General features: G+C 71.9%; 88 protein-coding genes and 1 pseudogene (1 of these 89 running past the window's edge). 23 read left to right on the forward strand and 66 right to left on the reverse strand.

All coding sequences use genetic code 11. From position 1 onward, the window contains the following. Positions 1 to 348: 348 nt before the first annotated feature. Positions 349 to 1,200 (reverse strand): amidohydrolase family protein, encoded by an 852-nt coding sequence (locus BCD49_RS30075; protein ID WP_051467344.1) that lies wholly within the window; start codon positions 1,198 to 1,200, stop codon positions 349 to 351. A 269-nt stretch (positions 1,201 to 1,469) separates the two neighbouring features. Here BCD49_RS30075 and BCD49_RS30080 point away from each other — a divergent pair, with 269 nt between their 5' ends. After that, entirely contained in the window at positions 1,470 to 2,660 is a 1,191-nt protein-coding gene (locus BCD49_RS30080; protein ID WP_007508029.1) for an amidohydrolase family protein, read from the forward strand. A gap of 106 nt (positions 2,661 to 2,766) precedes the next feature. Here the strand turns inward: BCD49_RS30080 and BCD49_RS30085 are convergent, their stop codons facing one another. After that, positions 2,767 to 3,978 carry an ABC transporter substrate-binding protein gene (locus BCD49_RS30085; RefSeq protein ID WP_007508030.1) on the reverse strand — a complete coding sequence of 404 codons (1,212 nt, stop codon included), beginning with the start codon at positions 3,976 to 3,978 and terminating at the stop codon, positions 2,767 to 2,769. A gap of 215 nt (positions 3,979 to 4,193) precedes the next feature. Here BCD49_RS30085 and BCD49_RS30090 point away from each other — a divergent pair, with 215 nt between their 5' ends. Then, positions 4,194 to 5,045 (forward strand): SMP-30/gluconolactonase/LRE family protein, encoded by an 852-nt coding sequence (locus BCD49_RS30090; protein WP_007508032.1) that lies wholly within the window; start codon positions 4,194 to 4,196, stop codon positions 5,043 to 5,045. A 60-nt stretch (positions 5,046 to 5,105) separates the two neighbouring features. On the opposite strand, the gene BCD49_RS30095 is transcribed toward BCD49_RS30090, so the two are convergent. After that, complete coding sequence (locus BCD49_RS30095) at positions 5,106 to 6,800, reverse strand: glycoside hydrolase family 2 protein (RefSeq protein ID WP_083401779.1); 1,695 nt, start codon at positions 6,798 to 6,800, stop codon at positions 5,106 to 5,108. Between the two features lie 345 nt (positions 6,801 to 7,145). Between BCD49_RS30095 and BCD49_RS30100 the strand changes: the two genes are divergently transcribed. The 3 genes from BCD49_RS30100 to BCD49_RS30110 all read left to right on the forward strand — a co-directional run bounded on the left by BCD49_RS30100 (position 7,146) and on the right by BCD49_RS30110 (position 9,903). After that, positions 7,146 to 7,769: a DJ-1/PfpI family protein gene (locus tag BCD49_RS30100; RefSeq protein ID WP_007508036.1), complete on the forward strand. Its 624-nt coding sequence runs from the start codon at positions 7,146 to 7,148 to the stop codon at positions 7,767 to 7,769. 154 nt (positions 7,770 to 7,923) lie between these two features. Then, positions 7,924 to 9,225 carry a mechanosensitive ion channel domain-containing protein gene (locus tag BCD49_RS30105; protein WP_035925459.1) on the forward strand — a complete coding sequence of 434 codons (1,302 nt, stop codon included), beginning with the start codon at positions 7,924 to 7,926 and terminating at the stop codon, positions 9,223 to 9,225. Positions 9,226 to 9,237: 12 nt separating this feature from the next. Beyond that, positions 9,238 to 9,903 (forward strand): LuxR C-terminal-related transcriptional regulator, encoded by a 666-nt coding sequence (locus BCD49_RS30110; protein WP_007515755.1) that lies wholly within the window; start codon positions 9,238 to 9,240, stop codon positions 9,901 to 9,903. A 45-nt stretch (positions 9,904 to 9,948) separates the two neighbouring features. Here BCD49_RS30110 and BCD49_RS30115 read toward each other — a convergent pair whose 3' ends face one another. The 12 genes from BCD49_RS30115 to BCD49_RS30170 form a co-directional block, all read right to left on the reverse strand. Then, entirely contained in the window at positions 9,949 to 10,929 is a 981-nt protein-coding gene (locus BCD49_RS30115) for an isopenicillin N synthase family dioxygenase (RefSeq protein WP_007515756.1), read from the reverse strand. 41 nt (positions 10,930 to 10,970) lie between these two features. Next, a complete protein-coding gene (locus BCD49_RS30120; protein WP_007515757.1) occupies positions 10,971 to 11,744 on the reverse strand; it encodes an SDR family NAD(P)-dependent oxidoreductase in 774 nt (257 codons plus the stop codon). A 106-nt stretch (positions 11,745 to 11,850) separates the two neighbouring features. Continuing rightward, on the reverse strand, positions 11,851 to 12,321 hold the full coding sequence (locus tag BCD49_RS43760; RefSeq protein ID WP_027141138.1) for a hypothetical protein: 471 nt from the start codon (positions 12,319 to 12,321) through the stop codon (positions 11,851 to 11,853). Between the two features lie 43 nt (positions 12,322 to 12,364). Further along, positions 12,365 to 12,970: a helix-turn-helix domain-containing protein gene (locus BCD49_RS30130; protein WP_007515759.1), complete on the reverse strand. Its 606-nt coding sequence runs from the start codon at positions 12,968 to 12,970 to the stop codon at positions 12,365 to 12,367. Between the two features lie 35 nt (positions 12,971 to 13,005). Next, entirely contained in the window at positions 13,006 to 14,661 is a 1,656-nt protein-coding gene (locus tag BCD49_RS30135) for an ABC transporter permease (protein ID WP_071042170.1), read from the reverse strand. Beyond that, positions 14,658 to 15,335 carry a hypothetical protein gene (locus BCD49_RS30140; protein WP_007515762.1) on the reverse strand — a complete coding sequence of 226 codons (678 nt, stop codon included), beginning with the start codon at positions 15,333 to 15,335 and terminating at the stop codon, positions 14,658 to 14,660. The genes BCD49_RS30135 and BCD49_RS30140 overlap by 4 nt, the downstream gene beginning before the upstream one ends. Before the next feature lie 2 nt (positions 15,336 to 15,337). After that, positions 15,338 to 16,372 carry an ABC transporter substrate-binding protein gene (locus tag BCD49_RS30145; protein ID WP_007515763.1) on the reverse strand — a complete coding sequence of 345 codons (1,035 nt, stop codon included), beginning with the start codon at positions 16,370 to 16,372 and terminating at the stop codon, positions 15,338 to 15,340. Positions 16,373 to 16,670: 298 nt separating this feature from the next. Next, positions 16,671 to 17,546, reverse strand: a complete 876-nt coding sequence (locus BCD49_RS30150; RefSeq protein WP_007515764.1) for an NAD-dependent epimerase/dehydratase family protein — start codon at positions 17,544 to 17,546, stop codon at positions 16,671 to 16,673. Continuing rightward, the gene (locus tag BCD49_RS30155) at positions 17,543 to 18,724 is read right to left on the reverse strand and encodes a mandelate racemase/muconate lactonizing enzyme family protein (RefSeq protein ID WP_071042171.1); all 1,182 of its coding nucleotides are present in this window, start codon (positions 18,722 to 18,724) and stop codon (positions 17,543 to 17,545) included. The genes BCD49_RS30150 and BCD49_RS30155 overlap by 4 nt, the downstream gene beginning before the upstream one ends. A gap of 305 nt (positions 18,725 to 19,029) precedes the next feature. Next, on the reverse strand, positions 19,030 to 20,379 hold the full coding sequence (locus tag BCD49_RS30160; protein ID WP_007515766.1) for a PP2C family protein-serine/threonine phosphatase: 1,350 nt from the start codon (positions 20,377 to 20,379) through the stop codon (positions 19,030 to 19,032). A gap of 151 nt (positions 20,380 to 20,530) precedes the next feature. Continuing rightward, a complete protein-coding gene (locus BCD49_RS30165) occupies positions 20,531 to 22,519 on the reverse strand; it encodes a flavin-containing monooxygenase (RefSeq protein ID WP_007515767.1) in 1,989 nt (662 codons plus the stop codon). Between the two features lie 81 nt (positions 22,520 to 22,600). Next, complete coding sequence (locus BCD49_RS30170) at positions 22,601 to 23,443, reverse strand: SDR family NAD(P)-dependent oxidoreductase (RefSeq protein WP_071042172.1); 843 nt, start codon at positions 23,441 to 23,443, stop codon at positions 22,601 to 22,603. A gap of 251 nt (positions 23,444 to 23,694) precedes the next feature. Between BCD49_RS30170 and BCD49_RS30175 the strand changes: the two genes are divergently transcribed. Beyond that, positions 23,695 to 24,102, forward strand: coding sequence for an SHOCT domain-containing protein (locus BCD49_RS30175; RefSeq protein WP_007515769.1), 408 nt, complete (start codon positions 23,695 to 23,697; stop codon positions 24,100 to 24,102). 1,520 nt (positions 24,103 to 25,622) lie between these two features. Here the strand turns inward: BCD49_RS30175 and BCD49_RS30180 are convergent. After that, entirely contained in the window at positions 25,623 to 26,132 is a 510-nt protein-coding gene (locus BCD49_RS30180) for a GNAT family N-acetyltransferase (protein ID WP_007515770.1), read from the reverse strand. A 696-nt stretch (positions 26,133 to 26,828) separates the two neighbouring features. Between BCD49_RS30180 and BCD49_RS44370 the strand changes: the two genes are divergently transcribed. Then, entirely contained in the window at positions 26,829 to 27,797 is a 969-nt protein-coding gene (locus tag BCD49_RS44370) for a hypothetical protein (RefSeq protein ID WP_198939472.1), read from the forward strand. 137 nt (positions 27,798 to 27,934) lie between these two features. On the opposite strand, the gene BCD49_RS30190 is transcribed toward BCD49_RS44370, so the two are convergent. Continuing rightward, positions 27,935 to 28,696, reverse strand: coding sequence for a DeoR/GlpR family DNA-binding transcription regulator (locus BCD49_RS30190; protein ID WP_007515772.1), 762 nt, complete (start codon positions 28,694 to 28,696; stop codon positions 27,935 to 27,937). Positions 28,697 to 28,903: 207 nt separating this feature from the next. On the opposite strand from BCD49_RS30190, the pseudogene BCD49_RS45355 reads away from it, so the two are divergent. Then, positions 28,904 to 30,013 (forward strand): annotated as a pseudogene (locus BCD49_RS45355) (MFS transporter); the annotation flags it as partial. 48 nt (positions 30,014 to 30,061) lie between these two features. Here the strand turns inward: BCD49_RS45355 and BCD49_RS45360 are convergent. After that, the gene (locus tag BCD49_RS45360) at positions 30,062 to 31,015 is read right to left on the reverse strand and encodes an EAL domain-containing protein (protein WP_335341725.1); all 954 of its coding nucleotides are present in this window, start codon (positions 31,013 to 31,015) and stop codon (positions 30,062 to 30,064) included. 429 nt (positions 31,016 to 31,444) lie between these two features. Between BCD49_RS45360 and mdlC the strand changes: the two genes are divergently transcribed. Together mdlC and BCD49_RS30210 are read left to right on the forward strand one after the other, a co-directional pair. Next, complete coding sequence (gene mdlC, locus BCD49_RS30205) at positions 31,445 to 33,055, forward strand: benzoylformate decarboxylase (protein ID WP_071042175.1); 1,611 nt, start codon at positions 31,445 to 31,447, stop codon at positions 33,053 to 33,055. A 238-nt stretch (positions 33,056 to 33,293) separates the two neighbouring features. Further along, entirely contained in the window at positions 33,294 to 34,064 is a 771-nt protein-coding gene (locus BCD49_RS30210) for a hypothetical protein (protein WP_007515778.1), read from the forward strand. Between the two features lie 25 nt (positions 34,065 to 34,089). Here the strand turns inward: BCD49_RS30210 and BCD49_RS30215 are convergent, their stop codons facing one another. Further along, positions 34,090 to 35,001 carry a DUF1353 domain-containing protein gene (locus BCD49_RS30215; RefSeq protein WP_007515779.1) on the reverse strand — a complete coding sequence of 304 codons (912 nt, stop codon included), beginning with the start codon at positions 34,999 to 35,001 and terminating at the stop codon, positions 34,090 to 34,092. Between the two features lie 178 nt (positions 35,002 to 35,179). Between BCD49_RS30215 and BCD49_RS30220 the strand changes: the two genes are divergently transcribed. Continuing rightward, positions 35,180 to 36,751 (forward strand): class I adenylate-forming enzyme family protein, encoded by a 1,572-nt coding sequence (locus tag BCD49_RS30220; RefSeq protein WP_007515780.1) that lies wholly within the window; start codon positions 35,180 to 35,182, stop codon positions 36,749 to 36,751. Between the two features lie 75 nt (positions 36,752 to 36,826). On the opposite strand, the gene BCD49_RS30225 is transcribed toward BCD49_RS30220, so the two are convergent. Then, on the reverse strand, positions 36,827 to 38,803 hold the full coding sequence (locus BCD49_RS30225) for a pyruvate kinase (RefSeq protein ID WP_007515781.1): 1,977 nt from the start codon (positions 38,801 to 38,803) through the stop codon (positions 36,827 to 36,829). Between the two features lie 332 nt (positions 38,804 to 39,135). Beyond that, on the reverse strand, positions 39,136 to 40,485 hold the full coding sequence (locus BCD49_RS30230; RefSeq protein WP_007515782.1) for an acetyl-CoA hydrolase/transferase family protein: 1,350 nt from the start codon (positions 40,483 to 40,485) through the stop codon (positions 39,136 to 39,138). A gap of 220 nt (positions 40,486 to 40,705) precedes the next feature. Between BCD49_RS30230 and BCD49_RS30235 the strand changes: the two genes are divergently transcribed. After that, positions 40,706 to 41,500 (forward strand): SDR family NAD(P)-dependent oxidoreductase, encoded by a 795-nt coding sequence (locus tag BCD49_RS30235; protein WP_071042176.1) that lies wholly within the window; start codon positions 40,706 to 40,708, stop codon positions 41,498 to 41,500. Then, positions 41,497 to 42,567, forward strand: coding sequence for an ergosterol biosynthesis protein (locus BCD49_RS30240; RefSeq protein WP_007515784.1), 1,071 nt, complete (start codon positions 41,497 to 41,499; stop codon positions 42,565 to 42,567). The genes BCD49_RS30235 and BCD49_RS30240 overlap by 4 nt, the downstream gene beginning before the upstream one ends. A gap of 64 nt (positions 42,568 to 42,631) precedes the next feature. Here BCD49_RS30240 and BCD49_RS43765 read toward each other — a convergent pair whose 3' ends face one another. Together BCD49_RS43765 and BCD49_RS30245 are read right to left on the reverse strand one after the other, a co-directional pair. Next, the gene (locus tag BCD49_RS43765) at positions 42,632 to 42,796 is read right to left on the reverse strand and encodes a hypothetical protein (RefSeq protein ID WP_158072975.1); all 165 of its coding nucleotides are present in this window, start codon (positions 42,794 to 42,796) and stop codon (positions 42,632 to 42,634) included. Between the two features lie 162 nt (positions 42,797 to 42,958). Continuing rightward, a complete protein-coding gene (locus BCD49_RS30245) occupies positions 42,959 to 45,748 on the reverse strand; it encodes a helix-turn-helix transcriptional regulator (protein WP_071042177.1) in 2,790 nt (929 codons plus the stop codon). A 385-nt stretch (positions 45,749 to 46,133) separates the two neighbouring features. Between BCD49_RS30245 and BCD49_RS30250 the strand changes: the two genes are divergently transcribed. Then, positions 46,134 to 48,185, forward strand: a complete 2,052-nt coding sequence (locus BCD49_RS30250; protein WP_007515787.1) for a protein kinase domain-containing protein — start codon at positions 46,134 to 46,136, stop codon at positions 48,183 to 48,185. 52 nt (positions 48,186 to 48,237) lie between these two features. Here BCD49_RS30250 and BCD49_RS44375 read toward each other — a convergent pair whose 3' ends face one another. The 3 genes from BCD49_RS44375 to BCD49_RS30265 all read right to left on the reverse strand — a co-directional run bounded on the left by BCD49_RS44375 (position 48,238) and on the right by BCD49_RS30265 (position 52,221). Next, positions 48,238 to 49,902, reverse strand: a complete 1,665-nt coding sequence (locus BCD49_RS44375) for a fibronectin type III domain-containing protein (RefSeq protein WP_027141134.1) — start codon at positions 49,900 to 49,902, stop codon at positions 48,238 to 48,240. Further along, the gene (locus BCD49_RS45365) at positions 49,826 to 50,596 is read right to left on the reverse strand and encodes a serine/threonine-protein kinase (protein ID WP_007515790.1); all 771 of its coding nucleotides are present in this window, start codon (positions 50,594 to 50,596) and stop codon (positions 49,826 to 49,828) included. The genes BCD49_RS44375 and BCD49_RS45365 overlap by 77 nt, the downstream gene beginning before the upstream one ends. Positions 50,597 to 50,904: 308 nt before the next feature. Continuing rightward, entirely contained in the window at positions 50,905 to 52,221 is a 1,317-nt protein-coding gene (locus BCD49_RS30265; RefSeq protein ID WP_007515791.1) for a fibronectin type III domain-containing protein, read from the reverse strand. Positions 52,222 to 52,743: 522 nt separating this feature from the next. On the opposite strand from BCD49_RS30265, the gene purL reads away from it, so the two are divergent. Beyond that, positions 52,744 to 56,679 (forward strand): phosphoribosylformylglycinamidine synthase, encoded by a 3,936-nt coding sequence (gene purL / locus BCD49_RS30270; protein WP_071042178.1) that lies wholly within the window; start codon positions 52,744 to 52,746, stop codon positions 56,677 to 56,679. Here purL and BCD49_RS30275 read toward each other — a convergent pair. The 3 genes from BCD49_RS30275 to gshB are packed head-to-tail and all read right to left on the reverse strand — an operon-like array spanning position 56,586 to position 59,295. Next, positions 56,586 to 57,914: an MFS transporter gene (locus tag BCD49_RS30275; RefSeq protein WP_106410315.1), complete on the reverse strand. Its 1,329-nt coding sequence runs from the start codon at positions 57,912 to 57,914 to the stop codon at positions 56,586 to 56,588. The two genes, purL and BCD49_RS30275, sit on opposite strands and share 94 nt — an antisense overlap. 17 nt (positions 57,915 to 57,931) lie before the next feature. Beyond that, positions 57,932 to 58,327 carry an MAPEG family protein gene (locus BCD49_RS30280; protein WP_007515794.1) on the reverse strand — a complete coding sequence of 132 codons (396 nt, stop codon included), beginning with the start codon at positions 58,325 to 58,327 and terminating at the stop codon, positions 57,932 to 57,934. Next, on the reverse strand, positions 58,324 to 59,295 hold the full coding sequence (gene gshB / locus BCD49_RS30285) for a glutathione synthase (RefSeq protein WP_071042179.1): 972 nt from the start codon (positions 59,293 to 59,295) through the stop codon (positions 58,324 to 58,326). The genes BCD49_RS30280 and gshB overlap by 4 nt, the downstream gene beginning before the upstream one ends. 402 nt (positions 59,296 to 59,697) lie before the next feature. Between gshB and BCD49_RS30290 the strand changes: the two genes are divergently transcribed. Continuing rightward, complete coding sequence (locus BCD49_RS30290) at positions 59,698 to 60,201, forward strand: VOC family protein (protein ID WP_007515796.1); 504 nt, start codon at positions 59,698 to 59,700, stop codon at positions 60,199 to 60,201. Between the two features lie 60 nt (positions 60,202 to 60,261). On the opposite strand, the gene BCD49_RS30295 is transcribed toward BCD49_RS30290, so the two are convergent. Then, positions 60,262 to 63,117, reverse strand: coding sequence for an ATP-binding protein (locus tag BCD49_RS30295; protein WP_071042180.1), 2,856 nt, complete (start codon positions 63,115 to 63,117; stop codon positions 60,262 to 60,264). Positions 63,118 to 63,359: 242 nt separating this feature from the next. Between BCD49_RS30295 and BCD49_RS30300 the strand changes: the two genes are divergently transcribed. Beyond that, positions 63,360 to 64,499: a hypothetical protein gene (locus BCD49_RS30300; RefSeq protein ID WP_007515798.1), complete on the forward strand. Its 1,140-nt coding sequence runs from the start codon at positions 63,360 to 63,362 to the stop codon at positions 64,497 to 64,499. A 46-nt stretch (positions 64,500 to 64,545) separates the two neighbouring features. Here BCD49_RS30300 and BCD49_RS30305 read toward each other — a convergent pair whose 3' ends face one another. The 7 genes from BCD49_RS30305 to BCD49_RS30335 form a co-directional block, all read right to left on the reverse strand. Beyond that, a complete protein-coding gene (locus BCD49_RS30305; RefSeq protein WP_007515799.1) occupies positions 64,546 to 66,618 on the reverse strand; it encodes a SpoIIE family protein phosphatase in 2,073 nt (690 codons plus the stop codon). A gap of 164 nt (positions 66,619 to 66,782) precedes the next feature. Further along, complete coding sequence (locus BCD49_RS30310; protein WP_007515800.1) at positions 66,783 to 68,375, reverse strand: GntT/GntP/DsdX family permease; 1,593 nt, start codon at positions 68,373 to 68,375, stop codon at positions 66,783 to 66,785. Next, positions 68,372 to 68,977: a gluconokinase gene (locus tag BCD49_RS30315; RefSeq protein ID WP_007515801.1), complete on the reverse strand. Its 606-nt coding sequence runs from the start codon at positions 68,975 to 68,977 to the stop codon at positions 68,372 to 68,374. The genes BCD49_RS30310 and BCD49_RS30315 overlap by 4 nt, the downstream gene beginning before the upstream one ends. Positions 68,978 to 69,754: 777 nt before the next feature. Further along, entirely contained in the window at positions 69,755 to 70,117 is a 363-nt protein-coding gene (locus tag BCD49_RS30320; RefSeq protein ID WP_027141132.1) for a hypothetical protein, read from the reverse strand. A 170-nt stretch (positions 70,118 to 70,287) separates the two neighbouring features. Continuing rightward, complete coding sequence (locus BCD49_RS30325; RefSeq protein WP_007515803.1) at positions 70,288 to 73,266, reverse strand: ATP-binding cassette domain-containing protein; 2,979 nt, start codon at positions 73,264 to 73,266, stop codon at positions 70,288 to 70,290. A 253-nt stretch (positions 73,267 to 73,519) separates the two neighbouring features. Continuing rightward, positions 73,520 to 74,383, reverse strand: coding sequence for an enoyl-CoA hydratase/isomerase family protein (locus tag BCD49_RS30330; protein WP_007515804.1), 864 nt, complete (start codon positions 74,381 to 74,383; stop codon positions 73,520 to 73,522). A gap of 316 nt (positions 74,384 to 74,699) precedes the next feature. Next, the gene (locus BCD49_RS30335; RefSeq protein WP_051466432.1) at positions 74,700 to 76,073 is read right to left on the reverse strand and encodes an ATP-binding protein; all 1,374 of its coding nucleotides are present in this window, start codon (positions 76,071 to 76,073) and stop codon (positions 74,700 to 74,702) included. Positions 76,074 to 76,857: 784 nt separating this feature from the next. On the opposite strand from BCD49_RS30335, the gene BCD49_RS30345 reads away from it, so the two are divergent. Beyond that, a complete protein-coding gene (locus BCD49_RS30345; protein WP_007508525.1) occupies positions 76,858 to 77,652 on the forward strand; it encodes a hypothetical protein in 795 nt (264 codons plus the stop codon). Positions 77,653 to 77,726: 74 nt separating this feature from the next. Here the strand turns inward: BCD49_RS30345 and BCD49_RS30350 are convergent, their stop codons facing one another. The 16 genes from BCD49_RS30350 to BCD49_RS30425 all read right to left on the reverse strand — a co-directional run bounded on the left by BCD49_RS30350 (position 77,727) and on the right by BCD49_RS30425 (position 96,277). Further along, entirely contained in the window at positions 77,727 to 78,362 is a 636-nt protein-coding gene (locus BCD49_RS30350) for a M50 family metallopeptidase (RefSeq protein ID WP_071042184.1), read from the reverse strand. Positions 78,363 to 78,582: 220 nt separating this feature from the next. Then, positions 78,583 to 79,062, reverse strand: coding sequence for a GNAT family N-acetyltransferase (locus BCD49_RS30355; protein WP_007508520.1), 480 nt, complete (start codon positions 79,060 to 79,062; stop codon positions 78,583 to 78,585). Between the two features lie 49 nt (positions 79,063 to 79,111). Further along, positions 79,112 to 82,027, reverse strand: coding sequence for an FHA domain-containing protein (locus tag BCD49_RS30360; RefSeq protein ID WP_071042193.1), 2,916 nt, complete (start codon positions 82,025 to 82,027; stop codon positions 79,112 to 79,114). 142 nt (positions 82,028 to 82,169) lie between these two features. Continuing rightward, complete coding sequence (locus tag BCD49_RS30365; RefSeq protein ID WP_007508516.1) at positions 82,170 to 83,294, reverse strand: NDMA-dependent alcohol dehydrogenase; 1,125 nt, start codon at positions 83,292 to 83,294, stop codon at positions 82,170 to 82,172. Between the two features lie 73 nt (positions 83,295 to 83,367). After that, the gene (locus BCD49_RS30370) at positions 83,368 to 84,492 is read right to left on the reverse strand and encodes an ABC transporter substrate-binding protein (protein WP_007508514.1); all 1,125 of its coding nucleotides are present in this window, start codon (positions 84,490 to 84,492) and stop codon (positions 83,368 to 83,370) included. 2 nt (positions 84,493 to 84,494) lie between these two features. Next, entirely contained in the window at positions 84,495 to 85,586 is a 1,092-nt protein-coding gene (locus BCD49_RS30375) for a phosphotransferase family protein (RefSeq protein ID WP_035930444.1), read from the reverse strand. Positions 85,587 to 85,630: 44 nt separating this feature from the next. Continuing rightward, positions 85,631 to 86,587 (reverse strand): LLM class flavin-dependent oxidoreductase, encoded by a 957-nt coding sequence (locus BCD49_RS30380; RefSeq protein ID WP_241832426.1) that lies wholly within the window; start codon positions 86,585 to 86,587, stop codon positions 85,631 to 85,633. 239 nt (positions 86,588 to 86,826) lie between these two features. Further along, positions 86,827 to 88,197, reverse strand: coding sequence for an ABC transporter substrate-binding protein (locus tag BCD49_RS30385; RefSeq protein WP_071042185.1), 1,371 nt, complete (start codon positions 88,195 to 88,197; stop codon positions 86,827 to 86,829). 202 nt (positions 88,198 to 88,399) lie between these two features. Beyond that, positions 88,400 to 89,614: a CaiB/BaiF CoA transferase family protein gene (locus BCD49_RS30390; RefSeq protein ID WP_007508507.1), complete on the reverse strand. Its 1,215-nt coding sequence runs from the start codon at positions 89,612 to 89,614 to the stop codon at positions 88,400 to 88,402. Between the two features lie 117 nt (positions 89,615 to 89,731). Then, complete coding sequence (locus BCD49_RS30395) at positions 89,732 to 90,886, reverse strand: amidohydrolase family protein (RefSeq protein WP_007508506.1); 1,155 nt, start codon at positions 90,884 to 90,886, stop codon at positions 89,732 to 89,734. Between the two features lie 106 nt (positions 90,887 to 90,992). Next, on the reverse strand, positions 90,993 to 92,153 hold the full coding sequence (locus tag BCD49_RS30400) for a thiolase family protein (protein WP_007508504.1): 1,161 nt from the start codon (positions 92,151 to 92,153) through the stop codon (positions 90,993 to 90,995). Then, complete coding sequence (locus BCD49_RS45370; protein ID WP_241832427.1) at positions 92,140 to 92,748, reverse strand: Zn-ribbon domain-containing OB-fold protein; 609 nt, start codon at positions 92,746 to 92,748, stop codon at positions 92,140 to 92,142. The genes BCD49_RS30400 and BCD49_RS45370 overlap by 14 nt, the downstream gene beginning before the upstream one ends. Beyond that, a complete protein-coding gene (locus BCD49_RS30410) occupies positions 92,745 to 94,001 on the reverse strand; it encodes a cytochrome P450 (RefSeq protein ID WP_007508501.1) in 1,257 nt (418 codons plus the stop codon). The genes BCD49_RS45370 and BCD49_RS30410 overlap by 4 nt, the downstream gene beginning before the upstream one ends. 38 nt (positions 94,002 to 94,039) lie before the next feature. Continuing rightward, entirely contained in the window at positions 94,040 to 94,531 is a 492-nt protein-coding gene (locus BCD49_RS30415) for a nitroreductase family deazaflavin-dependent oxidoreductase (RefSeq protein WP_007508498.1), read from the reverse strand. Then, positions 94,528 to 94,800: a ferredoxin gene (locus BCD49_RS30420; protein ID WP_232794218.1), complete on the reverse strand. Its 273-nt coding sequence runs from the start codon at positions 94,798 to 94,800 to the stop codon at positions 94,528 to 94,530. The genes BCD49_RS30415 and BCD49_RS30420 overlap by 4 nt, the downstream gene beginning before the upstream one ends. Next, complete coding sequence (locus tag BCD49_RS30425) at positions 94,790 to 96,277, reverse strand: aldehyde dehydrogenase family protein (RefSeq protein ID WP_007508494.1); 1,488 nt, start codon at positions 96,275 to 96,277, stop codon at positions 94,790 to 94,792. Before BCD49_RS30425 ends, BCD49_RS30420 begins: the two co-directional genes overlap by 11 nt. A 254-nt stretch (positions 96,278 to 96,531) precedes the next feature. On the opposite strand from BCD49_RS30425, the gene BCD49_RS30430 reads away from it, so the two are divergent. Beyond that, positions 96,532 to 97,230 carry a TetR/AcrR family transcriptional regulator gene (locus tag BCD49_RS30430; RefSeq protein ID WP_007508492.1) on the forward strand — a complete coding sequence of 233 codons (699 nt, stop codon included), beginning with the start codon at positions 96,532 to 96,534 and terminating at the stop codon, positions 97,228 to 97,230. A 323-nt stretch (positions 97,231 to 97,553) separates the two neighbouring features. Here the strand turns inward: BCD49_RS30430 and BCD49_RS30435 are convergent, their stop codons facing one another. Then, positions 97,554 to 98,309, reverse strand: coding sequence for an SDR family NAD(P)-dependent oxidoreductase (locus BCD49_RS30435; protein ID WP_442960534.1), 756 nt, complete (start codon positions 98,307 to 98,309; stop codon positions 97,554 to 97,556). 290 nt (positions 98,310 to 98,599) lie between these two features. On the opposite strand from BCD49_RS30435, the gene BCD49_RS30440 reads away from it, so the two are divergent. From BCD49_RS30440 to BCD49_RS30450, 3 genes are read left to right on the forward strand one after another with little or no spacing between them, the layout of a single operon-like run. Beyond that, the gene (locus tag BCD49_RS30440) at positions 98,600 to 100,102 is read left to right on the forward strand and encodes an acyl-CoA carboxylase subunit beta (RefSeq protein WP_035930437.1); all 1,503 of its coding nucleotides are present in this window, start codon (positions 98,600 to 98,602) and stop codon (positions 100,100 to 100,102) included. Then, on the forward strand, positions 100,099 to 101,169 hold the full coding sequence (locus BCD49_RS30445) for an LLM class F420-dependent oxidoreductase (RefSeq protein ID WP_007508487.1): 1,071 nt from the start codon (positions 100,099 to 100,101) through the stop codon (positions 101,167 to 101,169). The genes BCD49_RS30440 and BCD49_RS30445 overlap by 4 nt, the downstream gene beginning before the upstream one ends. Beyond that, positions 101,166 to 102,068, forward strand: coding sequence for an enoyl-CoA hydratase-related protein (locus tag BCD49_RS30450; protein WP_007508485.1), 903 nt, complete (start codon positions 101,166 to 101,168; stop codon positions 102,066 to 102,068). Before BCD49_RS30445 ends, BCD49_RS30450 begins: the two co-directional genes overlap by 4 nt. 77 nt (positions 102,069 to 102,145) lie before the next feature. Here the strand turns inward: BCD49_RS30450 and BCD49_RS30455 are convergent, their stop codons facing one another. From BCD49_RS30455 to BCD49_RS30475, 5 genes are all read right to left on the reverse strand, one after another. Further along, complete coding sequence (locus tag BCD49_RS30455) at positions 102,146 to 103,081, reverse strand: arabinose dehydrogenase (protein ID WP_007508483.1); 936 nt, start codon at positions 103,079 to 103,081, stop codon at positions 102,146 to 102,148. Between the two features lie 47 nt (positions 103,082 to 103,128). Next, the gene (locus tag BCD49_RS30460) at positions 103,129 to 104,433 is read right to left on the reverse strand and encodes an amidohydrolase family protein (RefSeq protein WP_007508481.1); all 1,305 of its coding nucleotides are present in this window, start codon (positions 104,431 to 104,433) and stop codon (positions 103,129 to 103,131) included. 72 nt (positions 104,434 to 104,505) lie between these two features. Further along, complete coding sequence (locus BCD49_RS30465; RefSeq protein ID WP_071042187.1) at positions 104,506 to 104,859, reverse strand: hypothetical protein; 354 nt, start codon at positions 104,857 to 104,859, stop codon at positions 104,506 to 104,508. A gap of 103 nt (positions 104,860 to 104,962) precedes the next feature. Next, positions 104,963 to 105,724, reverse strand: coding sequence for an SDR family oxidoreductase (locus BCD49_RS30470; protein WP_007508476.1), 762 nt, complete (start codon positions 105,722 to 105,724; stop codon positions 104,963 to 104,965). Next, positions 105,709 to 106,992 carry a cytochrome P450 gene (locus tag BCD49_RS30475; RefSeq protein WP_007508474.1) on the reverse strand — a complete coding sequence of 428 codons (1,284 nt, stop codon included), beginning with the start codon at positions 106,990 to 106,992 and terminating at the stop codon, positions 105,709 to 105,711. Before BCD49_RS30475 ends, BCD49_RS30470 begins: the two co-directional genes overlap by 16 nt. A gap of 904 nt (positions 106,993 to 107,896) precedes the next feature. Between BCD49_RS30475 and BCD49_RS30485 the strand changes: the two genes are divergently transcribed. After that, positions 107,897 to 108,418 carry a MarR family winged helix-turn-helix transcriptional regulator gene (locus BCD49_RS30485; RefSeq protein WP_007508472.1) on the forward strand — a complete coding sequence of 174 codons (522 nt, stop codon included), beginning with the start codon at positions 107,897 to 107,899 and terminating at the stop codon, positions 108,416 to 108,418. Between the two features lie 74 nt (positions 108,419 to 108,492). Here the strand turns inward: BCD49_RS30485 and BCD49_RS30490 are convergent, their stop codons facing one another. The 7 genes from BCD49_RS30490 to BCD49_RS30520 all read right to left on the reverse strand — a co-directional run. Beyond that, positions 108,493 to 109,266, reverse strand: a complete 774-nt coding sequence (locus BCD49_RS30490; protein WP_071042189.1) for an SDR family NAD(P)-dependent oxidoreductase — start codon at positions 109,264 to 109,266, stop codon at positions 108,493 to 108,495. An 8-nt stretch (positions 109,267 to 109,274) separates the two neighbouring features. Continuing rightward, positions 109,275 to 110,072: an SDR family NAD(P)-dependent oxidoreductase gene (locus BCD49_RS30495; protein WP_007508468.1), complete on the reverse strand. Its 798-nt coding sequence runs from the start codon at positions 110,070 to 110,072 to the stop codon at positions 109,275 to 109,277. 87 nt (positions 110,073 to 110,159) lie between these two features. Next, positions 110,160 to 110,720, reverse strand: coding sequence for a nuclear transport factor 2 family protein (locus BCD49_RS30500; RefSeq protein ID WP_007508466.1), 561 nt, complete (start codon positions 110,718 to 110,720; stop codon positions 110,160 to 110,162). Between the two features lie 5 nt (positions 110,721 to 110,725). After that, complete coding sequence (locus BCD49_RS30505) at positions 110,726 to 111,655, reverse strand: TIGR03619 family F420-dependent LLM class oxidoreductase (RefSeq protein WP_007508464.1); 930 nt, start codon at positions 111,653 to 111,655, stop codon at positions 110,726 to 110,728. Positions 111,656 to 111,827: 172 nt separating this feature from the next. Then, the gene (locus tag BCD49_RS30510) at positions 111,828 to 112,196 is read right to left on the reverse strand and encodes a hypothetical protein (protein WP_007508462.1); all 369 of its coding nucleotides are present in this window, start codon (positions 112,194 to 112,196) and stop codon (positions 111,828 to 111,830) included. A gap of 317 nt (positions 112,197 to 112,513) precedes the next feature. Next, a complete protein-coding gene (locus BCD49_RS30515) occupies positions 112,514 to 113,779 on the reverse strand; it encodes an ABC transporter substrate-binding protein (protein WP_007508460.1) in 1,266 nt (421 codons plus the stop codon). A 65-nt stretch (positions 113,780 to 113,844) separates the two neighbouring features. Then, positions 113,845 to 115,343 carry the 3' portion of an ATP-binding cassette domain-containing protein gene (locus BCD49_RS30520; RefSeq protein ID WP_007508458.1) on the reverse strand. It continues 373 nt past the right edge of the window, so the window shows 1,499 of its 1,872 coding nt (coding positions 374–1,872); the start codon falls outside the window, past its right edge; it ends in the stop codon at positions 113,845 to 113,847.

Here is a 115,343-nt window from a genome sequence, read left to right on the forward strand (position 1 = left end):
CCCTGCCAGCCGCGGCTGGCGTTGGGAATGGAGGCCATTTGCTCGACGGGTCTGGTCCCTTCAGACACTGCAGTCCTCTCCGACGACATGAACCGTGGCACCCCTGATTTCGGCTACCTGTCGTTCGGGGACAGGATCGTGCGCGCGGCAATGATGTTTGCCCTTGATGGGCCGCCGTTCCGACCGGTGCCACAGTCGTTCGGGAGCCCGGCTCGCGGTGGTGATCAGTCGCTGCTGGGGGAAATCGAGCCTAGCAGCGTCGACCCGACCTCACCGCCGATCGTGACCAGCCGGGCCACCCGGTGCTACGACCTCCGAGGCGCCTCGCGGCGCGGCTCCCTCCTCTCCTCACCGCTCCTGCCCGGTGGTCAGACCGAGGACGCGGGCGGCGTTGTGGCGCAGGAATTTGGGCCAGACGTCGTCCTTGAAGCCGACGTGGGGCAGCTCGGCCATGATGCGGTCGAGGGTGAGGCCCATCGGGAAGTAGCCGCCGTAGAGGATCTTGTCGGCGCCGCGGGTGTTGGCGTAGTCGATGATGTTCGCCGGGTAGTAGCGCGGGGCGAACGCACTCGTGGAGTAGTACAGGTTCGGCCATTTGAGCATGAGCTTCACGGCGAGATCGGTCCACGGCTCGGCGCCGTGGCGCATCACGAAGACGAGGTCGGGGAAGTCGTACATGACCTGGTCGATGAGCTCGACGCGCTGCGCCATGGACGGCACGCGGGGCCCGGCGATGCCGACGGTGACGAAGATGGGGATGCCGAGCTCGACGCACTTGGCGTAGATCGGGTACATCTGGGGCGCGTCGATGGGGACCTGGGGCTGGCCGCCGTGCGGGAAGACGGCCGCCGCCCGGACGCCCCATGTCTCGTGCGCGCGGACGAGCTCGCGGATGCCGGCCATCCCCTTGTTCGGGTCGCAGGTCCACGATCCGGTGAAGCGGCCGGGATGGTCGGTCAGCGCCCGGCCGGCGACCTGTTCGTTCGCGCTCACGCTTACCAGCGCGATCTCGATGCCGTGCCGGTCCATCTCACCGAGCACGAGGTCGACCGGGTCGACGTCGTCGGGGACGTGGCTGGCGGGGATGTCGTGGAACATGTACTGCGCCGGCATCGCGAACTCCTCGCGTGACTGCCGGTCGCGCAGCACCGCGCGGATCTGCTGGTAGAGCGCGGCGGGATCCTGCGGGAACCCGACCATCGTGTCGATCACCGCGACGTCGAACGGCCGGGGCCGCGCGGCGGACGGGTCCGACGGGAGGGTTGGGGCCACCTCGGCACCTTTCGTGACAGCTGCTGTCGGGACGGGCGCGGCCAGGACGGCCGCCCTGGGCCGGGAGCCGGCGCCGGCCGGACGTCGCCGCGCCTGGGAGCGCCCGGCGGCCGTCGCCGGTGGACGGCTACGACCATAGCCATGATCATCAGTAATGTCGACATCGATATTGACAAATCGACCAACGGGGCGGTCTCATGGCAGGCGTGGGACAGGACGCGTGGATCTTCGACTTCGACAGTCACTACTACGAGGCGCGGGATGCGTTCACCCGGCACCAGGACCGCTCGCTGGGCAGTCGTGGGGTGCGGTGGGCGGAGATCGACGGGCGTACCCGGCTGATCGTCGGGGGCAGGGTCAACAACTACATCGCGAATCCCACGTTCGATCCGGTGGCCCGGCCTGGGGCGCTGTACTCGTGGTACCGCGGGAACCCCGAGCGTAAGAGCATTCGGGAGGCGTTCGGGGCGCTGGAGCCGATCCGGGCGGAGTACCGGGACCGGGACGCCCGGGTCCGGGCCCTGGACAGGCAGCGCGTCACGGGCAGCCTGCTGTTCCCGACGCTCGGGGTCGGCCTGGAGGAGGCCCTCAAGGACGACCCGGACGCGGCGGCGAAGGTCTTTCACGGTTTCAACCGGTGGCTGGCGGAGGACTGGGGCTTCCGGTATCAGGACCGGCTGTACGCGGTTCCGTACGTGCCGTTGCTGGATCCGGTGGGCGCTGTGACGGAGCTGCGCGCGGTGCTGGACGCCGGGGCGGTGGCGGTGAACGTCCGCAACGCGCCGGTGCCGGTGCCGGGTGGTTTCCGGTCGCCGTTCGACCCGGTGTACGACGGGTTCTGGGGGCTCGCCGCGGAGGCGGGTGTGGTGGTCGCGACCCATGCCGGTGTCGACGGCTACGACGCGCTGGTGCAGATGTGGGAGCCGGGCCGGGAGGAGCAGTCGGTCCTGCGCTCGCCGCTGCGCGGGGTGCTGACGAAGGGCCGCGCGGTCGGCGACTTCTACGGCGCCGCGCTCTGCCATCTGATCTTCGAGCGTTTCCCCGGGCTGCGGATGGCGAGTGTCGAGAACGGGGCGAGCTGGATCCCGGACCTGTTGCACCGGCTCGACGACGTGGCCGGCCGCAATCCCGGCTACTTCAAGGAGCATCCCCGCGACGTGTTCGGGGAGCACGTCTGGGTCACCCCGTTCTGGGAGGACCAGGTCGACGCCCTGCTCGCCGACGTGCGGGTCGACCGGCTGCTGCTCGGTTCCGACTGGCCGCACGCGGAGGGCGTCGCCGAGCCCGTCGACTTCGTCACCGAGTCGCTCTCCAGCCTGCCCGCAGGCGACGTCCGGAAGATCTCCCACGACAACGCGCTGGAGGTCCTGGCCCTCTCGGCGGCCTGACCACGTTGTCTGATTGGCGTTGCCTGGCCGCCTGGCCGCCTGGCCGCGGGAAACCGGCCGCGGGTTGTCGCCCCCCGCGGCCGGTTCGCCTCGCGGCTGCCGGTTGCTACTGGTCGAGCCGGTGACCGCACCAGCGGTCGCGGCCCGTGGGGTCGCGGACGATGTCGTAGCCGGTGCCGGCGGGATTGACGCGCATGAAGGTGTAGCAGGTGGCGAGCTGGCCCCAGTCCTTGGTCATGTCGACGGGGCCGGGCAGCAGGCCGCCGGCGTCGTAGGTGCTGGCGCGCAGGGTGTCGATGAACTGGGCGCGGGTCGGGCAGGGGCCGGCCTTGTCCAGGCCGTAGAGGAACAGGTCGGTGAGGATGTAGGTGACGAGAGCGAGCTCCTGGTCGGGCGGCTGGAGCTCGGGGGCGTAGCTGCTCACCGCCTTCAGATAGTTCTGGTGGGCTGGTCCGCCGATCTCGAAGGGGATGTAGTTGACGGCGGCGGTCAGTCCGCTGAGCGTCTGGCCGTATGTCTTGAGCAGCGACTTGTCGTAGCCGCTGGGCGCGAGCACGACCTTCATCGGCGCGCCCGCCTCCTGGAGGCCGCGGACGACCTCGGCCAGGTCGGTGCCGGCGAAGGCCGCGGTCACGACGTCGGCGCCGGCCTGCTTCAGCTGCTGGCCGAGCTGGACCGGGTTGGTGCCGTCCGGGCTGTAGACGAACCGGCCGGGCACGGTCGGGATCCCGGCCGCGGCCAGGCTGGCGCCGATCTTCGCCCCGATGTCGTTGCCGGACGGGGTGAGGTCGTTCTGGATGATGGCGGCCCTGGTGCCGCCCTGGGCCTTCGCGAAGTCGCCGAAGGTCGAGACCGGCGGGCCGTCGCTGTACAGGTACGCGTAGGCGAACATGTTCCGGTAGGCGTGGTCCGCCCAGAAGGCCTCGGCCGGAATGCCCGTGACCGGGACGCCGTGCTCACGCAGGTAGCCGGCACCCTGGGCGGCGGCGATGGACGCCTCGACGAGCCCGAAGACCTTCTGGTCCTCGACCAGGCCGCGGACGACCGCGAGGTTCTGGTCGGGCGCGCTGGCGTCGTCGCGCCAGGTGTAGGCCAGCTTGCGGCCGTGGATCCCGCCGGCCGCGTTCGCCTCCTCGAGCCGCGCGACGAACCCGCCCCTGGCGGCGGTCAGCGAGGTCGAGCCCGCGCCGCTGCCGGGATAGACGAAGCCCAGCTGGATCTGGTCGTCGCTGAATCCGGGTGTGGTGCAGCCGGTGGCCGGGCCGGGGCCGCTACCCGCGTCGGCCCCGCCGGAGGCGGTGCAGCCCGCGGCCAGCACCGCGACCAGGGCGGTGATTAGCGCCGTCGGCCTCGACCCGCCACTTCGAGGCCCGAGCCGAACAAGGCGCGCGGAAAACCGAGTTCTGTGCACTGACAAGCCAGCTCCCTACCCTGCTGTCGACATTGACGTCGACCTCGATGTCCGCGAACCTTAGCGAGCTGGTGGTGGCATGGTTACGACGGGGTGGGCTACAGGAGATACGGGAGGCGACCATGACAGTGCTCGAGACCGATGCCCGGCCGGCCTTGCTCGCCGACGGGTTCGTGTTCACCGAAGGCCCCCGCTGGCATGACGGCAGGCTCTGGTTCTCCGACATGCACGGCGAGGCGGTCTACACGTCGACGCTGGCCGGCGAGGTAATCCCCGTGCTCCGTACACCGGGAAGGAAACCGTCGGGCCTTGGTTTCCTCCCGGACGGCTCGGCGCTGGTCGTGTCCATGGCCGAGCGGGAGCTGCTCCGGCTCGCCTCGGACGGGTCGTTTTCCGTGCACGCCCGGCTCGGCGATCTCGTCGACGACGAGCTGAACGACCTGGTCGTCGCCGCCGACGGCACGGCCTTCGTCGGCACCTACTCGCTCGAACCGGACACCGGCGCCCTGCTGCGGGTCACGCCCGACGGCCAGGTCTCGGTCGCCGCGGCGAGGATGAGCTTCCCCAACGGCACGGTGATCTCGCCCGACGGCCGGACCCTGACGGTCGCCGAGTCCAAGCGACGTCAGCTCACGGCGTTCGACCTCGACGCCGGCATGAACCTGAGTGGGCGCCGCGTCGTCGCCACCACGCCCGACGCCGCCCCCGACGGGATCGCCCTGGACGCGCTGGGCGGTATCTGGGCCGGGTTCCCCCTCGCGCACGAGTTCCGCCGGATACTGCCCGGAGGTGAGATCACGGACCGTATCCACCTCGGGGAGCGGATGGCGATCGCGTGCACACTGGGCGGTCCGGACCGCCGCACGCTGTTCCTCCTCTCGGCCCGCGACTGGAACTCCGCGGCTCTCGGCGGCGCCAGGACGTCCGTCATCGAGACGGTGCGGGTCCGCGTTCCGGGTGACGGCCTGCCCTGAGCGCGGCCGGTCTCGCGGCAGCACTCGGGCGCAAGGAACGGCTGACCCAGGCCCGCGGGATCACCCCGCGTCGCTCCCGGTGGCGGGGGAGATGGCGCGGGTGGTGTCGTACAACCGCTGGTGGGCGGCGCGGACCCGGTCGGGATCGACCTTGAGGACGGCGCGGTCGTAGGTCAGCAGGCCGTTGTACTCGCCCTCGACGTCCGTCGCCTGCGTGTAGATCGCGATGCTGAGGCCCTGGTCCCGGACGAGGGCGCACAGCTCGTCGACCATTCCCAGGTAACGGTCGGTCAGCCGGTMGCGCGAGGCGGCCCATTCGTAGCTGAACCCGTCGGCCGCGTGCCAGGTGTGACCGGTCACCGCCAGGCCGATGCCGCCGAACTCGCCGAGCGCGCGGCAGCGACCGGCCGAGGCCGCGACGGCGGCCGGGCCGGGGTAGGCGTGCAGGTCGGCGACGTCGCCGGCTCCCGCGTCGACCCAGTGGTTTCCCGGGTCCGCGCTGCCGCTGTTCTCACTGATCAGGCGGGTCGCGTCGAGGTCCCGAACCGTCTGGGCGATGCGCTGGACGTCGTACTGCCCCCAGCCCTCGTTGAACGGCACCCACCCGATGACGGACGGGAAGCCACGGCACTGCTCGACGAGTGCCCGCAGCTCGGCCTCGAACTGCCCACGGGCGGCCTCGTCCGGCTCCCGGTCGTGCGGCATGGACGGCATGTCCTGCCAGACGAGCATGCCGAGCCGATCCGCCCAGTGGTACCAGCGCGCTGGTTCGACCTTCGCGTGCTTGCGGATGCAGGTGAAGCCGAGCTCCTTCGCCACCTCGATGTCGCGCCGCAGGGCGTCGTCCGTCGGCGCGGTGTACACCCCGTCCGGCCAGTAGCCCTGGTCCAGCGGCCCGAAATGGAGGACGAACCGGCCGTTGAGCAGCGGCCGGGGCTCGCCGGACACCTCCGTCACCTCGATCGACCGCATCCCGACGTAGCTGTCCACCCTGTCGGGCCCCGGGGACCGGTCGTCGGCAAGCGTCACGGTCACCCCGTAGAGAAAGGGGTCCTCGGGCGACCAGGCCCGGACGTCCGGGATCGCCACCGTGAACGGCCGGCCGCTGACCCCCGTCCCGGCGGCCACCGTCGCGGCTTCGGCCGCCAGCCCGGCGCGCACCTCCACCCGGACGGGCACCGCGACGTCCGGGGCTGCGACGTCGGGGGCTGCGACGTCGGGGGCCGAGCTTCGGGCCTGGTCCGGGCCCATGTCCGGCGCCGGCCGTGGGTCGGCATCGACCGCGTTCACGACGACGTGAACGGCGCCCGCGGCCAGATCCGGGGTGAGCGTGAGCCGGGAGACGTAGCGGGGCGGCGTCCGGTCTAGCCAGACCGTCTGCCAGATTCCCGAGACCGAGGTGTAGAAGATCCCGCCAGGGTGCCGGCGCTGCTTGCCCAGCGGTTGCCCGCCCCGATCAGTCGGGTCGAGGACGTGGACGAGCACCTCTTCCTCGCGCCCGGTCAGGTGGGGCGTGATGTCGAAGCTGAAAGCGTCGTAGCCGCCCCGGTGCGCGCCCACCGCGACGCCGTTGACCCACACCCGGCATTCCCAGTCGACGGCGCCGAAGTTGAGGTGAACCCGGTCGGCCGCCCAGTCGGGCGGCACCTGGAAGGTGCGGCGGTACCACATCCGCTCGTGGGGCTCCCCGATGCCGGACAGCGCGGACTCGACCGGGAACGGGACCAGGATGCGGCGAGGCAGCCGCCGGCCCACGGGTGGTTCGCCGTGACCGCCGCGACCATCGAGGTCAGCGAGGTCATCGAGATCGCCGAGGCCCGCTGGGCCTGCCGGCCCTCGTTCCCCCCGGAACTCCCAGTGGCCGTTCAGCGATAGCCAGGACGACCGCGCGAGCTGCGGGCGCGGGTACTCCGGCAGCGGACTGCTCGTGGTGGCCGCGCGCGACCAGGCGGTCCTCAGCCTTCTTCCGAGCACCCTCCGAATGCTAGAAGATTTCGCCCGCTCGCCCGGCGTCTATGGACAGAGCGAAAAGGGGCACGACCCGAGCTGGTGGGCCCGGTACGGTCCGGGTATCGGGGCCGGCTGCAGGGGAGGCAGAAGATGGTCGTGCGGGTCGCCGTCCTGACGTTCGACGGGTTCAACGAGCTGGACAGCTTCGTCGCCGCCGCGATCATCAACCGATGCCGTCCGGACGGGCTCACGGCGTACATCACCACCCCGACGCCGGTCGTCACCTCGATGAACGGCGTCGAGGTGACCGGCCAGCGCCCGCTCGACTTCGCCGCGGAGGCCGACGTGGTGCTGGTCGGAAGCGGAATCAGGACGCGGGACGTGATCCAGGACGACCACCTGCTCGGATCGTTCTCGCTGGACGCGACCCGGCAGCTGATCGGTTCGCAGTGCTCCGGTGCCCTGGTTCTGGCCCGGCTGGGCCTCCTGGCGTCGATTCCGACGTGCACGGACGTCACCAGCCGCCCGTGGGTGGAGGCGTGCGGCGTCCAGGTGGTGGACGCGCCGTTCCGCGCGGTCGGGAACATCGCCACGGCGGGCGGCTGTCTCGCGTCGCAGTACCTCGCCGCCTGGGTGATCAGCAGAACGCTCGGTGAGGCGGCCGCCCGCGCCGCGATCGACTACGTGGCCCCGGCGGGGGAGAAGCGGGAAACCGTCGACCGGGTCTTCTCCGTCCTGCGCGCGGGCGACAAGGAACCCGCGGCTCGACCGTGAGCCAAGGCTGCTATCGCTACCGCTACCGCGGTGGCGGCTGTGGCGGCCATCACGTGTTGATCCGGAGCAAACCGGGGCAGAGCCGAGGGAGTCGTTCAAAGCGGCAGGCCACGCCATGCCGTGCCGGCGGAAACCAACCTCGGGAGCCGTGCCCGTGAGCAGTCCCTCCGCGATGTCCCTGCCCGCCCTCGACTCGACGCCCGCGGTGCTCGTCATCCTCGCCGTGGCCGGCACCGCAGGCTTCCTGCTGGCGTTCGTCCTCGACTGGCTCGTCCGGCGCGCCGGACGGCACTACGAGATCGCCGCGGACATGTCCCGGCGCGGCCGGCGGCCCCTGCGGATCACCGCGGTCCTGCTCGGCCTGCTCGTCGCGGCGAACGCGGCGCCGCGCGAGGACTGGACCCTGGCGCTCATCCGGATCCTCGGGCTCGCGCTCATCGGGGGGTTCGCCTGGCTGACCACGGTCGCCGCGTTCGTGCTCGAGGATCTCGCGCTCGCCCGCTACCGGACCGACGTCGCCGACAACCGGCACGCCCGCCGGGTCCGCACCCAGGTCACGCTGGTGCGCAGGATCACCACCGCCGTCATCACGGTCATCGCGGTCGCGGCGATGCTGATGACCTTCCCGAGCGTCCGGGTCGCCGGCGCGAGCATCTTCGCGTCCGCCGGCGTCGTCGGCATCGTCGCGGGCCTGGCCGCGCAGACCTCGCTGGCCAACATGTTCGCCGGCCTGCAACTGGCGTTCACCGACGCGATCCGGGTCGACGACGTCGTCGTCGTCGAGGACGAGTGGGGACGCATCGAGGAGATCACCCTCACCTACGTCGTCGTGCACATCTGGGACGACCGTCGGATGATCCTGCCGTCGACCTACTTCACGACGACACCGTTCCAGAACTGGACGAGGCGGGAGTCCGCCGTCCTCGGCGCCGTCGAGCTCGACCTCGACTGGAGCGTGCCCACGGAGGACCTGCGCGCGCAGCTGCACGAGGTCCTGGCTGGTACGGAGCTGTGGGACGGCCGGGTCGCCGTCCTGCAGGTGACCGACGCGGTCGCCGGATACGTGCGGGTCCGCGTCCTGGTCAGCGGGAAGGACGGGCCGACGGTCTTCGACCTGCGCTGCCTGGTGCGCGAGGCGATGGTGCGGTGGCTGCGCGAGAACAGCCCGGCGTCGCTGCCGCGGACCCGGATCGAGCCGCCCTACCCGGACCTCGTCAAGAGCCCGGGACGGCCGGGCTCACCCGCCGCCACCGGGACGGCKAACGGGCATCGGACCGGCGAGCGCGTGGCCGTCGGCGTGGCCGCGGGCCGCGGGCCGGACGGCGAGCGCGGCGCCGCGACGGGGCCGCCCCGCGCGGGCGCGCCCGACGGCGGCGACGCGCGGCTGTTCGGCGGCAACCTGGAGGCGGAACGGCGGTCTCGGACCTTTAGCGAGACCGCCGAGACGGATCCGTGATACGTCCTACAGGTGACGGGCGGAGCATCCAGACCGATCACCGTCGCGTTGGTCGACGACTATGACGTGGTGCTGGCCGGCGTAGCCCGCATCCTGGCGCCCTATCTGGATCGCGTCCTCGTCGTCGAGATCGACACGAACCGCCCGGTCGCCCAGGACGTCGACATCGTGCTGTACGACTCCTTCGCCCAGCCGGAGGCCGGCGGCGAGGAGATCGCGGACATCCTCGCGAACCGGCACACGGGCCGGCTCGTCATCTACACCTGGAACTTCCACACGAGCCTGGTCGAGGGTGCCCTCGCCCGGGGCGCGAGTGGCTACCTGTCGAAGACGCTCACCGGCCGCGAGCTCGTCTCCGCGCTCGAGGCCGTGCACGCGGGCGACATCGTCGTGAGCCCGTCGCCGCGCTCCCGCGCCACCACCGGCCAGGACTGGCCGGGCCGGAACGAGGGCCTCACCGAACGGGAGGCTGAGGTCCTCGCACTGATCACCCAGGGGCGCAACAACCTCGAGGTCGCGAAGATCACCTGCCTGAGCCCGAACACGGTGAAGTCCTACATCCGCGCGCTCTACCGCAAGATCGGTGTGGCCAGCCGCTCCCAGGCCGTGCTGTGGGGCGTCAACCACGGATTCGCCCCGGACCACCACCGCATCCAGTCCTGGCGTGCCATCCCCTGAGCCCGCGAGGCGTGCCGGAACGGCGGCCCGCGAGGCGCGCCGGGCTCAGGCGTTCGCGGGCTCGGCGTAGGTGTTGGTCAGGACGTACTTCTCCATGAACTGGCGCTGCCAGTCGTAGGCGGTGACCGGCTCGAACCGGGGGCCGTCCGCGCCGACCATCGTCGGCACCGGGGCGACGACCGTGTCGACACTCGGCAGGAAGAACATGGCGATCGACTGCCGCTGGTTGGCCGGGGTCGGGCCGGCGACGACGCGGTGGACGGTGGCCGGGTAGCGCCCGTTGGTCCACCGGCTGAGCAGGTGGCCGATGTTGATGACGAAGGCGTCCTCGCGCAGCGGCACGGTGATCCATCCGCCGTCGAGGCCGCGGATCTGCAGGCCCTCGTAGTCGCCCCGCTGGTGCAGCACCGTCAGCCCGCCGGAGTCGGCGTGCGGTGTGAGCAGGACGTCCTCGTGGTCGGCGCGGGTGGGCTGGGGCGGGTAGAGGTTGGCGGAGAACAGCGTGACGTCCTTGGCGAACGGCGCGGCGAAATGGTCCGCGGGCAGGTCCAGGGCCTGGGCGAACAGCGACATGAGGGTACGCGCCAGTTCGCGGGTGGCCTCGGCGTACCGCCGCCAGGTGGCCCGGAAGCCGGGCATCGCCTCGGGCCAGACGTTGGGCACGAAGTAGTCGGGGTGCCCGCCGACGGCGCCGTCGGCCTCGGCGGCGGCCAGGTCGTCGTAGGTGATGAACTGCAGCGCCCGGTTGAGGACGCGGCCCTGGCCGTCGATCTCCTCGAAGAGGCCGCGCTGGCTGGCCCGCGGCCGGACCAGGGCGCGCCGCTCGTCGTCCGGCAGCGCCGCGATCTGGTCCATCGTGGCGTACGCGGCCTCGACGAGGGCAGCCGGGACGCCGTGCCCGACGACCTGCAGGAAGCCGACCTCGGCGAGGGCCCGGCGCAGCTCGGCCACGACCGGGGCCGTGTCGGCGCCGGCGAGCACCTGGCCCAGGTCGATCACGGGGATCTGGATCTGGATCTGGTTCATGTTTACTGCCTTTCGGGTGTCGGCCGGCGGCGCCACCGGCGTCAGGCCGCGCCGCCGTTCGGGGTGATCGTCTCAGCGGTGACGTGGTCGGCGTCCGGGGACAGCAGGTAGGCGACGGTGGCGGCGACGTCCTCGTCCCGGGGCAGGCCGAGCAGGAAGATGCCGGCGAGCGTCTCGCGGGTGGCGTCGTCGGCCGGTCCGCCGTTCATGTCGGTGAAGTGGATCCCCGGGGCGACGAGGTTCACCGTCATGCGCGGGGCGAGCTCCGCCGCGAGCGCCTGGGTGAAGCCGACCAGCCCGGCCTTCGCGGTGACGTAGTGCACGGCGCCGATCTTGGCGCGGCCGGTGGCGGTGACGATCCCGCTGCCGATGTTGACGACCTTGGCGGCGATCCGCCGGCCGGGCAGTGGCGCCAGCGTCGACGTGCCGGCGCGCAGGCACTCGCGGGTGACGAGGAACGCCGAGCGCAGGTGAGAGGTCATCATCTCGTCCCAGCTGGCGACGTCCATCTCCTCGACCGAGGAGCGGCTCATGATCCCGGAGTTGTTGACCAGCAGCCGGACCGGGCCCGCCTCGGCGACGATCCGCGCGACCATGTCCCGCACGGCCTCCTCGTCGGTCGTGTCGGCGCCGATCGCCAGGGCGCTGCCGCCGGCGGCGCGGATCCCGGCGGCCACCTCGTCCGCGAGGTCCTGGCGGGCGCGGTAGTTCACGACGACGGTCGCCCCGTCGGCGGCGAGCCGGCGGGCGATCGTGGCGCCAAGCCCCCGGCTGGAACCGGTGACCAGGGCGACGTGGCCGGAGAGGACAGGCACAGCAGGCTCCTCAGCGATCTGGGGACCGGTACCGGTACCGGGCTCGGCCCCGGCCCGGGGCCAGAGGGCGCGTGAGCGGAGATCATTTCGCGAGTCCTCTGGCCCGCTAGGCGAGTGCGGCGCGCACGGCGGCGGGCCGCGCCAGCCCGTAGTGGCCGCGCAGCGTCGTGGCGGTGTACTCGGTGCGGAAGATGCCGCGTCGCTGCAGCTCGGGCACGACCAGCTCGACGAAGTCGGCGAGGCTCTCGGGCAGCAGCAGCGGCATGAGGTTGAACCCGTCGGCGCCACCGCTCTCGAACCAGGCCTGCATCTCGTCGGCGATGTCGCCCGGGGTGCCGACGACGAGATGGTGGCCGCGGGAGGCGGCGAAGCGGGCGGCGAGCTGGCGGATGGTCAGGTCCTCGCGGCGGGCCATCGTGACGATCATGTCGAACCGGCTCTGCCCGCCCTCGGTGCCTGCGCCGACGTCCGGCAGCGGGCCGTCGACCGGGTGGCCGGTCAGGTCGAAGTCGAGCAGGACCGACAGCTGCCCGATGCCCTGCAGGAACGCGTTGAGGTGCATCATCCGGCCGGTCACCGCGCCCGACCCGGGAGCGGGCAACCGGAGGCCGGGGAACGTGTCAGGCGTGCGGGTTGTGGCCGGCCTGCACCACCAGTGCCCGGGCGGTGCGGCCAGCGCAGGCGCGCCAGCGGTGCCTTACCCCGCCGGAGAAGTAGAGGACGTCGCCGACGCCGAGCAGGTGCGTGCCCTCCGCGTCGAGGTCCACCTCGAGCTGGCCCGAGAGGAGGTAGATCATCTCGGCGGTCTCGTGCTCGAAGTACTCCTCGTAGCGGCCGGAGGTGACCGTGAACTCCACCGGGTACATTCCGCGGGTCCCCGACACCAGTGGCCGGGTGACCCCCAGGGCGTGCCGATGGACCTGCCCCTCCCCGCTGCGGCGCAGCGACACCCGTGGCGCCGTCGAGTCCTCCCCGGCGGCGGCGAGYAGGCCGGGCGCGGTGCTGCCGAGCGCCCGGGCGATCCGGTGCAGCGACTCCATGCTCGCCCTGGTCAGCCCGCGCTCGAGCTGGCTGAGGAACGGGTTCGACAGCTTGGAGAGGTCGGCGAGCTGGACCAGGGTGAGCCCCTGCTCGCGCCGCAGCTTCCGGATCACCGCCCCCAGCCGGATGCCGATGTCTCCGAAGGCATCCGCGGGGCCCGGCTGGACGGACTGGGGCTTCTGCACGGCGACTCACGTTATCTCCCGCGGGTACCCGGCGCTCATGCCCTGGCACCGCCCGTGGCGCCCACCAACGTGCCCGGGACCGCGGCACGCGCCGGCTCGGACGCGGCGGTCGCGGCGGGCTGGCCGTTGAAGCGGAGCATCACCGCCTTCTCCAGCAGCCCGATGCCGATGTAGAGGACGGCGGACAGGCAGGTCACGACCACGACCTCCGACCACAGCGTCAGGTAGTCGGACTGGACGAGCGCCTGCACCRTGCCGTAGCCGAGGCCCTGGCCGGTGGCGAGCCATTCGGCGAGCAGCGCGCCGGTGATGGCGAGTGGGGCCGCGGTGCGCAGCGAGACGAACAACGCCGGCAGCGCGGTCGGCGCCTGCACCTTGCGCAGGGTCTGCCAGCGGGACGCCCCGAGGGCGCGCATCATGGCGGTCGCGTCCCGGGAGGAGGTGGCCAGCGCGTCGCCGACGTTGACCAGCGTCGGGAAGAAGGTGACGGTCCCGGCGATCACCGTGACGCCCAGCAGCCCGCGGCCGAAGATGAGGACGATGACCGGCGTCATCGCGACCAGCGGGATGGAGCGCATCGCCAGGGCGACGCCGATCAGTGACCGTTCGACGACCGGCCAGAGGTAGAAGGCGACGGCGACGACGACCGCCACCCCAGCGCCGCCCGCCAGGCCGATGAGCGCGTCCTTGGCCGTGGTCCCGGCCTGGCCGAGGATGTCGCCGATCGGCGCGTCCTTGCCGGTGAGGTACTCCCAGACCTGCGGCGGGGTCTTGCCGATGAACGACGAGACGCCGAAGGCGACGAGGAACAGYCACCAGATCGCCAGCACCGCGACGAACGAGGCGACGGTGGTGCCCACCGAGCCCACCGCCCGGGCGGCCAGGCCGCGGTGGCGCCCGGAGGTGGAGGCGGTGGAGGCCTGCACGTCGCGCACGTTCAGCTCGCCCGCCCAGGGCAGCAGCCGGCGGCCGGCGAACCCGATCAGCCAGTAGAGGACGCCGGCGACGACGGTGGCGGTGACGGCGGTCGCCCAGGTCCGCTCCACGTTGAAGCCCTGCTGAGAGTTGATCATCAGGACGCCGAGGCCGTCGTCGGCACCGATGTACTCGCCGATGATCGCGCCGAGCAGCGCCGCCGGGGCGGCGATCTGCAGGCCGAGGAACAGGCTCGGCAGGCCGGCGCGCAGCCGGACCTTGCGCAGGGTGGCGACCCGGCCGCCGCCGGAGGCGGAGACGACCGCGAGCCAGGTCCTGTCGACGCCGCGCAGGCCGGTGGCGAGGTTGATCAGGGTGGTGAAGAAGACCGCCATGCCGGCGAGCACGATCCGGGACGTGCCCGACGAGAACACGATCGCGAACACCGGGCCGATCGCCACGATCGGCAGGCAGTAGGACACCACGCCGATCTGCAGCAGAACCCGTTCGACGGGGGGAACGACCAGGGCCAGCATGGCGGCGGCGACGGCGAGCAGGTTGCCCCACAGCCAGCCCTGGGCGGCCGCGCCCAGCGTCGCCCTGGCCGAGTTCGCGTAGAGGCTCAGCCCGTCGGAGCCGAACTGCCGGGCGACCTGCCACGGTCCCGGCAGGCCACTGTCGCGTCCGACCAGCACGCTGCCGAGGAGCTGCCAGACGGCCAGCACGACGACCGTGCCGGCCAGGCCACTGGCCGTCCGCCCCCATCGCCGGGTCACCGCTCGCTCATCTCCGTGAGGACGTCGTCGGTCGACAGGTCCGCGGGCGGAGCCTGCGGCTTTGTCTCGGTCGCCGGCGCGGCGGCCGGCTCGTCGGGTTCCGCGGGCGCGCCCATCGCCTCGCGGACGTACTGGCTCCACGGGGATCCGGCCGGGTCGAGCTGGTTCTCGAGCCGGTAGCCGCCGGCCGCCCACCAGAACCGCTGGTCGCGGCCCATCCGCACGCCGCGGCGGGTGTGGTGGTCGACGTGCATGTCCTTGACCTCGACCCGCCGCTCGCCGCGCTCGGTGACGGTCTTCGCCCAGAAGGCCAGCTCCATGGTGGTGCGGTCCTTCTTCGCGGCGGCCAGCAGGCGGACGGCGTGGACGGAGTACATGAACCGCTCGATGTCGACGGTCTGCCGGATCCGCTGGTCGTTCATCGCGGCCAGCAGCATCGGCGCCTCGGGCAGGCCCATGCCGACGTCCTCGACGGCGATGATCTCGAGCCGCCGCCACAGCAGCTCCTCGGTCTGCGGACCGGTCTCGAACAGCTCCCAGGCGGCGAGCACCGCCTCCTCGACCAGGCCGCGGCGGATCGACTTCTGCAGGACGGACCGGATCTCGTCGACGCGGAAGCCGTTCACCGTGACCGCGCGGCTCCAGATGTCCTCGTGCTGGTCCGGGCTGGGCATGGTCAGCTCACCGTCGCCTTGCCGCCGTAGACCTCTTCGAGGACGGAGGTGTCGAACAGGTCCGGCTTCGCGGTGATGCCCGCTGCGGCCAGCGACGTGATGGTGCCCGCGATCAGCTCCTCGCTCATGGTGCTCAGGCCGTGCGCCTTGGTGTCGTCGGTAACCATGATCGCGTTGGTGGACGCGGCGCACTCCTTCTGCTCCGCGAGCTCCAGGCCGTTGCCCTTGCCGTAGGTGTTCACGGTCAGGTCGGCGACGAGCTGCGGGTCGGCGACGGCGTCCTGCCAGCCCTTGAGGTCGGCCTTTAGGAAGCGCACGATCTGGTCGCGCTTGGTCTTGTCGGTCAGCGAGTCGGCGCGGGCCGTGTAGGTCGCGGTCATCACCTCGTAGCCGAAGTCGGCCAGCAGCATGACGACCGGCTCGGTGCCCTGCTCCTTCATCCGGATCACGTCGTCGTTGACGTAGGCCCAGAAGCCGTCGACATCGCCGGAGACCACCGGGGTGATGTCGAACTGGACGGGGACCTTGGTGAGCGTCGACGCGTCGACTCCCGCCAGCTTGAGGAACGCGGCCCAGGCGACCTCGTTGGAGGCCTGGATGCCGATCTTCTTGCCGGCCAGGTCCGCGGGTGTACGGATCGGCTTCTCCGGCCGGGACATGATGCAGAACGGGCTCTTCTGGTAGTTCGCCCCGATGATCTTCAGGTCGGCGCCCTTGGCGACGGCGTTGGCGGTGAAGTCGGGCGAGCTCTGTCCGAGGAGCGCCTTGCCGGACTGGATGATCGGGTCGACGGCGGTGTTCGGGCCGCCCGCGAGCAGGTCGACCGCCAGGTTCTGCGCCTTGAAGTAGCCCTTGCTGTCCGCGATGTACTCGCCGCCGAACTGGAAGTTCTTGATCCAGCTGAACTGGTAGCTGATCTTCGTGAGACCGCTCGAGGTGGTCGACGACGAGTCGTCGCCGCAGGCGGCCAGCAGTGGCCCGACGGCGGCGACACCGGCGGCGCCGAGCCCGGCGCGAAGGAACGAACGGCGGTCCATGATGGCTTGCTCCCTGGAGGTCGAGGAGGAGGCCGGCCGGCCTCGTTCTTCGTGCCACGTTCTTCGTGCCACGAAATTCTTCGTGACATGAAGATTCCAGGACCTGGTTGMGCCGCGATTTCTCGACAGTTGCACCCCCGTACCGACCGCGACCGTGTCCGAGCACACATCGACCGTCGGTAAAGGCCCAGGTCGGGACGGTCGCGGTGCTTCGGACGGCCCGGACGGCCCGGTGCTCGGAGGGTCGCGGCGTTCTGGACGGCCTCGGCGCTCAGCCGGGGCGCGGCACCCGCCAGGGTCAGCGGGCCTGCCCCTGCGCGTCCAGGTGGTCCCGCCAGGAGCGGCGCGGGTCCCAGTCGAACAGCTCCCGTGCCCGGGCGATCGAGTAGCCGGACGCGTCCGGCCGCTCCAGCTCGCGGACCTGGACCGTCGGGTAGTGCCGCGCGACCGCCGCCCGCAGGTCCCGGCCGCCGATGTTGTCCGGCTGGGCGGCCAGTACCACCCGGTGGCCGGCCGAGTCCGCCTCGGCGGCGAGCACGACCAGCTCCGCCAGGTCGTCGAGATCGACGTAGGACCAGAACACCGGGCTCGGCAGGTCCGGGTCCCGCACGAACGGGCCGAGGTTGCGCTCGTAGTTGCCCGCCGACTGCACCCACGCCGGCCGGATCGACACCGCCGTCACCGCGGACCGCGCGACGAGCGCGTCGCACAGCTGCTCGGCGAAGTACTTGGCCTGCGCGTAGGGGTCGAGCGGCAGGTTCGGGTGCTCCTCGTCGATGGGGCAGTAGTCCGGGATCCGTGGCACCGGCGCGAAGGTGAACCCGGGGACGCTGTCGCTGGAGATGTTCACCAGCCGGGCCGCGCCGCCGTGGGCGCACGCCTCGACCATGTGGAAGGCGGACGTGACGTTGTTCGCGAACACCGTGTGCGCCGGGTTCTGGCGCGGCTCGGGGATGGCCGCCGCGTGCACCACCACGTCGAAGCCGCGCACCACGGCGAACGCGTCGCCCGCGTCGGTCAGGTCGGCCTGGATGTAGGGGAGCTCGCCGGGCAGGGCGCTGTCGTAGACGGGCGCGCCGCGGTCGGTGCCGACGACGTCGTGGCCGGCGGCGACCAGGGCCGCCGCTGACGCGCCGCCGACCTTGCCCCGCACACCGGTGACGAGGACCCTCACGCGGCACCCCCGGACAGTCCCAGGGGCGAAGGCCGCCGGGCGTGCGAAGATAGATCATTTTCGCGCGCCCTTTGGCCCCCGACCAGCGAGGCCAGCGCCAGGTCGACGTCGTAGCGGATGCCGAGGCCAGGGCGGTCGGGGATCGCGACCTGCCCATCGACGATCAGGTCCAGGCCCGCCTCGAAGTCCGGCGAGAACGCGGCGAGCACGGGCGCCAGGTGGAACGGGAACTCGAGGATGTCCGCGGTCGGCGCCGCCCCTGCCAGCTGCAGGCAGGCGGCGAAGCCGATCGGGCCGTTGTGGTAATGCAACGCCACCCGTGCGCCGTAGTGCGGCCCCACCCGCGCGATCCGGTAGGCGTCCGCGAACCCGCAGATCGCCGGGTCGGGCTGGATCACCGATGCCTCGCCGGAGGTCAGCACGTCTAGGGCGTCGTCCAGGCTGTACAGGTGCTCGCCGTAGGCGATCGGCACCGGCGACCGGCGGGCCACCCGCTGGATCGCGCCGTGGCGGCGCTGCGGCAGCGGCTCCTCGAGCCAGCGCACCCCGACCGCGGCGAGCGCGTCCGCGACGTAGGCCGACGTCGGGCCGTCCAGCCAGCCACTCGTGTCCACGAGCAGCTCATAGTCGTCGCCGAGCCGGTCACGCAGCTGCGCCATGACGGCCACCGCCCGGCGCGGGTCCGGCCCGATGCGCATCTTCACCGAGCGCACGCCGCGCTCGACCAGCGGCGCGAGCCGCTCCAGGTGGTAGTCGACGTCGTGCGCGTCGAGGAACGGGCTGCTGCCCGCGTAGACCGGGATCCGGTCGCGCACCMGGCCGAACATGGCGGACAGCGACCGGCCGGTCCGCTGCCCGACGAGATCCCACAGCGCCATCTCCACCGCGCTGCGCGCCTGCGCCGCCGACCACGTCTCGCCCAGCTCGCGGCGCACCCCGGTGCGCAGCCCGTCGATCAGCGCGTCGATTCCGTCGACCTCCCGGCCGAGCAGGCGCGGCGCGAACGCGTCCTCGACGACGGCGGCCAGCACCCGCGGGTACGAGACGCCGAAGCAGTCACAGGCCTCCCCGTAGCCCACCAGCCCCTCGTCGGTCTCGACCCGGACCACGAAGAAGCTCATCTGGGTGAGCGCCGCGGGGTAGGTGAGCGGCAGCGGGACGATACGGGTGATCTTCACAGGCGTGGGTCTCTTCCATGCTCAGGTCCAGGTCGGCGCCGGCAGGCCACCGGCGCGGGGCCGGCGTGTCACTGGCGCGGGGCCGGCGTGCCACCGGCGCGGGACGAGGCCGCGCGGCGGCCGGCCGCGCCCGTGCGCGGGACTCCCCATCCGCAAGCTTCCAGCCGGCCGTGTCCTCGCTGTTTCCGCGTCGTTGCGGCCGCGCGCCCCGCCCCGGCCCGGCGCAGGTCACAGCCCCGCTGGTCCACGATCGGTCAGCGGGGAGGCACCCGGCGGCGCGGCGCCCTCGCCGCGCGGGCACGAGCTCAGGAGCCGGAGCCGCGGATGGCGAGCAGGCAGAGGTCGTCCTCGCGGGTCGCGGGGCCGGCGACGTCGGCGAGCAGCAGGTCGCAGAGCGCGTCCAGGCCGAGGGTGTGGGCGTTGCCCGGAGTGTCGGCCTTTTCGGGGGTGCCGGCGTTTTCGGGGGTGCCGGCGTTCAGCCCCTGCGCCGCGGTCGCGGCGAGGGTCGCCAGCCGGTCGGTCAGGGAGGTGCCCCGGCGCTCCACCAGCCCGTCGCTGTAGAGCAGCAGGTCGCTCGCGGGTGGCAGGGTCATGGTCCCCTGGCCGTAGTCGTAGCCAGGCTCGACGCCGAGCATGGGGCCGTGCACGTCGTCGAGGAAGGTGGCGTCGGTGCTCGTGAGCAGCAGCGGCGGCGGATGGCCGGCGCACGACCAGGTGAGCCGGCCGGTGTCCGGCTCGACCGTCGCGACGATCGCGGTGGCGAGGGTGTCGTCCTGCCCGGCGAGCAGGTGGGCGGACAGCCGGGTGGTGATGGCGGCCGGGACGCGCCCCTCGATCGCGTACGCGTGAGCGGCGTGCCGCAGCTCGGCCATGGCCGAGACGGCGGGCAGCCCGTGGCCGCCGACGTCGCCGACCACCAGGGTGACGGAGCCGTCCGGGCGGACGGCCGCGTCGTACCAGTCGCCGCCGACCTCCACGTCGCGGCCGGCCGGCAGATACCGGGCGACGAGCTCCATGCCGGGCAGCTCGGGCAGCGTCCGCGGGAGGATCGCGCGTTGCAGCGTCTCCACGACCGATCGCTGCCGTTCGTGCAGCCTGGCCCGTTCGATCGCCTGGGCGTAGACGCCGGCGAGCGTGCGCAGGTACGCGCGTTCCTCCTCGTCGAAGGACCGCGGCCCGGACCAGGCGAGGGACAGGACCCCGATGATGCGGCCGGACACGGTGAGCGGCAGCGTCGCCGACGCGTCGATGCCGATCGCGGTGAAGACGGCGCGGCGGTCCGGATAGTCGTTGAGGTAGCCCACCCGCGTCGGGTCGAAGCGCGGCTGCCCGCTGCGCACGACCTCACCGGTGGCGGCCGGGCCGGGGTTGCGGGGGCGTACCCAGATGTCGGTGAACTCCGGCGTGGTCAGCGTGGGCCAGGCCAGGACCCGGCAGGGGGAGTCGTCCTCGCCGAACAGGACGAAGCCGGCGAAGGTCACGGCGGCGTCCGCGGCGGCGGTCCGGAAGGCCACATCGGCCACGTCGTCGACGGTCAGGACCGTGCCCAGGGCGCTGGTGGTCGCCAGCAGGCGGCGCGACCGCACCAGCGCCTGCGACAGCGACGAGATCAGCCCGTCGGCGGTGGGTGGCCTGGCTCGCCTCAGGTTCCCCATGAGCCGCCCTCCTCGGCACGAGGTCGGCACGGTCGCGGACAACGAACCGCCCGGGAGGTGCCGGACAAGGCTCATCGTAACAGCATGTTACTTGTTGTCGCTCACTGTCGATCGTGACGGGCTCGTCCGGCCTCCCTCGCCGTGGTGGTGATCACCTCACGATCAGATCGTCGTAGTTCGGCCTGCGCAGGCGGTGCCACATCTCGTTGCCGGGGAACGGGCAGTTCGTGACCGAGCGGCCGTGGTCGTTGCGGTAGTAGCTGTTCGCGCGCGGGTCCTTGTAGATCTTGAACCTCTCGCGCTCGTCGAGCTGGTCGTTGTACCGCCAGTACGCCTCCTCGGTCACCTCGACGGTGCGCTTACCGGTGAGGAGGAGCTCCTTGAGGCAGTCGAGCAGGAGCCGGGTCGCCATCTCCTGGTGGTTCACGACGCCCAGGCCGCCGTACGGGTTCATGTTCGGCCCGTAGATGAGGAAGAGGTTCGGGAATCCCGGCAGCATCGTGCCGAGGTAGGCCCGCGGGCCGTCCTTCGACCACAGGTCGTGCACCGACTGCCCGGCGCGGCCGAGAACCTCCATGGGCCACAGGCATTCGTTCGCCCGGAACCCGGTCGCGTAGACGATGACGTCGACCTCGTGGTCGGCACCGTCGACGGTCCTGATGCCGGTCGGCGTGATGCGCTCGATGCCCTCGGTGACGAGGGTGACGTCGTCACGCATGATCGCGTCATACATGTTGTAGCTGTTGTCGACCTGCACCGGCCGCGCCGAGAATGGCGGGTGCGGCGGGATCATCTTCTCGACCAGGTCGGGCCGGCTCGCCAGCTTGTTCCTGATGAAGGCGACGCGCTCGTCGCGGATCTGCTTGTTGACCGCGCTGCGGGCGAACGGGTCCTCGAACTCGGGGTCGATCTCGCGCAGCGGCCCCGACAGGTACGGGCCGAGCAGCCAGTTGGTCCGAAACCGCATGAAGTGCGCGTGGTACGGAAGGTTCCGGTCCAGCCAGTGCACCTGCTCGGGGAACGGCGACAGGTATCCGTCGTGACCGAACAGCCACTGCGGCGTGCGCTGGAAGACCGTCACGTGGCCGGCGAGCTTCGCCAGCTCGGGCACCAGTTGCACCCCTGAGCAGCCGGTGCCGATCACGGCGACGCGCCTGCCGCTCACGTCGAGACCGCCGGGCCACCGCGCGGTGTGGAACGACGGGCCCGCGAACTCGTCCATGCCCGTGATCCGCGGCAGGCTCGGGCGCGAGAGCAGCCCGACGGCGCTGATGACCGCGTTGGCCCGCAGCACCTGCCGGCCCTGCGGTCCCTTCGCCTCGACCTCCCAGGTCGCCGTGTCCTCGTGCCAGGTCACCGTCGTGACCTCGGTGTCGAACTGGATGTGCTCGCGCACGCCGAACCGGTCGGCGAACCAGTCGAAGTAGCGCTGGTTCTCGGCCTGCGAGCACCACGGCGACGGGGTGTCGAACTCGACGCCGAGGATGTGCGTGTACGCCCGGCTCGGCGAGTCGACCCGCGCGCCGGGGTAGCGGTTCTCGAACCAGGTCCCGCCGACGCCGGAGTTCTTCTCCAGCACCGTGAAGCTGATCCCGGCGTGCAGGAGCTGGGCCGCCGCGTTCAGGCCGCCCATGCCGCTGCCGATGACGATGACGGAGAACTCCTCGAGCACGTCCGGCGCCGGCGGCTCCTCCCAGTTGAGCCCGCGAGCCCACGGGTCGAGCGAAAGCTCCTCGACCCAGAGCTCCACGTCCTCCTCGGGGAGCGCCTCCACGCCACCGGCGAGCGCCAGGCTGTGCGGCAGCCGCTCGAGCGGGCCGGGGCCGATCGGTCCGGCGCCGGAGTCGCGGTGGGCCTTGAGGAAGGTGGCGGCCCGCGCGCGCAGCAGCGCGATGTCGGCCGGGTCCGTCAGACCGAAGGAGAGATTCCCGCCGACGTAGCCCGGCACCGCTTCGATCTTCGTGGCGGCGACGCTCTCGTCCCCGGTCAGCTGGTAAAGCAGACCCCGAAGCGCCATCGGGTCCGCGTAGTTCACCGCGTCGTCGATCTGCTCGTCGGTGGCTTCGACCAACTCGGGACGGTCGGATAACTCGGGACGGTCGGATAACTCGGGACGGCTGGACCCCTGCTCCGCGACCATGTTCCGCACCTTCGCTCTCGCCTGACGAATGTTGGCTGGCCCGTTGGCTGGTCGAGAAATCGTCAGCCGGTCGAGAAACCGTCAGCTGGCCGGCGGCGGTTCCGCCTGCATATGGCCGGCCATCATCAGCGGTGTCACGGCCATCACCCCGCCGTCCACCGGCAGGACCACGCCGGTGATCCACCGGGCCTCGTCGCTGGCCAGGAACGTGGCCGCCCACCCGACGTCCCAGCCGTCGCCGTTCGTGCCCAGCAGGTTCGAAGCGGCGGCCAGCCGTTGCCGGTACTCGGTCTGCGGGGTGACCCCGTTGACGGAGTACAGCAGCGGGGTCGTGATGTGGCCGGGGGCCAGGGCGTTGACCCGGATCCCCTGCCGGCCGTGCGAGTACGCCATGTCGACGGTCAGCGCGTTCACGCCGCCTTTGGCCGCCGCGTACCCGGCGTAGTTCCCGCCGCGGGAGCCCGTGATCGACCCGATGTTGACGATCGCCCCGGCGCCCTTCGCCGCCATGACGGGCACCGCGCTCTTGCTGGCGAGGAACATCGTCTTCAGGCTGAGGCCGAGTATCCGGTCCCAGTCGGCCTCGCTGGTGTCGACGACGTTTCCCGCGATGGCGACCCCGATGTTGTTGATCAGGATGTCCACCGTGCCGAAGGCGTCGAGCGCGGCACCGACCATGGCGTCGCAGTCGGCGGCCCTCGTCATGTCGCCGGCGAAGACGGCGGCGGTGYCGCCCTCGTTTTCGATGATCTCCCGGGTCTCCTGCGCGCGCTCTCCCCTGATGTCGGCGAGCAGCACCCGGGCGCCCTCGCGCGCCAGCACGATCGCGCAGGCCCGGCCGGTGGCCATCCCGGGCCCGGGTGTCGAACCGGCCCCGGTCACGATCGCGACCTTGCCCTCGACCCGCCCTCGACGCTGCGCCATCACACTCCCTGAACCCTCGCTGACCGGGGAGAACGGTAGCCGACGCCGCCGCGGCAGACAAGTGAGCATTCACTACCCTAGATCCTCGGGCGGCTGTCGATGCCTCCCGCCGATCGGCCGCGGCCCAGCAGGCAATAGGGCATGGCCGGTTCTCTCACCCATGGAGGGTTGGTCCTCGCCGCCCATCGCGTCGACCGGCCCGCTTCGGGTAGGAGCTCGGGATCCTGACCCGAGAGGCGGGAGAGGGGCAAATGGCTAGCAACTACATTGCTTACGACTATCCGGTGCTCGGCGCATTCTGGACCCTGCTCTTGATCTTCGTCTGGGTCGCGTGGCTGGTGCTCGTCTGTCGTGTTTTCATCGACATATTCCGCGACAAGGAGGCGAGTGGGTGGGCCAAGGCGGGCTGGCTTGCGCTCGTGCTCGTCCTCCCGTTCATTGGCGTCCTGGCCTATCTGATCGTGAAGGGCCAGGACATGACCAAGCGCGAGGTAAGGAGCGCGCGGGACCAGCAGCAGCTGCTCAATGCCTATATCCGCGATGTGGCTGCCAGCCCGAGCAAGGGTGTGGACGACCTCACCAGGCTCGCCGAGCTCAGGGCGAACGGCACCATCTCCGAAGACGAGTTCCGGCGGGCCAAGGACAGGATCCTCAGCTGAAGCGGAAACCGCCGGCGGCTTACCGGAGTCCCTCGCCGGAGTCCGGAGATCTTCCACCCGGACAAGAGCGGGCGACCGTCTTCGCGCCGACTGCCGACGCCGGCAATGACGGCGGCGCCGGAATCGGTTGAGCCTGAAACCATGGGCGCGGGCTCAGGCCGGGGACGAGCCGTCGGCTCCTCCCCGGCCCGGGCGGACGCCCATCTACGACGTGTCGCTGTCGGGGACCGCGACGACGTCCAGTGGGAAGTGGCCGCGGCGAAACGGCGGACCACATAGCGCATGCCGGCCCAGTTCACAGGCCGGCTGGCCTCTGAACCACCCCCGCGCCCGCCAGACCGTGATGGGTGTGCTTGATCGCCAGATCTGTATGGCAATCCGAACCAACGAGGGCTCGCGGTTCGGATTCGGCTACAGATCTGGCGATCTTCAGGGGTGGCGGGGTGGGCGGACTACGCCCGACGCGGCAGCGGCGGCGCTGGGGGTTGCACCGGCAGCGTGCCCAACGGATCACCGAGCCTGCGTGCCAGACCTGTCACCGTCCACGGCTCGACCGCCAGCCGGAGAGCCCGCCGCGCCTCGCCGCCCCCGGGCCTCGCTGCGCGGGACCAACTCCCTCACCTGTTTCCTCCCTCGCCGGCCCTGACCGCAACCGCGATGTTCACCACGGTGGACCTACCCCGGTCGGCGCGTCGCGTCGCGTCGCGGCGCGGCGGTCGCTGATCGCCGTTCCTGCCCTCCGATGGCTGTATGCGGGCCCGGATCACGGCCACCGGAGGGCACAAACAGTGATCAAGTCTCTGTCGACGGCGGCTTGATCACAAGATCCGCACAGATCCGTCCGTCGCCACAGCGAAACGACGAACCGCAAACCAGTCGGCGATGTGGATCTCGCCGGCGCCGGGCCACCTAGCGACCGCACGGACGCCAGGCAGGCAGCGACACCCCGCGACGCCGATCCCAACCCGCCCCGGCGCTGTTTCCCAGCCTCATCCCACCCCCGCCTTCGAAGATCGCCAGATGTGTATCCGGATCCGAACTCCGGGCCGTGGCCAGTTCGGATCCGGATACAGAACTGGCGATCAAAGTCGTCGAGCGCGGAGGTCTGGCTGGTTGGCAGGGTGCGGAGCCCAGCGGTCGGCGCCCCGTGGACGTCGCCATCTGGAGACCGGCGGTGTTCGATGTGGCGGAGCGCTGTCATCTGCCATCGGTCATCGACCGYAGCGAAACGGCGAAGCGCATGGCGCATGGCGGTGCGGGTCACACCGGCGCGCGTTGAGTTCCGGCCAACGGTCTGGCCGGTGTCGCGCCTCGTCTGCCGCACGGCCCACCCGGAGGATCAGCAGGTGCGCGACTGGTTGACGGCCAAGCCAGGCCACGAGATGCCAAGCCAGGCCACGAGATAGATCGCTGTTTCGGCTCGCGGCGGTGTGATCAGGCTCTGATTGCGACCCCCTGATAGACGCCATCGGCGATCGCCCTCGCGGCGGCGCTGAGATCTTCGCGTTCCGCGGCGCGCGTCAATGCGGGCGGTCGAGGGTGTACCAGGCCTCGTCGGCCCAGTGGTCGCGATGCCAGTACGTCGCACATGACGTGCGTTCGTGATGCCAGTTGGCGCGCAGCAGGAGACGGATGACCGCCTCGTTGCGCGGATCCACGTTGGCGCGCAGGCGCCGCAGGCCGAGGTCGGTGAAGGCGTGCTCGGTGAGCCGCGCGAGCGCCTCGGTGGCGTAGCCCCTGCCCTGGACTGCTGTCGCCAGGGAGATGCCCAGCTCCGCCTCGTCGCCGTCCAGGCGCAGAGCGATCCCGCCGACGAGGCCGCTCGGGTCGCAGATGCCCTGGTTGACCCAGCCTCCACTGTCTGGCCCGCCGTCCGCGCTCAGCAGGGTGGCGAAATGTTCGCTGGTGTAGGGCAACGGCCACCCCTGATAGCGCGCCACGTCGGGATCGTTCCGGTAGGCGAGCACCGCGGCCAGATCACCAGACTCGACAGGCCTCAACACGAGACGCGCGGTCCGCAGCACGGTCATGACGCGATTCTTCCCGCGCTCGTGACCGCGGCGGGCGACAGGGCGCGCAGCAGCCAGCCCGATGATCGGCCGCCAGAGCCCCGCTGACAGTCGCCCGCACCCGGGCAGCCCACCTGCGCCTCAGCCGACTGCCCAGTCGTCGACGACATCTGACGCCGCGGACCAGCGCCTCCGGCCATATCGGCACCATCGCCCGGCGAGCGTGAGGACTATTTCGTCGTGCATGCCCCGCAGCGGAATGGCGAAGTGCAGAGCGAATAGTGACCTTGGTCATGCGCATCCGGCTGCTGGAGCGCGTTCGCTGAGGCGGTCGGCGCTCACTGGACGACGGCGGCACCAACGCTACTGCCTCATGAGCCGTGAACATCGGTGCGAGCCGCTCACCATCGCGGCGGTTCTCGGAGGTCGACACCGCCGAGCAGAGTTCGCACATCGATGTCGCCCATGGCGGCGCTCCCTTCGCTCCATAATTGCCCGATGGTTCGTCTGCTCAGTGGGTGGACCGGCCCAAGCATCCAAAGACTTCGGTCTCTGTGGCCGCCCGACCGCAGCCTGCCGACGGCGCTGCCTCCGACGATCGGCCTCATCGGCATCATGATCACGGGCCTGATGACGATGGGCGATCCGGGAGGCGGGGGGCCGGCGGCATCCGGGCACGCGTCAGTCAGCCTCCACCTCGACTCACGTGGCGGCGCCGTGCTCGAGGTCTGGCTCGACGACGAGGCCGACTGGCGCCAGACCAGGACGGTCGCCCAGTCGGTTGCCCGGCTGATCCTGACCGAACCGCGAGAGACGCTCCCCAGAGTCGTCGATCCCGATGGCGGCCCGCTGCTCCGAAACGGCGGGTGGTGGGCCGCCGAAACACGACTGGATGACGTCTACCCGCTGACGCCGGAACCGGCCTTCGCCTTCGATCCCACGAAGGTGGTGACAGGCCTGCACGGGCTCGGCTACCACTGGGTGGACCTGGAGATCTCCAGCCCCTGGCCGGCGACGGCGCGGTGGTCACGGCAGCCGGACGACGACGGGGACCACTTCGTCCCCGCCCCCACCTGGTCGTGGTCGGACGTCACAGCCGTCGGCCCGATCCCCACCGGACAGCTCACGATGCATCCAGACAACGCGGCCACCGGCGACCACGCCTCCGCCACCTACCGGGACCCCTCGGTCGGCTCGCCGCCACCGCCGTGGCTCGCGCCGGGAGCGGCGAGCACCGCACTGGTACTCACGGTGCTTGGCGCGGCGTTCTGGCGCCGCCAACCGGTCGTGCCCCTGGTAGCGATCGTGGTCGCGTACATCGGCCTGCTGATCGCCTACTTCACCTACCCACTGCCGTCGGACCGCGCCGACCTCTCGGGACCGCACGCCGAAACCCTGCGGGAGTGGGTCGCGGCGACGCCGGGCCTGGGCGTGACCGCCCTGATCCTGGACCTGCTGATCTTCATACTGCTGGTCGCGGCCTCGGCGAATCGTGGCTACCACCCCGTCCGACGGCCTGTGTTCCAACCACCGCCGCGCTGGCCGCGGCCACCAGACGGCTGGATTCCCTATCCAGGCTGGCGCCCCGATCCCTCCTGGCCGAAGGCGCCCTTCGGCTGGCAGTTCTGGCGCMCCCGCGGACAGCCCCCCGACCCGCCGCGGTCGCCATCAGGCCACGTCCCCTGAGGTGGTCGACGGACGATCGTCCCCTTGGATCTCTTGGGCGTTCGGTGTTCCGGTCACGCGGTGGAGACTTCCGGAACATTGTCCTCGGCCACGGTTCGCAGTAGCCGGGTCCGTGCTGGTTCCGTGGTTCCGGCTGGTCAGGGAATGGTGGTGACCTCGACGCCGGCGGCCAGGAGCTCTCGGACGGGGGCGGCGGTCCTGGGGGCGTCGGTGATCAGCAGGCTGATCTGGTCCGGTGGGCAGACGCGGCCGAAGGTGACGTGACCGAGCTTGTCCGCGGTGGCGACGAGGATCGTGCGCCGGGCGGCGCGGACGGCGGCCCGCTTCACCTGGACGTCGTCGAGGTCGTGGGCGGTGGCGCCGGTGGTGGCGTCGACCCCGCAGCAGGACAGGATGAACGTGTCGTAGCGCAGTTCCTCGAACGTGCGCACGGCCAGCTCGCCGTGGAAGGACAGCTCGCCCCTGCGGACCTGGCCGCCGGGCATGAGCAGCTGGATGCCGTCCTGCGCGGCGAGGCGCCCGGCGGCGTGCAGCGAGAGCGGCGTGACGGTCAGCTGGCGGCCGGCCATGGCCGCGGCGACGGCGACGGCGGTCGTCCCGGTGTCCAGCGCTACCGTCTCGCCATCCCTGAGCAGCTCCACGACGGCCGCGCCGAGCCTGGCCTTGGTCTCGGTGTCCGCGAGGGCGCGCACGGCGTAGGGCGGTTCGACTCCGCTGAGCGGCGCGCTGACCGCGCCGCCGTGCACCCGGCGCAGCGCGCCCTGGGATTCCAGCTGCTCCAGGTCGCGCCGCACGGTCATCTCGGATGCCCCGGTGACCTTGGCCAGCTCGGCGACCGAGGCGCGGTTGCGCTCGCCCAGCACCGTCAGGACCAGCCGGTGCCGCTCGGCAGCGTTCACGGGTCGATTCTGCCCGGACAGGGCTGGCTCCGGGTGGCTCGTGGGGCCCGCCGGGCCCAACCATGGTCGATCATGTCTTCTTGGTGAGCGATCCGTTGACATATAAACATTCTAAATGTTCGTATGGTCACTATGCCCGTGCGATCTCGCCTGTCGACGTCCGGTCCGGTCAGCGCCGTGGCCGTGGTCGCCTCCTGCGTCGGCTTCATGGTGATCGGGGCGCTCCAGGCCCTGTACGGCCCCGCGATCCCCGAGATCCGTGCGAAGTACGGCGTGGCGCCGGGCGCGGCCGGTCTCGGCCTGTCTGCCCACTTCGTCGGTGCTCTGGTCGGCGTCCTGCTGTTCTTCCGCCTACGGGGTCGGATCGGCAACCGGGGTCTGCTTGGCCTCTCCTACAGCCTCATGGCCGCCGGGTCGCTGGCATTCGCCGCCGCGCCGACCTGGCCGATCGCGCTGGCGGCCGCGACCGTCATCGGTCTCGGCTTCGGTGGGATCGACTACGGGCTCAACCAGCTGTTCGCTACCGGCTTCGGACGACGAAGCCCGGCGATGCTCAACCTGCTCAACGCCCATTTCGGCATTGGCGCCATCGCGGGACCGGCGCTGGTCGCCTGGCTCGGTGCCCGGCACTATCCGTGGCTCTTCGCCGCCCTGGCTGTGCTCAGCCTGTTCCTCCTGCCCAGCCTGGGTGGTGTGCGATCCCGCGACCGTGCCGCGCCCACCGCCGCGCCCATCGGCACGCCCGGATCCACCGCGCCCGGATCCGTCGCGTCCGGATCCGTCGCGTCCGCACCCGCCGCCGTGCCGGCCAGGCTGGTGCCCGTCGTCGCCGCGTTCGTCGTCATCTACGTGCTGCATGTGGCGATCGAGACGGGAGTGGGCGGCTGGGAACCCACTCAGCTGCAGGCGGTCGGCTATGGTGCCTCCGCCGCCGCGCTGGCCACCTCGGCGTACTGGTTCGCGATGACCGTGGGCCGTTTCCTGGCCATACCCCTCAGCCTGCGATTCCCGGCGCCCCTGCTCGTGACCGCGAGCTGCCTTGGCATGGCGGCCTGCCTGGTCGCGGCGCCCGTACCCGCGCTCGCTCCTTACGCGTATGTGGGAGTCGGCCTCTTCATCGCACCGATCTTCCCCACCGCCCTGCCCTGGCTCACCCGGGCGGCCCCGACCGTCGCCTCGGCGAGCGCCTTTGTCATCGCCGCCTCCATGATCGGCGGCGTGGCGTTTCCCCCGCTACTCGGCGCGATGATCGACAAGGCCGGCGTCCGGCTCGTACCCGTGCTGCTTCTCGGGTTCGCGCTGGTCTGCGGCGCGCTGAGCGTCTGGCTACGCCGCGCCACCGCGACCCCGACCGCCGGGAGGCGTTCACGGCAGGGCCGGCGCCGGTTTCCCGAGCAGGTAGCCCTGACCGTAGAAGACGCCGGCATCGATCACGGCGTCGCATTCGGCGGAGGTCTCGATGCCCTCGGCGACGACAGTTCCGTCGATCTCCCGGGCCAGCTGGACCAGACCGGTCGCGAGAGCGCGGCGAGCGGGGTCGCGGTTGATGCCGCGAGTGAGGATGTGGTCGAGTTTGATGATGTCCGGCCGCAGCTTGACGAGCTGCTCCAGGCCGGAGTATCCCGTGCCGGTGTCGTCGATCGCGATCTGGATACCCAGGTCGCGGAGATGGTGGATGGCCCGCATGGCCGMCGGCTTGGCGATGCAGTTCTCGTGTTCGGTGATCTCGATGATCAGGCGGTTGCGAACGGGCAGATCATGGACGAACTCGACGATCGCCGTCGCGATCGTGCTGGGTGAGGCGTTGACGGCGAGCCTCGTGCCACGGGTGAGGTGCGGCAGCGCGTCGAGGGCACGCTCAATGGCGATCATCTCCAGCTCGACGCACAGTCCGACCTGGTCGGCGTCGAGAAACCAGTCCTCGGTGTTGTGCACCCGCCCGCCGCATCTGTTGGGGAAACGCGCGAGCGCCTCGACCGCGGTGATGGCGCCCGTGTCGAGCCGGACGATCGGCTGGTACACGATTCTTGGGCCGCCGGCGTCGATGAGATCGCTGATCGCCGACCACACCTGGCTGCGCGCCTCCCACATATGTCGCAGATCGAGCAGGGAGTCACCGAGAAACGCGGCCGTCAGGCGCAGGAACTGGTTGTGGCGTTCCTGTAGCGCCGGTCGAGCCCCCCGGGCCAGGCAGAGCAACAACCCGTATGACTCGTCGGCAGGGTCCGTCAGCCCGGCCATCGCGTAGGCCCCGACCTCAAGAGAGGCCAGGATATTTGCCTTCCCCGTCCCGGGATCCAGAGGAACATTGCAGGACATCGAGGGGAATAAACCCTTTTCGACCTCGTGGCAAAGATCTCTGCAGTGTCGGATGGTGGTGCCGGGCGCCAGGTGAAACCTTCTTCCGTCGCCGGCGATGACCTGGACGACCAGCAGATCGCCGTCCCACATGCCCAGAACGGCGACATCCATGTCCATATGCAGGCGTAGCACGTCGAGCAGGTCGGTCACCTTCCTGTCCGGTGCGATCACCTTTGCGCGCGGGCCGAACGTCGTCGTCACCATCACGTCCTCATCAGGTCTCCAGCCGGGTCTGCCCGAGGGATGGTCGGCCAACCATCCGGGTCCAATGGACAGCGGCCCATACCTCCTCGTCGGCGTGGCGGTGGGGAGAGCCGCGTGGYAGCATCCGGTGCGCCGGCTGGCAGGCCCCAGCCGTCCCATCGAACCGAGGCGGGCTGATTTCCGATGAGCCGCGGGTCAACTGTTCGCTCCGTGACGTACGACCTGCYGAGATCGCTGGGGATGACGACCGTCTTCGGCAATCCAGGGTCGACGGAGGAGCCGTTCCTTCAGGACTTWCCCGCCGATTTCACCTATGTCCTCGGTCTTCAGGAGGCGTCCGTCATCGCCATGGCCGACGCCTTCGCGCAGACCACCCGGCGGCCGGCGTTGGTGAACCTGCATTCCTCGGCGGGTCTCGGAAACGYCCTCGGCAACCTGGTCACGGCCTACCACGGCCACACCCCGCTGGTCGTCACCTCGGGCCAGCAGCACCGTGAGCTGGTGATCGGCGAGCCCTACCTCGGGAACCGCGACGCGACGACCATGCCGAAGCCGTGGGTGAAATGGTCCTACGAACCCGCCCGCGCCGAGGACGTCCCCGAGGCGTTCATGCGTGCCTACGCGATGGCGTGCCAGCCCCCGGCCGGCCCCGTACACCTGTCCATACCGCTCGACGACTGGAACGTCCCCCTGGCTGGCCCGGCCGTCGTGCGCGGCGTGAGCACCGCCGTCGCGCCGGACGCCGAGCGGCTGCGCGACTTCGCCCAGCGCGTGCGCGCGAGCCGGCGTCCCGCGCTGGTGTTCGGTCCCGACGTCGACCGCGCGGGCGGCTGGCACGCCGCCGTCGCGCTCGCCGAGAAGCTCCGGGCGCCGGTGTACGGCGCGCCGCTGCCGGACCGCGTCTCGTTCCCGGAGGACCATCCGCTGTACCAGGGGCCGCTGGGCATGTCCCTGAAGGCGGTCAGTGCCCGGCTGGCCGGGCACGACCTCGTGGTCGTCGTCGGCGCCGAGGTCTTCCGCTACTACCCCTACGTGGCCGGCGACATCCTGCCCGCCGGCACCTCGCTGCTCCAGGTCACCGCCGACCCGGCGGTGGCGGCCTCGGCCCGCGCCGGCGACAGCATCCTCGGCGACCCTCGGACCACCCTCGAGCTCCTCACCGAGCTGGTGGACGAGGGCGTCCGGCGCACGCCCCCCGAGCCGATGCCCCGTCCCAGGACGCTGCCCGCGACGCCGAGCAGGCCGCTGACGGCCGCGGAGGTGCACGCGGCCGTCAGCGAGATCCGCCCGGCGGGCGCCGTCCTCGTCTACGAGTCGACGTCGACGATGGCCCAGCAGGTCGAATGGCTGCCGACCGTCGAGCCCGACTCGTTCTTCGCGACGGCCAGTGGTGGTATCGGGTGGGCGGTGCCGGCGGCGGTCGGCGTGGCGCTCGGTGACCGCGTTCGCGGCGTGCGCCGGCCGGTGATCGGCATGATCGGGGACGGCTCGTTCCAGTACTCCGTGCAGGCCGTCTGGACCGCCGCGCAGCACGCGCTGCCCATCGCCTACGTCGTCCTGCGCAACCGGGAGTACTCGGTGCTCAAGTCCTTCGCCGAGCTGGAGGACACGCCAGGCGTGCCGGGCCTCGACCTGCCGGGGCTGGACATCGCCTCGCTGGCGCGGGGTTTCGGCTGCCGAGGAGTCGACGTCGAGACCACCGGGGAGCTGGAGAAGGAGCTCACCGTGGCGCTGGAGACCAGCACCCCCACCGTGATCGTGGTGGAGACCCGGCCGCAGCACGCCGTGCTCTGAGACCGCGCCGCGCGTCACCGACCCGCCGGTTTTCGCCGCGGTGTCAAGGGGGGCACCCCGAAAGCCGGCGACAGGCTGCCAGGACAAATTCCGTAGAAATTGTTCCGCATGCTTTCTTCTGTCCGGCGGATGACATTCATGATATTGGCCAAGGTGCCGTTTGCTCGTGCATTGTCGACCGTAGATAACGGGGGTTATCGCCAGCCGCGGACGGCTGGACCGACTTTCGGAGGTAGCGGTGCACGGCATCGGAGACGCCCGGCGCATGCGCCGGGCGGTGTGTGGCGGTCTGGCCGCGGCGGCCCTGGCGGTCGTCGCGACGGCGTGTCAGGACGGTGGGCTGACGGCTGCCCCGGCCGCGACGTCGCCGGCGGTGAGCGCGCCGGTGAGCGCGCCGGCGCCGACCACCGCCGCGCCGGCCCGCCAGCTGCGCGCGGGCGACTACGTGCTCACCGCGGGGGCGGAGACCGAGGGCTTCGAAAGCTCGGGTGGCGTCGAGGACGAGGACCCGGGCAACAGCGCGACGCGGGCCGAGATCGCCAGGTGCGTGGGCGTGAACGACTTCAACCCGCCGGCCCCGTCCGACGAGACCAACGGCGACACCTTCGTCAACACCGAGGAATCAGAGTTCCAGGCCTCCAGCCGGGCGAAGATCCTGCCCGCGGAGCAGATTCGGCAGAACGCGGAGATCGTGACCAGCCCGCGCTTCGGCGACTGCTACCGCGGTGGCCTCGAGAAGGCGCTCGCGGGCGCGGACTCGAGCGGGTTCACCTACGAGATCGTCTCTGTCGAGACGCCGGCCCCGCCGCGTGGCGCCACGGCGTTCGTCCGGACCTCGATGGGCGTCACCGACGAGAACGGCACCTACGGCTACGTCGTCGACACGGTCTACTTCTACGTCGGCCAGGTGGCCGTCGAGCTGCAGGTCACCAACGTCCAGGACGTGCCGCCGCCCACCACCGAGCAGGGCCTGATCGACCAGATCGCCGACAAACTCACCGACCAGTAGCCGCCGGCGCTCAGCACACCAGCGCTCAGAACGACGGCTCCGTGGGCTCCGCCCGCCGTCCCGGCTCGACCGGGATGGCGGGCGCCGAGTCGGGCGTGGAGTCGGGCGCCGAGTCGGGCGCGCCCGGCGGCTCGCCGGCGTCGCGCGTTCCAGGGGGCACGTTGGCGAGGTTCTTCGCGACGTTGGGGCTGAGGCCCTCGGGCCAGGAGACGAGCCTCTCCAGGACCCAGTAGACGCCCGAGACGACGATCACCGCCAGGGTCACGTGCAGCAGCAGCGCCATCGCGATGCCGGTGATCGCGGCGACCCGCCAGTAATGCCCCCAGAGGACCGACAGCGCCGCCGGCAGCCCGACCGCGGCCGCCGCGCCGGACAGCAGCTCCACCCACCACGGACGGTCGCCCATCCAGGGCAGCACATTCCACACGTCGAACAGGTCCAGAGTCGCCAGGCTGCCGAGCGCGACGACGGCGGTGACCGTGAGCGTGGCCAGGATCCGCCACCACCAGCGGTGCCGCCGGGCGACCCACAGCGTCCCGAGCTCCGCCCCGGTCCAGATCAGCCAGCGCCGGATGACCGGCGTGCCGAGCTCCCTCATGGCATCCCGGAGGATCCGGTCGGCCTCCTCCCGGGTGACCGGGGGGCCGAGGTGGGTGGGGATGGAGGGCTCGCCGTCGGCGATCACCAGGCCGTCGTGCAACAGGACCGCGGGCAGGTGGGAACCCAGCCCGGGCACGAGCCAGGCGAACACCGAGGGAATCGAGGCCAGGTCGGTCAGGAACGTCTCCGGGTCGGCCGGTACGACGAACGGCTCGTCGTACTTCGGGTCCCAGTAGCCGAACTGGCGGATGATCTGGAACTCGTTCCCGTAACGCCGCAGCACCAGCACCAGCTCGCCGCCGGTCTCCGCGTCGAAGAACCCCACCCGCCCGGCCACCCGACATTCCCCCTGACGAACCAGACGCCGTCTTCCAGACCTCTCGGCGATCATGTCACGCTCCGTCGCGGCGCGCGGTCCGACCTCGGTGCACGGTCTCCGGGTGGCCCAGAGACCGTGCACCGGAGGCGTCCGCTGTGATTCGCTGCTGTGATTCGCTCCCGGGGAGAGTGGTCGCATGGTGCCATCGGAGCCGCTCGGGCGGCCGACCATTCCCGAGCTGCTCGGGCGCGCGGTGCGCGAGTTCGGCGACACGCCGTACGTCATCACGCCGACCGACCGGCTCACCTACGTCGAGGCCGACCGGCGTTCCGCGTCCGCCGCGCGCTGGCTGCTCGGCGCGGGGATCGGCAAGGGCTCCCGGGTCGGGCTGTTCTTCACGAACGACACCGAGTGGGTCACCTGGTGGCTCGCCGTCTCCCGGGTCGGCGCGGTCGCCGTGCCGCTCAGCACGCTGTACACCCCGGCCGAGATCGGCAAGGTGCTGCGCCTCGCCGACGTCGGGCTGCTGGTCGCGCCCACCCAGGTGCTCACCATCGACGTGGCCGAACGGTTCGAGGCGGCGCTTCCCGGCCTGTCCGGCCAGGAGTCCGCGCGCCTCCAGCTGCCCACGGCGCCATACCTGCGCCGCATCGTGCTCACCGCCGCGTCCGACCGGCCGTGGGCGGACGCCTGGGAAGCGGGCTCCTGGGGCGAGGAGGGCCCGGCGCTGGCCAGCCCCGAGATCCTCGCGGCCGTCGAGGACGAGGTCACCCCCGCCGACCTGGCCATCATGATTCACACCTCCGGCTCGACCGCGGACCCGAAGGGCGTGCTGCACACCCACGGCACGGTCGTCCGCCAGACCTCGACGTGGCCGGCCGCGATTCACCACCTGACTGGTGTCGCGGGCGCGCCGAAAGTGCTCTGCGCGATGCCGTTCTTCTGGATCGGTGGCCTGCTCGCCGCGACCGGCGCGCTGCACGAGCCGGCCACCCTGCTGGTGCTCCCACGGCTGGAGGCCGGGGCGGCGCTCGACCTGGCCGAGCGCGAGCGGGCGAACGGAATCGTCGGCTGGCCGGCGTTCACCCAGCAGCTGCGCGAGCATCCGACGTTCCCGGAGCGGGACCTCAGCAGCGCCCCCCTGCTGACCAGCGGCCCGCTGGATCTCGCGATGAACGACGTGCCGGACGGTTTCCCGACCCACCGCAGCCTCACCGAGACCGCCGGCAGCTTCGCCTTCACCGACACCGCGATCGTCGACGACGATGGGAGCCCGACGCCGACCGGCACCATCGGCGAGCTGCTCATTCGCGGCACCGGCGTGATGACCGGCTACAACAAGCGGGAACGCGCCGACGTGTTCGACGCGGACGGCTGGTACCACACCGGCGACAAGGTCTACCGCAAGGACGGCGACCCGCGCCTGTTCTACGTCGGCCGCACCAGCGAGCTCATCAAGGCCGCCGGCGCCAACGTCTCGCCGCTCGAGGTCCAGGCGGTGATCGAGACCTTCGGTGACGTCGCGCAGTGCGTCGTCCTCGGCGTCGATCACCCGGCCCGTGGCGAGGAGGTGTGCGCCGTCGTCGTCCCGGTGTCCGGCGACCTCGACGTCGGGTCGCTCGCGGCCCGCGCCCGTGAGCAGCTCTCCAGCTACAAGGTCCCCACCCGCTGGATCGTCGCGACCAGCGCCGACATCCCCACGCTGCCGTCCGGCAAGCTCAACCGCCTTGGCCTGCGCGCCAAGGTCAGCGACGGCACCCTGAAGTAGCGCCGCCGGCCGCCGCGCTCTCGGGCGACCGCCGACGAGCGCGCGGCAGTCCGCGGGGGCCGGCGCCGCTGGCGATCAGGGGCCGGTGTGCCAGGAGCGGAGCTCGCGCAGGAGCGGGGACTTCTTGTGCTGGTGGTCGCTCATGCGGGTCAGGACGTCGTCGAGGACCGTGACGGCATCGGTGATGTGCGGGCCCTTGTTGAGCATCACGCACTCGGCGCGCCCGGACATCGCCGCATCAGTGATCTCGGCTCTCGTCGGGCGCCCGGTGCGGGCCAGCTGGTCGAGGACCTGCGTCGCCCAGACGACCGGCACGTGGGCCGCCTCGCACAGCCAGAGGATCTCCTCCTGAAGCTCGGCCAGCCGCTCGTAGCCGCACTCCACCGCCAGGTCACCGCGGGCGATCATGACGCCGACGCGGCGCTCGCGCAGCACGGCGAGCAGCAGCTGCGGCAGGTTCGCGAAGGCGCGCAGCGTCTCGATCTTCAGAATGATGCCGATGTCAGCCCGCCCGGCCGCGGCCAACACGGCCCGCAGCCGCGCGACGTCGTCCGGGTCGCGCACGAACGACATCGACACGATGTCGGCGTGCACGGCGACGAACGCCAGGTCCGCCTCGTCCTTCGAGGTCAGCGCCGAGATCGGCAGCTCGGTGTCGGGCAGGTTGATGCCCTTGCCCGCGCGCAGCCGCGCGCCCGCGGGCGGGGCGTCGGTGACCCGCAGTCGCAGGTCGTGGGGCCCGACGTCGGTGACGACCGTGCCGATCTTCCCATCGTCGAACCACACACGGTGACCAGCGCGGATCTGGGTGAACACGTCCGGCAGCGTGCAGCCGATGCGCGCCACGTCACCGGGCGCGGGCGGTTGTGCCGGCGACAGGTCACGAGTCAGGACCAGCTCGTCGCCCACGCCCAGCCGCAGTGCCTGCTCGAGCGCCGGCAGCTCACCGATGCCCGCGGACAGCGTCGGCCGGCCGGACAGCGCCGCGATCGCGGCCCCGGGTACGAGGTCGACCCGCAGCGGAGTGCCGACGCCGAGATAGGTCGTCTGGTCGGTCTCGACCCGGGCGGCGGTGGCCGTCACCTCGGTGACCCGCAGCGAACGATGGGCCCCACGGGTGTCGCGCAGCCGGATCTGGTGGCCCGGGCGCAGCCTCGCCAGGAAGGCACCCGGCACCGGCACCGTGACCGCGCCCGCGGGGACCTCGTCGCGGGACGGCGCGTCGGCCGGCGACGGTGACGACGAGACATCCAGGGCGGGATCATCCGGCGCGCCCGCGCCCGCGCCCGCGCCCGCCGTCGGCGGGGCCGCGTCGACCAGCCAGCATTCCGCGGGCGCCGTGACGCGGCCGTAGGCGTTGCGCGCGGGACGCAGGCGCACGACCCGGGGTCCCGCCGTGAGCGGCCCCGTACGCAGCTTGGGCCCGGCGAGGTCCATCGCCACGAGGCACGGCCGCCCGATCTCGGCCGCCGCCTTCCGCACGTTGGCGATCATCTTCGCCCAGTCACGCGGCTCGTCGTGCGCGCAGTTGATCCGCGCGCAGTCCATGCCCCGCTCGACGAGCGCGCGCACCAGCGGAAAGTCGTCGGCCGCCGACCCCGGCAGGGTGACCATGATCCGGGTCGACCGGCCCGCCGGCGTCGGGCCCAGCAGCGCCTCGGTGCTCGCGATGAGCATCTCGCGGCTTTCGGCGAACGTCGGGACCCCGCCGGTGGCCGGGTCGCCGGTGGCCGGGTTGGCGGGGGAACCATCGGGCACGGCGGGCCCTGGCGCCTCGCCGGCCAGGGCGCGCAGCGCCGTCAGCACCGCCTCGACCGTCGCCAGGACGTTCCCCTCCGACCCGCCCAGCGACGACAGCCCCAGGTCGGTCAGCCGCTCCTGCGGCTCACGCATGTCGTGGCCGCGCAGCTCCAGGTAGTGCAGCAGGTTCTCGGCGTCCCGCCGGTGCGCGGGGTGTACCTGCGCGATCTCGTCGGCGTACCGCCGGGAGCTCGTGACCAGGTCGGTCCGCAGCGACGAGACCAGCGCGGTCAGGCCCGCCAGGTCGCTCACTTCTTGCGCAGGGACGGCGGCCTCAGCAGGTAAAGGACGACCACCACGTACAGCAGCCACATCGCCCATTCGTGGGTCCACGGCATCTCTGCCCCCTCTCGTCCTCAGGAGCGGACGCTTGCCGCCTCGTCACCTCCAGCGTCCCCCGTCGGCGACCGGGGGATGAAAGGCGTGTTACTCCCATGGACCCGTACCAACCGCCCGTGCCGAGGGGCCGGCCGGCAGGTCACCGGCCCCTCGGGTTCACCTGACGCTGGCGCACGGTGGAACCGTGCCGAGCCGCGGGACGGGCGAAAGTGGCGAAGCGCGCCTCCGGAAGCCCACTCCAGGTGTCAGGCCGGGTCCGCCAACCGGGAGCCGGGGACGCGGGCGGTGGGGACGCTGCCCGGCGGCGGGCCGCCGGGTGCGGTTCCCGCGGCGTCCCAGGTCGCGGCCCGTTCCGTCAGCGCCTCCCGGGCGGCCGGGTGGGCGACGTGGCGGATGATGCCGTCAGCCTGCTGCCGGTGGGTCCGGCCCCACAGGCTCGCGGCGCCGTGCTCGCTGACGACGTAGCTGTGCTGGAAGCTGGTGGCCGGCTCGGACAGGTCCGCGACGACGGTCGACGTGGCGGTCTTGGCGTGCCAGCTGGGCAGCGCGATGATCGCGTGGCCACCCCTGGCGTGCAGCGCCCCGGTGACGAAGTCCGGCTGGCCGCCGAAGCCGGAGTAGATCCGCCCGCGCACATAGGAGGCGTTCGCCTGCGCGTGCAGGTCGACCTGCAGCGCGGTGTTGATCGAGGTCATGGCGGGCTGGCGGGCGATCACGGCCGGGTCGTTGACCGTCTCGGTGCGCAGCAGCCGGACCCGGGCGTTCCGGTCGAGCCAGGCGTAGAGCTCGGCGGAGCCGAACACGAAGCTGGTGACGAGTTCGGCCCCGGCGTCCAGCGCGCCGGCCCGGTCGAGGGCGAGCACCCCGTCGGAGAACGTCTCGGTCCAGATCCGCAGGCCCTGGCTGCCGGTCAGCGCGGCGAGCGTCGCGTCGGGCACGGCGCCGATGCCGAGCTGCAGGGTCGCGCCGTCGGGTACCAGCGCCGCCACCCGCTCACCGATCGCCGCCCGCACGCCGTCAGCGTCGGACGCCGCGCTGGACGACACCGCCGCCGGGCTCGCGAGCGGGACGTCCGCCTCGACGGCGAGGTCCACCGCCTCCACGCTCAGTTCGCCGTCGCCGTAGGTGTAAGGCATCCGCGGGTTGACCTGCGCGACGACCAGCCCGCCCGAGGCGCGCGCCGCCTCGACCGCTGCCGGCAGGACGTTGACCTCCGTTCCCAGCGACACCTTGCCGTCGATCGGGGCACTGGTATGCAGCACGACGACGTCCGGGCGGTGCGTGGTCGCCAGCAGCCGGGGGACGAGGCTGAGCCGGCAGGGCACGTACTCCAGCGACGGCTGGCCGCGCATCCCCGGGCCGACGAACGGCGTGACGCAGGTGATGCCCGCTCGCACCGGCAGGTCGCGTTGCGCGTTGATCGCGAACAGCCGGTACGCCTCGACCGCGTCGTTCACCGCCCGCAGCGCGACCACCGGCGTCGCGAAGTTCCCCGACGCCACCACCAGCGGCGCCGTGCCCGCCGCCCCCTCGGACCGTTTCCCCAGGTACCGGGCTACCAGGCCCCCGAACTCCGCCACGCCTACGATGCGCATGCCCCAGATCCTCCCCGGAGCGGGCAGTCGTGGCACGCCGGCCCGGAATACGCCGTTACCTCCACGCTCGGCCCGGACTCCCATCCGCGTCTGACGGCCGCGGCGCGCTCAGACCTGCGCGCCAAGGTCACCGACGGCACCCTCAAATAGCGCCACGGGACGTGGGCCGGCCCATCAGCCGGCGGCGCAAGGCGGGATGCCCTGGATAAAGTTGGTTCATATGGCCGCGTTTCGCACTCATATGCCGCATGGGCCGTGGGCTGTCGTCGCTGGGGCCTCCGAGGGCCTCGGGGCTGCCTGGGTCGAGGCCCTCGCCCGGCGCGGCCTGCACGTCCTGGCCATCGGACGCCGCCCCAAGCCGCTCGAAGAGACGGCACAGCGCCTGRCCGCCAAGCACGAGGTCGAGGTGCGCACGCTGGCCGCCGACCTCGCCGAGCCGGGCTTCGCGGACCGCCTCGCCGCGGCCGGCAGCGGGCTCGAGATCGGCACCGCCGTCTACAACGCGGCCTTCTCCTTCACGGGCCTCCTGCTGGACCATCCGCCGCAGGACGCCCAGCGCCTCGTCGATGTCAACGTTCGCGGCCCGCTGGCCCTCATCCACCAGCTCGTCCCCGCGATGGTCGAGCGCCGCCGCGGCACGGTCATCCTGATGTCCTCGCTGGCCGGCAACCAGGGCGGCCCGGGCCTTGCCGCCTACGCCGCCAGCAAGGCCTTCACCACGTCCCTGGCCGAGAGCCTGCATGCCGAGCTGCGCCCCGTCGGCGTCGATGTCCTCGCCTGTGTGGCCGGCGCCGTGCGCACGCCCGGCTACGCCGCGACCGTGGGGCGCGACGCGCCGGGAACCCTCGACCCCGATCAGGTCGTCGAGGCCGCCCTCGCGGGCCTGGGCCGGATGGCGCTCGTGACCCCGGGCCGCACAAACAAGCTCGCCGCGCTCGTCATGCGCCGTGTGCTGCCGCGCGCCACCGCCACCGCCATCATGGGCCGCGCGACGAAGGGCTTCGACGCATCGTGATCCTTGGGTTCTTTCTGCCGTGGATCCTCTTCGGCGCCATCCTCGCCCTGCACGTCGTCCTCCCCGCCCGCTGGATCGACGGCTACGTGCGCGACGATCGCGGCCAACCGCTGCGCTACCGACTCAACGGCCTCGTGGTCCTCGTGGCCGCGGTCGGGATCGCCGTGCTGCTCGTCGCCGTGAGCGCGGTGCCGGCCGACGAGCTCTGGCGCCACCGCTGGGCCGAGCTCGCAGGCGCCTGCGTCTTCGGCCTGCTGTTCACCGCCGCCCTCGTCCTGCCCGCCGCGGCGACCGGGAAGCCGCCCGTCGCCGATTTCTACCTCGGGCGCCGCGAGAACCCGCGCTGGCGCGGCGGCAGGGTCGACGCGAAGATGTGGCTCTACCTGGTGGGCGCGGTACTGCTCGAGCTCAACGTTCTGTCGTTCGCCGCCCACCAGCGTCTCGCCACCGGCCACCTCAGCGCCGCCATCGCGCTCTCGGCCGGGCTGCTGACCTACTTCGTCGTGGACTACCTCACCTTCGAGAACGTCCACCTCTATACATACGACCTCTTCGCCGAGCGCGTGGGTTTCAAGCTCGGCTGGGGCTGCCTGGTCTTCTACCCGTACTTCTACTGCGTGGGCCTCTGGGCGCGGGCCGACGAGCCCGACCCGCACGCGCCGGCCTGGCTGCTGGTCCTCGCCGGCGTCGTCTTCGCCGCCGGCTGGACGCTCGCGCGCGGGGCGAACATGCAGAAGTTCCTCTTCAAGCGCGATCCCACCGCCCGCGCCTTCGGCCTGCTTGAGCCGCGCGCGGTCAGTGACGGCGAACGCACGCTGCTCTGCGGCGGTTTCTGGGGCGCCGCCCGCCATATCAACTATCTCGGCGAGATCCTCATGGCCACCGGCATCACACTCGCGCTCGGCGCGCCCGGTGATCCCGTTCCCTGGCTGTACCCCCTCTACTACGTCGGCCTGCTCGTGCCGCGCCAGATCGACGACGACCGCCGCTGCGCCGCCAAGTACGGCGCGCTCTGGGACGAGTACCGCTCTCGCGTGCGCTGGCGGATCATCCCCGGCATCTACTGAGCGTCATCGCCGGCCAACCGCACCTCTCGATCTCGTGCGTCGGACCCAGCGCCGTCCCATCCMGTCAGCCGGTGGTGCCGACGGCCGGCGGCGGCACGGCTKCCTGCTCGAGGAGCTGAAGGAGCTCGATCCACCCGGAGAACGGGTGGACGTCCTGGTCGCCGTCGAGCCGGACGTCGCYGTGGGGGCGGCCGTCGGTGGCGCGGTGCAGCGTGACGATGACCCGCATCGTGAKGGTTCCTTCCGCGGGGCGCGGAGTTCGACCTGTGCCGCGAGGTCGACCGAAGGGCCTGACGGTAGCTTCCAGAGGCCGCCGCTGGCACCGGGGATTACACGGGGTTTTCCACGGGGCTGGCCGTGGGCGTACGCGTGGGGCTCATCCGCGTGAGGCTCATCCGACCGGCGGTCGCTGCTGGAGCGCGACGGCAAGTTGCGTGCGGCGCAGACCGAGCTTCGCGTAGACGTTGCCGAGGTGGAACTCGATGGTGCGCACGGACAGCACCATCTGGTCGGCGATCTCGTTGTTCGACAGGCCGTCGGCGGCCAGCCGGGCGACGTTGAGCTCCTGGGCCGTGAGGCCGCCGGTCACGGCGGCGGGCCGGGCCGGCCTGTCGGCGCCGGGCACGTCGCGGCCCGCCAGAAGCGCCTCGCAGCGCCCGAGGTAGGGAGCGGCGCCGAGGCCGGCGAACAGCTCGCGGGCGGCGCGCAGTGCGGTGACGGCCTCGGCTGTCTGGCCCTCGGCGAGTAGGCACGTCCCGTAGTCGTACTGCAGCAGGGCGCATTCGAAGGGCGCCGGTAGGCCGGCGGCGAGCTTTGCGGCCCGCTGGTAGGCGCGGACGGCTCCCGGGCGGTCGCCGTGCGCCCGCAGGATGGCGGCGCGGGCCCGCAGGCCGGCGAGCTGGGCGCGCAGGTGCCCACGAGCGGTGGCGGCCTCCTCCCACGGGACGAGAACCTGGTGAGCCTCGTCGGGGTGGCCGAGGCGGGCGAGCGCCCCGGCGTACAGGGGCCGCCACGGCAGGGCGGTCGGTTCGATCGGATCCTGGCTGCCGGCGGTCAGGCCGGCGAACCAGGCGAGGGCGGCCGCCGTCGCGGCATGGTCGTCGGCGGCATGCGCGACCCAGGCTCGCGCCATCACCAGCAGCTCCGGCGCCGGGTCGACGCTGGCGGCGAAGACGGTCTCCGCCTGTCCCAGGTAGGTGGCGGCCTCGGCGGCCCCGCGCCCCGCGAGCGGTATGACGGTCCAACAGAGCAGCGGGCCGGCGAGCCAGCCCTGCTCGCTGTCGAGGGCGATGGACGCGCCGAGCGCGCCGTGCGCGACCGCGTCGTCCCAGTGGCCCAGGTGGTACTCCGCGACCGCCAGGTCGAACAGCGCGGACAGCCCGATGCCGAGGGTCGGTTGGTCGCGACGCAGCCTGGCCGCGGCCAGCCGCAGCTCCGCCAGCGCGTCGATCGGTCGATCCAGGGTGAGCAGGAGGATGCCGCGCGTCAGGTTGACCGCGCCGGCGGCCGCGCCGTCCGCCTGGTCCGGACCGAGCCGTGCCGCGGCGGCGTCGACCAGGACGCGGGCGGGCTCCACCCGGCCGCAGTGCAGGTTGCCGGCAACCATCAGGTAGCCGAGTACATACGGAGGGTATAGCGCCGCGCCCTCGTCCGCGTTGGCGGCCCGCTCCGCCCAGGTGGCGGCCGCGTCGTAGCTGCCATGCCGGAACAGGGCGATCACCAGGGACTCGGCGACGAGCCGGGCGAGCGGCACCCGCGGCGTCTGCTCGAGCTCGGCCCAGGCCCGCCGCAACGCGGCCGTGCCGCTGGGGGAGTCGCCGTGGACCAGCGCGAGCGCTCCGGACACGAAGTGCCGCCGGGCCGGATCCGCGAGCGGGCCCGCGGCGGCGGCCGCGCGGGTCACCGCCTCGATCTGCCCGCCATAGAGGCCGACCATGACCGCGTTCGTCAGGTACTCGTCCCGGCCGGTCGCGTCGGCGGTCAACCGGGTGGCGGCGAGCCACAGGTCGGCGGCCGCGGCCCACCTGCCCGCCCGTGCCTGGGCGGCGGCCTCGGCGGCGGCGTCGGCCGCCAGATCCTCGTCGGCCAGTGGGGTCGCCTCGATCCGGTGGCGCAGCCGGGCCATCGGGTCCTCGACGGCCAGCGCGGCCTGGCGGTGCAGCGCGCCGCGCCGCGCCGGCCCGAGGTCGTGGTAGATCGCCGCGCGGACCAGCGGGTGCCCGAACGCGACCCGCATGCCCGCGCCGTCGGGAACCTCGGTGAGCAGGCCGGCCACGACCGCCGGCTCCAGAGCCGTCAACGGGTCGTCGACATCGCCCAACCGGGCGGCGTCGGCGAGCGGGCAGGAGCGGCCCAGCACCGCCGCGGCGACGACCAGCCGCTGCGTCTGTGGCGGGCAGCCGGCCAGCCGTCCCAGCACCACCAGGCCGAAGGAGCGCGGCGCGGGTAACCGTTCGCCGTCGCTGGCGAGGACCTCCGCCGGCAGCTCCTCGATCAACGCCCTGGCATGTAGCGGGTTGCCTCCGGTGAGGTCGTGCACCCGCTTGGCGAGCCTGGCGGAGATCGGGCCTACCCCTACCGCCGGGGCCAGCGCGCGGATCGCCTCGACCGGCAGTCCCGCCAGGCGCAGCCGCCGGCCGGCCTCGGCCGACAGCCTGCGCAGGCTGTCCGACGGCACCGCCGCCGCGCCTGTCGCGACCGTGCACAGGCACAGCACCGGGTCCGCGCGCAGCCGCCGCAGCGCGAAGGCCAGCACCTGCTGCGACGGGATGTCCGCCCACGGGACGTCGTCGACCACGACGACGGTGAGCCGTCCGGCCGCGCCCCACCGGCCGACCAGCGACACCAGCGCGCCGCCGACCCGCATGGGGTCGGCCGTGTCGGTGCCCGCGCGGGCCACCTGGTCCAGCGGCGGCGGTGCCTCGTCCGCGAGACCCGCGGCGAGCTGCGCCACCACTCCCAGCGGCACCGACCGCTCGGCCTCGTCGCCGCTGGCGTACAGCACCCGCGGGCCGGTGTCCCAGCCGTCGCCCAGCCCGTCGAGGAAGCGGCGGACCAGCGTGGTCTTGCCGGCGCCGGGCTCACCCTCCACCATGACCACCCGCAGCCTGCCGGATCGCGCCCGCTCCAGCTCGTCCGCGAGAACAGCCAGTTCCGCCGCACGCCCCACGAAATCGTCCACCCGAGCGCCGCCCGCCTTCTCACGCCACGCGAACCACCGGCCGACGGTGGCCACGACCGGGGGCGAGGAAATCCCCAGGTGTGCATTACCCAGGCAGGCCGCGTCCCCGTGGAAATACCGGTCCGTGAAAACCCGTGGTCGACATCGTCTTCAGCGTGCTCACTTGTTCTTACCATCTTGACCTGCCGGGCCGGGCTCGTCCGAGCATGCGGTCCTTCCCTTCTCACCAGAGGTCGCCGAACCTCGCCAGATCTGGGGGGCGTATGACGGGGCGTGCCGCGTCGACGGTCGAGACGGCCCGGCCGGGGCCTCGTCGGGCGCGCCGGCCGGGGCGCTGCCGCGCCCGCCGGCCGGGGCTGGGCCGGGTGTCGATCGGCGGAGCGACGTGACCATCGACCGGACGCTGCTCGCGGCGATGCTGTCGGGCTACGACCTGGGCCGCGAACTGGGCTCCGGCGCCTTCGGACTGGTGATGGCGGGCCGGCACCGCCGCCTGGACCGGGAGGTAGCGATCAAGGTGCTGCGCCTGTCCTCCGACGGGGCGCGGACCTCGTTCGACACGGAGGCGCGGACACTGGCCAGCCTCGACCACCCGCACATCGTCCAGATCTTCGACTACGTCGAGCAGGACGACATGTACGCCCTCGTCATGGAAATGATGGCCGGTGGGCCGCTGTCGCGTCGACGTTCGGACCTGTCGGGACCGGCTGCCTGCGCCGTCGGGGTATCCGTCGCCCAAGCGCTGTCCTATGCCCACAGCCGCGGAATACTGCACCGGGACATCAAGGCGTCCAACCTCCTCACCGACCCGAACAACCGGGTGAAGGTCGCCGACTTCGGCATCGCGAAGCTGCTCACGACGACGGGCGTGAGCAGGGGCACCTTCGTCGGCACGCCCGGTTACATGGCACCCGAGCAGATCACCGGTGGGCGCCAGCTGCCCGCGACCGACCTGTACGCGCTGGCCGTCACGCTGTACGAGCTGCTCGCCGGGTACCCGCCGTTCGACTCCGACGGCTCGGACCTGCTCAGAGACCATCTGAGAGGCACACCGGCGGCGCCGGCCGGTGTGCCCGGGCCGGTCGCTGCTGTGATCATGCGGGCGCTGGCGAAGACCCCGGCGGAGCGCCAGCCGTCCGCGCAGGCCTTCGCGGCGGACCTCGTCGTCGCCGCCACCCGGGCCTACGGGCAGCACTGGCTCGCCAGGTCCGGGATCGTCGTCCGCCTGGACGACCCCGTCCGCGTCGCCGCCCGCGTGGCCCTGCGTGACACGACCTCCGCGGCCGCCGGGCGGAATGCCGCCTCGCGGGTCGCCAGCTCGCTGGGTGCCGCCGTTCCCCGCGTGACCGAAGCAGGCGGCGCCGGCACGACGGAACCAGGCGGCGCCGGCCTGATGGAACGAGGGACGGAACGAGCCGGCGCGGCGTCCGCGGCGATGGCCGCCGACCGGTTCCGGCCTGCGCGCCTTGTTGGCGCCGTGCCCGCACCGCGCGAGCGGATCTCGTGGGGTGACACCAGCGGCGCCCCGGCGGGTCCGGGGCGTGGCGACGGCCGCCCGCCGCCCGCCAGCGGGTCGGTGCCGGGACCGTACCGGCCGTACCGACCGCTCCGGCCTCGCCGGCCGCTGTCCCTGATGCTGGTCGCGGCGCTGCTGGCCGTCGCGATCGGCGGCGCCATGCTGGTACCGCGCCTCTTGGGGTACACCGAGAAGCCCCCGTCCGACTCGACCTCGACCGTGAGTCCAACGGGCGCCACCAGCCCGACGTTCTCGCCGACACCCACTGGAACCCCGCCGTCGCCGTCGCCGACCGCCACGCCGACGCCGACGCCTACCGTCACGAGATCGTCGCCCGGCCCGACGGCGAGCCAGCCGCGCCCGGTCGTCGCGCCGACCGACGTCGCGGCGACGGCCCAGGACGAGAACAGCATCAAGATCACCTGGACGGACCGCTCGGGCACCGAGTCCGGGTTCACCATCGACGGCGGCTCCGGCCGGCAGAAGAACGTCCCGGCGCACACCGGGACCGGTTCCGTGGTCTATGTCTGGTCCGGGCTGGCGGCCGGCGACACGCTTTGCGTCCGGGTGCGTGCCCGTGACTCGACCGGCGCGTCCGCGTACAGCCCGCCCGAACGGTCCGTCTGCGCGACGACGCCCGCCGCGCCGTCCCCGCCCAGCAACGTCACGGCCGTCGCGTTGAGCACGATCGCCATCATCGTCAGCTGGCAGGACGACTCCGACGACGAGACCGGGTTCACGGTCGACGACGGCACCACGACGCACGACGTCGCGGCGGACAGGACCGCCTTCGTCCTGGCCGACCTCGACCGGGGCGCCCGGTATTGCTTCCGGGTCCGGGCCTTCAACAAGGCCGGCGTCTCCACCTACAGCCCCGCCGACGCCCCGGTCTGCGCGACCACGGTCCAGGACGGGACCTGATCACACCGCGGGCGACGAGCCGCCGTCATCCGAGGCTTCGGTTGGTCCGAGGTCAGGGCGTCACGGTGTTGGTGTCCGTGGGGACACTGCCGCCGTAACCGATCACCTCGGCGCTCTGGCCGGCGGGATTGCGCGCCGCGACTGTGATCTTGAAATATGGGTCGCGGCCGGCTGAGTTGGTCCGCCGATAGTTGGAGCCCGTCACCGTGTAAGTGTTCACGGAGATGGTGTTGTTCGCTGACATGTAGACCCGGACGATGTAGTCGACCACCACACCCGCGCCCCCGGTCTCCGCCGGAGACGCCCAGGTCACCAAGTTGTCCCCCGTAGGATCGCTCCCCGATGGCGACACCTTCGTCACGGTGACATCGCGAGGCACGGAGGGCTGCACGCAGCCAAGAGCGGTGGACGTCGCGGCTGGGGAAGTGCCGGCGGCGTTGCTGGCACTGGCTCTGACGGTCGTCCGGGCGCAGCCGTCGACCTGGATGGTGACGGTGCCGGGGGACGACAGCGACTTGGTGCCGCCCGGGTCGGCGGTGACGACGTAGGTCGACGGCGTGCCCCCGTCGGAGGGCGCCGTGATCGTCACCTGTACTCCGCCTGACACCGATACGACCCGCATTCCCGGCGTGCCGGGTACGTGCAGGGCCGGCGAGTCGCCTTCGTGTCCGCCGCCCGTGTTCCCGCCGCCGCCCGGCTGGACGCCGCCCGCCTGGCCTGAGCCGTTCGACTGGCCCGAATCGGCTGACTGGCCCGGACCGGCGGACTGGCCCGCGCCGCCGTTTGAGGGCGAGGCACCGCCTTGGCCCGAGGTGGTTCCGCCGGCCGGGCGGCTCTGGCCCGAGCGCACCGGGCCCCGCCCCGCGGCGCCGATCGCGTTCGCACCGCCCGGCGACGGAACGTCGCCGCCTCCGGTCGTCTCTCCGTCGTCCCTGACGTTCCGGCCCTTGCCCGGCGGCGCTTCCACGGTCGCGCCGCCGGTGAGGCCCTGCCCGTCGGACGTCAGGTAGGTGCCACGATCGGAGGCACGCAGGGCAAGCGGGACGGTGACGCCGGCCAGCGCCACCATCGCGACGAGCGCGACGATCGCCGGCGCGAGGCGCTTCGACCGGTCCGCCCTCCTGGCGGCTCCCAGGCCTGGCAGGATCCGCGACCCACGCCGTCCCGGGAGGGACGGTGACCTTCCGCCGCCGGGCGGCGCGACGACCGGTTCCAGCCCCGACAGTTCGCCGGCCGGATCGTCGCCTGACGCCACGGCGCCGGACCTGCCAGAAGCGCCGGATGACGTGGACCCGGCGAACAACGTCGGGTGATCCGACACGTCCGTACCCGTGCCTGTGCCGGCCGGAACCACCTGCCGCGCGGTCCGCGGCCCAGTCGCGGACTTCGTCAGCCGGATGCCCCCAGGCGCCGCCGCGGGTGAGCTGGCGTCGACGCCCGCCGCGTCGACGCCCGCCGCGCCGGCGCGCCAGCCGCCGAGGGCGCGAACGATGGCCGGGTACTGGTCGGCCATGGGTTCCGCGTCGCCGAGCAGGCGCAGCAGCAGGCCGGTCGCGGTGGGGCGCTCGTCGGGGTTCTTGTGGAACGCCTCCCGCACCAGCTCGACGATCCCATCGGGCACACCGGTCAGGTCCGGTTCGTCATGGATGACCCGGTAGAGCAACGCGAGCGGCTCGGCCTCGCCGAACGGGGGCCGTCCGGTGGCGGCATAGAGCATGACGCCGGCCCAACGCGAAGATGTCGGCGGCCGCTCCCACGTTGCCGCCGCGAATCTGCTCGGGGGCCATGTAGGCGGGTGTGCCGATCCGGGTGACGTCCTGGCTGACCATCGTCGTCGCGCCCAGCGCCGAGGCGATGCCGAAGTCGATGACGCGCGGCCCCGACGCCCCGAGCAGCACGTTCGACGGCTTGAGGTCGCGGTGCGCGATACCGACGGCGTGAATCGCGGTCAAGGCCGAGGCCATGCCGACGCCAAGGCGTTCCAGGTCGCCCTCGGCCAGCGGGCCGCCCGCGGCGACGGCCTCGCCCAGGGTCGGCCCGGGGATGAACTCGGTGACGAGATAGGGGAGCTCCGCGTCCGGGTCGGCGTCGACCACCTCGGCGGTGCAGAACTTCGCCACCCTCCGGACGTGCGTCGTCTCGCGGCCGAACCGGGCTCGGAACTCCGGCACCCGTGCGTAGTCGGAACGGATTACCTTCACCGCGACCCGGCGTCCCTCGGGCGACTCCGCCAGGAATACCGAGCCCATCCCGCCCTCGCCGAGCAGCCGCAGAACGCGGTATCTGCCGATCAGTCGCGGATCCCCGCCGCGCAGCGGAAACCCCGGCTCGGCGGCGGCCCCCGCCTGGATGGATCCCGCGTCCGCGGCGGCGTCCGTGCCCGTCGCGGATTTGGGCTGGACCTCGTTCATCGTGCCCCCCGTGTAACCAGAACGCCGGTTCCACGCGACGCCTCCCGCGCGCTACCCACCGGCACTGGCAAATTATGTGTGCGGACGAAGAATGCGGCGTCCGGAAAACACGACCCCCGTCGCCCCCGTTTCCAGCCAGGTGGTGCCCGCGCCCCGACGCGTCCGGATCTCAGGATGCGGCATGGAACGGCGCACGGTCGGCGCACCCCGGGGCGTTCGTCGCCATGTTGGCAACGCGGTGACAACGATCCAAGAAGATGGCAATCGGTCGTGGGCGATCACGACGGATCGACTGAGCGATCGGTAATTCAGGCCTCGGACGGGGCCGGGGACGGGGTCAGGGGCGCCACGGTGGTGAAGTCCGTTGGGCCGCTGCCTCGGTAGACGACCACCTCGGCGCTCTGGCCGGCGGAATTGCGTGCCGCGACGGTGATCTTGGTGTACGGGTCGCGGCCGGACGCGTTGCTCCGCAGGTAGCTCGTGCCCGTCACCGTGTAGCTGTTCACGGAGGTGGCGTTGTCCGCCGAGATGGTGACCCGGACGATGTAGTCGACCACCACACCCGCGCCGCCCGTGTCCGCCGGCGGGCTCCAGGACACCAGGTTGTGCCCGGTGGGATCGCTCGCCTGGGGCGGCAGCTTGGTCAGGGTGACATCGCGAGGCACCGAGGGCGCGGTGACCGTGACCGGCTGGGCCCCTGTCCCCGGCGTACCCGGCGCCTGCGTCGCCGGGGTGTCGGCGGTGTGCTGGGGGTCGGTGCCCACGCCCGAGCCGCCGCTGCCGCCGGGCTGCTGGACATTCGGACTGGCTGTCTGGCGCGCGCCGCCACTGGACGGTGCGGTGCTGTGTCCGCCGACGGGCGACCCGGTGCCTGGCGGGCTCTGGCCCGGCTGGGCCGAGTCCTGCCCCAGGACGACGACCGGCACGCCGTCCGAGGCGCCTTCCGCGGCGTCGTTGGCCTTGCCCGGCGGAGCTGCCGCGGTCGCGGTGCCATCGGCGACGTCGGTTCCACTCGAGGCCAGGAAGGCGCTCTGGTGGTTGGTACGCAGGGCGAGGGGAAGAGCGACGCCGGCCAGTACCACCAGCACGGCGAGCGCGATGACCGCCGGCACCGGCACCACGAGGCGCCTCGACCGGCCGGATGTGGCCCGTGCCGCGCCTCGGCGCGGGCCGCGCCACCTGGCCCTGGCGACGGGTGGGGTGGACCCGTCGTCGTGGCGCGCGTCGTCGTGCCGCGCGTCGTCGTGCCGCGCGTCGTCGTGGCGTGCGCCGATCGGCTCCAGGCCGGACAGGTCGGTGGCCAGATCCTCACCGCGCGCGGGCACCTCGGCGCCGTCGCCGGAAAAGCCGGGCCCGCCCGCGGGGACAGGCTCCTCCTTTACGGATTCCTGGGGCGGGGGAGCCGTGCTGGAGTCCGCGGAGTCGGTGTCAGCGGGGTCGGACTTCTCCTGGACGGAGTCCAGGTCGGCGGGAGCGGGGTCGGTACCCGCGCGGTCGGTGTTCGCGGCGGCGGCCTCCGCGGGGACGGGCTTCTCCTGGGCGCAGTCCTGGCGCGTCGGAGCGAGGTCGGTGTCCGCGGCGGCGGTGTCCGCGATCGCCGTGGCTTCGGACCGGGTCTCGCTCATCGTGCCCTCCAGGCGACCAGGCCGCTGACTCTCGTGCGGCGCGGTCCGCGTGCGCGGCGCCCGTCGGTGCCGGCAGAAGTATCGTGCGGACGAAGAATGCGACGTCCGGGTGCGAGGTGGCGCCGCCCTCGTTTCTGGTCAGGATGGCGTTCACCATCGTCGCGTCCTGACCCTAGTGTGTAGCACGGAACGGCGTGCGACGGGCACGCTTCGAATCCGTCGCGATCGTTCTGGCAACGCAAAAACAATTTTCCAAGAAAGCAGCAACTCGCGGTGGCCGCCAGACCGCCGGCGGGGAAACGGTGGCCGGTCGCTCGTGGGTCGTTCGTGGCGCCGGGAAGCTCGACACCCCCCCAGAGCGGCGATCAAGACGGCCGGGTTCGGCGGCGGCGCTGGGTAGGATGACTGGCCGCGGGGTCCTCCGCGACGCCGCGGGCGGCAGGCCGGTGCGCTGTGGCCGGTGCGCTGTGGGACGACCGCTGTGGGACGACACAGCCGGGCAACCCTCGACGAACGGCGGATATGAAGACCTACTCGGGCATCGCGGCGCTCACCGGTCCGGGTCGGCGGCGGCTACTCGCCCGACTGCGCGCCGTCGATCCGGCCATCGCCGACGTGTCCGCGGAGTACGTCCACTTCGTGGATCTCGCCGAGGACGCTGACGGGCCCGGCGCTGGCGGTAGCGGCGCGGACCGGCTGACGGCCGAGGACGAGGCGCGGCTGCGCGGGCTGCTCACCTACGGCGAGCCGTTCGCGGGGGAGCGGGCCGGCGCCGCCCGGACGCTCGTCGTGCTGCCCCGCCTCGGGACGATCTCGCCGTGGTCGTCGAAGGCGTCCGACATCGCCGCGGCCGCGGGCCTCGCCGCGGTCCGCCGGATCGAGCGGGGCACCGTCTACCATCTGCCCGGCCCCGGCTCGCTCGACGCGCAGGCCCTCGCGCCGCTGCTGCACGACCGGATGACCGAGATCGTGACGGGCTCCGTCGAGTCCGCGGGCGCGCTGTTCGCCGCCGGGCAGCCCCGCCCGCAGGCCGAGCTCGACCTGCTCGGCGCGGGCATCGCCGCGCTCCAGGAAGCGAACCGGACACTCGGCCTCGCGCTCGCCCCGGCGGACCTGACCTACCTCGCCGAGCAGTACGGCCGGCTCGGGCGCAACCCGACCGACGTCGAGCTGATGATGTTCGCCCAGGTCAACAGTGAGCACTGCCGGCACAAGGTCTTCAACGCGAGCTGGGTCGTCGACGGCGAGCCGCGCCCGAAGAGCCTCTTCTCGATGATCAGGAACACCCACGAGAAGTCCGGCGAGAACGTGCTGTCGGCATATTCCGACAATGCCGCCGTGGTGCGCGGCACCGTAGCTCCCTGGTTCTTCGCCGACCCCGAGACCCACGAGTACCGGCGGCACGAGGAGTCCGCGCACATTCTCGTCAAGGTCGAGACGCACAACCACCCGACCGCGATCGCGCCCGGCCCCGGCTCGGCGACCGGCGTCGGCGGCGAGATCCGTGACGAGGGCGCCACCGGCCGCGGCTCGACCCCGAAGATGGGCCTGGCGGGCTACACGGTCTCCAACCTGCGCATCCCCGGTGAGGAACTGCCCTGGGAGGGGCCGGAGCGACGGCCTGGCCGCATCTCCTCCCCGCTGGAGATCATGATCGAGGCGCCGCTCGGTGCCGCCGGCTACAACAACGAGTTCGGCCGGCCGAACCTCGTCGGCTACTTCCGCGCGTATGAGACCGACGGCGGCCCCGGTGGCCGCTGGGGCTATCACAAGCCGATCATGATCGCGGGCGGCATCGGCAACATCCGCGCGGCGCTGGTGCGCAAGAACCGGCTCGAGCCCGGCGACCTGGTCGTCGTCCTCGGCGGCCCGGCGATGCTCATCGGCCTCGGCGGTGGCGCCGCCTCCAGCATGCAGACAGGCGCCGGCGACGAGGACCTCGACTTCGCCTCCGTGCAGCGCGGCAACGCCGAGATGCAGCGGCGAGCCCAGGAGGTCATCAACGCCTGCTGGGCGCGCGGCGACGCGAACCCGATCGTCTCCATCCACGACGTCGGCGCCGGCGGCTGGTCGAACGCGCTGCCCGAGCTGGTCCACGACGCCGGCCGGGGCGCCGTCTTCGAGCTGCGCGACCTGCCGAACGCCGACACCGGCATGTCGAGCCTGGAGATCTGGTGCAACGAGGCGCAGGAGCGTTACGTCCTCGGGATCGCCGCCGCCGACCTGGACACGTTCCGTGAGCTCTGCGAGCGCGAACGCTGCCCGTTCGCCGTCGTCGGCACCGTGACCGACGAGCCGCGGCTCGTCGTGCGCGACCGGCTGTTCGACAGCGCGGCCGTCGACGTGCCGATGTCGCTGCTGTTCGGCGAGGCGTCCCGGCAGACGCGCACGGCCCAGCGGCGGCCCGTCACGGCGGCGCCGTTCGACGAGACCGGCATCGCGGTCACCGAGGCCGTGGAGCGGGTCCTGCGGGTCCCGGCCGTCGGCAGCAAGAAGTTCCTCATCACGATCGGCGACCGGACCGTCGGCGGCCACACCGTGCGCGACCAGCTGGTCGGCCCGTGGCAGGTCCCGGTCAGCGACGTCGCCGTCACCGCGTCGGCGTACGGCAGCCGTGCCGGCGAGGCGCTCGCGATGGGGGAGCGCACCCCGCTGGCGACCGTCAGCGCGCCGGCGGCGGCACGGATGGCGGTCGGCGAGGCGGTCACCAACCTGGCCTGCGCCGCCGTCGCGGACCYGTCGGACGTGGCGCTGTCGGCCAACTGGATGGCGGCCGTCCAGGTCGACGAGCAGCAGGCGGCGCTGTTCGACGCCGTCCACGCGCTGGGGGAGGAGTTCTGCCCGGCGCTCGGCGTGCCGATCCCGGTCGGCAAGGACTCGACGAGCATGCGCACCGTCTGGTCGGACGGCGACGGCGAGGCGGCGGTCACCTCACCGGTGTCGCTGGTCGTCACCGCGGCGGCCCCGGTCGCCGACGTCTCCCGGGTGCTCACCCCGGCGCTGGCGCGGGACGAGGCCAGCTCGCTGGTGTTCGTCGACCTGTCCGACGGGCAGGCCAGGCTTGGTGGTTCGGCGCTCGCGCAGGCATATGGCCGGGCCGGGGACGGCGCCGTCGTCCCGGACGCGGACGCGGCCCGCCTGCGGGCCTTCTTCGCCGCCACCCGGCCGCTGGTTCACGACCCGGCCGTCCTCGCCTACCACGACCGTTCCGACGGCGGCCTGTTCGCGACCCTCGCCGAGATGGCGTTCGCCGGCAGGGCGGGCGTCGACGCCGACGTGACGGCGCTGCCCGGTTCGGTGCTCGGCAAGCTGTTCAGCGAGGAGCTGGGCGCCGTCCTGCAGGTCGCCGACGCGGCGCTGCGGCGCGTGGTGGCGGACCTGGCCGCGGCGGTCGGCGATCGGAACGTGCACGTGCTCGGCAGGGTGACCCGCCAGCAGCGGGTCGTCCTGCGCGACGGTGGCGCCGTGGTCCTCGACCGCGGCCGCGCCGAGCTGGAGCGTGCCTGGGCGACGACCAGCTACCTGATCCAGCGTCTGCGCGACAACCCGGACGCGGCCGACCAGGAGTTCGACGCGATCCTCGACGACGACGACCCGGGCATCTCGGAGCGCCTCACCTTCACCCTGGCCCGCCCGTCGTACCCGAGCCGGCCGCGGGTCGCGGTGCTGCGCGACGAGGGTGTCAACGGCCAGGTGGAGATGGCCGCGGCGTTCGACGCCGCCGGCTTCGACGCGTTCGACGTCCACATGACCGACCTGCTCGCCGGGCGGGTGACACTGGACGGCTTCTCCGTGCTCGCCGCGTGCGGCGGCTTCTCCTACGGCGACGTGCTCGGCGCGGGTGCCGGCTGGGCGAAGTCGATCCTCGCGCACGCCGAGCTCGCCGCCGCGTTCCGCGCGTTCTTCCACCGGCCGGACACGCTGACGCTCGGCATCTGCAACGGCTGCCAGATGGTCGCCAGCCTCGGCTCGCTCATCCCCGGGGCGACCGGCTGGCCGGCGCTGCTGCCGAACGCGTCCGAGCGGTTCGAGGCCCGGGTGTCGAGCGTGCTCATCGAGGACTCGCCGTCGGTGCTGCTCGCCGGCATGGCGGGCTCGGTGCTCGCCGTGCCGGTCGCGCACGCGGAGGGCCGGATGGAGTTCGGCCCGGCCGGCCCCGGCGCCGTCACCGCCCGCTACGTCGACAACCACGGCAAGCCGACGCAGGAGTACCCGGCCAACCCGAACGGCACCGCCGGGGCCGTCGCCGCCGTCACCTCGGACGACGGCAGGGTGACGCTGATGATGCCGCACCCGGAGCGCGCCTTCCTGACCCAGCAGCGCTCCTGGCTTCCCGTCGGTACTCCCGGCGGATCGCTTCGCGATCAGCCGGGTCCCCCGGCCGCCCCCGCCGGTGGCGACGGCGAGTACGGGCCCTGGCTGCGCCTCTTCCAGAACGCGCGCGCCTGGCTCGGCTGAGACAGGGCGCAGCACTGTCCGGCGTCGACGGCCGTCACGTGCTGGCCGGCGCGGTCAGCGGAGCCGGCAGCATGTCGCCACGACACGGCGACGGCGACTGCCGCGGCCGTCGCTCCCAGAGCGAACGGTGCACGTACTCCCGCGACCGTGGTCAGGGCTGACGCGATCGGACCGCCGACGGCGGTGCCCCCGAGCATGACGAGAGCGAACAGCGACATGACCCGGCCCATCATCGCGGGTTCGCCGGTCTGCAGAACGGCGATCACGGACATGAGGAAGAACGACCACGCGATGCCGATGCCCGCCAGGCCGACGAGCGCGATCGGCGCGGTGGGAGCCGTCGCGGTCACGATCATCGCGGCCACCATGGCCAGGTTCGTTCGCGCCATGGTGTGCCGGCCGGGCATACCCCGAGCGGCCGCGGCGAGCGTGCCGACGAGGCTTCCCGCGGTCACCGCCGTGAAGGCGGTGCCGATGAGGGATGCTCCGCCGTCGAAGGCGGCCCGGATGAAGATCGGCACGGTGACCTGAAAGGTCGCGGCGAAGGTCGCGACCACGGCGAGGGCGACCAACGGCGTCCGGAGACGCGGCGCGTGCCACAGATAGCGGAGCCCGTCACGGATCTGTCGAGGCGCTCGCGCGAGCCGGGGCGAGGGCCCGACCCGGATCGTGGCGAGCAGCGCGACGTCGGCCAGGAACGAGAGGGCGTTCAGAGCGAACGTGGCCGTGACGCCGACGTGGGCCAACGCCAGCGCGCCGAGTCCTGACCCGGCCGTCATGCCGGCCAACATGACAGTTCCGCTCAGCGCTGCCGCGCCCGGCGCGTGGGCCGGCGGCACGAGCATCGGCACCAGGGCCCGCCTCGCCGGCGTGTCCAGTGCGTTGACCACGCCCCAGATCGCGCTGAGCAGACAGACGACGGGCAGCGTCAGGACGCCCGCCATGGACGCGGCGGCGTACGCCAGCGCTACCAGGCCGAGGCCGGCCTCGGCGGCCATCAGCAGCCGGCGGCGGTCGTACCGGTCGGCGACGGCCCCGAACCACGGTCCGAGGAGCAGGCTGGGCAGGAACTGCAGGGTCACCACCCATCCCATGGCTGCCGGGGCGAGATCGACCACCACCCAGGCGAGCGCGACGACCTGCGCCCAGGAACAGGGCACCGACACCAGCTGGCCGAGCAGGTAGCGCCGGAACGCGGACGAGCGCAGCGGGAGCGGCGCGGACGGTCTGGCCATCAGAGGGTGCCGTGTCATCAGAGGGTGCAGAGGACCGCGACGGCGAGGGCGACGCCGAAGGCGTAGGTACCGAGCGCGGAAGCCAAGTGAAGCGGAGTGAGGCGCCCCTGGCCCTTGGAAGTCAGCATGTTGTAGGCGTGCAGCACCCGCACGACGGTGGCGCCGATGATCAGTGGAATGGCTACGGCGGCCGGGCCGCGGGCGCCGACGAGCAAGAACAACACGATCAGGGTTGGTACGTACTCGGCCTGGTTGGCGTGCGACCGGACCGCGATGAAGAGCGGGTTCGCCGGGTCGCTGGGCTGCTGTGAGCCGCCGGCCTTCGCGATCGCGCCCCGCAGCCGGGAGACGTTGAAACCGAGGACGAACACCATCGCGCCCAGGATCGCGGTACAGATGATGGCGGTGGTCATGCGACTCCCCTTTGCTCGCGCGTGCCCAGCACGCGATCGACGAGGTCCGCGCAGAGGCTCCAGCCGAGCAGGGTGTCGGCCTTGCGTAGCGCGCCCACGCTGGTCACGTTCACCTCGATGAGGTGTGGTCCGATCACGTCCAGACCGGCAAGGCGGATGCCGTGTCTCCGCAGGTCCGGCGCGAGCCGGGCGCAGATCTCACGGTCGCGGTGGGTGACCGCCGCCTCGGTGGCCGGATTGCCTATCCGGAAGTCACCGGCCGCCGGGTAGCGATAGACCGCGCCGACCGGCTCGCCCTCCACGACGAAGATCCGCTTGTTGCCGTTTGAGACCTCGTGGAGAAAACGCTGCGCGATGACGGCCCGGCTGCCGTCATGAGTGGACAGCTCCAGCAGGGACGTGAGATTGGGATCATCGCGGTGCAGCCGCAGGACACCGCGGCCGGCGAAGCCGTCCACCGGTTTGATCACGGCGACCTCATGCCCGGCGAGGAACGCCCGGATGGCGCGCGGATCCGCGGTGATGATCGTCGGCGGAATCAGGTCGGGGAAGTGCATCGGGAGAACGTGCTCCCAGCAGGTCCGCAGCCCGCGGGGATCGTTGACCATCACGGTTCCGGCTGGATCGACGAGGTCCAGGATCAGGGTCGCGGTGAGATACGTCTGGTCGAGCGGCGGCTCGGTGCGTACGAAGACGGCGGCCATGTCGTCAAGCCAGACGCGTCGCGGCTCGCCGGCGGTGTACCAGGTGCTCGCGGCCGCCGATGGCTGACCTGTGCGTGGCCGGGGCGCAGGAAGCCGAAGCCGGCGGGCCAGTGCCCGAGCCCGACCGTTCTCGGCCTCGAGCAGGCGGGCCTCGGTGACCMACACCTCCGCGTTTCTGTCCTGTGCCGCCCGCATCAGGCCGATGCTGGTGTCGGTGACCGCGTCGAGGGATTCGAGCGGATCGGTGACGAACGCGACCTTCACGGCGTCCCTCCGGCGACAGCGGCCGCCGAGGTCACCAGTGATGGCGCGGTCGCATGCACGACCGAGGGCATTGCCTCGGATTCGGGCGAGTGGCTGATGGCTGCCTTCAGATCCATGCCGCCACATTCGCGCCGCCGCGGCTTCTCGACCTCAGTACGAGCACGTAGGCGAGTACTGCAATCCGCGGCGGGAGGCGGCGCCGGTGGAACAACGGGGCGGCATCCCAGCCAGCTGACCCAGCGGGAGCCGCCAACGGTGCCCGGGCCGCGATGTGGACACCGAGAACCGATTACGTGCCGACCTGCGTACGGGTACTGATGTGCCCGGCGGCCGTGTGGCCGATCGTCTCCATGACGAACACGCCGGCGTCGCCGTTTCCACGCCATCGACGGAGGTCTGACGATGAAGGTCGAGGAACATCCCGTAGAACTGGACGGCCGGCCGGGGACGTTGCTGAACGGCGTGGACCATGTGGCACTCATGACGGGCGACAGTGAGCGGCTGCACGTCTTCTACCGCGAGGTGTTCGATGCCACCGTCGCCTACGACATGCCAGGACCCGGCGGAGGTCGGCTGTCCTTCGTCCGGATCGGCCCGACCACCGAGCTCAACGTCTTCGAGATACCCGGCAACACCGAAGCACGGCGTCAGACGTCGATGTTCGGTCGCGGCCGTCTCGATCACCTGGGTCTGCGGGCCGCCTCTCTGGAGGCGTTTGACCTGATCCGCGGACGACTCATCGCCCGCGGCGCGTCCGACGGCTTCGTGACCGATTTCGGCCCGACCCTCAGCCTGTTCTTCCGGGACCCAGACGGGCTGGAGGGAGAGGTCTGCGTCCCGAACCCGGCAGGTCGGCCGGGCGTCTACAACCCTCCCGGCACTCCCGCGCCCGGATACCAGGCGTAGCCAGGGAAAGGCCCGCCCGTGCCGTCACCATCGAGGTCGACATCGGATGACGGCTCCTGTTCAGGCCCGCCAGCGGGCGACCAGCTCGGTTCGGTTGGTGTAGCCGAGCTTGGCGAGGATGGAACGGATATGGCTTTCCACGGTGCGTTCGCTGAGCACCAGCCGCGCCGCGATCTCCCGGTTGGACATGGCCTGGACGACGAGCGCGGCCACCTCGTGCTCACGCGGGGTCAGCGGGTCGGCCGCCCGGCGGGCAGCCGCCAGGTCGGCGAGCAGCCGGTCGGCACGGGCGAGCGGCCCGGCCATGTCCAACCGGCGAGCCTCGGCCGCTGCCGCGCCCGCGACGGCCGCGGCGGCGTCAGGGTCGTCGAGGCGGCGCAGCACGCCCGCGAGGGCCAGCCGGCCCAGCACGACGTGGGCGCGCGCACCGAGCGCGGCGTCCTGCGCGATCGCGGCCCGCAGCGCCGCCTCGGCGTCGCGCAGCTCTCCCGCGTGGGCCAGCGCGCGCCCGTAGTGGCCCTGCATGGAGCCGATGAAGAAGACCGTTGGTCCCCCGACCGCCCCGGGGTAGGCGGCGTAGGGCTTCAGCTGGGCGGCGAGAGCCTCCGCGGCCGGCGGGTCCCCGAACGCCTCGACGAGGTCGATCAGCTGCATCAGAACGCCAAGCCCCCGGGTACCGACGACCGGCTCGCCCAGCGTCCAACGCAGGCGCTCATACCAGGCCAGGGCTTCCTCGCGGCGTCCTTCGAGCAGCAGGCCGTTGGCCCGGTTCACCGTMATGAGCGGTGAGGGCGGGAATGCTTCCAACGCCGGCCAGTAGTCGTCCGGGAGTTCGGTGGCATCTCCCCGCAGCGCGGCCAGGTGAGCGGCGAAGGCGTAGCTCAGGCCGATCGACTGCGCGTCTCCGGCCCGCGAGCCCAGCCGGCGGGCCTCGAGGTCGGCCGACCGCGCGGCGGCGAACCTGCCTTCCAGCGCGGCCCGAGCCGCCACGCCGCGCAACCGATGCCACCTCGCCAGCGGGAGGCCGCTGCGGTCGGCCAGCGCCGCCACGGCGGTCATCGCCTCATCGACGAGGTCGAGGCGCCCGAGCTGGTAGGCGGCTCTGATCTTCCACTGCTGTCCGAGGACGGCGGACAGCGGCTGGCCGAGCCGATCGGCCTGCTCGATGGCGGTCGCGGCCATCCGCAGCCGTTCCTGCGCGTCGTCCGGACCATCCAGCGCCATCTCGCGAGTGCGGGCGGCGTCGAGCAGCGCCTGGGCGTCACCGCTCGCCCGCGCGACCTCCATGGCCTCGTCGACGTGCTGGCGGGCCGCCTCCGTCGATCCGGCCTCACCCAGGGCCGTTGCGAGTTGGGACAACAGCTGGGACCGCAGGTGCGCCGGCTGCGGCGTGGCGAGCGCCACCCGGCACAGCCGGGGGATCGCCTCCGTGGCCTGCGGGAAGTCCACCCAGCGCATCACCAGCGCCGCCGCGGCCGTGAGGTCCGCCCGACCCGCCCGCCCGGCCGCGGCGGCTGTCTGTTCGCACTGCTGGAGCGCCTTGGCCAATGCCCCGGCCAGGTAGCAGGAGCGAGCCAGCTCCAACGTCGTCTCCGCGAGCTCCGCGTCGCCGGCACCAGCCTGCCGCAACGCCGCCACCGCGGTGCGCAGGTGCGAGGCCGCCTCGTCGTAGGCCGAGGCCTGGATCGACTCGGCAGCCGCCTGCCTGGCCCACCGGGCCGCGCAGCGCTGCGCTTCCTCGTCGCCGCCGGCGCCCCGCCAATGACGAGTGACCTCGGCGGCGAGCCCGGGAACCGTCGCCGGTCGCGCCTGCAACGTGACGGCGGCCCGCCGGTGGATCCCACGCCGCTCGACCGGATCGAGAAGGTCCGTCAAACCGTCGGCCAGCAGGCCGTGGGTGAATGCGAACTCCTGCCCCTCGACGCCGAGCGACGAGGTCGCCCGGGCCAGCAGACCGGCCCGGCACGCGGCGTCCAGCGCCATCCCGGCCGTCGACTCGTCGACCTCGGCAACCCGGCCGACGAGCTCGGCGTCCACCGGCGGCCGCAGCAGCGCGGCGACCTGGACGACGCGCCGTGCCGACGTCGGAAGCTGAGCCAGCAGCGTCGCGACGAGATCGCGTACCGCGACCGTCCCAGGAGAGTCGGTGTCGCGGGCGGCGGCGTCGAGCAGCAGGGGGAGCCCGCCGCTGCGCCGCGCCACCTCCCCGGCGCGCGCGGCGAAGGATGCTGCGGGGTCGAGTGCCGTGAGGTACTCCCGGATCGCCGCGGCTGTCAGCGGCAGCAGCGGCACGGTGTCGACACTGTCCAGCCGCGAGAGCTCACCCACGGCGTTACTGGCTTCGTCCGGCAGGGTGCGCAACGTCGCGATCAGCATCAGCTGGCTGTCGACGATCCCGCCGGCGACCTGCCGCAGCAGTTCGACGCTGTTCGTGTCGGCCCAGTGCAGATCCTCCAGCACGATCACCAGTGGCACGGTGGCGGCGGTCAGCACCGCGTCGGCGACGGMGGCCAGGGCGGCGAACCGTGACGAGGCGGCGCTCGCCGCGTCACCAGGCGCGTTCTGCCTTCCGGCCGCGCCCAGCAGGTCCAGCGCGGCGGCGATTCCCGCCGGCCCCCCGCCGCCGCGGGTCAGGGCCAGCAGCGCCTGCTGCCAGGGCCACAGCGCCGGCGCGGCGTGATCGGCGACGCAGTAGCCTCGGCCGACCGGCGCCGGTGTCGACGCGCCCGCCGGTGGGATGGCCGGGGACCTCGCGTCCGGCCGCAGCGCCTCCTCGACCAGCCGGGTCTTGCCGATTCCAGCCGGGCCGGTCACCAGCACGACGCCGCCCCGGCCCTCCGCCGCCGTCCGCGAACGCGAACGCAGCAGCAGCATCTCCTCCCGCCGCCCGACAAACGGGCGATCCTGTTTCCGCACACTCCAAGGATGGAGCAGCGCCAGCCGCCGCTGTGCCGTGGTTCCGTGCCGGCGCCACGGAACCGGCGGGAGCTGTCGGCCACGGCTGGTGATGTTCGGCCGTTCCTGGGGCGTTGTCCGTGGACGATGTGGCTGTTGTCAGCTATAAGCACCTCATAGCGAAGCGTCGCTTCCGCACGGGAGGTCGGCCTGATGCATGTCCCCGCGCCGTTCGTGGCGCTGTTCCTCGATAGCGTCCGGTCATGACGGCCGTGACGACCGCGCAGGTCGCTCCCCGGTCCCCCGCCTCCCGTCGGCCGCGCTGGATCCGGTCGCCCGGCTACGACCTGACCGTCGCGGCGCTGTGGGTGCCGTTCGCGCTCGCCGCGTGGGCGGTCTCCGGCAACGCGCCGGCCGTGCGCTGGCTGGTCGCGGCGACGCTGATGTTCTCGGTCATGCACCAGCCGCTGACGCTCCTGCTGGTCTACGGCGACCGTCGGCAGTTCGCCGCCCGGAAGTCCGTGTTCGTCGTCAGCCCGTTCGTGCTGGCCGGGCTGGTGCTGTTCGGCATGTACGTCAGCCTCGCGCTGCTCGCCGTCATCGCCGCGACCTGGAACGCCGTGCACACACTGCAGCAGCGCTACGGCCTCACGCGGATCTACGGTCGCAAGGCCGGCGACACCCACGGCAACCTGGAGCGCACGCTGCTCTACAGCGCCCTGGTGACCGCGGTGCTCGCCGCGGCCGCCGCCGATGGCACCGCCGACAAGGTCGCCAGCGCGGGCATCGGCGGCTCGAACCGGCGCGCCCTCGACCTGCTCACCGACGCGGCGCCGGTCGCCCGGGTCCTGCTGCCCTTCGCCGCGCTGTTCGCGCTGGTCGCGCTCGCGCGCTGGGTGCTCGCCGAGCGCCGGCACGCCACCGCCAACCCGGCGAAGTGGATCTATGTCGGCTCAACCCTCGCGCTGATCGCGCTCATCGCAGTCAACCCGCTGCTCGGCTTCGTCGCCTACGTCGGCGCGCACGCCGCCGAGTACTTCCTGATCGTCCACCACCACCTGGAGGGCCGTTACCGACCGCGGGCCAAGCCCGGCGCGCCGGCCGCCGACCCCGCCGACGTGCGGACCGGGCCCGTCTCGGCGGTCGTGCGCTCCCGGGCCGGCCGCACCGGCTTCCTGGCCGTCTACCTGGCCGGCATCGGCGCGGTTCTCGCCGGCCTGACCTCGGTCGGCTACCCCTACTTCACGCTGTTCGTGCTCATCGCCGGCGGCCTGCACCTGTTCTACGACGGCCTGATCTGGAAGCTGCGCCGCCCCGACGTGGGCCGCGGCTTCGGCCTGCCCGGCGGACCGCCCGGGGCCGTGCCCGCTCCCGCCGCCGCTCCCGGCGCCGGCCCGGCCTGATCCGCGCCCGGTGCGCGGAGTCGCCGCCGAGGGCGTGGCGGTGGCTTCAGCGCGTGGCGACGGCGAGCAGGCACAGGTCGTCCTCCCGCTCCGGCGGGGCGATCGCGCGCAGGATGCGGTCGCAGAGGTTGGCGGGGCCCTGGCAGGCCAGCATCCCGGCCAGGGCGGCCTCGGCAAGCGCCTCGAGCTGATCCGTCAGCGAACGGCCCCGGCGCTCCACCAGGCCGTCGCTGTAGAGCAGGAGGCCCGCTTCCGGCGGGAGCAGAATGCTGCTCTGGCCGTAGGTGGCCGTGGCGTCGACGCCGAGGATCGGGCCGTGCACCTCTTCCAGGTAACGCGTCGCGCCCCCGCTTCCCGGTTCGCTCCCTTCCTGCTCAGAGGTCAGGAGCAGCGGCGGCGGGTGCCCGGCGCACGACCAGGTCAGCCAGCCCGTGGCGGGATCCAGATGGGCGACCACCGCGGTGGCGAGCACCTCGTCCGCCCCCCGGTCGCCGAGGTTGGCCGACAGCTGGGTGGTGATGTCCGCCGGTGCCTGCAGCTGCAGCGCGTACGCCCTGGCCGCGTGCCGTAGCTCGGCCATCGTCGAGACCGCTGGCAGGCCGTGGCCGCCGACGTCGCCGACGACGAGGCTCACCGTTCCGTTGGCGAGCACGGTCGCGTCATACCAGTCGCCACCGATCCCGATGTCGCGGGCGGCCGGCAGGTAGCGGGCGGCCAGCCGGACACCCTCGAGGTCCGGAAGTGTTCGCGGCAGGACGGCACGTTGCAGCGTCTCGACGGTGGACATCTGCCGTTCGTAGAGGCGGGCCCGTTCGATCGCCTGAGCGAACGGGCCGACGAGGGTCAGCAGGAAACGGCGCTCGTCCTCGTCGAAGGTCCGCGGTGTGGGCCAGCCCAGCAGCATCACGCCGATCGCACGCCCGGACACGATCAACGGCAGGCTGGCCATCGCGTCGATGCTCATCGCGTCGAGGTTCGGTGCCCGATCGGGGAAGTCACGCAGATACCCCGCCCGGTTCTCGTCGAACCGGGGCTGACCGGTATGTAGCAGCTGGGACGTGACGGCCGGGCCGAAGTCGGGCATCCGTGTCCAGGCCCGGGTGAGGAACTCCGAGTAAGGCCGGGTGATGACCCGAGGCGGGGCGTCCTCCTCCAGCAGCACGACGCCGGTGAAGAGCACGCCGAGGTTGGACGCGCTCGTCCGCGCGGCGACGTCGACAAGCTCGTCCACCGTCAGGGCCTGGCCGAGTTCGACCGTGACGTCCATCAGCTGCCCGGAGCGGCGCAGCGCCGACGACAGCGACCCGATCAGCTCCGCCCGCTCCGCGTCGGCGTGGTGGCGCGCGTCGACGTTGCGCATCGTGACGACCAGGCCCTCGGGGATCGTGAACATGCGGACCGCCCACCACATCCCGGCGGAATCGGTCTCCTCGACCTCGAGCACCGTGGCCGCGTTCGACTCCCCTGGCGCGGCCGGGCCGGCGCGGCGGCGGCGCAGCTCCGCGACGTGGTCGCGCAGCGGAGAGAGGAGCACGTCCGCGGCCGCCCGGCCGACGACGTCCTGGCGCGCCATGCCGAACTGCCGCATCGCCTCGATGTTGGCGTACACGATCGTGTCGTCCTCGTCGAGCACGAGCACGATGTCGCCCACGTGGTCGAGTGCCCGGGCGACCCGTTCCCGGACCGTGCGGGCCGAGGTCCGGTCGGTCGTGAAGCCGATGACGCGCAGCGTGCCGTCCGCCGTGTCGACGAGCACGCCTGCGCGCGTCTGCACCCAGGTCACCGAGCCGTCCGGGTGCACCACCCGGTACTCCTCCAGGAAGGTGCTTCGGGTCTGCAGCGCGATCTCCCGGGCGCGCAGCACCGTCGCCCGCTCGTCGGGGTGCACCTTCGCCGTGACGTCGTCTATCGACACCGGCCCCGGCTCCGCGCTCAGGCCGAGCAGCCGGGCGGCGGCGCAGTCGGTGAGCACCCGCCCGGTGGCGACATCCCAGTCCCACAGCCCGATGCCGACACCCGAGACCGCCCGGTACAGCCGGGCCGCGTCCAGCTCGACCGTGTCCCAGCCGACGGCACCCTGGCTCGCCTGGAACGTCCGCGTGTCCGGCCCTTCGTCCATCGACTGCCCATGTACCCGGCGTAGCGCCACGCAAGCGGCTGGTAGCCACTATCCGCGTCGGCCGCCGAGGCCGAGGACCGGCCGCGCGTGCCGGCGGGGCCGGTGGGGCCGGCGCCCCGGTGGGCCGGTGCGCGCGGCCACGACCAGGTTTGAATCCGGTGGCGTCAGGTGACCGCGTAGAGGAGAGCGACGAAACCGAAGCCGACGGCGGAGACCAGGGTCTCCATCACCGACCAGGTCTTGATGGTCTGCTGGACGGTGAGGCCGAACAGCTCCTTGACCAGCCAGAAGCCGGCGTCGTTGACATGGGAGAAGAACAGCGAGCCGGAACCGATCGCGAGCGCGAGCAGGGCGGCGTGCGTCGGGCTCAGGCCCGTGGCCAGTGGCGCGACGATGCCCGCGGCGGTGACCGTGGCGACGGTCGCCGAGCCGGTCGCCAGCCGCAGCGCCACCGCGACCAGGTAGCCCAGGACCAGCACCGAGATATGCGCGCTGTCGGCCCACTTGGCGACCGAGTCGCCGACGCCGGCGCCGATGAGCGACTGCTTGAACCCGCCGCCCGCGCCGACGATCAGGATCACCGCGGCGACCGGGCCCACGCTGGCGCCGATCTTGGACGACAGGTCCTTCCCGCTGAACCCGACCGCGTACCCGAAGGTCACCATCGCGAGCAGCACGGCGAGGGTCAGCGCGGCCAGCGGCTCGCCGATGAAGTCGAACACCACCCGCGCCTGGGACGGGTTCTTGGCGTCGGTGTCGATGATGTCCGCGAGCGCCTTGCCCAGCATCAGCGCGACGGGGAAAAGGATCGTCGCGAGCGTCACCCCGAAGGACGGCTGGCGGTGGGTCTCGGCGGCGGCCGTGGCCGTGGCCGTGGCCTCGTGCTCGGGCGCAGCCGTGCCCGGGTCGGCCGGCCTGGTGACCGTGGCGGTGGCGGTGGCCGCGGCCGGCTCGGCGGTCGGCCCAGCGGCAGTGGGGGTGGTCGTCGATGGCTGGGCCGCGGCGGCCGCGGCGGCCGCGGCCGCCGGGGTGGCCGGGGTGGACGCGGTGTCGACGCCACCGGCGACGGCCGGCGGCCCGACCGGTACCCAACGGGCCGCGAGCAGCGAGAACAGCGGGCCACAGATCACGACGGTGGGCACGGCGACCGCGACGCCCAGCGCGAGCGTCGTACCGAGCTGCGCGTTCACGGCCGAGATCGCCAGCAGCGGTCCCGGGTGCGGCGGGACCAGGCCATGCAGGGCGGACAGGCCTGCGAGCGCCGGAATCGCCACCCGCATCAGCTTCAGCCCGGACCGCTGGGTGACCAGCACGATGACGGGCAACAGGAGGACGAGCCCGATCTCGAAGAACATCGGCAGCCCGATGATCACCGCGACCAGCGCCATCATCCACGGGATGGCGCGGCCGGAGGCGCGGGCGAGCAGCGTGTCGATGACGCGGTTCGCGCCGCCGGAGTCGGCGAGCAGCTTGCCGAGCATCGCGCCGAGCGCGATGAGCAGCCCGACCTCCTGCAGGGTGCTACCGACACCCGTCTCGAAATTCTTGATCACGCTGCTGAGGCCGACGCCGCCGACGAGGCCGACGAAGGCCGAGCCGAGCACGAGCGCCAGGAACGGGTGGAACTTGGCCCAGACGATCAGGGCGACGATCAGGACGATCCCGGCGAGCGCGACGACGATCAGGCGGGTGTCGTGGCTGTCCCAGGGAGCCTTCTCGGCGGCCTGGCCCGCGGCCGTCAGGATGGTCGCGCTCATCGGCCCACCGCCGGCCGCCAGGAGGCCGCGTCGGCGAGGCCCAGCTTCTCGGCGATCGTCTGGGCGATGGCCGCCGGTGGCGGGCCGACCTCCACCGTGAGCGCGTTCTCGTCCGGGCCGGGCTCCTCCAGCGCCGCGAACTGCGAGTCGAGCAGGCCGGACGGCATGAAGTGGCCGTGACGGGCCGCCATCCGGTGCGCGATGACCTCCCGGGAGCCGTGCAGGTAGACGAACACCTCGGCGCCCTCGTGCGCGCCGGCGATGACGTCGGCGTCCGCGGCGATCCCCGAGCCCGCGACCGCGTCGCCGCGCAGCGCGTCGCGGTAGGCGCGGCGCAGCGCCGAGCAGGTGATGACGCCCGGCTCGCCGGCGTCGATCCGCTCGTGGATCCAGGACCGGACCGACGCCAGCCAGGGCCAGCGGTCGGCGTCGGTCAGGGGATGCCCGGACGCCATCTTCTCGACGTTCGCGGGCGGATGCAGGTCGTCACCCTCCGCGAAGGGCCAGCTGAGACCGGCGGCCAGCAGCGCGGCGACCGTGGACTTGCCGCTGCCTGAAACACCCATCAGTACAAGGACTGGGGGCCGCGATCTCGCGGTCATGACGCCTCCGAACGCGACGACTCTGAACCTCTGGGCTGACGAACAGCCGGGCCGGCGGCGCCAGCGCCGCGGTGGGCGCGACCGCATGACGACCACGCGCAACCCTTTGGCTGCCCGCAAGCCGTTGACCGGACCGGCGCATCCAGCAGGTGACCGGCCGAGCGGCTGGCGCTGTGTGTGAGCAAGTGGTCACCAGGTGGCGTGGACGGATCTTGGCGGTGGATGCGTGGCCCGACAAACGGCATTTTGGTGTGGCCTCGCCACGATTTCCGGGCAAGCCCGCGCTCAAACCACCCCGGCCGATCCGCGCCGAGAAACGGTCGATGCGCCGCGGCCTGGCTTCTCGCTGTGACAGTCGGCTGACTCTGGGCGCCCGCCCGCGGGCGACAACGGCCCGGCGCCGCCGAAGGCGACAACCACGGCTCCACCACACACCGAGCCGCCGGTATCGCCCACCGACTCCGCGCCAACCCGGACCGGGTACGCCTGGCCGTCGTCCGCGATCTCGCCGACGGACTACCCGGGCATCGACCCGACCATCGAGCCTTGCCGAATTGACCTTTGTGGAGATCTAGAATTCGGGATTGACAGGAATCGGGTGGCCGCGCACTCATCCTGTCCGACGCCAGGGGGAATCCTGTCAGACCTCAGGGTCATGACCAGCACCGTTTCGTGGCACTGACGTATGACAGGACGTCCGGGTTTCCCAGGTACCTGCCACGGCAGCGGTGGTGGCTCTCTGGCGTGTTTGGTGACCCGCGTGTTCGGCGGGACGTGTCACGCGCAGATCAGCTTTGGCCCCGTGGCGCCAGGCCGCAGCGTGAAAGTCACACGGTGCCCAGCGTCGTCCGTGAAGACGACCTCTGTCTCGCTCACCGGCGTCAGGGTTCCCTGCTGGACGGTCTGGCCCCAGCCGGCCGGCGGGCCGACGTGGTCGTCCAGCGGCGGGACCACCTCGTAGTACCGGCCCTCGTAATGTGCCCCTCTGATGCCGCAGTGTGTGTAGAGCGTGTAGGGCACCGCCGGTCCCAGCGGTTCAGGTTCCTCGGACGAGGACCCGCAGCCGCCGAGCAGTACGGCCAGGCAGGCGACGGCGATCGTGCCAGCCGCACCCGTTCGCGTCCTGGTAAAGGCATGCATGTGTTCTCCGTCCGCGCCGAAGGGGAATAACGTCCGTTTCGACGCGGCGCGTGCCATCTCGGTTCCGTGATTTCCCGGAACTCCGCCCGGACCCCGGCTAACCACCAGAGGAGGGAAAAGGGCACGCCGCCATCCGGCGCGGGCCGGCGGGCCGGCGCGTGGGGCCGGCCTTAGCGGCGGCGGCGGGTGACGCGGGGATCGAGGCGGCGCAGGAGGATACCGGTGACGATGATGCTCAGCACGGCGATGCCGGCCATGCCCGCGAGGTCGGTGAAGTAGACCGAGGAGCTGTGCCGCCAGATCGGGTCCGCGACGGTGCCGGGGTTGAGCTTGGGGTCGCCGATCATCTGGATGCGGATGATGTCGACGACCGAGCCGACCGCGGCGTAGCCCCACCGGGCGGGCGTGAGGTCGCTGAGCTGCTCGAGCCCGATCTTCCCCTTCACGGGCAGGAAGGCGCCGGTGAACACCAGCTGCGACATCGTCATCAGCACCAGCAGCGGCATCGTCTTGTCGGCGTTGTCGACCAGCGCCGAGACCACCAGGCCCATCATCGCCGACGTGACCGCCGCGACGGCGACCACCAGCATCATCTCCAGCAGCGGGAAGTCCGAGAACACGCCCGTGGACGGCGTGCGCCAGGCGACGCCCGCCACAGTGAACGCGATGCTCTGCGCCGTGATGACGACGGTCAGTACACAGACCTTGGAGCCGAGGTACGCGATGGTGGACAGGCCGATGGCGCGTTCTCGGCGGTAGATCTCGCGTTCCTTGACGATCTCGCGCACCGAGCTGGACGCGCCCATGAAGATCCCGCACAGGATGAGCACCAGCAGCACGAGCGGCGCGTTCCGGTTCGGCTCGCCCGGGTGCAGCATGACCAGCTTCCGCGGGAAGTCGATTATTCGCGGGATCAGGCCGAGTACGAACGGGTAGGCGATGAGCAGTCGCAGGTAGGACCGGTCGGAGACGATGACCCGCAGGTAGCGCCGGGACAGCGTGAGCATCTGTGACAGCACGGACTGCTGCCGGATGCCGGGCAGCGGCGGTGGCGCCGGCCGCGCGGTCGGCACCCGGGCCGCCTTGACGTGGTACTCGGACTCGCGGTACCGGCGCGCGAGCATGGCCGCGCCGCGGTCGGACCGCAGGACGCGGAAGGCCTGTGACCAACTGGCCGCGCCGAGGAACGGCAGGGCGTGTTGTGGTGGGCCGAAGTAGGCGACGTGTCCGCCTTTTGCGAGGACGAGGACGTAGTCGCAGAGTTCGAGTTGGGCGACGCTGTGGGTGACGACGACGACGGTTCGGCCGCCGTCGGCGAGGCGGCGCAGCGACTCCATCACCTCGTAGTCCAGGCCTGGGTCGAGGCCGGAGGTGGGTTCGTCGAGGTAGAGCAGGGTTGGTTGGGTGAGCAGTTCGAGGGCGACGCTGGTGCGTTTGCGCTGGCCGCCGGACAGCGTCGAGACCTGCCGGTCGACGAGGTCGACGGCGTGCCCCTTGGCCCGGCCGCCATTGCCGCCCGCGCCGTTTCCGTCGTCGGCGCCGTTTCCGTTTTCGTTGACGGCCAGCGGGCCGTCTGGCTGGCCGTCGGCGAACTCCGGGCCGAGGATCAGGTCGAGGCCGAGGTCGCCGCTGCCGGTGAGGCCGAGCTCGGTGAGAACCGCGTCGACGCGCGCCCTGCGCTCCTGCCTGGTGGTCTCGGCTGGGAACCGCAGCTCGGCGCCGTATTCGAGGGCCTGGCGGACGGTGAGGGCGGTGTGCAGGATGTCGTCCTGCGGGACGTAGCCGATCCGGCGGCGCAGCTCGTCGTACTCGTCGTAGAGGTCCCGGCCGGTGTAGCGGACGCTGCCGACGTCCGCCGGGCGGAAGCCGGTGAGCGCGTTCAACAGGGTCGACTTGCCGGCGCCGCTTGGACCGATGACGGCGAGCAGCGCGCGGCCGGGCAGCTGGAAGGTCACGTCGTGCAGCAGCCGGGTGCCGCCGATGTCGACCGAGAGGCCCTCGACCTCGAAGGTGACGTCGCCCGAGTCGAGGTACTCGACGAGCTGCGTCTCGGTGACGCGGAAGAGGTGATGCCCGATCCCGACCGTGTCACCGAGGGCGAGCACCCGGCGGTCGATCCGCTGGCCGTTGACGAACGTGCCGTTGGCCGAGCCGAGGTCGACGATCTGCAGGCCGCTGCGGCCGACGAACAGTTCGGCGTGCTCCCGGGAGGCCAGCAGGTCGCCGACGACGATGTCGTTGGTCAGCGCCCGCCCGATGCCCATCCGCCCCGCGCGCAGCGGATGGGCGCGCCCGTCGGCCCCCGGTGCCGTCGACGGGCGGCCCGGTGAGCCGTCCTGGGCGCCGGGCGGAAGCATCGGGCCGGTACCCGGCCAGCGGTCTCCCAGGTTCAGGGTCGGCATCTGGTAGTGCTCGTCCATCCCGAGCACCTCGGCGTCGCCGGCCGCCTCGTCGGGGGCGAATGCTCCCGCTGGCACCCCCGCCGGCGCCGCCGGCGCGAAGTGGGTTGCCTGGGCGGCGGTGGCGGCCTGGGGTGCCGGCGCGGCGGGTGGGGGAGCGGCGCCCGGGACCGGCGCGGACCACGCCTGACCACCAGGCGCCTGCGGCCGTGCCTCGGCGGCCGGCCGGACGGGCGCCGGCGCGCCTGGGGCGGGCTGCTGCTGGTCCGGCAGCCGCCGGCCGGGCGCCGGCGCGCTCGGTGTGGCCTGGGCTGGTGTGGCCTGGGTTGGCGCGGGCTGGGCCGGCGCGGCCGGGCGGGCGGGCGTCGGCTGGCGGTCGGCCGGCTGGCTGGGTGCGACGGAGCTGGGTGCGACGGAGCCGGGACCGCTGGCGCTGGCCGGCGCCGTTCCGGTCGCCCCGTCGTGCACGAGCGTGATCCGCGGGCCGTCCGCCGCGCCGAGGTTGAACTCGGCCGTCCGCGGCAGCTGGACCCGGCTGGGCATCCGGCGGCCCTCGGACCAGGACCCGTTGGTGCTGATGTCCACCGCGGCCCAGCCGCCTTCCGACGGCTCGAGCATCAGGTGTCGCCGCGACACCCGGCCGTCGCGAACCGTCAGGTCGGACTCGTTGGAGCGACCGATCACGAACGGCCGGTCCGGGGGCACATTGACGACGCTCGTGCCGTAGTGAACTTTCAGCGCAGCAGCCACGCCCCGCCTTTCCCGCCGCGTCAGGAGGGTTATCGGTTACGAAGGCTATTCGGAGAGGGAGAGTCGCGGACAGGGCTGGACGAAATGAGCTGCGAGTTGTCGGATATGTGACGGTGTCTGACGGTGTTACCACCGCCGTGCCGTCACCCGTGGACCGGCCGGCGACGCCGTCCCGCGGACGCCGCCCCGGCCGGCGGCGACGCCACACCCCTCCGATGGCTCCGCGCGGTTGAGGGTGGAACCGAAACCGGCGTCAGCGCTCCCATGACGGGACGGCGTACCTCGGCTTGAAACCGAACTTCGCGGCGCGGTTCAGGAAGTCGGGCGAGTACGACAGGCTCGTGACCGCCAGACGGTCGATGTGGCGCTGGACCGTGCGGTCGTGCACGTCGGCGTACATGTCGACGACCAGCTTGGCCACCCCGAGGACCTCGGCCGGGATCGTCGTCAGCTCCCGGCAGAACGCGTAGACGTCCTCCATGAACGTCTCGGCCGGGAAGACGTCGTGCACCAGGCCGATCTGCTTGGCCTGCTCGGCGCCGACCCTCTTGCCGGCCATCGCCATCCACTTCCCCCACCCCGGGCCGACCAGCCTGGTCAGCCGGCTGGTGCCGCCACTGCCGGCGATGGTCCCGATGTGCACCTCGGGGACGCCGAACTCGGCCTGCGGCGTGCAGAACCGGAAGTCGCAGGACACCGCCATCTCCACGCCGGCGCCGAGGCAGATCCCGTTCGCGGCGATGATGATGGGCTTCTCGATCGCCTCGAACTCGTCGTAGAGCAGGTGATGACTGCGATAGTCGCGCCGGAGGTTCCAGCCCGGGTGCAGATGCTGGGTCTCCGGATTCCCCGGCCGGTTACCGACCGGCTGGGACAGGTCCATGCCGGCGGTGAAGTACGGGCCGACCCCGGTGATCACCAGGCAGCGCAGGTCGTCGCGGTCCGCGAGCATGTCCCCGGCCCGCCACAGCAGCTCGGTGACCTGGCTGCTGATCGCGTTGCGCTTGCGCTGCCGGTCGATGGTCAGGGTGAGAATGCCGTCCTGCTCCGTCAGCCGGGCGTCCTCCTCCTCGCCGGGCGTGGGCTGGTCCTGGGTCTGGCTGTCCTGGCTGCTCACGGTTCTCCCTGGCGGCACTCGGTGATGACGGACTGGACGCCCCTTGGGGTGGTGGCGCGCCGACCGGCATCGCATCAAGTATTCGGTATACAAACTAGCCTGACGTCGGACCGGCCGCGACCGCCGACCGACGGGCCGCGGGTGGGCTCGCCAGGGTCGTGAGGGTGTCCGCGGCCAGGCGCCATGCCCGCGAAGCACCCGTCCGGGCTGCCCAGCCCGACCAGCCCGACCCTCGTCACGGCCGCATCCTCTCGGTCCCTGGAGCCGTTCGCCCGACTCCGCGCCCGTCGACTCGCCGCGTCCCGCCGCCCGGCGGTCAGTCGTCGCTGAGGGTCCGGCGGACCGTCTCGAGCAGGACGCCTTCGGTGAACGGCTTCTTCAGGAGGACGACGTCCGCGTCGAGTCGTCCGCGCGCGGCCAGCACCGGATGGGCGTAGCCGGACATGTAGGCGACGCGGACCGTCGGCAGCAGCGCGCGGATGAGGCCGGCGAGCTCGCCGCCGTGCATACCCGGCATGATCACATCGGTGATCAGCAGATCGATGTCGTCCCGCGCCTCGTGCCGGCCGCCGACCAGAGCGATCGCCTCGGCGGCGCCGGAGGCGGTCAGCACCTGGTACCCGTTGCGAGCCAGGATGCGCTGCGTCATCTCGCGGATCGCGCCCTCGTCCTCGACGAGCAGGATCGTCTCGCCACCACCCGCCCGGTCGTCCGTGCTCTCCGGCCCCGTCGCGGGGCTCTCGGGCACCGTCACGACGCTTTCGGGCACCGCCGCGACGCTTTCGGGCACCGCCGCGACGCTTTCGGGCACCGCCGCGAGCGGGCCGGTCTCGGCCGCCTCGGCGTCCACCTCGGGTAGCAGGCAGGTGACGGTCGTCCCGGCGCCCGCCTCGGAGACGATCTCGGTGTGGCCGCCGAACTGGCTGATGACGCCGTAGACGGTCGCGAGTCCGAGGCCGGAGCCCTCACCTTTCACCTTGGTGGTGAAGAACGGCTCGAAGACCAGGTCGAGAAGATCTTCCGGGATGCCGACGCCGTCGTCGCTGACCCGCAGCCGGGCGTGCGAGCCCGGCCGCAGACCGACCCGGGCGGCCACGGTGTCCTCGTCGAGGTCCACCTGCGCCGTGTCGATGGTCAACATCCCGCCGTCGGGCATCGCCTCGCGCGCGTTCGCCACCAGGTTGACGAGCACCTGCTCCAGCTGGTCGCGGTCGGCGAACACCGATCCCGCGTCGGGGTGCAGCGAGATCGTCAGCCGCACCCCCTCGCCGGCGACGTCGCGCAGCGCCTGCTCAAGGTCGGCGACAACGCGGTTGAGGCTCACCACCCGCGGCTTTATGGCCTCGCGGCGGCCGAACGCGAGCAACTGACGGGTGAGGACGGTAGCGCGCTCGGCCGCGCGCTGGATCTGCTCGACGTCGTTCAGGACGGCCTTCCAGCGGCCGTCGCTGGACTCGGCGGCCGCCGCGGTGATCTCCTCGGTGACGAACGATGCGTAGTTCGTGACAACAGCGAGGAGGTTGTTGAAGTCGTGCGCTATTCCGCCGGCGAGCTTGCCGAGGCTTTCCAACCGCCGTGCCTCGTGCCGCCGTGCCTCGAGCGACCGCGCCTCTATCCGGCGCCGCTCCGCGTCGGCCGATAACCATTCGCGCTCGGCCTGCGCGGCGACCGGGTCCTGCGCCTGAGTCATGCGCTTTCDCTGGGCCACGCTACGCATTTCTCCCACCGTCGGTTGTGCCGCCCCCGGCCTCCTGGCTGGGAACCAGGGGGCCGCGACAACGAGGGCCGCGAAATATCCACCGAACCCGCGCGAATCCGGCGCGGATCGGCCCGATCATAGTTGGGCGCTTCGGTGGGCATCGAGGTGCCCACCGCCAGTGACGTCGGCCGCGCCGCCCGTCCGGCTCCGGCGCCGCCCGGATGCCGCCTTGGGATGGTTCGTCGCCGTTTCGGCATTCCCCTGGACCACCCGCGCGGCCGATGATGGACCTGCCGAGACGTCGATCGACAGGTGCGCCGTGTCCGAGCCCAACTGGCCTCACTCTGAGTCACACCCGCAGCCACCGGAGCAGCCGGACTGGCCGCGGCCATCTCCGCCGCCCGCCGCGGAGGACGAGTTCGACGACGACGTCACTGTCGTGCTGCCACCGCCGGCCGCGCCGCCGGCCGCGCCGCCACCGTCGACGACCCAGCCGCCGCCAACGCCGTGGCCGCCGCCGGCCGCCCCGGCGACACCGTGGCCAGGGTCAGCCATCCCGGCAACGCCATGGCCGGGACCGGCAACACCGGCAACACCGGCAACACCGGCAGCCCCGGCAACGCCATGGCCGGGGCCGCCGGCCGCTTCGGCGCCGCCGGCCGCCCCGGCGACACCGTGGCCGGCCTCGCCGCCACCCGCGATGGCGCAGCCCCCCGCGCCGCCTCCCCCGCTCCAGCCGTGGGCCCAGGCACCGGCGCACCCGGGGACGGGCCCTGTGCCGCTGGCAGGCGCCGCGCCGCCGATGACGCCCGCGCCGCCCGCCGGCCCACCGGTGCCGATCGCCGGGCCGCCGCCGACGACGCCGGCATGGGGCACCCCGCCAGCACAGGGATTCGGCCCAGCACAGGGATTCGGGCCAGCACAGGCATTCGGGCCAGCACAGGGACCCGCGCCGACGCCGGCCCCGGAACGCGGCCGGGGAATCCAGGCGCTGCCCGCCCTCGACCAGATCATCGTCGGCGTGTCCTGCGTGCTGATCCTCGCCGCGGTCCTCCTGACGGCGCTCGCGCCGGTCTACCCCAGCCGCGGCCAGACGGCCAAGGACTTCGCCACCCGGTTCCCGCCTCCGGCCGGCGGGACCGGCGCGCCCGCGCCCCCGGCGACGACGCCCCCGGGGGCCACGCCGTCGGCTCCCGGAACGCCGACGCCGAGCGCCCCGGCGTCGGCTGGCCCGAACCAGCTTCCGGCAGCCATGCGCGGCACCTGGTCCGGCTCGGTGAGGCAGCAGGGCACCAACACCGTTCAGTACAACGTCACCATCACGCTGACGGGCGGGGCGGTCGGCAGCGTCGTCGGCACGTCGAGCTACCCGACGGTTCCCTGTTCCGGTGACCTGCTGCTCTCCGCTACCGGGACGACGGTGCAGGTGTCCGAGCACATCACCATCGGCCAGAGCGACTGCTTCGACACGACGTTGTTCCTGGCGCTCGACGGGAGCGGCAACCTGACCTACCACTTCGACGACGTCGGCTACGGCACCGGCGACGCGACCCTCACCCGGCAGGGCTGACGCGGCGCCGCCGCGGACGACGCGGCGGCGCCCGCGGGCGCCCGGCCGGGTGGATGCGCGGGTGCGGGGCGCCGTCAGCCAACCAGGATGACGGCGCCCTTCACCAGGCAGACCGCACTCACGGCAGCGAAGCCGAGAACCCAGAGGAACGCCGGTAGGTGGGTCAGCTCGGCGAGGCGGTCGGCGTCCGAGCCGCGTGCTCCGTGCCAGCGTGCCTGGCGAAGGATGACCACCGACTTCACGCCCGACAGCAGCAGCGACCAGGTGAGGAAGTAGGCGRCCCACACCTCGGCCCAGCCCGGCCCCCACCGGCCGAGCAGGTAGAGCATCCCCCCGGTCGCCAGGACGACGAAGACCCCGAACCGGTTCTCCACGACCAGAAGCAGCGTGCCCAGCGCCAGCACCGTGAGGATCAGCACCGCGGTCACGTTGCCCGTGTCCAGCAGGTTCGCGGCGGCGAGACCCGCCAGCGGCGGGCTGGTGTAGCCCGCGGCGGCTATCGCGATCCGGCTGGTTCGTCCTTTCCTGCTGAAGGTGTACGAGGAGGTCGAGCCCCCGCCGTCCCGGTCGATGAGAATGCTCTCCACCCGCCAGCCGGTCAGGTACGCCGCGAGCGCGTGGCCGCCCTCGTGCAGGGCCGTGTCGACGTGGACCATCCACCGGTCGAAGGCCACCGCCCACAGGGCGAGCAGCCCGGTAACCACAACCATTGCGCCAGCCCCCCCGACCGCGCGGCCGCCGAGCCTTTCCGACCCGCCTCGGGCCGGCCTGTACCGCCGCGCCGAAAACGCCCGCGCACCCGCTGGGAAGACCCGGTGGTCTCTCGACCCGGCCGATGGGGCGGGCATTCAGCGACGGCGGTGGGAAAGGCCCATTCGTCACCTCATGGTGCGCCGAGAACGCGTGTCCGTGAAATGGTTTCCGGAAGCGTCAGAGGTCGCGGGTCATCCAGATGGACGTCTCGTCCTGGAAACCGTGGCGACGGTAGAACCGGCGGGCCCGCTCGTTGGGCCCCTCGGTCTCCAGGAAGACGCGCAGGACGCCGGCGGCCCGGCAGGCGTCGAGCAGCTCGGGCAGCGCGACGGAGCCGAGCCCGCGGCCGCGGTCGCGGACGAAGATCTCGTCGAGCACCGCCTCACGCCCACCCGACTCCAGGCTGTAGCCCCAGCACAGGACGGCATAGCCCACCGGCAGGGCGTCGTCTACCGCGCCGCCCGCCGCGTCGTTTCCCGGCACGCCGGGCGCGTCGATGAGCCAGACCTGGCCGTGCTCGTCGTCGCGTAGGAGCGGTCCGAGCGCGCGCGCCACCCGGGCGTCGTCGTGGTCATGACCGTCGACCTCGTTGAACTCGCGGATGAGGACGAGCAGGGTGTCGAGGTCCGCGGGACGCCCGCGGCGGATGACCGGCACCTGGGCATCTTCGCGCTTCGCCCGGCTCTGGCGGATCGAGGTCCGCCGGCTAGCGCCGCCGGGCGGCGCGCGGCGCGGCGCGGCGCAGGATGCGGGGGTCCAGGCGCCGCAGCAGCAGGGCGGTGACGGCCGTGTAGGCGACGCCGAGCGCGACGGTGCCGCCGAGGGCGACCAGGAACGTCGTGGGCGTGTGGAGCCACAGCGGGTCGACGACGGACTCGGGATTGAGCCGTGGGTCGTTCAGCCTCTCGACGTCGACGAGGCCCGTCGCCGACGCGAGCCCGGCGAAGCCCCAGCGGGCCGGGAAGACGTAGCTGACCTGCTCCAGCCCGATCCGGCCGGTGACGCGCATCAGCACGCCGGTGAAGATGATCTGCGCCATCGACACCAGCACCAGCAGCGGCATCGTCTTGTCGGCCTCGTCGACGAGCGCCGAGATCAACAGGCCGAGCATCGTCGACGCGAGCGCGGTCGCGGTCACCACCACGAGCAGTTCCAGCAGCGGGTAGCCGGACACCACGCCGGCCGCCGGCGTGCGGCCGGCCAGGCCGATCGCCGTCACGACGGCGCTCTGCAGGGCGGTGACGAGTGTCAGCACGCAGATCTTGGAACCGAGGTAGGCGGTGATCGACAGGCCGATCCCGCGTTCTCGGCGGTAGATCTCGCGTTCCTTGACGATCTCGCGGACCGCGTTGGCCGCGCCCATGAAGCAGATACACAGGACGAGGACCAGCAGCACCGGCGCGACCTGCCGGTTGGGCTGACCGTCCGGCCTGGCCGTGAGCCCGAACGGCGCGTCCATCACCCGCGGGATCAGGCCGAGTACGAACGGGTAGGCGATGACGAGTCGCAGGTAGGACCGGTCGGAGACGATGACCCGCAGGTAGCGCCGGGACAGCGTGCCCAGTTGGCAGAACACCGACTGCTGCCGGATGCTCGGCAGCGCGACGGGCCGTGGCCGCGCGGCCGGCACGACCGCCGTGCCCTGGATGAAATGGTTGGACGCCCGGTAGCGGCGGGCGACATCCGCCGCGCCCTCGGTTGTCTGCAGCGCGCGGAAGGCGTCCGCCCAGTCGGCCTCGCCGAGGAACGGCAGGGCGTGTTGTGGTGGGCCGAAGTAGGCGACGTGTCCGCCTTTTGCGAGGACGAGGACGTAGTCGCAGAGTTCGAGTTGGGCGACGCTGTGGGTGACGACGACGACGGTTCGGCCGCCGTCGGCGAGGCGGCGCAGCGATTCCATCACCTCCTTGTCCAGGCCTGGGTCGAGGCCGGAGGTGGGTTCGTCGAGGTAGAGCAGGGTTGGTTGGGTGAGCAGTTCGAGGGCGACGCTGGTGCGTTTGCGCTGGCCGCCGGACAACGTCGAGACCTGCCGGTCGGCGAGCCCGCCGGTCAGGCCGAGCTCGGCCAGCACGGCGTCGACCCGGGCGCCGCGTTCCTGTTTCGTGGTCTCGGCGGGGAAGCGCAGCTGGGCGCCGTACTCGAGGGCCTGGCGTACCGTCAGCGAGGTGTGCAGGATGTCGTCCTGCGGCACGTAGCCGATCCGGCGGCGCAGCTCGTCGTACTCGGCGTACAGGTCGCGGCCGCCGTAGCGCACCGCGCCGAGGTCCGCCGGGCGGAACCCCGTGAGCGCGCCGAGCAGCGTCGACTTCCCGGCGCCGCTGGGCCCGATGACGGCGAGCAGTGAGTGGCCCGGCAGGCGGAACGAGACGTCGTGCAGGAGCCGGGTGTCACCGGCGTCGACGCACAGGCCGTCGACCTGGAAGGTCACGTCGCCGGTGTCGAGGTACTCGACGAGCTCACCGTCGCCGGCACGCAGGATGTGGTGGCCGATGGCGACGACGTCGCCGGTGGCGAGCAGCCTGCGCTCGACCCGCTGGCCGTTGACGAACGTGCCGTTCGCCGAGCCGAGGTCGACGACCTCGACGCCGCTGCGCCCGACAAACACCTCCGCGTGCTGCCGGGAGGCCAGCAGGTCGCCGACGACGATGTCGTTGTCCAGCGCGCGCCCGATCGACGTCATGCCCCGGGTGAGTCGGTGGACGCGCCCCTCGCCCGGCCTGACGGTCGCGGGCCCACCTCGGCCGACGGGCGGCAGCAGCGGGCCGGGCAGCCGGTCGAGGTCGTCGCGCTGCATGGTCCGCAGCTCGTGGTGGCCGTCCGCGGCGGGATCGTCGGGGTCGTCTGGCTCGTCGAAGTCCGCCTCGGCGGCGGCCTTGGCGTCCGCCTCGATCTGCGCCTCGATGACGTCCCCTCCGAGGCTGTCCTCGGCGTCGGCGAGGTCGCGCCCCGCGTCGGCGCCCTGGTCCGCGCCGCGGCCGGCGTCCCGGCCGGGCCCCGCGACGACGGAAGCGGGCGAGGCGGGTCTCCTCGCCGCCATGGCTGGCGGGATCGACGTGATGGGCACCCGCTCGGTGGGCGGCGTGGGGACGGTGGCGCCTCCCGGCCCGGCGGTCAGGCCGCCGACGCCGACGCGTGGCGGGGGCTGCGCCCGCGACCCGGTCCGTGGCGCGGTCCGTGGCGCGGACCGCGGGCCGGAGCGCGGCTGCGTCGCGGGCGCGGRACGCGGGGCGGGCGGCGCCTCGGGGACCTGGGGGAGCGGCAGGTCGGGCGGCTCCACCGTGAGGTACGCCGCGGGTGTGCCCGTCCTCGCCCGCGGTGGCTCCGGGTCGGGGACCGGAGCCGGGAGCAGCGTGACCTCGGGCCCGTCCGCCGTGCCGAGCCGCAGGCGGACCTGTCCCGTCAGCTCGACCCTGCGGACCCGCCTCCCGTCGTGCCAGGTGCCGTTGCTGCTGAGGTCGACGACGGCCCAGCCGTCGTGCGCCGGCTCGATCAGCAGGTGGCGCCGCGACACGCGGCCGTCGGACAGGACCAGGTCCGACGCCGCGGAGCGGCCCACCACGAACGGCCGGCCGGGAGGCACCACCACCACGTTCGGTCCGCTACGGATGCTGAGCGTGGTTGCCATCGCGCCCCAATCGAGAAACGCCCCCGGCGGCAGCACCGATGGGTTCGTCCGGTCGACGAGACGGTAGAGGCGCAACCTTCCTCGGAGTTTCCGCGCAGGTGTCGCTCACGGGACAGCGGCTCTGCCCAGGCCTGGCCGAGAATCAGCCGTCGAAGGTGATGACTCCCCGCAGGTTGCGGCCGGCGCGCAGGTCGGCGTAGCCGTCATTGATGGCATCCAGCGTGTAACGGCTGGTGATGAGTTCGTCGAGTTTGAGCCGTCCCTGCTGGTAGAGGGCGAGCATCGCCGGGATGTCCTTCGACGGGCTGGAGGAGCCGAACAACGAGCCCTGGATGCGCTTCTGGTAGAGCACGATGTGCCGGATCGAGACCGGCAGCCCGAGATCCTCATCGGCGCGGCCCATGCCGACCAGCACGCAGGTTCCGGCCTTGCGGATCGCGTCCAGGCCCTCGGCGATGTGCTCCGGCTTGGTCACGCCCACGCAGAGGATCGACGAGTCGGCACCCTGCCCGTTCGTGAAGCCACGGGCGAGGTCGGTCGCCTCGGTCATGGTGGCGACCGCGTGCGTCGCCCCGAGGGCGAGCGCCGCCGTCCGCTTCATCTCGACCGGGTCGACGGCGATGACGACCGAGGCTCCCGCGTGCGCCGCGCCCTGCACCGCGTTGATGCCGATGCCGCCGACACCCATCACGACGACGACGTCACCGGGCTTCACCTCGGCGGACCGGACGGCCGCACCCCACCCGGTGCTCACCCCGCAGCTGGTGAGGCACGCGGCCTCCAGCGAAATGTCATCCGGGCAGTGCACGGCCGACTGCACCGAGACCGTGGTGAGCTCGCTGAACGTCGAGACGCCGGCGGCCTGGCCCACGGGACGGTCGCCCGCCCGCATCCGGCGGCTGCCGTCGGCGCGTATCCCGGACAGGACGCGGGAGCCGTTGTCGCAGAGGTTCTGCAGCCCGGACGCACACCACCGGCACAGCCCGCACATCGGCAGGAAGGACAGGACGACGCGGTCACCGACCTGCCACCCCGGCGTGTGCGGGCCGACCGCCTCGACGACCCCGGCGCCCTCGTGGCCGCCCGCCATCGGCAGCGACCCGGCGGCCACCGGCAGGTCGCCGGTCCCGATGTGGTCGTCCGAATGGCACAGGCCCGCCGCCGCCATCCGGATCAGCAGCTCGTCCTGCCGGGGCGGTTCGAGCTCCACCTCGGTGATCTCCCACTTGCCCGGCTGCTCGAACAGCACGGCCGCTCTCGTCCGCACGGTGCTTGCCTCTCTTTCCGCCGGTTGGCTGACTCTCTTCGCCGGTTGGCTGGTCGAGCTCGGACGCGGCGGCTCAGTAGTCGTCGGTCGGTTCGAAGAGCCCCTCGAACTCGAGCTTCCCGTCCCGGACCCGGCCGTAGTGCAGCCAGTCGCCCTTGAACAGCTGGTGGTCGAACGGGCCGCCGGCGATGTGGGTGTTCGGGCCGCCGGTGACCGCCGGCATGAACCGGATCCGCTCGATGCCCTGCTTCACGCCCGGGCCGGTGAGGACGGTCGCGCGGTGCAGCCCCTCGACGATCGTCGCGGCGATGTCGTAGGCGAGGCCCGGGATGGCGTTCGGCCACATCCACGGATCCTCGCCGTAGCGGGCGACGAACCGCTGGTGGAACAGGTGCATCCGCGGGTTCTCCGGACACCACTGGTCGATGCCGACCCAGCCGTCGAGCTGCTCGAAGCCCCAGATGTACTGCATGAACGCCGTGGTCATGATCCGCGGCGGGTCCCAGTCGACCTTCTCCAGCGCGGCCCGCACCGCCCCGGAGACGACGAGGCCGCCGTAGCCCAGCCAGGCCAGGGCGTCCGCGTTGGCCGCGCGCAGCACGTCGAACTTCGCCGCCAGCTCGTCGACGGTCGTGGTGTTGGTGATGTGCTCGACCGCGGCGATCGAGATCTTCAGCCGCCGGCATTCCTGCAGGAAGAAACGGAAGTACTCCTCGGAGATGGGCGACCACGGGGCGACGACGGCGACCCGCTTGTGACCCTGGCGCTTGAGCCAGTTGACCATCAGCCCCGGGTCGATGCCGACGTCGCCGTTGCCCAGCCGGAAGCAGTACTCGCCATGGAACATGTCGGTCCCGCACATGCTGACCAGCGGCACCTGGGCGGTGTTCGCGTGGTCCGCGAGCGCTATCGCCGAGTCGGTGTAGTTGGCGCCGCCGATGGCCAGGCAGCCGGCGTCGACGAGCCGGTGGAACGCGTCGACACCGCCCTTCGCCGTTCCCTGGGGCAGGCCGGCGTCCTGTTCGAACAGGAACTCGTAGCGGCGGTCGAGCACGCCCCGCTCGATGCCCTCGTCGAACGCCATCCGGATCTCGCGCTCGAAGCGCGCCCATTCCATGCCCAGCCAGCCGATCTTCATGGGCTCGAGGCGTAGCCAGCGGTCCTCGATCGACGGGGCCGCCGAAGTCGTGGTGGTCATCGCTACTCCTTGTCGTTGAGGACGGTGGTGAGGGCGTCGTGGTCGGCGGCCGCGGCCCCGAGGCGCGCCAGCAGAGTGCTGGTGATCGCCGAGTCGACCTTGAGCGTGATGCCCCAGAGGAACAACCCGTGGACGAAGCCCCGGCGCACGCCGAGCCAGGCCTCGTCCAGGGACGGCGCGTCGACGCCGCCGGCGCGCAGCTGGTCCAGGTAATGCCGGACCAGGTCCTCCTCGGTGCGGCGGCGATCGTCGACCGTCAGCGCGGACGCGAGGTGATAGCCGACGTCGAGGTACCACGGCCCGCGCTGCACCAGCTGCCAGTCGAGGAACGACGGGCGACCGTCCGCGTCCAGGTACACGTTGCCGACGTGCGGGTCCCCGTGGATCAGCGACCAGGGCGACGCGGCGGCCGCGTCGAGGGCCAGCCGCCGGTAGGCGGCGACGAGCCGGTCGGCGTCGCGGATCTCGACCGGGACGCCCGCGCCGATCGGGCCGTCGTAGTTCATCCGGATCTCGTCGGCCCCGCGCTGCACGAGGTAGCTGGACAGCCGGGGAGCGACCCAGCGCGCGTCGGCGAGCGCCGGGTCGCACCAGGTCGCGGTGTGCAGCGCGGCGAGCTGGGTCAGGCTTTCGGCCGTCTGGTCCGGGGTGTACGCGGACAGCGCGTCGAGGAAGGTGGCGCCCTCGGCGACGACATCCTCGGTGATGACGACGCCGTAGTGGGTCGACGGGTCGAAGTCGGCGTACACGGCGTGCAGCGTGCGCAGGCCGGCGGCGGCGGCCACGTCCCGATAGAAACAGGCCTCCGGTTCGCCCGCCTGCCGGAAGGCGCGGCCGGCCTCGGTGAAGTAGCCCTTGCCGCAGAGATCGGCCGACAACCCCGCCGGAGCGGTGCCGTCCGCGCACGTGATCCGGAAGCGGGCGTTCGTGGCGACGCGGCTGATGACCGGCCCGGGCGTGACCGCCGTGACCTCGATGCCGGGGAACCGGTGGCCGAGCGCCGCGGTCAGCCAGTCAGGCGACAGCATCCGCTCGAGGGTGTCGGGCACCGGCGGCACGGTGGCGGTGGATGCGGTGGCGGTGGCGGTGGACATGGTGCCGGCCGGCGCGGCGCCGGTGGCGTGATCCCCGGCGGGGGTCATCGCGCGGCTCCGGTGCCGGTGGATGACGGCGCGGCGCCGGCCGCGGGCCGCGGGCCGCCCGCGCGCAGCTGCGGCGCGATGTCGGTCAGGACCTGCAGGAGCATGTCGTGCTCTCCCTCTCGGGTGGCGGGCATCAGGGCGAGATGTCGCGCGCCCGCCTCGATGTAGTCAGCCAGGCGCCGCGCGACCTGCGCCGGAGTGCCCGTGACGGCGACCCGGTCGATCATCGCGGCGAAGTCCTGGCGGTAGGTGCCGCCGAGGAACTCGGCGGCCCGGCGACGGGCGCGGGATACGTCGTCGTCGATGACGAACGGGACGTAGGCCGCCCAGATGAACTCGTCCAGCGACCGGCCGGCCGCGTCCGCCTCGKCCCGTACGGTGGCGACCGAGCGGGCGTAGCGCTCAGGAGAGAACAAGTACGGCATCCAACCGTCGCCGAGTAGCGCGGCGCGCCGCATCGCGGCGGGCTGCCGCCCCGCGACGATGACCGGTGGCCCACCGGGCTGGCAGGGCGCCGGTTGCACTCTTACCCCCGCCATGGGGAACAACGGCCCCGGCCACGTGACTGGCTGCGCGCTCCACAGTTCGCGCACGAGGCCGATCGCTTCGTCGGTGCGACCGCCCCGGCCGGCCAGCGGGACCTGACAGGCCTCGAACTCGACGGGATATTCGCCTCCCACCCCGATGCCGAGGGCGATCCRGCCGTCGGTGGCCACGTCGAGGTCGGCCAGTTGCTTCGCGACGATCGCCGGCTGGTAGAGCGGCAGTAGCAGCACGGCTGATCCGATGACTGCCCGCCGAGCCTGGGCGGACAGTCTTGCCAGCCACACCATCGCCTCGGCGCTGCCGTTCGGCGAGGCCACATGCCCGCCGACCCACAGCGCGTCGGCGCCCGCGTCCTCCAACTCGGCGACCCTGTCTCCCGTGCGCGGGGCGAGGCAGCCGATGGTCACCTGGTCTGCCGCGAGGATGGACCGTGCCGACCGCGCGGACTGTGTCGCTGGCTGTGCTGATTGTGTCACTGGCTGTGCGGACTGTGCTGGTTGCGCCGACCGCGTTGCCGGGTGCGCGTGTGTCACCGGGCGCCCTCCGTTCGTTCCCGATCCGGGCCGGTCGGTGGCCGTGGCCGCTGCGGCCCGGGCGGACCGTAGGGCCGGCGGTCGACGCGCCGCCCGGATCGGGAACGGTCGCATCAGTTGTTCGGGAAGAGCGGCGTGCAGGCGAGCTTCACGGTCTGCTCGTACTTGCCACCGGTCAGCTGGACCACGGAGGCGCACGGCACTGATGTGCTGTGGTTGACCGGCCACTGGGTCTCGCCGACCGCACCCGGGACGTGGTAGCTGTAGCTGCCGCCGTTCAGCGTCTTGAGCAGGTTCGCGAKGGTGAGGTCCTTCCCGGTCTTCTTGAGCGCGTCGATGAAGAAGTCCGCCGTCCAGTAGCCGGCCATGGCGGTCAGGCCGATCGCCTGGTCGGGGGCGTACTTGGCGAAGTCCGCCTTGAGCTGGTCGTCGGCGGCCGAGCCGCTCTCAGCGGGTGCCCACTGGACCAGCGTGTAGGTCCCGTCGAGGTCCTTGAGACCGGTCAGCCGCGGGTCGTAGCCGAGCGGTGTCAGGATCTTGCCCTGGTAGCCCGCCGCCCGCAGCGCGTCGATGAGCTTGAGCGCCGGGGCAAAGTCCACGATCGTCACGATCAGGTCCGGCGGGGCGCCCTTGTCGGCGCGCATCAGGTCGTTGACGAGCGCCGTCGGGTCGGTGAGCCCGGAGGCCGGCACCGGGTTCTTGGAGTAGGGGACGGAGAACCCGGCCACCTTGACGCCCTTCGCCGCGAGGTTGATGCCGTTCTTCGCGGAGTCGATGTCGACGCCGATGAACGCCACGCTCTTGCCCGCGCTGCCGCCGAGAATGCCGCTCGCGGCCATCGCCCACGTGGTCGTGAGTGCTGGCGAGTCCGCCTCGGCCACCAGGCAGCCGGTCACCCCGAAGCCGATGGCGCTGTCGCAGTAAGGCGCGGCGACACCCCAGCCGAAGTACGGCGTCCCGCTCTTGCAGAACGAGTCGAGGAAGTTGCCGGTGCGGACGACGGCGGGCACGGCCGCGAAGACGCCGTCGGCGACGAGGGACTCGGCCTGGGTCAACGTCCGGGCGGCGTCGGAGCCGTCGTCACGTGCGCCGATAAAGTTGATCTTGCGTCCGTTGACGCCGCCCGCGTCGTTCTCGCGACTGAACCGGACCTTTGCGCCGACGTCCATCCCGGTGTTGATCGGCCCGCTCGTGCTGGACTGGCTGATCAGGCCGCCAACCTTGATCTCGGTGTCGGTCACGCCGCGGGCCGGTTCGCCGCCCGGGGTGGCGCAGTCGAGCTTGGCCGGGTCGACCTTGACGCCGTTGTTGGTCCAGCCCGAGTCCGGCCCCGGCTTGAACGCGTCGGGACCGAGCGCCTGCGTCGACGCCGTGGGCTTCGCGCCGCCGTCGCTGCCGCCGTCATCGCCGCCGCCGCACGCGGCGGCGGTGAATAAAAGGCCCGCGATGGCAGCCGTGGAAGCGAGTCTTCGGGTGTTTCGCACGTTGAACCTCCGTTGTGTCGCAGGCCCGGGCGGACGAGACCGCGTGTGCTGGCTGAGGATTTCCAGCCGAGCGGATCGATCCGGCCGGGGCCGCGCGATTCCTGTCATGGTGACGGGCGGAATTAATGGAGCGGAACTACTGGAAAGGCGTACAGGAAAGGCGTACGGGAAAGGAATGCGGGAGTTGCTTCTGTTTCCGTTCTCACAGAACGGCGCCGGCCTCCTTGAAGCCCATGATCTCGTCCCAGGTGAAGCCGTGCTCCAACAGGACCTCGTCGGTGTGCTCGCCGTGCGCGGGGGCCGGTGCCAGGGCCGGTGGCACGTCGTCGAACTGTGCGGGACTGGCCACGAGCGGGTACTCCTGGGAACCCTTCCGCACGGTCGTCACGAAGTTGTTCGACCGGGCCTGAGGATCGTTCGCGGCCTCCTGGGCGGTCTGCACCAGCGACCATGGCGTCGCGAGCCGCCCGAGCAGCTCGGTCCAGTACGCCAGGTCGCGGTCCGCGAAGATCTCGTCGAGGACCCCGATGCAGGCCGCCGCGTTCTCGGCCCGGGCCGCCGCCGTCGCGAACCGCGGGTCGGCGAGCAGGTCCGCCCGCCCCGCGGCTTGGAAGAACTCCTCGACGTGCTTCTCCGTCTGGATACCGGACAGGTAGACGAGCCGGCCGTCGCGGGTCAGGTAGGCGGCGACGAAAGGGTTCGGCAGGTGGCGGTGCCGGTTGCGCGGAATCGCGTCCACGTCGTAGAGCTGGCTCGCGACCACGCCGGGCGAGAACATCCACATCCCCGACGACAGGAGCGAGACGTCGACCACCGCGCCGTGGCCGGTGCGCTCCCGGCGGAACAGCGCGGCCGCGATGCCGCCGGCGAGGAACGCGCCGGAGGCGAGGTCGCCGAGCGCCGGGCCCGGCTGCGGCACGAACTCCTCGCTGACCTGGCTCGCCGCGTGGGCCATGCCGGTGCGGGCCCAGAAGTCGGTGTGGTCGAAACCGCCGGCGTCGCATTCCGGCCCGCGCGGGCCGTGCCCGCTGGCCCTGGCGTAGACGAGATCCGGCTTGACGGCGGTGAGGTCGCCGACGTCGACCCGGAAACGGCGCCGCGCGCTGGGCAGCAGGTTGGTGATGAAGACGTCGGCCGAGCCGACCAGCGCGGCCATCACCCGCTGGCCCCCGTCGGTGCGCTGGTCGACGCCGACACACCGCTTTCCCCGATTGGTGATCTCCCACATGAACGCGACGCCGACCTCGCGGTCGGGCAGCCCGGCGACGGGATTTCCGTTCATCGGGTCCAGGGTTCCGGGCGGCACGACTTTGATCACGTCGGCGCCCCAGTCGGCGAGCACCGCGCCGGCCGACGGCGCGAAGGCGTACATCGACGCCTCCACGACGCGTACTCCGGCGAGCAGGTTGTACGGCATGCCACTCCCTAACGGGCGGGTATATGTTCAGGGCGCCAGACATGGGCCGGTGACTGGGCAACCGGTGGTCGGGCTTTTGCTACGGCGTATGGCGACAGCCGAGTAGTCGAATGCCCGTCAGGCGCGCAGCAGGGCGCGAAGATTTGTTTCGGCGATCTTTACGGCGTCGGCGGCCGGGACGTCGGCGAGCGTCTTCTCCAGGTAAGCGCGGTTGTTCGGCCACAGGCCGTCGCCGTGCGGGTAGTCGCCCTCGAAGAGCAGGTTGTCGACGGGTACGTCGCCGAGGCTGCGCAGCGCGAACCGTTCGTCGACGAGGCAGGCGTACATGTGCCGGGCGAAGACCTCGCGCGGCGGGCGAGATTCCTTCGCGCCGGCCTGGCCGATGGTGACGTCCGTACTGATCCGGTTGTCATGGAAGGCCTTCTCAGCGCGCTCCAGGATGTAGGGAATCCAGCCCGCGCCACCCTCGGAGAGCACCACCTTCAGCCGGGGGAAACGCTCCAGGATCCCGCTGAACAGCCAGTCGGCGCAGGTCATCATCGAGTTCACCCCGAGGAGCGCGACCAGCACCGGCGGCGGGGCGTCCGCCGACGTCGTCATCAGCCGCGACGAGCTGCCGATGTGCATGCACACCGGGATCTCCGCGTCGTTCATGACCGCCCACAGCGGGTCCCAGTGGTCGGTGTGCACCGACGGCAGGCCGAGCACGGTCGGGTTCTCGGAGAAGGCGATCGTCCGGGCGCCCTTCGCGAGCACCCGCTTCAGCTCGGCGACCGCCGCGTCGAGGTCGTGCAGGGGCAGGATCGCCGCGCCGAAGAGCCGGTCGCGGTCGGTCGCGCACCACTCGTCGAGCAGGTAGTCGTTGTAGGTGCGCAGGCAGGCGAGCGCGAGCTCGGGGTCGGACACGTTCAGGAAGAACCGGTGGCCGGCGAAGCGGGCGTAGTTGGGGAAGCACAGCTGGCCCCACACGCCGTCGATGTCCATGTCCTTCAGCCGCTCGTCGGGGTCGTAGCAGCCGGGCCGGATCTCGTCGTAACGGGCGGTGCCCGGCGCCGGCGGGTAGCCGGCCTCGGAGAAGCCGGGCAACGCCCGGCAGGAACCCATCGGGATGTAGGTGAGCTCACCCTCGTAGAGCCAGGCCTGGCGGCCGTCGACCTCGACGATGCGCGGGCAGGCGTCGCGGAACCGTGCGGGCACGCGCTCGACCCACAGGTGCGCCGGCTCGATCATGTGATCGTCAGCCGACATGATCTTCGTGGACTCGGGCAACATCAGCATTGCTCCTGTCGGGTGACGGCTCGGGCAAGGACTTGAGCGGCGGTTCGGGCGGCGGCGGTTCGGGCGGCGGTGGCTCGGATGGCGGTGGCTCGGATGGCGGTCATCGGGGCGCGCCGAGGAGCAGCGAGGAGGTGAACTGCTCGGCGCCGCTCGTCACGACGGCCACCTGGGGACCGGAGGCGAGCTGATGGGCGCCGGCCTCGCCGCGCAGCTGCAGGCACGCCTCGAGTAGGCCGCCGTACCCGTGCAGCCGGCCGCCGGAGAGCTGGCCGCCACCGGTGTTGGTCGGCAGCTCGCCGTCCGGGCCGATGCGTTCGCCTCCGTCGAGGTAGGCGGTGCCTTCGTAGCGACCGCAGAAGCCGAGCGCCTCCAGCCAGCGGATCGCATAGACCGTGAACCCGTCGTAGACCTGCGCGACGTCGACGTCCGCCGGCTTGAGGTCGGTACGCGCCCACATCATCGCCGCCGCCTCGTCGAAGCCGGACGCGCTGCCGAGCGCCTCGAACGCGACCGCGCGGGCGGGGTCGGCGGCCTGGGCGACGCTGGAGACGACGAAGGCCACCGAACCGTCCACCGGAACGTCGCAGTCATAGAGGCAGACCGGATCGGAGATCATCCGAGCGTTCAGGTACGTGTCGAGCGTGAGCGGCTCGCGGTAGACCGCGGACTCGTTGCGCGCCGCGTAGCGGCGAGCGGCGAGCGCCAGCTGGGCGAACTGCTCCCGCGTGGCGCCGGCCAGCTCCATGCGTCGCTGCATGTCCAGCGCGGCGTGGCTCGGGTAGCCGATCCCGAACGGGGTGGTCCACTGCGTCAGCTCGCGGCCGAAACGCACCGGCTGGCCGGATGTGCCGCCGCCGCTCAGCAGTGTCGCGGCGCGGTTGCCGAAGCCCTGCTGCGCGGTGGACTCCCACACCGTCCGGAAGCACAGGACATGGGTCGCGAAGCCGGTGGCGATGGCCAGGACCGCGTTGACCACCGACCCCAGCTGGCCGGCGAGCTCGCCGCCGCCGGTGTGCCAGCGCGTCTTCAGCCCCAGCATCGACCGGACGTCATCGACGCCGGCGCCGGTGATCCCCGGCGTCGACCAGAACGCCCCCGGATAGGTCGACACCCCGTCGATGTCGTCAGCCGTAAGCCCGGCATCGGCGATCGCGGCCAGGGCCGCGTCCGCGGTCAGCTCCCACGGATCGACCCCAAGCCGCCGCCCGATCCGCGACCGCCCCACCCCGCTGACGACCGCCCGACCCTCAGCCCGCTCCATCGCCGACCTCCGGCCGGCTGTGCCCATCGCCGRCCTCCGGCCGGCTGTGCCCATCGCCGGCCTCCGGCCGGCTGTGCCCATCGCCGGCCTCCGGCCGGCTGTGCCCATCGCCGGCCTCCGGCCGGCTGTGCCTATCGCCGGCCTCCGGCCGGAAGAGCGGTATGTACGCGTCGCCGACCTTGCTGAAGCAGACCCGTACTGGCAGGCCGACGCGCATCGACTCGGGCGGGCAGTCGAGGACGTTGGTGAGCAGCCGCAGGCCGGGCTGCTCGACGAGTTCGACGTCGGCGACCACGTACGGCGGCGGCATCGACGGCACCCAGCCGTAGCGGTTCACCGTCCACGACCACACCACGGCGCGGCCGGAGACCGGTGTGAACCCGACGTCGCGTCCCCGGCAGGCAGGGCAGGTCGGCCGCGGTGGGTGCAGGTAACGCCCGCAGTCGTGGCAGCGGGCGATCCGCAGCACGCCGTCCGCGCCGGAGGTCCAGAACGCGGCGGTCCGCTCGGTCAGCGGCGGCGCCACCCGCTCGAACGCCTCGACGACCAGCGTCGACCCGGGCGGCGCCTGCTCGTTCGACGTCTGCTCGGTCATCGGGTCTCCCACACCACCGGCACCGACGTCGGTCCCCGCTCGTACATCCCGACGATCTTCGGCGGCTCGGCGTCCTCGTCGAGGCGCAGGCCGGGCAGGCGGTCGAGCAGCGCGTCGATGGCGGTGTGGAGTTCCGCCCGGGCGACGTGCATGCCCAGGCAGATGTGCGGGCCGCCGCCGAAGCCGAGGTGGGCACCCGGCGGGCGGGACGGGTCGAACTCGTCCGGGCGCTCCCAGCGGGCCGGGTCGCGGTTCGCCGCCGCGAAGCACAGGTGCACCACCGAGCCGGCCGGGATCGCGACCCCACCGAGCTCCGTGTCCCGGAGGGCGTAGCGGGAGAACATCGGGTCGGTCGGCAGCCAGCGCAGGGACTCCTCGATCGCCGGGCGCAGCAGCGCCCGGTCCGCCCGGACGGCCTCCAGCGAGTGCGGGTGGGTCAGCAGCGCGAGCAGCGTGATGCCCATCTGCTTCCAGGTCGTGCCCGAGCCCGCGGCCAGCAGGAGGAGGGCGAAGCCCAGGATGTCGGTGTCGGACAGGGCCTGGCGGGTGCCGTCCTCGGTGAGCTCGGCCTGGACGAGCACGCTGATGATGTCGTCCTTCGGCTCGAGCCGCCGCGCCCTGATGATGGGCAGGAGGATCTCAGCGAGCACGGCCCGGTCGCGGCCGTCGGAGGTCGCCGCCTCGCGGATGCGCAGCGCGTCCTCGGCGCCCACGCCGAAGCTGCCGCAGATCGTCAGCAGGGGGATCGCGGCGCAGAACTCGACGTTGAGGTCCGCCCGCCCGTTGCTCTCGAACGTGTCGATGAGGGCGTCCACCGTTGCCCGGACCCAGCGCTCGGTCCACCAGGGGCCGCGCTTGGGCACGAACGACCCCTGGACGAGCGCCCGGTAGCGGCGGTGCCGGTCGCCGTCGAAATAGAGCATGACCGAGTCGGCCATGTCGAGCTCGGGGCCGGGGGCCGTCGGCCGGGAGACGAACGTGTCGCCGGCGCGCAGGACGTCCTGGCAGGTGGCGTAGTCGAAGACCGAGAAATGCGGTAGCTCCGGGAAGGGGAGCCCCTGGAAGAACCCCTCGCCGTGGTAGCCGACGAGCGGCCCGAGGACGCCGGGGTGAACGGGGCCCGTCTCCCGCAGCCGGTGAAAGTCCGGGTACGGGTCCTTCTCGAACGAGCCACCCCGGGACGCGTACACGTCGCTGCGCAGGTCGAACAGTTCGCGGATCCGCCGCGGGTCCAGCGTCACGATGTCGCTCATGTCAGGTCAGCCCTTGTCATGTCCGAGTCCCGGTTTCGTCACGCGCGTTCCAGGACCACGACGGGAATGCGCCGGGACGTGCGTCTCGCGTACTCGTCGTAGTTCGGCCAGTGCTCGGCCATGAGCTTCCAGAGCCGCTCGCGCTCCTCGCCCTCGGCGGTGCGCGCCCGTGCCTCGAACCGGTCCGCCAGCAGCTGCACCTCGACGCGCGGCTCGGCGACGATGTTGTGGTACCAGCCCGGGTGGACCGGCGCCCCGCCCTGGGAGGCGATGACGACGCAGGCGTCGCCGTCGTGGGCGTAGATGAGCGGTGTCACGCGGCGCTGGCCGCTTCGCCGGCCGACGGTCCACAGGACGAGACAGGTGACGCCGTTCCAGGTGTGGCCGACGGCGCCCCCGGTCTCCAGGTAACGCCGGACGTGCTCCTCGCCCAGCAGCGCCAGGTCGGGCGCCGTGTAGCCCGGCGAGCCCGTACCCGAGCCCGCACCCGCGCCTTCTTTCGTGACGTTGTCCGTGACGTTGTCCGTCATGGCGTTTCCCTTCGTCGCAGGGCCCCCGACGGGCAGGAGTCGACGGCGGCGTCGACGGCGGCGCCCGGGTCGCCTCCGGCCAGCACGACGACCTTCATCTCGTCGTCGAGATCGAACGTCGCCGGCGCGTGGAAGGCACACGATCCCGACCCCATGCACAGCTCGCGGTCCACCTGGACATCGAGCTCCACGTTCTCCATCTCGCCGCTCCCGTCCTTGTTCTCCGTCGCCGCTCCCGGTCCTCGGCGTGCCAGGTCCTCAGCGAGCACCGGAGACGACGACGTGCTTGATCTCCTGGTACTCCCGGAATCCCGCGACGCCACGTTCACGGCCGATGCCGCTCTGCTTCACTCCGCCCATCGGCGTGTACGCGTTCGCGGCGCCCCGGTTCACCTGCACCGTGCCGGACCGGATCCGCTCGGCGAGGCTCAGGCCCAGCCTCAGGTCGCCGGTGTAGACGCCGCCCGACAGGCCGTACTCCGAGTCGTTCGTGATGTCGACGGCGTGGTCGAGGTCGTCGTAGCCCTGAATGGTCACGACCGGGCCGAAGACCTCGCTCTGGGCGAGCGGGTTGCGGTTGTCGTCGACCAGCAGGACGGTCGGCGCGACGTAGTAGCCGACGTCGAGATGGGCCGGGCGCCCGCCACCGGCGACCAGCGTCCCCCCGGCGTCGACGCCGGCCGCGACCAGCCGCTCGATCCGCTCGCGCTGCGCCGCCGAGATGACCGGCCCGACGACCGTCTCCGGGTCGCGCGGGTGCCCGACGCGCAGCGACCGCGCCACGTCCCCCACCCGCAGGGCGGCGTCCGCCAGGCTCTCGCTGGGCACCAGCACCCGGGTCTGGAGCGCGCAGCCCTGGCCGGCCATCGACCCGAAGACGCCTGTGACCCCGCTCTCGAGCCTGCCCGGCCCGAGGGCGTCGGGCAGGTACAACTGCACCGACTTGCCGCCGAGCTCCAGCAGGAGCCGTTTCACCGTCGGCGCCGCCTGCGCGGCGATGCGCCGGCCGACGTCGGTCGACCCGGTGAACGAGACGCAGTCGACCCGCTGGTCCGTGGTGAGCAACTCCGCCCCGGCCGAACCGGCCTCGACGACGACGTTCAGCAGGCCGGGAGGCAGGCCCGCCTCCGCCGCGGCGGCGCCGAGCGCCAGCGCGGTGAGCGGCGTCAGCGGACTTGGCCGAAGGACGACCGAACAGCCGGCCGCCAGCGCGGAGAAGACCTTCCACACGCTCGTCTGCAGCGGGAAGTTGTACGGAGTGATCGCCGCGACCACGCCGCACGGCTCGTAGCGGCGGATGCTGAGCACCACGTCGCGGCCGGTCGGGTCGAGCGACTCGGTCAGCGGCAGCTCGTTGTGCTCCCACTCGGGCAACGTCGCGAACAGCTCCGGCAGCGCCCTGGCGTGCTCCAGTGCCATGTCGACCTGGGCCCACTGCGCGACGAGGCCCGTCGAGCCGGTCTCCCGGATCGCCGTCTCGATGAGCTCGGCGCGCCGCCCGGCCAGAACGTCGGCCATCCGCGCGAGCACGGCCGCCCGCTCGCCGGCGGGCTGGCGCCTCCACGCGCCTCGCTCGAACGCGCGCCGGGCCGCCTCGATCGCCGCGTCCACCTGTGCGAGCGACGCGGTGGGCACGGTGGTGAAGGTTTCCTCGGTCGCCGGGTCCTCGACGCCGAGCGGCTCGGCGGCCCCGTCGACGGGTAACCCGTCGATAAAGAGCTGCGTAAAACTGAGATGGTCGGCCACAGGTGGACTCCGGTCCCTGAGCATGAATCTGCCACGAGGAATCGCCGGCGCGCGCAATAGCCGCCACGGCGAATCAACGGCACGCCGCGCGCCTCGTTGGCGCGTGTTTCGAGACGTGTCGTAACGAGGCTTTCTGAGGACCCCGACGGGTCATCGTCGGCTCTAGTCGGGTGACTATAGCCATGTGACTAGAGCCACGCAAGAGGCTGCCGCGGGYGGCGCCGGGTGGGGGATGGGCGGCTTACGATCCACCCGTGGGAGTTGCCGGCAACACCTCAGAGCCCGCGGGCACGGCCGCGTCGGCTGCCTTGGCTGCCTCGGAGGCGTCCGAGGCGGGCGTCCCCGCGCGCCGGCCGCGCGGCCGCGCGGAGGTGCGGGAGGCGCTGCTCGAGGCGGCGCAGCGGCTGATCGCCGAGCAGGGACCAGCCAATGTGCGGCTGCGCGAGATCGCGGACGCGGCCGGGGTGAACTTCGGCCTCGTCTATCAGTACCTCGGTACCAGGGAGGATCTGCTGCGCGAGGTTTACCAGCGCGTCGCGGCGCGGTCGGCGGACCGTTTGGAACACGTGGAGGCGCTCGCCGACGTCATCGATATGTTCTTGACGACGTCGGACGGCAGCATCGGCCGCATCATGGGCTGGGCCGCGCTAGAAGGCGGCTATTCCTTCGATGTTTTCGGCCACTCGCCCGCGCAGGACCAGGTGGCCGGGATCATCTCCCGCGAGGCGCACCAGCACGACCGCGAGGTGCCGGAGGACGAGGCGCGGGTCTTCGCGGCCTTCCTGCAGGTGGTGGCTCTCGGCTGGCGGCTGTTCCGCCCGATCGGCCTCGCCACCGCCGGCGTCGACCCGGCCACCGTGGACGCCGACGCGATGGTGGCGAAATGGCTCCACCTGCTGTCCGACGCCTTCGTGCTCGACCAGCCGGCCGCCACCCCTGCCCCGCCCGTCTGACCGGCGTCCACCGAACGGCGAAACGTGACCATCGAGGCCTCGGCGTCAGCCAATGCCAGTTCCCATACACAACCAGCGATCATTGCCCCTCGGGGGGTGAAGCCCGCGCCATGATCGCTGTTTGGGTATGCGGGTTGGCGGGCCGTTGACCTTTTTGTCCGACTTATGCGAACCCGGATCGTGATCATGGGGTGGTCCATCTTCTGGGCGCGTTGAAGATCACCGAATGGGTATGTGGACCGGACCTTCGCGCTGGGTCGATGAAGATCGGCGAGAGAGCGGCTGCCTGCGCCGTCGTGCGCGGGGGACCTGGTGCGCCCGGTCTACTTGGGCTGAAGGCGGGCGCCGGCGTCGACGCGGATGACCTCGGCGTTCAGGTAGCTGTTGGTGAGCAGCTCGACGGCGAGGGAGGCGAACTCGTCGGCGGTGCCGAGGCGGTGCAGGAAGAGGACGTCGCGCTTCAGCTTGTCCTTGAACGCCTCGGACCCTGGACCTTCTCCGTAGATCGGGGTGTCGATGAGGCCGGGGGCGATGCAGTTCACCCGGACGCCGATGACGGAGAGGTCGCGGGCGACGGGCAGCGTCATGCCGACGACGCCACCCTTGGACGYGGAATAGGCGGCCTGGCCGATCTGACCGTCGAAGGCGGCGAGGGACGCGGTGTTGACGATCGCGCCACGTTCCCCGTCGGCGGAGAGCGGCTCGGTGGCCGACATGGCCGTCGCGACGATCCGGATGCAGTCGAACGTGCCGATCGTGTTGACCTCGATGACCTTGCGGAACGCGTCGAGGCTGTGTGCGGACTCGTAGGTGCCGTCCCGGCCGATGGTGCGCGCCGCCCAGCCGATGCCCGCGCAGTTCACCAGAGCGCGCACCGGGCCAAGCGTCCTGGCCAGCTCGGTCGCGGCGATGATGTCGGCGGTCGAGGTGACGTCGACGTGCGCGAACACGCCGCCGACCTCCTTGGCGACGGCCTCGCCCCTGGCGTCGTCCCGGTCGGCGACCACGACACGCGCCCCGCGCGCCGTGAGCAGCCGAGCGGTCGCCGCTCCCAGCCCGGACGCGCCGCCGGTGACCATCGCTACCGCGCCACTGATCTCCACGCCGCTCCTCGCTCCCGTGCTCCGGTCCTGGCCAGATTGCTGGAACTAAATTCTAGTGGTGGTGGCCTGGGAAGAAGCCGTTACGGTCCGGCAGGCCCGAGCTGCCCCTTGCGGGAGAGAAACCTGGTTCCTACTGTGGTCCGGTGCGCGCACCCGACGAAGCGCCCGACTCGACGTCCGAGCCAGCCCCCGGCCCGGCGCCCAACCTGGCGCCTGGTCCTGCCCCCGACCCAGCCCTCCACCCAGCCTCCGGCCCGGCCCCTGGCCTGTACGGCTGGGGTCCGGCGCTCGCCGAGATCGAGCGCCGTAAGGCCGTGGCGTTCGGGATGGGCGGCGAGGCCCGGCTCGTCCGGCAGGCCCAGCGTGGCCGGCTGAACGCCCGGCAACGGCTCGCCGCGCTGTTCGACCCGGGCACGTTCTACGAGATCGGCGCCCTGGTCGGCGCAACCATGGACCCGCCGGTCCCCGCCGACGCGTTCGTGGCCGGCGCCGGGCGGATCGACGGGCGTCCCGCCCTGGCCGGTGCCGAGGACGTCACCGTGCTCGGTGGCTCGATCGGCACCGGCGCGGCCGACAAGCGTTACCGGCTGGCCCAGCTTGCCCGTCAGGAGCAGGTGCCGCTGGTGATGATGCTGGAGGGCGCCGGCCACCGGGTGACCGAGGGCGCGACCGGCCGTCGGCCCGGCGACCTGGGTGGGCTGGTCGAGCTCTCCGGCCTGGTGCCGATGGTGTGCCTGGTGCTGGGCGCCTCGGCCGGCCACGGCGCGCTCACCGCGCCGCTGTGCGACTTCGTCGTCATGACCGCGACCGCGTCGATCTTCTCCGCCGGTCCGCCGCTCGTCCGCTCGGCCACCGGCGAGGTGATCACCAAGGAGGACCTCGGCGGTCCCGACGTCGCCGCCGCTACCAGCGGCGTCGTCCACAACGTCGTCGCGGATGACCGCGCCGCGATCGCGCTGGCCCGCCGCTACCTGTCCTACTTCCCACTGAACGTCGCCGAGCCGCCGCCGCGCCGCCCGGACGGTTCTGACACCGGACCGCGCTGCGTCGACGAGCTGCTTGAGCTGATCCCGCCCGATCCACGCCGTCCGTACCGGATCCGGCCGGTGCTCGAAGCGATCGTCGACGACGGCGAGCTGCTGGAGGTGCAGCCGGATTTCGGCTCATCCGTCGTCACGACGCTCGCCCGTCTCGGCGGCCACGCCGTCGCGATCGTCGCGAACGACCCGAGCGTGCTCGCCGGCGCGATCGACAGCGACGCGGCCGACAAGGTGGCGCATTTCCTCCAGGTGGCCGGCGTCTTCGGCCTGCCCTGCGTCTTCCTCGCTGACAATCCCGGGGTTCTCGCCGGCAGCGCGGCCGAGCGTGCCGGAATCCTGCGCCACGCGGCCCGGATGTACGCCGTGCAGCACCGTCTGACGGTGCCGAAGCTGCACGTGACGTTGCGCAAGGCGTTCGGCTTCGGCTCGTCGGTGATGGCGATGAACCCGTTCGACGGCCAGACGCTGACGCTCGCCTTCCCGTCCATCACGCTGGGCGCACTGCCCGCCGGCTCGACGGCAAGCAAGATCGAGGATCCCGAGGAGCGGGCCCGGGTCGCGGCCGAACAGGCCAGGGCATCCATTACCGGGGGCGCCCGGCTGGCGTACGACGACGTCATCGACCCGCGCGAGCTGCGCAACGCGCTGCTCGCCGGCCTCGCGCTGAGCGAGGGCCGGGAGTGGGCGGCCGCGAACCGCGCACCCCAGCCGGGAGGGATCCTGCCGTGACCGTGCTCAGGCTCGGCCTGCGCCTCAGTCTCTACCGGGCCGCCCGGCTCACGGTGCCCGTCGACGAGGTCCGGCACGCGGAACGCCTCGGCTACCACTCCGTCTGGACCGCCGAAGCGTACGGAAGCGACGCACTCACGCCGTTGGCCTTCCTCGCCGCCCACACCGAGCGGATCCGGCTCGGGACCGCCGTCGTTCAGCTCGCCGCCCGCCCGCCGGCCACCCTCGCCATGCAGGCGATGACGATCGACGCCCTCGCCGGCGGCAACCGGCTGGTCCTCGGGATCGGGCTTTCCGGGCCGCAGATCGTCGAGGGCTGGTATGGCCAGCCGTGGGGACGGCCAACCGCCCGGCTGCGCGACTACGTGACGATCGTGCGCAAGGTGCTGGCCCGCGACGAGCCGCTCCGTCACGACGGTGAGGAGATCCGGCTGCCCTATGCCGGCCCGGGCGCGCTCGGGCAGGGCAAGCCACTCAAATCGATCATGCATCCGGTGGCACCGATCCCGATCTGGCTTGGCGCCGGCGGCCCGCGCAACACCGCGCTCGCCGCCGAGCTGTGCGACGGCTGGCTGCCGATGGGCCTCGGCCCGGACGGTGTGCCCGGAGCCGTTCAGGAACGGGTCGCGGGCGGCGGGTTCGAGGTGTTCACCGGCGCGTCCGTGCGGATCACCGACGACGTGCGCGGTGCGCTCGACGCGATGCGCCCGCTGACCGCGATGTATGTCGGCGGGATGGGCAGCACGACGCACAACTACCACCGTGACGCGATGGCCCGCCGGGGTTTCCCCGAGGCTGCCGACCGGATCGGTGAGCTCTGGCGCGCAGGGCGCAAGGAGGAGGCGCTGGGGACCGTTCCGGACGAATACCTGGAACAGACCGCCCTGCTCGGCTCGCCGGCCCGGATCCGGGCGCGCTGGGCGGCCGACTACGCCGTGCCCGGCATCACCGGCGTCATCATCGACGCACACCAACCGGAGGCGTTGGAGCTGATGGCCGACCTCGCCGGCACGAGAGACCTGGTGAGCAGCGACCTGGTGGGCGACGCGGCGGAGAAAGCCMGGTGACCGCCGACTACGAGTTTCTGCTGGTCGACGCCCCGGCCGACGGCGTCCGCCGGATCACGCTGAACAGGCCGGAGAAACGCAACGCCATCTCGACCCCGTTGCGCACCGAGCTGCTCGACGCGCTGCGGGCGCACGACAACGACCCGGACGTGCGGGTCAGCATCGTCCGCGGCGCGGGGCCGTGTTTCTCCGCCGGCTACGACCTTGCGTCCCCGCTGATGGCCGACCCGCCGTTCTACTCGGCGCCGGGCGACGGCCAGTGGGCCCGGCAGGCGGGCGAGACCTGGTTCAGCCTCTGGGACCTGGCAAAGCCGGTGATCGCCCAGATCCACGGCTACGCGATCGCCGGCGCGACCGAGCTCGCCTCCGCCTGCGACCTGGTCTACGTGGCCGAGGACGCGCGCATCAGCTATCCGGTGGTCCGGGTGGCGAGCCCGCCGGACTGGCAGTACCACACGGTGCTGCTCGGCCTGCGCCGCGCGATGGAGCTGATGCTCACCGGCGACGCCGTCGACGGGGTCGAGGCCGCCCGCATCGGCTTCGCCAACCGCGCCTACCCGGCCGACCGACTGGAGGAAGAGGTGCTCGCGATCGCGGCGCGCGTCGCCGGCATCCCCAGCGAGCTGACCCAGATCAACAAGCGCTCCGTCCACCGTGCCTTTGACGTCTGGGGCGCCCGCGCCGCCATCCGCGCCGGCACCGAGCTCACCGCCCTGGCCGCCCACACCGAGGCCGCCACCCGTTTCCGCCGTGACGCCCTGGCCGCCGTGAAAGCCGCCGTGACCGGCGGCCCCGGCGGTTCCGGCGGTTCCGGCGGTTCCGCCCGAACCACCGACCCGGTGGGACCCGAAGTCTCCGAGGTTTCCGAGAAAGCGGAAGAGAAGCCAGACGGAGACTGACGAGGCCTCGGCCGCGTGGTCGCCGGCCGGCATTGTCCGAAGCCCCTTTCTCGGGGGGCGCCCGGATCGGCGTGTGCTCAGATGAGGGCGACGAGGCGGCCGGTGACCTTGTTGGCAGCCAGGTCAGCGAGGCCCCGGGGGATGTCGTCGAAAGTAATCTTGGTGACGGTGGGGTCGAGGTCTCCGGCGGCGACGAACGTGTAGAGCTCGGCGATGTCCTCCTTGGTGCCGCCGCGGGAGGCGAGCAGCTTGGACTTGCGGCCGACCATGTCTGCGAGCGGGATCATCGCTTCGCTGACGCCGAGGCCGACCTGGACCACGGTTCCGTCGAAGCCGACCGCGCGTAGCGCGCCGGCCGTCGTCGTGCCGAAGCCGGCGTAGTCGACGATGAGATCGAAGTTCTGGTTCTCCCACTCGGCGACGTCGGCGACGAGGTGCGTGACGCCGAGGCGCTCGGCGAGCGGCCAGACGTCCTTCTTCGGCTCCGCGACGTGCACGTCGATGCCCTTCAGAACGGCGACCCGGGCGGCGATCTGGCCGAGGCCACCGAGGCCGATCAGGCCGACCTTCATGCCAGCGGTCGCTCCGCCACGGCGCACGAGTGCGTGGTACGAGGTCATACCGGCGTCGGTCATCATGGCACCGAGGGCCCAGTCGACCTCGCGCGGGACCGTGACCAGGTCGTCCGCTGGCGACAGGTGCTTCGTGGCGAACCCCCCGTCATAGTGGAAGCCTGGGCAGCGCATGGTGTTCGACGGGCAGACGGCGGCCCGGTCGCCGATCTTCCAATCGGTGACGTCGGGCCCCACCGCGGAGACGACGCCGGCCAGCTCGTGGCCCATGATCGTCCCGAGCAGCCAGTCGGCGCCGCGGCTGTTGATCTCCATGACGTCGGAGTGGCACAGACCTGATCCCTTGACGTCGAGGACGACCTCCCCCGGGCCGGGTTCGGGATCCTCCTTCTCGACCAGCCGCAGTGGCGTACCGAACTCGACGAGTTGCCATCCCTTCACAGGGCCCCATCTCCTCTTTCGGCGGGTTCAGTTCGACGGGAAGCCCACTAGCGGTTGGTCGTCGTGCCGGCGACGGCGGCACGGGCGCGGATGCGGAACTGTTCGAGTTTTTCCTGGGGTTGGATGATCTGGTGGCTGCGGGATCGGATGCTGATGTCGTGGCCTTCGGCTGCCGCGCGCAGCGCGCCGACGGTGGCGTCTTCCTTCTTGATGTGGGTGAAGGGGTCGAAGGAGTACCAGCGCATTGCGTTCTGGTAGGTGATCTTGTTGATGTCGTCGTCGGGGACGTTCCATTTCTGGAAGTCGGCCCACAGGCCTTCGGGGGCGGTCGGCCAGGCGGAGTCGCTGTGGGGGTAGTCGCACTCCCAGGTGATGTTGTCGATCCCGATCTCGTGGCGTAGGCCGAGGCCGAGGGAGTCGGTGATGAAGCAGGTCAGGAAGTGGTCCCGGAAGACGTCGGAGGGCTTCTTGCCGCCGAAGTCCTGCATGGTCCAGGTCGCGTGGACGTCGAAGGTCTTGTCGGCGCGTTCGAGGAAGTAGGGGACCCAGCCGGTGCCGCCTTCGGACAGGGCGATCTTGAGGTCTGGGTAGTCCTTGAGGACGCGGGACCAGAGCAGGTCGGCAGCGGCGGAGACGATGTTCATCGGCTGCAGGGTGATCATGACATCGGGTGGCGAGTCGGCGGCGGGGACGGCGATCCGTCCGGAGGAGCCGATGTGGATCGACAGGACCGTGTTCGTGTCGACGAGTGCGGCCCACAGGGGGTTCCAGAATTCGTCGTGGAAGCTGGGCATGCCCATGACGGCGGGGTTTTCGCTGAATGTGAGGGAGTGGACGCCGCGGGCCGCGTTGCGGTGTACCTCGGCGGCGCACAGTTCGGCGTCCCAGATGGCGGGGATCGTCATCGGGATGAACCGGCCGGGATAGGTGGCGCACCAGTCCTCGACGTGCCAGTCGTTGTAGGCGCGAACGAGGGCGAGGGAGAAGTCGACGTCGTCGGTGACGAACAGCCGGCCGGCGAAGCCGGGGAATGAGGGGAAGTTCATCTGGGCGAGCAGCCCGCCGGCGTTCATGTCCTTGATCCGCTCGTGGATGTCGTAGCAGCCCGGGCGGATCTCGTCTAGGCCCTGCGGTTCCAGACCGTACTCCTCCTTGGGGCGGCCGGCGATCGCGTTCAGCGCGGAGTTCGGGATGACGGTGTCCCGGAACGTCCATACGTCGGTGCCGTCTTCGCGGTGCACAAGCCGGGGCGCGTCGTCGGCGTACCGTTTCGGGAGCCGGCCCACGAACATGTCGGGCGGCTCGATCACATGGTCGTCGACACTGATCAGGATCATGTCATCACGTTGCATGAAGGTCCTCCGTTCCCGGCCGCAGTACGCCAACCGTGTGAAAATCTGCCGCTCGTCGGAGCGCTGACACGCTCAGCGCCGCCTGTCCGGCTTGGTGTACTCGAGGGAAACTCGCATGAGCCGCATCTTGGGGGTCGGGTTCATCTGCAGCGTCTCGGACATCTTCAGCTCGCCGGCGGCGGACGCGGCCTTCACCCGGCCGAGGACATCTTCCGGGTCGCCCTCGATCACGTACTGCGCGATATACGGGCCGTCGTCGCCGACCGGCTCGAGTCGACGGCCTGAAAGGTATCCCTCGAAGGCCACCATCTCCGGGATGTRCACTTCGTCGTACCAGCGGTTGAACTCGGCCAGGGTTTCCGCGTCGCGGCTGACCGGGCTTGACTCGATGTGCAGGATCCAGCGCGGGAGGTCTTCGTTCGCCATGTTCCCCTCGTTTCTCGGCGTCTGTAGGCCCGTTTGTCGGGTGCCTGCCGGTTGTCGCCGACGGCCGCCCGACACCGATCAGGATGTCCAGCCGGTGGCCGCGTCAGGTGCGCGGGATCCAGCCGCCATCGATGTTCAGGGTGTGGCCGGTGACCCAGTCACTGCCGGGGCCGACCAGGTAGAGCAGTCCTGGTACCAGGTCCTCGGGGTCGCCGAACGGGAAAGGAATGGACTTCTCGACCATCGCCCGCAGCGCCGGCGGCGCCGCGACCGCGCCTGCCTCGGTGTTCACATAGCCCGGCGCGATCGCGTTTACCCGGATGCCGAACGGCGCAAGCTCACGGGCGAGCGAGAGCGTCATGCTGACGACGCCGAGCTTGGTGATGCCGTAGGCGTTCGCCGCCATGAAGGCGCCGCCGGACGACTGGTTGACGATCTTCCCGTATCCGCGATTCTTCATGTGGGGCACGACCGCGCGGGCACACAGCAGCGGGCCGGTGAGATTCACCGCGACGGTGCGGTTCCACATGTCGAGCGACATGGTGGTGAGCGTGCCCTGGCCGACGATCTCGGCCATGAGTGCGGCATTGTTCACGAGGATGTCGACCGAGCCGAAAGCGTCCATCGCGGCAGCTGCCATGGCGTTCGCGCTCGCCTCGTCGGAGACGTCGGTACGCACGGCGAGCGCKCGGTGGCCGGCGTTGGCGAGCTCCTTCGCGGCCGCCTCGGCGTGCTCCATATCGATGTCGGCAAGAACGACCGCGGCGCCGGCCTCCGCCAAACCCCTCGCGTAGGCCCCGCCGATCCCACCACCCGCGCCGGTGACGATCGCGACCTTTCCATCCAGCACTAATTCGCCGGACATGGATTTCCTCCTCGCGAGGTTTCCGCACCCAGCAGCATCGGGAACGAGTTCAGGGACCGGACGCCGGGGCTGAGGTCCAGCCTGGTCCCTGGCTTGATCTGGTAATGCGGAATCCGCGCGTGCCACTCGCGCAGGATGATGCGCAGCTCGAGACGGGCCAGGTGCGAGCCGAGGCAGCGGTGTACCCCGCCGCCGAACGCGATGTGGCGGTTGACCGCCCGGTCGAATCGGACCTCCCCCGCGTCGGGGAGCTCCTCCTCATCGAGGTTCGCGGCGCCGATGAAGACGTAGACCTGTTCGCCCTCGTGGACCGGGCAGCCCGCGAGCTCGGTGTCCGTGGTCGCGAACCGCGAGACCAGCATGACCGGCGACTCGTAGCGCAGCAGTTCCTCGATCACGTTGTCGATGTTGTCCGGGCTGGCGACGACCTCGGCGCGGCGCTCGGGGTGTTCGGCGAGGTAGGCCATGAACGTCTCCAGCGAGGCGGAGACGGTGTCCAGGCCCGCGGTCAGGAACAGGAAGCAGATGTCGAGCAACTCGTCGCGGGTCAGTCTCTCGCCGTCGACCTCGACGTCCAGCAGATGGCTGAGCAGGTCGTCCCTGCGCCCGCTCTCGCGCTCGTCGAGCACCTTGTCGTAGTAGGCGTAGATCTCCTGCGCCGTCGCGCGCTGGTGGGCCTTGACGTCCGGGTGGTTCGGCGGCAGGCCGAGGAGCACGGAGGGACGGACGATGCCGTCCTTGAGGCGCAGGAACGTGGGCAGGTCCTCGAGCGGCAGGCCCAGCAGGGTGAGGAAGATCTGGGAGGGCAGTGGGGTCGAGAACTGCCTCGCGAAGTCGATCTCGTCGGCGTCGATGAAGCCGTCGATGAGCTCGTGGACCAGCCGGGTCACCGGTTCCTTCCACCGCTCGACCGCCGCCGGCGAGAAGACCGGGTTGATGAGCTTGCGGTATTTGCGGTGCTCCGGCGGGTCGTACTCGATCGGGATGAGCGGGCGCACGTTGCCGAGCGTTCCGGCGTGCGCCGCCGAGGAGTAGACGTCCGGGTACTTGAAGATCTCGTCGATGGCGGCTCGGCCCGTGGCGACGACCGCGGGACCTGACAGGCCGTCCATTCGCTGGACTCGCCCGCTGTCCCTCAACGCGCTGAAGACCGGCCGCGGGTCGCGCGCCACGTCGATGGTCATCAGCTGCGCGACGCCGCGGTAGGGGCCGCCCGCCCCCTGGGCGTCGCCGGCAGCCGCGCCGCTGTGACCTGGCTCCTGCGCCATTCTCCGCTCCTTGCCTCGCCAGGCCGTTGTCACGGAAACCTCCACCGGCACGGCTGGGGTTACCGACGACGCCCAGCGGCCTGTGCCGACGTCGACATTGCTTCTGCTGCCGGGAGCGAGCCGGCGTCATGCCCTGCGGGCCGAGCTACCCCGCAGCATGATCTGTGCCACCTCGGACCCGGAAGGGAACAATATAGTTGACCCAGTCAGCTGTCTACGTTTGCTCTTGCGCCACCGCGGGACGAGGCGCGACCGGCCGGTCTGACTGACCTGGCACGGACCGATGGCGCCTGCGCCCGCCCCACCACACCGCTGGTGCGCCGAGGCCGGACCGGTCTGTTCGGGACCGTTGGTCGGTCTCTGGTCAGCCCGTGAGCCGGTGATATTGCCGAAGATGGTCCCACCGGACCCATGCCGGGCTTCTTCCACCGGGAGGCCCGGAGCGCCTTGTCGTGCTGTCCGGGTTGCCGCGGGCCGGCCCCGAGGCGATCGGATCTTCGGAGCGCTCTGTCGCGCCTGGCGGAAGCGATTCGAAAATCAGTTGACTCGGTCGGGTCGGGTAGAGCCGGAGGCTGGGACAACCAGAGAGCGTGAGCGTGCTGTCGTCGCAGGGTCCGAAGGAGGTCGAGAAATCGTGGTGGCCGGTCATCCGGGCGAGGTCGGCGTGGACGAGCACGGCCGCGCCGCGGCCGGGCGTGAGCAGCGAGATCGTGYTGGCCACGTCGGCGGGGAGCGGCGCGGCCACCGGCAGAGGGATGGCATCGCGCCCGCTCGCCCGGTGCGGCACGGGTCCCCAGTCATCGCAACGAGTCCAACGCCTGGTTTGTGTATCGCGCATATAATGTGTATCGCGCACATGGCGAGTAGGCTGGATTTCGGCGCGCACGCGAGGGGAGGGGCCGCGATGGAGCCCGAGACGACGGCGGACGCGGACGGCCTGGCCGAAGTCGCCGACATCGAGCGCGAGCTGATGTTGATCAGCCGGTACATGGTCATGACCGCCACCGCCCGGGCGGAGGCGGCCAAGGCCCAGCAGCGGCTGGAACGTAGCGCCTACCTGTTGCTCAGCCGGATCGAGGCAGAGGGTCCGATGTCCATCGGTCAGCTCTCCGAGGCCTTCGGGCTGGACACCTCGACGATCAACCGGCAGACGGCGGCGATGCTGCGCACCGGTCTGGTCGAGCGCATCCCGGACCCGGAAGGCGGCCTGGCCCGCAAGCTGCGCGTCACCGACCATGGCCTCGCCAGGCTGCACGCCGACCGTGCCTGGGCGGTGGGCGGCATCGCCAAGATGGTCGGCGACTGGGACCCGGCGGACCTGGCGACTCTCGCCCAGCTGCTCGCCCGCTTCAACCTCGCGATGGAGCGTGGCCAGGGTCGCCCCTGGCCGCGCCAGGACCGTTCGGAGCTCCACGCGGCCCATTGAGCAGGCCGACCGATCAGGCCCACTATCAAGAGCTCACCGATCAGGCCCGCTGATCAGCGGGGCGACGACGAGGCTCAGCGGGCGACGACAAGGCCGCCGTCCACGTGCAGCACCTGGCCGGTGAGGAAGCTGCCGGCGTCGGCGGCCAGCAGGAGGGCCGGGCCCACCATCTCGTCGGGGTGGGCGAGCCGGGCCTGATGGCTGGCCTTGGCCATCCGGTCCTGGGAGTCGGGGGTGGTGGCGCGCACCATGTCGGTGTCGACCGCGCCGGGAGAGAGCGCGTTCACCCGGATGCCGTGCGGCGCGTACTCGGCGGCCATCGAGCGGGTGAACGCGACGAGCGCCGCCTTGGCGGCGGCGTACATCGACACCGCGGGGGAGTGCAGGAAGGCGCCGGCCGAGACGACGTTGACGACCGAGGCGGCCKGGCTCGCGGCCAGGTGCGGCAGCGCCTCCTGGACGAGGAACACCGGCCCACGCAGGTTGACGTCGAACGACTTGCCCCAGGCCCCGGGGGTCATCGCGCCGAGCGGCTGGGCGAGGCCGGTGGCGGCGTCGTTGACGACGATGTCGATGCGGCCGAAGGTCGCGGCGGCCTGCTCGACCAGTGTGCGCAGGGCGGCCAGGTCGCCGACGTGCGTGGGGACGCCGAGGGCCTGTCCACCCATCGCCTTCAGGTGTGCCTCGGTCTCGGCGCAGGCGTCGGCCTTGCGGCTGGCGACGACGACGGCCGCGCCGGCGGCGACGAAGCCCTCCGCGATCGCGCGGCCGATGCCGCGGGTGCCGCCGGTGACGATGGCGACCCGGCCGGTCAGGTCGAACAGGGTCCGTAACTTTTCAACGTCCATGTCGTAGGTCAGCCCTTGGGGATTGGAGTGAGCAGGGACAGCACGTCGGGGAAGCTGCGCAGGGTATGGCCGCCGTCGACGCTGATCTGCTGGCCGGTGACCCAGCTCGACTCGGGACCGGCGAGGAAGCGGACCGCGGCGGCGGTGTCGTCGGCCTCGCCGTGCCGGTCGATCGGCTGGGCGGCCAGGAAGGCGGCGCGTACCGCTTCGTTGCCAAGCATGCCGGTGGTGCTGCCGGTCCTGGTCAGGCCGGGGCGCACGGCGTTGACCCGGATGCCGCGCTCGCCGAGCTCGTCGGCGGCCACCCGGACCAGGTGGTCGACGGCCGCCTTGCCCGCGGCGTAGCTCGCCAGGAAGCGGGTGGAGAACACGGCGGCGGTCGACGAGATCGCCACGATCGAGCCGCCGCCGGTCATCGCCGCCGCGCCGTACCTGATGAGCAGGAAGACCGGCCGGACGTTCAGGTCGACCTCCTGGCTGAACTGGTCGGGCTCGTAGGTCAGCACCGGCTGGAACGAGCCACCGCCGGGAACGGTCACCCCGATGTCGAGGCGCTCGCCGTCGCCCGCGATCTCGACGGCATGCTCGACGTCCGCGGGGACGAGCGTGTCGCACCGCGCCGTGCGCACGGCGAGGCCTTCCTCCTCCCTCAGCCGCGCCGCCGCGGCGTCGAGCTTGTCCTGGGTGCGCCCGGCAATGGTCACCAGCGCGCCGTCGCGGCCCAACAGCCGCGCGCTCGCGTAGCCGATCCCGCTGCCGCCGCCCACGACCAGGGCACGCAGCCCGTCGAGCCGACCCTGCGCCATCGCGCGTTCCTCCTCGAGATCGTAGGGCGACCGGTAGGACCTGGGCGCCGGCGGCACGGGCTGGCTTCGGGAACGGGCCCGCGCTGGTCAGGGGCGGTGCAGGGCGCTGGCGGTGACCGGCCCGACCTGTTGCCACCGCGCGTTCACCGTCCGCCGAGCGAAGCGCCAGACGCCGTCGCCGCCCCGGGTGTAGGCGTCCGCGTAGCGGATCACCATCCGCAGATCGGCGGGCTCGCCGTCCGCGCCGAGATGCAGGTGATGCGCCTCGCAGTAGGTCTCGCCGACCGCGCTGTCCCCGTCCACCTGACAACGGTGGTTGCCGACGAGGTGGATCGTCTCCGGGTAGCGCGCGCGCAACGCCCGCGGGATCACGGCCATCGCGGCCGCGCCGGTGACCGTGGTCGCGGGCTCGTCCAGGTTCGCGTAACACACCTGGAGCACCGCGTCGTCGGCGAACAGCGCGACGAACAGCTCCTCGTCCCTGGCGTCGACCGCCGCGGCGTAGCTGTCGACCAGGTCGCGCAGGGCGAGCCGGTCCGCCGGCTCACCGGCCGACCGGCCGGCGGCGAGCAGCCCGGCCGGGCGCGTCCGTTGCGCCGCGTTCCGCGCCCGTTCCGCCGCGTTCAGCTCCGCCGCGTTCAGTTCCATCGCCTTCAGCTCCACAGCTTCTCCCAGCGCCGGCCGAGGTCGCCGATCCAGGCGGCCACCTCGGCGCCGTCGCGGACGAACGCCGCGGCCGGCACCGAGACCTCGGTGACGCCGATCTCCGCCATCGCCGCCGCTCCGGCGAGTGTCCGGTCGAGGTCGACCGCGCGGCCCTCGCCGCGGACCAGCGGCAGGGTGTGGCGCACCCGCGGGACGGCGTCGCCGCGGCCGGCGGCGGCCCAGGCCGCGCGGATCTTCTCGACCCCGGCCGCCACGCCCTCGTGCGACTCGCCCATGATCGGAATCCAGCCATCGCCCAGCTCGGTGATCCGGCGCAGGTTGCGCCTGGTCAGCGGGCCGCTGAACAGGACCGCCGGCCCGTTCGGCTGGAAGGGCTTCGGGTCGCACCAGATCTTCTCGAAGCCGATCGTCGGCAGGTCCACCGCGGTGGCGCCGCCGGGAGCCCACAGCGCCCGGCAGGCGGCGATCGTGTCGTCGAGGATCTGGGCCCTGTTGTCGAAGTCGAGGTCGAGGGTCTCGTACTCCTCGGGCTGCCAGCCGGTGCCGACGCCGATCTCCAGGCGGCCCCGGGACAGCGCGTCCAACGTCGCGCAGGTCTTGGCGAGCAGCGGCGCGCGGCGCAGCCCCGCGATCAGGATCCCGGTCGACAGCCGCACCCGGGACGTCGCTCCGGCGACGACCGACAGCAGCGTGAGCGGTTCCAACCAGGGTGAGCCGTGCGGGAAGTTGAACGTCCCGAACGGGTACCGGTCGGTTCGCTCGCCCATGATCACATGGTCGCTCTGCACGACGGTGTCGACGCCGGCCTCGTCGGCGGCGCGACACAAGTCAATGATCTTGTATTGTTCGTCGGTCCGGAACATCGACTCCCCGACGGGCAGGCCGATCGCCAGCCGAGGACGCGAGGTCGTCGTCACCCGGGCCTCCTTCGTTTCTCGCCGTCATGGTTGCGCGGCCGTCATGATCAGGTCAAGATCATGTATATTGTCTACAAAAAACATACGCCGAGTCGGGTGCGGTGCGCTCGTCATCGCCTCGTCGGCGTCGCGTCCCGTGGCGGGACAGGGYGGGACAGGTTGGCCGGCTGGCTCAGTGCGTGGCGGCCCCGTCCGCCGCCCACCAGTAGAGCCGCGTCTCGTCGTAGCTGATGACCAGCAGGGTCCGCACCGCGCCGGGTGGCCAGTTCCGCGCGCGCACCTCGTTCTCCCAGGCGTCCTTCAGCCAGCCCGGCTCGCCCTCGCCGCCGCCGCGCAGGGCAACCGAGCCCGCGCCCCGGTTGCCGAGCCGCCAGCCACCCGCCCGCAGCCAGGTGTCGACCGCCCCGGCGAACACCCGTTCCGGTCCCGCCGGGCGCACGGCCCGCACGGCTGACACCGGTGGCAGCGCGAGCGGCAACGCGACCACCTCGACGAGGCGCCCGGCACGGGCGCCGTCCTCGTTACCGGCCCATCTCGCCACGTGATTGCCCACTCGTGCAGGGTAGACAATTCCGCGGTCGGGGCAAGGAACGCCGCCGCCTTTCTCGTGAATATGTTCGCCGACATTCCGGCGGTCAGCCGCCGTCCGCCCGATGTTCTTTTGTATAGCGCTTGTCGAGCGCTCGCGACTACCTTTTTGACGGTGCATATCACCGACAATGCCGGCCGCGGGCCCAGCCGTCCCCATCACACCGCCGCCGCTGAACGCGGCCGAACGCCGGCGAAACCGATCGGGCCCGGCCGCCTGGTTGCGGCCGAGCCCGACTTCCGGTTCCGGTTACCCGGTCTGTCCGTGGATCAGGACTGCGGCGCCACGGTGACGCCCGGGATCACGTCGCCGCAGATCGGGGTGGCGCCCTTGACGGGCGTGAACTTGTCGCCCTCGAGCTTCATGATCCAGGTGCAGTTGCCCGCCCCGCCCACGACGTTCTCGCGGTCGTTGATGTCGACCTTGCGGCCGCCGAAGAGACCCAGGCCGTCCCAGTCGTGAATGCCCGACAGCGAGGTGATGACCGACGCCTGGGTCGGGTTGGCGCCGGCGCCCTTGAGCCCGCGGACGAGCAGGCCGATGGCGGCGTACCCGTTGTACGTGGCGTAGGAGGGCGCGGCGGTGACGCCGGCGGCCTTGAGGTCGCTCTGGAACTGCTTGGTGGCGGCCGTCTGCAGCTCGATCGGCTCGTAGCCGATCTGGAAGTAGACGTTCTGCGCGGCGCTCAGCGCGCCGGGGCCGGCCTGCTCCAGGTCACCGCCGTAGCCGGTGGGCGACAGCGCGACCTTGAGGTTGACGCCCTGCTGGCGCAGCCCGGTGATCAGGGCGAAGGTGGTGTTCGGGTCGACGGAGGCGGTGAACGCGTCGACCCCGGCCTGCTTCATGGCCAGCACGGTCGGGCCGACGTCGGTGCTGCCGAACGGGAACTTGGCGTTGAGGTAGCCGACCTTGACGCCCGCGGCCTTGGCCGACTCGCCGGCCGAGAGCGCGGCCTCCGAGGACAGCGGCGAGACCGAGTAGCCGATCGACGCGAGGTTGGTGACGCCCTGCATCTTGAGGAACTTGCCGATGGTCGTCGCGACCTTGGTCTGCTGCAGTGGCCCGACGACGGAGAACATGTTCTTCGCCGTGATCCACTCGGGGCCGTCCTCGGCCATCCCGACCACTGGGACCTTGTGGGCGGTGAGGTAGTTCGCGGCCGTGAAGGCCAGGGCCGAGTGCGCGATGACGACCAGCACGTGGTCCTGGGTGACCATCTTCTGCGCGGCCGAGAGCGCGCCGTCCGGCGTCGTCAGCGTGTCGCCCACGACATACTTGATGTTGTAGCCGTTGCGCGCCGCGTACACCACGCCGGCCTTGACGCCGTCGACGCTGGTCTTGTTACCGGAGGCGGCCGGCCCGGTGATGTCGGTTAATATCCCCACCGTAATCGTCTTGTTGCCGGCTGGGCCGCTGGCGTTTCCGCCTCCGCCGCCGCCCGACCCGGACGAGCCACCGCAGCCGGCGGCCGTGACGAGCAGGGCGACGGCACCGGCCGCCGCGACGCCGAGAATTCGTTTTCTCCCGCGGATCATTTTCTCTCCCCGTGCCATCGGTGGTGGGTCGCGGCTGTGGATGCGGGACAGGGCCGTCGTTCGGCTCAGGCGTCGGCGGTCGTGGCGTCGCCCAGGTAATGGCGCAGGACCTCGCCGCGGGCGTCGGCGCTGGGGCCCTGCCAGGCCACCACGCCGCGTTGCAGGACCAGGCACTCGTCGGCGAAGTCCAGGGCGCGGTGGACGTACTGTTCGATCATGATCACGGTGACGCCGGCCTGGCGGGCCCGGGCCAGCCCGTCGAAGACCTGGTCGACCATCTTCGGCGCGAGTCCCAGGGACATCTCGTCGGCGATCACCATCTTTGGCGCGGTGGCCAGCGCCCTGGCGAGGGAGAGCATCTGCTGCTCCCCGCCGGAGAGCAGCCCCGCGACCTGGCGACGCCGGGCGGCGAAGATCGGGAAGATCTCCAGCGCCAGGTTCACCGCCTCGCGCCGGGCTCGCCGCCCACCGGCGGCCCCGGCGGCCATCCGCAGGTTGTCGATGACCGTGAGGCCGCGGAAGACCCCGCGCCCTTCGGGGAGGTGGACCAGGTCGGCCCGGCGGATGCGGTGCGGCCGCCAGGTGCTGATGTCCTCGCCGTCGAAGACCACCCGTCCGGCGGAGGGAGGCACCAGCCCCGAGATGGCGCGGGCGAGGCTGCTTTTCCCCGCGCCGTTCGCGCCCAGCACCGCCAGCGCCGTGCCGGCCCCCAAGGTGAAGGAGACGTCGCCTAGCGCGCGCGCCTCGCCGTAGTGCACGGCCAGGCCGTCGACGGTCAGCAACGCCCCGCCCGCCGCGGCGGCGTCCTGGGCGCTGTCGCCGTCCCCGACCTCGGGGCGGGCCGTGACGGCGGCCGGTCCTGCCTCGTCGGCCAGGATGGCGGCGGTCTGGCCGGCCGAATCGGCGGCCTCCACGGCCTCCACGGCCTCGGCGGCGGCTGCCGGGTCGGTCGCGGCCGTCAGCTCCTCGCCAAGGTAGGCGGCCTGCACCGCGGGGTTCGCCCGGACCTGTTCGGGCGTGCCACTGGCGATCAGCTTCCCGAAGTCGAGGACGTAGATCGCGCTGGACAGGCGCATCACCAGCTCGACGTCGTGCTCCACCAGCAGGGCGGAGATGCCGCGCTCGTGGGTCGCCCGCCGCAGCACCCGTTCGAGCTGCTCGGTCTCCGCCGAGTCCAGCCCGGAGGAGGGTTCATCCAGGAGGAGCACGGTCGGGGAGGTCGCCATCGCGCGGCCCAGCTCCACCAGCCGGGCGGTTCCCAGCGGCAGCCCCATGGCCGGGCGGTGGGCGACGTCGCCGAGGCCGAGCAGCTCCAGCAGGCCGTCGACGGCGTCGGTCTCGGCCGCCCGCGGCCGGAGCAGGCTGCCGGCGGTGAACAGGTCGGACCAGACCCGTTGCTTGGTGTTGCGGACCCGGTGGGCGAGCACGAGGTGATCACGAACGGTGAGACTGGTGAAGAGCTCCGGGTGCTGGAAGGTGCGGGCCAGCCCCCGGGTCGCCCGCGCCTGCGCGCTGGTGCCGGTGATGTCCACACCGTCGAGCAGCACCTTCCCGCGCGTAGGGC

This window comes from Pseudofrankia sp. EUN1h, from assembly GCF_001854645.1.
In the GTDB taxonomy this organism is placed as follows: Bacteria; Actinomycetota; Actinomycetes; order Frankiales; family Frankiaceae; genus Pseudofrankia; species Pseudofrankia saprophytica.

Coding starts and splice junctions, on each gene's coding strand:
- BCD49_RS30080 (WP_007508029.1), top strand. CDS start 1,470: ATGGCAGGCGTGGGACAGGACGCGTGGATCTTCGACTTCGACAGTCAC.
- BCD49_RS30300 (WP_007515798.1), top strand. CDS start 63,360: ATGACGGCCGTGACGACCGCGCAGGTCGCTCCCCGGTCCCCCGCCTCC.
- BCD49_RS30280 (WP_007515794.1), bottom strand. CDS start 58,327: ATGACCACCGCCATCATCTGTACCGCGATCCTGGGCGCGATGGTGTTC.
- BCD49_RS30485 (WP_007508472.1), top strand. CDS start 107,897: ATGGAGCCCGAGACGACGGCGGACGCGGACGGCCTGGCCGAAGTCGCC.
- BCD49_RS30390 (WP_007508507.1), bottom strand. CDS start 89,614: ATGCCGTACAACCTGCTCGCCGGAGTACGCGTCGTGGAGGCGTCGATG.
- BCD49_RS30175 (WP_007515769.1), top strand. CDS start 23,695: ATGGCTAGCAACTACATTGCTTACGACTATCCGGTGCTCGGCGCATTC.
- BCD49_RS30495 (WP_007508468.1), bottom strand. CDS start 110,072: ATGGCGCAGGGTCGGCTCGACGGGCTGCGTGCCCTGGTCGTGGGCGGC.
- BCD49_RS30275 (WP_106410315.1), bottom strand. CDS start 57,914: ATGGCCAGACCGTCCGCGCCGCTCCCGCTGCGCTCGTCCGCGTTCCGG.
- BCD49_RS30140 (WP_007515762.1), bottom strand. CDS start 15,335: ATGCCCAGCCCGGACCAGCACGAGGACATCTGGAGCCGCGCGGTCACG.
- BCD49_RS30335 (WP_051466432.1), bottom strand. CDS start 76,073: ATGACTCAGGCGCAGGACCCGGTCGCCGCGCAGGCCGAGCGCGAATGG.
- BCD49_RS30220 (WP_007515780.1), top strand. CDS start 35,180: ATGGTGCCATCGGAGCCGCTCGGGCGGCCGACCATTCCCGAGCTGCTC.
- BCD49_RS30265 (WP_007515791.1), bottom strand. CDS start 52,221: ATGAGCGAGACCCGGTCCGAAGCCACGGCGATCGCGGACACCGCCGCC.
- BCD49_RS30160 (WP_007515766.1), bottom strand. CDS start 20,379: ATGGGGAACCTGAGGCGAGCCAGGCCACCCACCGCCGACGGGCTGATC.
- BCD49_RS30180 (WP_007515770.1), bottom strand. CDS start 26,132: ATGACCGTGCTGCGGACCGCGCGTCTCGTGTTGAGGCCTGTCGAGTCT.
- BCD49_RS30075 (WP_051467344.1), bottom strand. CDS start 1,200: ATGGTCGGGTTCCCGCAGGATCCCGCCGCGCTCTACCAGCAGATCCGC.
- BCD49_RS30500 (WP_007508466.1), bottom strand. CDS start 110,720: ATGGAACTGAACGCGGCGGAGCTGAACGCGGCGGAACGGGCGCGGAAC.
- BCD49_RS30100 (WP_007508036.1), top strand. CDS start 7,146: ATGGTCGTGCGGGTCGCCGTCCTGACGTTCGACGGGTTCAACGAGCTG.
- BCD49_RS30230 (WP_007515782.1), bottom strand. CDS start 40,485: ATGCGCATCGTAGGCGTGGCGGAGTTCGGGGGCCTGGTAGCCCGGTAC.
- BCD49_RS30115 (WP_007515756.1), bottom strand. CDS start 10,929: ATGAACCAGATCCAGATCCAGATCCCCGTGATCGACCTGGGCCAGGTG.
- BCD49_RS45365 (WP_007515790.1), bottom strand. CDS start 50,596: ATGAACGAGGTCCAGCCCAAATCCGCGACGGGCACGGACGCCGCCGCG.
- BCD49_RS30290 (WP_007515796.1), top strand. CDS start 59,698: ATGAAGGTCGAGGAACATCCCGTAGAACTGGACGGCCGGCCGGGGACG.
- BCD49_RS30400 (WP_007508504.1), bottom strand. CDS start 92,153: ATGGAGCGGGCTGAGGGTCGGGCGGTCGTCAGCGGGGTGGGGCGGTCG.
- BCD49_RS30410 (WP_007508501.1), bottom strand. CDS start 94,001: ATGAGCGACATCGTGACGCTGGACCCGCGGCGGATCCGCGAACTGTTC.
- BCD49_RS30165 (WP_007515767.1), bottom strand. CDS start 22,519: ATGGTCGCGGAGCAGGGGTCCAGCCGTCCCGAGTTATCCGACCGTCCC.
- BCD49_RS30475 (WP_007508474.1), bottom strand. CDS start 106,992: ATGGCGCAGGAGCCAGGTCACAGCGGCGCGGCTGCCGGCGACGCCCAG.
- BCD49_RS30090 (WP_007508032.1), top strand. CDS start 4,194: ATGACAGTGCTCGAGACCGATGCCCGGCCGGCCTTGCTCGCCGACGGG.
- BCD49_RS30145 (WP_007515763.1), bottom strand. CDS start 16,372: ATGGACCGCCGTTCGTTCCTTCGCGCCGGGCTCGGCGCCGCCGGTGTC.
- BCD49_RS30370 (WP_007508514.1), bottom strand. CDS start 84,492: ATGACCACCACGACTTCGGCGGCCCCGTCGATCGAGGACCGCTGGCTA.
- BCD49_RS30460 (WP_007508481.1), bottom strand. CDS start 104,433: ATGCAACGTGATGACATGATCCTGATCAGTGTCGACGACCATGTGATC.
- BCD49_RS30395 (WP_007508506.1), bottom strand. CDS start 90,886: ATGTTGCCCGAGTCCACGAAGATCATGTCGGCTGACGATCACATGATC.
- BCD49_RS30320 (WP_027141132.1), bottom strand. CDS start 70,117: ATGCATGCCTTTACCAGGACGCGAACGGGTGCGGCTGGCACGATCGCC.
- BCD49_RS30315 (WP_007515801.1), bottom strand. CDS start 68,977: ATGACCGCGAGATCGCGGCCCCCAGTCCTTGTACTGATGGGTGTTTCA.
- BCD49_RS30310 (WP_007515800.1), bottom strand. CDS start 68,375: ATGAGCGCGACCATCCTGACGGCCGCGGGCCAGGCCGCCGAGAAGGCT.
- BCD49_RS30375 (WP_035930444.1), bottom strand. CDS start 85,586: ATGTCCACCGCCACCGCCACCGCATCCACCGCCACCGTGCCGCCGGTG.
- BCD49_RS30415 (WP_007508498.1), bottom strand. CDS start 94,531: ATGACGGACAACGTCACGGACAACGTCACGAAAGAAGGCGCGGGTGCG.
- BCD49_RS30305 (WP_007515799.1), bottom strand. CDS start 66,618: ATGGACGAAGGGCCGGACACGCGGACGTTCCAGGCGAGCCAGGGTGCC.
- BCD49_RS44375 (WP_027141134.1), bottom strand. CDS start 49,902: ATGCTCTATGCCGCCACCGGACGGCCCCCGTTCGGCGAGGCCGAGCCG.
- BCD49_RS30515 (WP_007508460.1), bottom strand. CDS start 113,779: ATGATCCGCGGGAGAAAACGAATTCTCGGCGTCGCGGCGGCCGGTGCC.